The 114,937-nt window shown below is 62.7% G+C and carries 100 protein-coding genes (2 of these 100 running past the window's edge); 69 read left to right on the plus strand and 31 right to left on the minus strand.

Annotation, left to right across the window (positions count from 1 at the left end):
* The 5 genes from JJJ17_RS16000 to JJJ17_RS16020 all read left to right on the plus strand — a co-directional run.
* Positions 1 to 212: the end of a LacI family DNA-binding transcriptional regulator gene (locus JJJ17_RS16000; RefSeq protein WP_200688188.1), read on the plus strand. It extends 802 nt beyond the left edge of the window; only the last 212 of its 1,014 coding nucleotides appear in the window; the start codon falls outside the window, past its left edge; its stop codon occupies positions 210 to 212.
* A 99-nt stretch (positions 213 to 311) separates the two neighbouring features.
* Complete coding sequence (locus JJJ17_RS16005; protein ID WP_200688190.1) at positions 312 to 740, plus strand: MarR family winged helix-turn-helix transcriptional regulator; 429 nt, start codon at positions 312 to 314, stop codon at positions 738 to 740.
* A complete protein-coding gene (locus JJJ17_RS16010; RefSeq protein ID WP_200688192.1) occupies positions 737 to 2,380 on the plus strand; it encodes an MFS transporter in 1,644 nt (547 codons plus the stop codon). Before JJJ17_RS16005 ends, JJJ17_RS16010 begins: the two co-directional genes overlap by 4 nt.
* Positions 2,377 to 3,435, plus strand: coding sequence for an HlyD family secretion protein (locus tag JJJ17_RS16015; RefSeq protein ID WP_200688194.1), 1,059 nt, complete (start codon positions 2,377 to 2,379; stop codon positions 3,433 to 3,435). The genes JJJ17_RS16010 and JJJ17_RS16015 overlap by 4 nt, the downstream gene beginning before the upstream one ends.
* Before the next feature lie 118 nt (positions 3,436 to 3,553).
* Complete coding sequence (locus tag JJJ17_RS16020; RefSeq protein ID WP_200688196.1) at positions 3,554 to 4,810, plus strand: CAP domain-containing protein; 1,257 nt, start codon at positions 3,554 to 3,556, stop codon at positions 4,808 to 4,810.
* A 153-nt stretch (positions 4,811 to 4,963) separates the two neighbouring features.
* On the opposite strand, the gene JJJ17_RS16025 is transcribed toward JJJ17_RS16020, so the two are convergent.
* Positions 4,964 to 5,956, minus strand: coding sequence for a helix-turn-helix domain-containing protein (locus JJJ17_RS16025; RefSeq protein WP_200688198.1), 993 nt, complete (start codon positions 5,954 to 5,956; stop codon positions 4,964 to 4,966).
* 411 nt (positions 5,957 to 6,367) lie between these two features.
* On the opposite strand from JJJ17_RS16025, the gene JJJ17_RS20410 reads away from it, so the two are divergent.
* Positions 6,368 to 7,600 carry a Hint domain-containing protein gene (locus JJJ17_RS20410; RefSeq protein WP_234464151.1) on the plus strand — a complete coding sequence of 411 codons (1,233 nt, stop codon included), beginning with the start codon at positions 6,368 to 6,370 and terminating at the stop codon, positions 7,598 to 7,600.
* A 40-nt stretch (positions 7,601 to 7,640) separates the two neighbouring features.
* On the opposite strand, the gene JJJ17_RS16035 is transcribed toward JJJ17_RS20410, so the two are convergent.
* Complete coding sequence (locus JJJ17_RS16035) at positions 7,641 to 9,047, minus strand: cryptochrome/photolyase family protein (RefSeq protein WP_200688200.1); 1,407 nt, start codon at positions 9,045 to 9,047, stop codon at positions 7,641 to 7,643.
* Positions 9,048 to 9,245: 198 nt separating this feature from the next.
* Here JJJ17_RS16035 and JJJ17_RS16040 point away from each other — a divergent pair, with 198 nt between their 5' ends.
* From JJJ17_RS16040 to JJJ17_RS16070, 7 genes are all read left to right on the plus strand, one after another.
* Positions 9,246 to 11,111, plus strand: a complete 1,866-nt coding sequence (locus tag JJJ17_RS16040) for a sensor histidine kinase (protein WP_200688202.1) — start codon at positions 9,246 to 9,248, stop codon at positions 11,109 to 11,111.
* A 2-nt stretch (positions 11,112 to 11,113) separates the two neighbouring features.
* Complete coding sequence (locus tag JJJ17_RS16045; protein WP_200688203.1) at positions 11,114 to 12,457, plus strand: sigma-54-dependent transcriptional regulator; 1,344 nt, start codon at positions 11,114 to 11,116, stop codon at positions 12,455 to 12,457.
* A gap of 195 nt (positions 12,458 to 12,652) precedes the next feature.
* Positions 12,653 to 13,627, plus strand: coding sequence for a tripartite tricarboxylate transporter substrate binding protein BugD (locus JJJ17_RS16050; RefSeq protein WP_200688205.1), 975 nt, complete (start codon positions 12,653 to 12,655; stop codon positions 13,625 to 13,627).
* Positions 13,628 to 13,731: 104 nt separating this feature from the next.
* A complete protein-coding gene (locus tag JJJ17_RS16055) occupies positions 13,732 to 14,154 on the plus strand; it encodes a tripartite tricarboxylate transporter TctB family protein (RefSeq protein ID WP_234464152.1) in 423 nt (140 codons plus the stop codon).
* Positions 14,155 to 14,163: 9 nt separating this feature from the next.
* On the plus strand, positions 14,164 to 15,675 hold the full coding sequence (locus JJJ17_RS16060) for a tripartite tricarboxylate transporter permease (RefSeq protein ID WP_200688209.1): 1,512 nt from the start codon (positions 14,164 to 14,166) through the stop codon (positions 15,673 to 15,675).
* Between the two features lie 84 nt (positions 15,676 to 15,759).
* Positions 15,760 to 16,725, plus strand: a complete 966-nt coding sequence (locus JJJ17_RS16065) for a Bug family tripartite tricarboxylate transporter substrate binding protein (RefSeq protein WP_234464153.1) — start codon at positions 15,760 to 15,762, stop codon at positions 16,723 to 16,725.
* 427 nt (positions 16,726 to 17,152) lie between these two features.
* The gene (locus tag JJJ17_RS16070) at positions 17,153 to 18,241 is read left to right on the plus strand and encodes a DUF475 domain-containing protein (protein ID WP_200688211.1); all 1,089 of its coding nucleotides are present in this window, start codon (positions 17,153 to 17,155) and stop codon (positions 18,239 to 18,241) included.
* A 90-nt stretch (positions 18,242 to 18,331) separates the two neighbouring features.
* Here the strand turns inward: JJJ17_RS16070 and JJJ17_RS16075 are convergent, their stop codons facing one another.
* The 4 genes from JJJ17_RS16075 to JJJ17_RS16090 all read right to left on the minus strand — a co-directional run bounded on the left by JJJ17_RS16075 (position 18,332) and on the right by JJJ17_RS16090 (position 21,796).
* On the minus strand, positions 18,332 to 18,487 hold the full coding sequence (locus tag JJJ17_RS16075) for a hypothetical protein (RefSeq protein WP_200688213.1): 156 nt from the start codon (positions 18,485 to 18,487) through the stop codon (positions 18,332 to 18,334).
* Between the two features lie 117 nt (positions 18,488 to 18,604).
* Complete coding sequence (locus JJJ17_RS16080) at positions 18,605 to 19,141, minus strand: gluconokinase (protein ID WP_234464154.1); 537 nt, start codon at positions 19,139 to 19,141, stop codon at positions 18,605 to 18,607.
* A 74-nt stretch (positions 19,142 to 19,215) separates the two neighbouring features.
* Positions 19,216 to 20,802, minus strand: coding sequence for an IucA/IucC family protein (locus tag JJJ17_RS16085; RefSeq protein WP_200688214.1), 1,587 nt, complete (start codon positions 20,800 to 20,802; stop codon positions 19,216 to 19,218).
* Positions 20,803 to 20,902: 100 nt separating this feature from the next.
* A complete protein-coding gene (locus JJJ17_RS16090; protein WP_200688215.1) occupies positions 20,903 to 21,796 on the minus strand; it encodes a LysR family transcriptional regulator in 894 nt (297 codons plus the stop codon).
* A 183-nt stretch (positions 21,797 to 21,979) separates the two neighbouring features.
* Between JJJ17_RS16090 and JJJ17_RS16095 the strand changes: the two genes are divergently transcribed.
* Genes JJJ17_RS16095 through JJJ17_RS16125 form a run of 7 tightly spaced genes read left to right on the plus strand, consistent with a single transcriptional unit; the run spans position 21,980 to position 29,932 of the window.
* On the plus strand, positions 21,980 to 22,768 hold the full coding sequence (locus JJJ17_RS16095) for an ABC transporter ATP-binding protein (RefSeq protein WP_200688216.1): 789 nt from the start codon (positions 21,980 to 21,982) through the stop codon (positions 22,766 to 22,768).
* Positions 22,758 to 24,716 carry an AMP-dependent synthetase/ligase gene (locus JJJ17_RS16100; RefSeq protein WP_200688217.1) on the plus strand — a complete coding sequence of 653 codons (1,959 nt, stop codon included), beginning with the start codon at positions 22,758 to 22,760 and terminating at the stop codon, positions 24,714 to 24,716. Before JJJ17_RS16095 ends, JJJ17_RS16100 begins: the two co-directional genes overlap by 11 nt.
* Positions 24,716 to 25,594, plus strand: coding sequence for a branched-chain amino acid ABC transporter permease (locus tag JJJ17_RS16105; protein ID WP_200688218.1), 879 nt, complete (start codon positions 24,716 to 24,718; stop codon positions 25,592 to 25,594). Before JJJ17_RS16100 ends, JJJ17_RS16105 begins: the two co-directional genes overlap by 1 nt.
* Positions 25,595 to 25,597: 3 nt before the next feature.
* Positions 25,598 to 26,671, plus strand: coding sequence for a branched-chain amino acid ABC transporter permease (locus tag JJJ17_RS16110; protein ID WP_200688219.1), 1,074 nt, complete (start codon positions 25,598 to 25,600; stop codon positions 26,669 to 26,671).
* 36 nt (positions 26,672 to 26,707) lie between these two features.
* Complete coding sequence (locus tag JJJ17_RS16115) at positions 26,708 to 27,937, plus strand: ABC transporter substrate-binding protein (protein WP_200688220.1); 1,230 nt, start codon at positions 26,708 to 26,710, stop codon at positions 27,935 to 27,937.
* Positions 27,938 to 27,940: 3 nt separating this feature from the next.
* Complete coding sequence (locus JJJ17_RS16120; protein WP_200688221.1) at positions 27,941 to 28,729, plus strand: ABC transporter ATP-binding protein; 789 nt, start codon at positions 27,941 to 27,943, stop codon at positions 28,727 to 28,729.
* Positions 28,730 to 28,741: 12 nt separating this feature from the next.
* A complete protein-coding gene (locus tag JJJ17_RS16125) occupies positions 28,742 to 29,932 on the plus strand; it encodes a phenylacetate--CoA ligase family protein (RefSeq protein WP_200688223.1) in 1,191 nt (396 codons plus the stop codon).
* A 6-nt stretch (positions 29,933 to 29,938) separates the two neighbouring features.
* Here JJJ17_RS16125 and JJJ17_RS16130 read toward each other — a convergent pair whose 3' ends face one another.
* A complete protein-coding gene (locus JJJ17_RS16130; RefSeq protein ID WP_200688225.1) occupies positions 29,939 to 30,397 on the minus strand; it encodes an RrF2 family transcriptional regulator in 459 nt (152 codons plus the stop codon).
* A 114-nt stretch (positions 30,398 to 30,511) separates the two neighbouring features.
* Between JJJ17_RS16130 and JJJ17_RS16135 the strand changes: the two genes are divergently transcribed.
* Together JJJ17_RS16135 and JJJ17_RS16140 are read left to right on the plus strand one after the other, a co-directional pair.
* A complete protein-coding gene (locus JJJ17_RS16135) occupies positions 30,512 to 31,147 on the plus strand; it encodes a class I SAM-dependent methyltransferase (RefSeq protein WP_200688227.1) in 636 nt (211 codons plus the stop codon).
* A 90-nt stretch (positions 31,148 to 31,237) separates the two neighbouring features.
* The gene (locus JJJ17_RS16140; protein WP_200688229.1) at positions 31,238 to 32,221 is read left to right on the plus strand and encodes a hypothetical protein; all 984 of its coding nucleotides are present in this window, start codon (positions 31,238 to 31,240) and stop codon (positions 32,219 to 32,221) included.
* A 1-nt stretch (position 32,222) separates the two neighbouring features.
* On the opposite strand, the gene JJJ17_RS16145 is transcribed toward JJJ17_RS16140, so the two are convergent.
* Together JJJ17_RS16145 and JJJ17_RS16150 are read right to left on the minus strand one after the other, a co-directional pair.
* Positions 32,223 to 33,239 (minus strand): nucleotidyltransferase family protein, encoded by a 1,017-nt coding sequence (locus JJJ17_RS16145; protein WP_200688231.1) that lies wholly within the window; start codon positions 33,237 to 33,239, stop codon positions 32,223 to 32,225.
* A gap of 119 nt (positions 33,240 to 33,358) precedes the next feature.
* Positions 33,359 to 34,267, minus strand: a complete 909-nt coding sequence (locus tag JJJ17_RS16150; protein ID WP_200688233.1) for an SDR family oxidoreductase — start codon at positions 34,265 to 34,267, stop codon at positions 33,359 to 33,361.
* Positions 34,268 to 34,353: 86 nt separating this feature from the next.
* Between JJJ17_RS16150 and JJJ17_RS16155 the strand changes: the two genes are divergently transcribed.
* On the plus strand, positions 34,354 to 34,917 hold the full coding sequence (locus JJJ17_RS16155; protein ID WP_200688235.1) for a TetR/AcrR family transcriptional regulator: 564 nt from the start codon (positions 34,354 to 34,356) through the stop codon (positions 34,915 to 34,917).
* Here JJJ17_RS16155 and JJJ17_RS16160 read toward each other — a convergent pair.
* Complete coding sequence (locus JJJ17_RS16160) at positions 34,914 to 35,687, minus strand: FCD domain-containing protein (RefSeq protein WP_200688237.1); 774 nt, start codon at positions 35,685 to 35,687, stop codon at positions 34,914 to 34,916. The two genes, JJJ17_RS16155 and JJJ17_RS16160, sit on opposite strands and share 4 nt — an antisense overlap.
* 122 nt (positions 35,688 to 35,809) lie before the next feature.
* On the opposite strand from JJJ17_RS16160, the gene JJJ17_RS16165 reads away from it, so the two are divergent.
* From JJJ17_RS16165 to JJJ17_RS16200, 8 genes are all read left to right on the plus strand, one after another.
* On the plus strand, positions 35,810 to 37,252 hold the full coding sequence (locus JJJ17_RS16165; RefSeq protein WP_200688417.1) for an FAD-linked oxidase C-terminal domain-containing protein: 1,443 nt from the start codon (positions 35,810 to 35,812) through the stop codon (positions 37,250 to 37,252).
* On the plus strand, positions 37,249 to 38,370 hold the full coding sequence (locus tag JJJ17_RS16170; RefSeq protein WP_200688239.1) for an FAD-binding protein: 1,122 nt from the start codon (positions 37,249 to 37,251) through the stop codon (positions 38,368 to 38,370). The genes JJJ17_RS16165 and JJJ17_RS16170 overlap by 4 nt, the downstream gene beginning before the upstream one ends.
* 130 nt (positions 38,371 to 38,500) lie before the next feature.
* Positions 38,501 to 39,811, plus strand: coding sequence for a glycolate oxidase subunit GlcF (gene glcF, locus JJJ17_RS16175; protein ID WP_200688241.1), 1,311 nt, complete (start codon positions 38,501 to 38,503; stop codon positions 39,809 to 39,811).
* Between the two features lie 135 nt (positions 39,812 to 39,946).
* Positions 39,947 to 42,061: a TonB-dependent siderophore receptor gene (locus JJJ17_RS16180; protein WP_200688243.1), complete on the plus strand. Its 2,115-nt coding sequence runs from the start codon at positions 39,947 to 39,949 to the stop codon at positions 42,059 to 42,061.
* Between the two features lie 59 nt (positions 42,062 to 42,120).
* A complete protein-coding gene (locus tag JJJ17_RS16185; RefSeq protein ID WP_200688419.1) occupies positions 42,121 to 42,969 on the plus strand; it encodes an iron-siderophore ABC transporter substrate-binding protein in 849 nt (282 codons plus the stop codon).
* Positions 42,966 to 44,942: a Fe(3+)-hydroxamate ABC transporter permease FhuB gene (fhuB, locus tag JJJ17_RS16190; protein ID WP_200688245.1), complete on the plus strand. Its 1,977-nt coding sequence runs from the start codon at positions 42,966 to 42,968 to the stop codon at positions 44,940 to 44,942. Before JJJ17_RS16185 ends, fhuB begins: the two co-directional genes overlap by 4 nt.
* Positions 44,939 to 45,715: an ABC transporter ATP-binding protein gene (locus JJJ17_RS16195; RefSeq protein WP_200688248.1), complete on the plus strand. Its 777-nt coding sequence runs from the start codon at positions 44,939 to 44,941 to the stop codon at positions 45,713 to 45,715. The genes fhuB and JJJ17_RS16195 overlap by 4 nt, the downstream gene beginning before the upstream one ends.
* Before the next feature lie 12 nt (positions 45,716 to 45,727).
* Positions 45,728 to 47,428: an ABC transporter ATP-binding protein gene (locus tag JJJ17_RS16200; protein WP_200688250.1), complete on the plus strand. Its 1,701-nt coding sequence runs from the start codon at positions 45,728 to 45,730 to the stop codon at positions 47,426 to 47,428.
* Between the two features lie 233 nt (positions 47,429 to 47,661).
* Here the strand turns inward: JJJ17_RS16200 and chrA are convergent, their stop codons facing one another.
* Both chrA and JJJ17_RS16210 read right to left on the minus strand, forming a co-directional pair.
* A complete protein-coding gene (gene chrA, locus JJJ17_RS16205) occupies positions 47,662 to 48,837 on the minus strand; it encodes a chromate efflux transporter (RefSeq protein WP_200688252.1) in 1,176 nt (391 codons plus the stop codon).
* 62 nt (positions 48,838 to 48,899) lie between these two features.
* Positions 48,900 to 49,871: a siderophore-interacting protein gene (locus tag JJJ17_RS16210; protein WP_200688254.1), complete on the minus strand. Its 972-nt coding sequence runs from the start codon at positions 49,869 to 49,871 to the stop codon at positions 48,900 to 48,902.
* 286 nt (positions 49,872 to 50,157) lie between these two features.
* On the opposite strand from JJJ17_RS16210, the gene JJJ17_RS16215 reads away from it, so the two are divergent.
* Positions 50,158 to 50,370 (plus strand): hypothetical protein, encoded by a 213-nt coding sequence (locus JJJ17_RS16215; protein WP_200688256.1) that lies wholly within the window; start codon positions 50,158 to 50,160, stop codon positions 50,368 to 50,370.
* 64 nt (positions 50,371 to 50,434) lie between these two features.
* Here JJJ17_RS16215 and JJJ17_RS16220 read toward each other — a convergent pair whose 3' ends face one another.
* Positions 50,435 to 51,112, minus strand: coding sequence for a hypothetical protein (locus JJJ17_RS16220; RefSeq protein ID WP_200688258.1), 678 nt, complete (start codon positions 51,110 to 51,112; stop codon positions 50,435 to 50,437).
* Positions 51,113 to 51,548: 436 nt separating this feature from the next.
* Here JJJ17_RS16220 and JJJ17_RS16225 point away from each other — a divergent pair, with 436 nt between their 5' ends.
* Together JJJ17_RS16225 and JJJ17_RS16230 are read left to right on the plus strand one after the other, a co-directional pair.
* Positions 51,549 to 52,853: an AAA family ATPase gene (locus tag JJJ17_RS16225; RefSeq protein WP_200688259.1), complete on the plus strand. Its 1,305-nt coding sequence runs from the start codon at positions 51,549 to 51,551 to the stop codon at positions 52,851 to 52,853.
* A complete protein-coding gene (locus tag JJJ17_RS16230) occupies positions 52,850 to 53,956 on the plus strand; it encodes a ParB/RepB/Spo0J family partition protein (protein WP_200688260.1) in 1,107 nt (368 codons plus the stop codon). The genes JJJ17_RS16225 and JJJ17_RS16230 overlap by 4 nt, the downstream gene beginning before the upstream one ends.
* A 63-nt stretch (positions 53,957 to 54,019) precedes the next feature.
* On the opposite strand, the gene JJJ17_RS16235 is transcribed toward JJJ17_RS16230, so the two are convergent.
* A complete protein-coding gene (locus tag JJJ17_RS16235) occupies positions 54,020 to 55,054 on the minus strand; it encodes a tyrosine-type recombinase/integrase (protein WP_200688261.1) in 1,035 nt (344 codons plus the stop codon).
* Positions 55,055 to 55,477: 423 nt separating this feature from the next.
* On the opposite strand from JJJ17_RS16235, the gene JJJ17_RS16240 reads away from it, so the two are divergent.
* The 20 genes from JJJ17_RS16240 (at position 55,478) to tdh (ending at position 77,192) form a co-directional block, all read left to right on the plus strand.
* Positions 55,478 to 56,479, plus strand: coding sequence for an aliphatic sulfonate ABC transporter substrate-binding protein (locus JJJ17_RS16240; protein ID WP_200688262.1), 1,002 nt, complete (start codon positions 55,478 to 55,480; stop codon positions 56,477 to 56,479).
* A gap of 20 nt (positions 56,480 to 56,499) precedes the next feature.
* Positions 56,500 to 57,381, plus strand: coding sequence for an ABC transporter permease (locus tag JJJ17_RS16245; protein WP_200688263.1), 882 nt, complete (start codon positions 56,500 to 56,502; stop codon positions 57,379 to 57,381).
* A complete protein-coding gene (locus JJJ17_RS16250; protein ID WP_200688264.1) occupies positions 57,381 to 58,139 on the plus strand; it encodes an ABC transporter ATP-binding protein in 759 nt (252 codons plus the stop codon). The genes JJJ17_RS16245 and JJJ17_RS16250 overlap by 1 nt, the downstream gene beginning before the upstream one ends.
* Before the next feature lie 56 nt (positions 58,140 to 58,195).
* Positions 58,196 to 59,368, plus strand: a complete 1,173-nt coding sequence (gene ssuD / locus JJJ17_RS16255) for an FMNH2-dependent alkanesulfonate monooxygenase (protein ID WP_200688265.1) — start codon at positions 58,196 to 58,198, stop codon at positions 59,366 to 59,368.
* Positions 59,369 to 59,414: 46 nt separating this feature from the next.
* Positions 59,415 to 60,419: a taurine ABC transporter substrate-binding protein gene (tauA, locus tag JJJ17_RS16260; RefSeq protein WP_200688266.1), complete on the plus strand. Its 1,005-nt coding sequence runs from the start codon at positions 59,415 to 59,417 to the stop codon at positions 60,417 to 60,419.
* A 21-nt stretch (positions 60,420 to 60,440) separates the two neighbouring features.
* Positions 60,441 to 61,226, plus strand: a complete 786-nt coding sequence (locus JJJ17_RS16265; protein ID WP_200688267.1) for a taurine ABC transporter ATP-binding protein — start codon at positions 60,441 to 60,443, stop codon at positions 61,224 to 61,226.
* Positions 61,219 to 62,034 (plus strand): ABC transporter permease subunit, encoded by an 816-nt coding sequence (locus JJJ17_RS16270; RefSeq protein ID WP_200688268.1) that lies wholly within the window; start codon positions 61,219 to 61,221, stop codon positions 62,032 to 62,034. Before JJJ17_RS16265 ends, JJJ17_RS16270 begins: the two co-directional genes overlap by 8 nt.
* A 400-nt stretch (positions 62,035 to 62,434) precedes the next feature.
* On the plus strand, positions 62,435 to 62,995 hold the full coding sequence (locus JJJ17_RS16275) for an NAD(P)H-dependent oxidoreductase (protein ID WP_200688269.1): 561 nt from the start codon (positions 62,435 to 62,437) through the stop codon (positions 62,993 to 62,995).
* A 22-nt stretch (positions 62,996 to 63,017) separates the two neighbouring features.
* Positions 63,018 to 64,109 (plus strand): dimethylsulfone monooxygenase SfnG, encoded by a 1,092-nt coding sequence (gene sfnG, locus JJJ17_RS16280; protein ID WP_200688270.1) that lies wholly within the window; start codon positions 63,018 to 63,020, stop codon positions 64,107 to 64,109.
* Between the two features lie 34 nt (positions 64,110 to 64,143).
* Entirely contained in the window at positions 64,144 to 65,010 is an 867-nt protein-coding gene (locus tag JJJ17_RS16285; protein ID WP_200688271.1) for an ABC transporter ATP-binding protein, read from the plus strand.
* Entirely contained in the window at positions 65,010 to 65,906 is an 897-nt protein-coding gene (locus JJJ17_RS16290; RefSeq protein WP_200688272.1) for a branched-chain amino acid ABC transporter permease, read from the plus strand. The genes JJJ17_RS16285 and JJJ17_RS16290 overlap by 1 nt, the downstream gene beginning before the upstream one ends.
* 3 nt (positions 65,907 to 65,909) lie before the next feature.
* On the plus strand, positions 65,910 to 66,944 hold the full coding sequence (locus JJJ17_RS16295; protein WP_200688273.1) for a branched-chain amino acid ABC transporter permease: 1,035 nt from the start codon (positions 65,910 to 65,912) through the stop codon (positions 66,942 to 66,944).
* 23 nt (positions 66,945 to 66,967) lie between these two features.
* Positions 66,968 to 68,311 carry an ABC transporter substrate-binding protein gene (locus tag JJJ17_RS16300; protein ID WP_200688274.1) on the plus strand — a complete coding sequence of 448 codons (1,344 nt, stop codon included), beginning with the start codon at positions 66,968 to 66,970 and terminating at the stop codon, positions 68,309 to 68,311.
* 48 nt (positions 68,312 to 68,359) lie between these two features.
* The gene (locus JJJ17_RS16305) at positions 68,360 to 69,109 is read left to right on the plus strand and encodes an ABC transporter ATP-binding protein (RefSeq protein ID WP_200688275.1); all 750 of its coding nucleotides are present in this window, start codon (positions 68,360 to 68,362) and stop codon (positions 69,107 to 69,109) included.
* Between the two features lie 27 nt (positions 69,110 to 69,136).
* Positions 69,137 to 70,381, plus strand: coding sequence for an SfnB family sulfur acquisition oxidoreductase (locus JJJ17_RS16310; protein WP_200688279.1), 1,245 nt, complete (start codon positions 69,137 to 69,139; stop codon positions 70,379 to 70,381).
* 48 nt (positions 70,382 to 70,429) lie between these two features.
* Complete coding sequence (locus JJJ17_RS16315; RefSeq protein WP_200688281.1) at positions 70,430 to 71,848, plus strand: FAD/NAD(P)-binding protein; 1,419 nt, start codon at positions 70,430 to 70,432, stop codon at positions 71,846 to 71,848.
* A 192-nt stretch (positions 71,849 to 72,040) separates the two neighbouring features.
* Entirely contained in the window at positions 72,041 to 74,194 is a 2,154-nt protein-coding gene (locus JJJ17_RS16320) for an esterase-like activity of phytase family protein (protein WP_200688285.1), read from the plus strand.
* Between the two features lie 108 nt (positions 74,195 to 74,302).
* Positions 74,303 to 74,863 carry a helix-turn-helix domain-containing protein gene (locus JJJ17_RS16325; RefSeq protein WP_200688287.1) on the plus strand — a complete coding sequence of 187 codons (561 nt, stop codon included), beginning with the start codon at positions 74,303 to 74,305 and terminating at the stop codon, positions 74,861 to 74,863.
* Positions 74,864 to 74,959: 96 nt separating this feature from the next.
* A complete protein-coding gene (locus JJJ17_RS16330) occupies positions 74,960 to 76,144 on the plus strand; it encodes a glycine C-acetyltransferase (RefSeq protein WP_200688289.1) in 1,185 nt (394 codons plus the stop codon).
* 19 nt (positions 76,145 to 76,163) lie between these two features.
* Entirely contained in the window at positions 76,164 to 77,192 is a 1,029-nt protein-coding gene (gene tdh / locus JJJ17_RS16335; protein ID WP_200688421.1) for an L-threonine 3-dehydrogenase, read from the plus strand.
* A gap of 13 nt (positions 77,193 to 77,205) precedes the next feature.
* On the opposite strand, the gene JJJ17_RS16340 is transcribed toward tdh, so the two are convergent.
* Complete coding sequence (locus JJJ17_RS16340) at positions 77,206 to 79,452, minus strand: hypothetical protein (protein ID WP_200688292.1); 2,247 nt, start codon at positions 79,450 to 79,452, stop codon at positions 77,206 to 77,208.
* Positions 79,442 to 81,142 (minus strand): Hsp70 family protein, encoded by a 1,701-nt coding sequence (locus JJJ17_RS16345; protein WP_200688293.1) that lies wholly within the window; start codon positions 81,140 to 81,142, stop codon positions 79,442 to 79,444. The genes JJJ17_RS16340 and JJJ17_RS16345 overlap by 11 nt, the downstream gene beginning before the upstream one ends.
* Positions 81,143 to 81,301: 159 nt before the next feature.
* On the opposite strand from JJJ17_RS16345, the gene JJJ17_RS16350 reads away from it, so the two are divergent.
* Both JJJ17_RS16350 and amaB read left to right on the plus strand, forming a co-directional pair.
* A complete protein-coding gene (locus JJJ17_RS16350; protein ID WP_200688294.1) occupies positions 81,302 to 82,582 on the plus strand; it encodes an NAD(P)/FAD-dependent oxidoreductase in 1,281 nt (426 codons plus the stop codon).
* Positions 82,583 to 82,649: 67 nt separating this feature from the next.
* Entirely contained in the window at positions 82,650 to 84,167 is a 1,518-nt protein-coding gene (gene amaB / locus JJJ17_RS16355; RefSeq protein WP_200688295.1) for an L-piperidine-6-carboxylate dehydrogenase, read from the plus strand.
* 49 nt (positions 84,168 to 84,216) lie between these two features.
* On the opposite strand, the gene JJJ17_RS16360 is transcribed toward amaB, so the two are convergent.
* The 4 genes from JJJ17_RS16360 to JJJ17_RS16375 all read right to left on the minus strand — a co-directional run bounded on the left by JJJ17_RS16360 (position 84,217) and on the right by JJJ17_RS16375 (position 87,681).
* Positions 84,217 to 84,381 (minus strand): hypothetical protein, encoded by a 165-nt coding sequence (locus tag JJJ17_RS16360; protein WP_200688296.1) that lies wholly within the window; start codon positions 84,379 to 84,381, stop codon positions 84,217 to 84,219.
* Entirely contained in the window at positions 84,378 to 85,502 is a 1,125-nt protein-coding gene (locus JJJ17_RS16365; protein WP_200688298.1) for a YeeE/YedE family protein, read from the minus strand. The genes JJJ17_RS16360 and JJJ17_RS16365 overlap by 4 nt, the downstream gene beginning before the upstream one ends.
* Positions 85,502 to 86,431, minus strand: a complete 930-nt coding sequence (locus tag JJJ17_RS16370) for a sulfurtransferase (protein WP_200688300.1) — start codon at positions 86,429 to 86,431, stop codon at positions 85,502 to 85,504. Before JJJ17_RS16370 ends, JJJ17_RS16365 begins: the two co-directional genes overlap by 1 nt.
* Before the next feature lie 218 nt (positions 86,432 to 86,649).
* Positions 86,650 to 87,681, minus strand: a complete 1,032-nt coding sequence (locus JJJ17_RS16375; RefSeq protein ID WP_200688302.1) for a helix-turn-helix transcriptional regulator — start codon at positions 87,679 to 87,681, stop codon at positions 86,650 to 86,652.
* A gap of 81 nt (positions 87,682 to 87,762) precedes the next feature.
* Between JJJ17_RS16375 and cysD the strand changes: the two genes are divergently transcribed.
* On the plus strand, positions 87,763 to 88,686 hold the full coding sequence (gene cysD, locus JJJ17_RS16380; protein WP_267911154.1) for a sulfate adenylyltransferase subunit CysD: 924 nt from the start codon (positions 87,763 to 87,765) through the stop codon (positions 88,684 to 88,686).
* A 48-nt stretch (positions 88,687 to 88,734) separates the two neighbouring features.
* Positions 88,735 to 90,642 (plus strand): sulfate adenylyltransferase subunit CysN, encoded by a 1,908-nt coding sequence (gene cysN, locus JJJ17_RS16385; protein ID WP_200688306.1) that lies wholly within the window; start codon positions 88,735 to 88,737, stop codon positions 90,640 to 90,642.
* 32 nt (positions 90,643 to 90,674) lie between these two features.
* On the opposite strand, the gene JJJ17_RS16390 is transcribed toward cysN, so the two are convergent.
* From JJJ17_RS16390 to JJJ17_RS16400, 3 genes are read right to left on the minus strand one after another with little or no spacing between them, the layout of a single operon-like run.
* Entirely contained in the window at positions 90,675 to 91,964 is a 1,290-nt protein-coding gene (locus tag JJJ17_RS16390; RefSeq protein ID WP_200688308.1) for a TRAP transporter large permease, read from the minus strand.
* Positions 91,957 to 92,454 carry a TRAP transporter small permease gene (locus tag JJJ17_RS16395; RefSeq protein WP_325168828.1) on the minus strand — a complete coding sequence of 166 codons (498 nt, stop codon included), beginning with the start codon at positions 92,452 to 92,454 and terminating at the stop codon, positions 91,957 to 91,959. Before JJJ17_RS16395 ends, JJJ17_RS16390 begins: the two co-directional genes overlap by 8 nt.
* 2 nt (positions 92,455 to 92,456) lie before the next feature.
* Positions 92,457 to 93,425, minus strand: coding sequence for a TRAP transporter substrate-binding protein (locus JJJ17_RS16400; protein WP_200688310.1), 969 nt, complete (start codon positions 93,423 to 93,425; stop codon positions 92,457 to 92,459).
* 132 nt (positions 93,426 to 93,557) lie between these two features.
* Here JJJ17_RS16400 and JJJ17_RS16405 point away from each other — a divergent pair, with 132 nt between their 5' ends.
* On the plus strand, positions 93,558 to 94,499 hold the full coding sequence (locus tag JJJ17_RS16405; RefSeq protein WP_200688312.1) for a DMT family transporter: 942 nt from the start codon (positions 93,558 to 93,560) through the stop codon (positions 94,497 to 94,499).
* Between the two features lie 202 nt (positions 94,500 to 94,701).
* Here the strand turns inward: JJJ17_RS16405 and katG are convergent, their stop codons facing one another.
* Positions 94,702 to 96,876: a catalase/peroxidase HPI gene (gene katG / locus JJJ17_RS16410; RefSeq protein ID WP_200688314.1), complete on the minus strand. Its 2,175-nt coding sequence runs from the start codon at positions 96,874 to 96,876 to the stop codon at positions 94,702 to 94,704.
* 149 nt (positions 96,877 to 97,025) lie between these two features.
* Positions 97,026 to 98,069, minus strand: a complete 1,044-nt coding sequence (locus JJJ17_RS16415; RefSeq protein ID WP_200688316.1) for a LacI family DNA-binding transcriptional regulator — start codon at positions 98,067 to 98,069, stop codon at positions 97,026 to 97,028.
* A 328-nt stretch (positions 98,070 to 98,397) separates the two neighbouring features.
* On the opposite strand from JJJ17_RS16415, the gene JJJ17_RS16420 reads away from it, so the two are divergent.
* The 7 genes from JJJ17_RS16420 to JJJ17_RS16450 all read left to right on the plus strand — a co-directional run bounded on the left by JJJ17_RS16420 (position 98,398) and on the right by JJJ17_RS16450 (position 105,638).
* A complete protein-coding gene (locus JJJ17_RS16420; RefSeq protein WP_200688318.1) occupies positions 98,398 to 99,624 on the plus strand; it encodes an ABC transporter substrate-binding protein in 1,227 nt (408 codons plus the stop codon).
* A 57-nt stretch (positions 99,625 to 99,681) separates the two neighbouring features.
* A complete protein-coding gene (locus tag JJJ17_RS16425; RefSeq protein ID WP_200688319.1) occupies positions 99,682 to 100,584 on the plus strand; it encodes a carbohydrate ABC transporter permease in 903 nt (300 codons plus the stop codon).
* Positions 100,577 to 101,473 carry a carbohydrate ABC transporter permease gene (locus tag JJJ17_RS16430; protein ID WP_325168829.1) on the plus strand — a complete coding sequence of 299 codons (897 nt, stop codon included), beginning with the start codon at positions 100,577 to 100,579 and terminating at the stop codon, positions 101,471 to 101,473. The genes JJJ17_RS16425 and JJJ17_RS16430 overlap by 8 nt, the downstream gene beginning before the upstream one ends.
* A gap of 3 nt (positions 101,474 to 101,476) precedes the next feature.
* Positions 101,477 to 102,547, plus strand: coding sequence for an ABC transporter ATP-binding protein (locus JJJ17_RS16435; protein WP_200688320.1), 1,071 nt, complete (start codon positions 101,477 to 101,479; stop codon positions 102,545 to 102,547).
* A 10-nt stretch (positions 102,548 to 102,557) separates the two neighbouring features.
* Entirely contained in the window at positions 102,558 to 103,310 is a 753-nt protein-coding gene (locus JJJ17_RS16440) for a sugar phosphate isomerase/epimerase family protein (RefSeq protein ID WP_200688321.1), read from the plus strand.
* Position 103,311: 1 nt separating this feature from the next.
* Positions 103,312 to 104,442 carry a Gfo/Idh/MocA family protein gene (locus JJJ17_RS16445; RefSeq protein WP_200688322.1) on the plus strand — a complete coding sequence of 377 codons (1,131 nt, stop codon included), beginning with the start codon at positions 103,312 to 103,314 and terminating at the stop codon, positions 104,440 to 104,442.
* Between the two features lie 104 nt (positions 104,443 to 104,546).
* Positions 104,547 to 105,638 carry an alpha/beta hydrolase gene (locus tag JJJ17_RS16450; protein ID WP_200688323.1) on the plus strand — a complete coding sequence of 364 codons (1,092 nt, stop codon included), beginning with the start codon at positions 104,547 to 104,549 and terminating at the stop codon, positions 105,636 to 105,638.
* Positions 105,639 to 105,653: 15 nt separating this feature from the next.
* Here JJJ17_RS16450 and JJJ17_RS16455 read toward each other — a convergent pair whose 3' ends face one another.
* The 5 genes from JJJ17_RS16455 to JJJ17_RS16475 all read right to left on the minus strand — a co-directional run bounded on the left by JJJ17_RS16455 (position 105,654) and on the right by JJJ17_RS16475 (position 111,233).
* Positions 105,654 to 107,288 carry an FGGY-family carbohydrate kinase gene (locus JJJ17_RS16455; protein WP_200688325.1) on the minus strand — a complete coding sequence of 545 codons (1,635 nt, stop codon included), beginning with the start codon at positions 107,286 to 107,288 and terminating at the stop codon, positions 105,654 to 105,656.
* Between the two features lie 17 nt (positions 107,289 to 107,305).
* Positions 107,306 to 108,034 (minus strand): SDR family oxidoreductase, encoded by a 729-nt coding sequence (locus tag JJJ17_RS16460; protein WP_200688327.1) that lies wholly within the window; start codon positions 108,032 to 108,034, stop codon positions 107,306 to 107,308.
* A 16-nt stretch (positions 108,035 to 108,050) separates the two neighbouring features.
* The gene (locus JJJ17_RS16465; RefSeq protein WP_200688329.1) at positions 108,051 to 109,295 is read right to left on the minus strand and encodes a sugar ABC transporter permease; all 1,245 of its coding nucleotides are present in this window, start codon (positions 109,293 to 109,295) and stop codon (positions 108,051 to 108,053) included.
* Between the two features lies 1 nt (position 109,296).
* On the minus strand, positions 109,297 to 110,091 hold the full coding sequence (locus tag JJJ17_RS16470; RefSeq protein ID WP_200688331.1) for an ATP-binding cassette domain-containing protein: 795 nt from the start codon (positions 110,089 to 110,091) through the stop codon (positions 109,297 to 109,299).
* Positions 110,092 to 110,183: 92 nt separating this feature from the next.
* Positions 110,184 to 111,233 carry an ABC transporter substrate-binding protein gene (locus JJJ17_RS16475; protein WP_200688333.1) on the minus strand — a complete coding sequence of 350 codons (1,050 nt, stop codon included), beginning with the start codon at positions 111,231 to 111,233 and terminating at the stop codon, positions 110,184 to 110,186.
* Between the two features lie 239 nt (positions 111,234 to 111,472).
* Here JJJ17_RS16475 and JJJ17_RS16480 point away from each other — a divergent pair, with 239 nt between their 5' ends.
* Complete coding sequence (locus JJJ17_RS16480) at positions 111,473 to 112,516, plus strand: substrate-binding domain-containing protein (RefSeq protein WP_200688335.1); 1,044 nt, start codon at positions 111,473 to 111,475, stop codon at positions 112,514 to 112,516.
* Here the strand turns inward: JJJ17_RS16480 and JJJ17_RS16485 are convergent.
* The gene (locus JJJ17_RS16485; RefSeq protein ID WP_200688337.1) at positions 112,511 to 113,527 is read right to left on the minus strand and encodes a LacI family DNA-binding transcriptional regulator; all 1,017 of its coding nucleotides are present in this window, start codon (positions 113,525 to 113,527) and stop codon (positions 112,511 to 112,513) included. The two genes, JJJ17_RS16480 and JJJ17_RS16485, sit on opposite strands and share 6 nt — an antisense overlap.
* A gap of 134 nt (positions 113,528 to 113,661) precedes the next feature.
* On the opposite strand from JJJ17_RS16485, the gene iolG reads away from it, so the two are divergent.
* Together iolG and JJJ17_RS16495 are read left to right on the plus strand one after the other, a co-directional pair.
* The gene (iolG, locus tag JJJ17_RS16490) at positions 113,662 to 114,669 is read left to right on the plus strand and encodes an inositol 2-dehydrogenase (RefSeq protein WP_200688339.1); all 1,008 of its coding nucleotides are present in this window, start codon (positions 113,662 to 113,664) and stop codon (positions 114,667 to 114,669) included.
* A 1-nt stretch (position 114,670) separates the two neighbouring features.
* Positions 114,671 to 114,937: the beginning of a sugar phosphate isomerase/epimerase family protein gene (locus tag JJJ17_RS16495; protein ID WP_200688341.1), read on the plus strand. 591 nt of this gene lie beyond the right edge of the window; only the first 267 of its 858 coding nucleotides appear in the window; the start codon lies at positions 114,671 to 114,673; the stop codon falls past the right edge of the window.

Below are 114,937 nucleotides of genomic sequence, written 5' to 3' on the forward strand. Positions count from 1 at the left end.
CGCGCGATGTCTCCGTCGTGGGCTTTGACGATATCGAGATGGCCTCGCATCTTGCCCCCTCTCTGACGACGGTTCGACAGCCCAAGCGCGAGCTTGGCAAGCAGGCCGCCCGCGTCATCCTGCGCCGGATCGAAGGTCGCGAGGTCGAGCCGATGACGCTGCTACAGCCGCTTTTGATGCTGCGCGAGACGACGGCCCCCTACAGTCTCTGAAAAATCGAGCCCGGCGGGGTTGACGGGTCGCGGTCAGATCATTAGCTGGCTAACGAATAATCATTAGCCAGCTAATCAATTGGCGAAAGGCGGAGCGCGATGCCGCAGAAAAACGGTGTTCTGGATGTGTTGCTGCAACTGATGCGAGAGCTTCGGCGCAATTACGATGCGCGGGCAGAGGCGGTTGGGCTGACCATGTCGCGGGCGCGCGCCCTGACCACGCTGGCGCAGATGGAGGGTGAGACGCAAGCGGCGCTTGCGGCGCGGCTGGATATCGAGGCACCGACCCTGAAGCGGCAGATCGATGCGCTGGAATCCGGCGGATTTGTCGAGCGACGACCGATCGAAGGGGATGCGCGCAAGAATGCACTATACCTGACCCAGCAAGGCCATGACACCGACATCGTCGAGTTTACCCGCCGCGTCCGCGCCGATCTGATCGACGGGCTGAGCGAGGAAGAAATTGAGCAGACGAAGCGGGTTCTGGAACGCCTGCTGGCCAATGTCGCGAAGCTGTCCCAGCCATGAGTGACAGCGCGACACATGCCGCGCCTCCGGCAATGCCGGGCGCACCGCCCGCCAATCCGCCTCTGCCGGTGCCGCAGGCCATGGCCTATATGGGGGCCGCGGTCGTGCTGGCCCTGTCGCAGGGTCTGGGTCAGGGGTTTGTTTCCACCAATATCCCGCAGATCGCGGGTGATCTTGGCATTACCACGACGGATGCAAGCTGGCTGATGGCGGCTTACATGATCCCGCGCGCCTCGCTGCCGTTGATGCTGATCAAGATCCGCACACAATACGGTCTGCGCCGCTTTGCCGAGATCGGGATCATCGTCTATGTGGTCGTGGCCTTCGCCTCGGTCTGGATCAACGATTTCCGCTCTGCGGTCGTGGTGCAGTTCCTGTCAGGCGCGTCGGCGGCACCGCTATCGACGCTGGCCTTCATGTATATGCTGGAGCCGCTTGCGCCGCAGTGGAAGATGCGGCTTGGCTTGCCGATCGCGATGGCGGTGCTGATGGCGGGGCCGACGCTGGCGCGGGTGGTCTCGCCCGCCTTGATCGGTGATGGCGGGCTGACATGGGTGCATCTGACCGCGCTTGGCATGGCGATGGTGTCGCTGATGCTGGTCTTCCGCCTGCCCTTGCGCCCGGTGCCGCATATGAAGGTGATCCAGCCGATGGACTTCGTCAGCTTCCTGCTGATCGGAGCGGGCTTCGCCGGGCTGACCATCAGTTTTGTCATGGGGCCGATCCATTACTGGACCGATCTGCCTTGGATCGGCCTGCTGCTGGCAGCCTCGGTTGCCTCGCTGGCGCTTGCAGTGGCGATCGAGTTGAACCGTTCGGCACCGCTTCTGGATATTCGCTGGCTGGCCAGTCCCGCGATTGTCCATTTGGCGGCGACGTTGTTCCTGTTCAGGCTGATCCTGTCCGAACAAAGCACTGGCGCGCCGCGGATGTTTCAGCTTCTCGGGGTCGCTCCGTCGCAGATGACGGGCCTTTTCGCGGTCATTACATTTGCCAGCCTGCTTGGCGGCCTTGCCTGTGTGGCATGGATCAAGCCGCAAAGAGTGCCCGTTTTCCACCTGATCGCGCTGCTGCTGATCGCGGTTGGGGCTTACATGGACAGCCATTCCACCATCGACACCCGCCCGGCGCAGATGGTGGTCAGCCAGGTGCTGATCGGCTTTGCCGGAATGCTGTTCATGCCGCCGGCGATGATGGCGGGACTTATTTCGGCGCTGGCAAAGGGGCCGCAATATCTGCTGTCCTTCGTCATCGTCTTCATTGCAACGCAATCGCTGGGCGGAGTCTTTGGCTCGGGCCTGTTCTCGACGCTGATCAACCATCGTCAGGCAGCGCATTATCAGGTGCTGATCGAAGAATTGGGCACATCAGAGCCAATCGTCGCCCAGAACATTGCCATCCGCAGCGCCGGGCTTGCCGGGCAAATGCCCGATCTCGCCGCGCGAAAGCTGCAGGCTATGTCGCAGATCGCGCAGGACGCCAGCAATCAGGCCTATGTCATGGCCTATAACGATGCCTATCGGCTGACCTGCCTGATCGCGCTTCTGGCCGCAGCCGCATTGCTGCTGCATCTGCTGCGCGATCTTCTGGCCGCGCGAATGCGACCGGCCGAACCGAATAATCCGGAACCAACATCATGAAAAAAGAAAATATTCTCCCCACGGCGATTGCGCTTGTCATTGGTCTGGCTGGCGTCCTGCTGTTGCTTTACGCATGGCACCTGCCGCCCTTCCAGCCGTCCGAGCCCACCACCGAAAACGCCTATATCCGTGGCAAAGTCACGGCGCTTGCGCCGCAGGTGACCGGTTATGTCAGCGCTGTCGAGGTCGAAGACTTTCAGGAAGTGGCCGAGGGCGACGTGATCGCCCGTATCGACGACCGGATCGCGCGCCAAAAACTGGCACAGGCCGAGGCGCAACTGGCGGCGGCGCAGGCTGCGCTGGAGGTGGCCACGCAAAGCGTCGCATCCGCCGAAGCAGTCGTTCGGGCTGACGAGGCGGGGGTAAGTTCGGCACGCTCGGCGCTGACCACGGCCCGGACGAGTTGGGATCGGTCGCAGGCCCTGCGCTCCAGAGGAGTTGCATCGCAATCTTCCGCCGACCAATCCGAATTGACCTTGCAACAGGCCGAAGCGGGCGTGACGCAAGCGGAAGCCCAGCTTGATGTGCAGCGCGAGGCCGTCAAATCCGCGCGGGTCGCTTTGCAGTCTCGCGATGCCGATATCGCCAGCGCTCAGGCGTCGGTGGAACTGGCCCGGATTGATCTGGAAAACACCGTGATCCGCGCGCCTCAGGACGGCCATCTGGGCCAGATCAGCGTGCATGTCGGGCAATATGTGACGCCGGGCACCGCGATGACCTCTTTGGTCGGCAACGAGGTCTGGATCATAGCTAATTTTATGGAAACGAGCCTTAAGGGGCTGCGGCCGGGCGAAGTCGTCCACTTCACCGTCGATGCGATGCAACACCGCGCCTTTACGGGTCGGGTCGAGGCTTTCTCGCCTGCCACCGCGTCGGAATACAGCCTGCTCGCAGGCAGCAATGCGACGGGCAATTTCACCAAGATTGCGCAGCGTCTGCCGGTGCGGATTTCCATCAATCCGAATCAGGAAATGTCGAACTATCTGCGACCCGGCATGTCGGTCATTGTCCGCGTCGATACGGACAGTGTTCAACCCCCGGATGCCGTAAGGTAAGGTTTTCGCCCGGAAGTCGTCGGCGATAGTCCGCATTCACCAAAATCAATGCACGCAATCTGCGATATGGGGCGCTAACGATGGCGCACTCAATCTGGAAACTGCCAAGAGGTCGCAGATGTCTATCGCAACGTCAAACGAACGCTACTTTGTCAGCCTGGTGAACGAGGCCCGCGCGCAGCAGGGTTTACCAGCGCTGAAACTGGAGCAGTCTTTGAACACCGCTGCGGAACAACACAGCCGGTGGATGCTGGACGCCGATGTGTTCTCCCATACCGGCCAGAACGGCTCCAGCCCGACCGATCGGATCAAGGCTTCGGGGTTTGATCTGTCGGGAAGCTGGCAGACGGCGGAAAACATCGCCTATGTCAGCGCCGATACCGAAGACGGTTTGCGTGACGAGATCCAGCAGCTTCATCAGAACCTGATGAACAGCCCCGGCCACTACGCCAACATCATGAACGACAAAGCCACGCTGATCGGGCTTGGGCTGGAGCTGGGCACATTCTCCCGGGACGGGCGGGAATTTCAGGTGCTGATGGTCACGCAGAACTATGCCGATACCGACGGCAAGGTGAAGCTGGACACCGGCACGACCCCTCCCCCTCCGCCGCCCAGCGGTGACAGTTTCCCGACCGCGACCGCGCCGCATTCCGGCATGCGGCAGAGCCGCGAAAGCTGGCTGGACGGGATGGACGGGCAAACAGTTCGCGCGGCTGGAAGCGGAAACGTGGCTCAGGGAACATCCCGCGCTGACGATTTCCGCTTAAGCGTCGGCAGCGACCGGGCCGAGGGCGGCAACGGCAATGACTGGATGAGCGGTTTCGACGGCAACGACACGTTGAATGGCGGCAGCGGTCATGATCGTGTGCTGGGCAATCTGGGCAATGACTCGCTGCTTGGCGGCCAGGGGAACGACATCATCAATGGCGGCGTCGGCGACGATGCGTTGAAAGGTCAATGGGGCGACGATCTGTTGTTTGGCGCAGCCGGGCGCGATCTGCTGGAAGGCGGCGCGGGCAATGACTGGCTGGGCGGCGGTAACGGCGCGGATACGCTATCGGGCGGGATCGGCGCAGATACGCTGCACGGCGGGGCAGGTAATGACGTCCTGTCCGGCGGAGCGGATGCCGACACCTTCATTTACCGCAAGGGTGACGGCGCCGACGTCATCAACAGCTATCAGCCCGATATTGATCGTCTGCTGCTCGACAAGCGCCTGATCGGCAATGACACCGTCGAGAAATTCGTCGCGGATCATGTGCGCGAAACCGCAAATGGCGTGGTCGTCGATTTCGGTGGCGGCGACAAGATCACGTTCAACGGCACCCAGTTGAATGCCGAAGATATTGCGGACGATATCTTCCTGATCTGACGGCTAGAATTTACATAGCGAAAAGCCCGCCTGAGAAGGCGGGCTAACTCGTTAAGTCATTGCATTCGTGCAATGTTGTACTGGCTTTTTAACTTCTCAGCGCCGATCGGGTTCCAACTTTTTTCGCCCTTGCGAGAGATTGGTCGTCGCGGGTCAATCCGCAGCGGTCCATAACCTGAATCTGCGCGTTCCGGTGACCTCGCGGACGATCCCCTCGGACTGCATTCGCCGCAAAAGCCGTTCGGCGGTATCGCGGCTGATACCGGCATGCTCTTCGACCATGGCCGTCGTCAGAAGCGGGCGTGTCATCAACGCGGCGATCACACGGGCGCTATTGTCGCCCTTGATCGTGCGGGTCGCGCTTTTCGCCTGTTCGGCCCATGTGAACAGACGCGACAATTGTTGGCAGGCCTCGCTCGCGCCCTGCCTGATCGCATCCAGATATTTGGGCAAACGGCTTGCGGCTTCACCGCCACCCAGCCAAACCCTGCGACCATGGCGGCCCAGCGGCACGAAACTTAGCGCCTCGCAACGCCGCGCCATGTCACGCCCGACCCAGACAGCGCTTTCGATCAGGTCTTCCGGGTTCGACAATTCGGCCATGCGCCAGGCAACCTGCACCGCACCGGCACGCGCCAAGGGGTGTAACGCCGAGAACCGATCAAAAGCGGAAAGAAAATCACGCGCGGCATCGTCGAAGTCTCGGCCCATGGGTCTTGAGGCGAAGGGCGCCGCGCCCGTCGCCGTATGATCCGTCCGATGCAAGGCCAGAAACGCCCGCAGATCGGTTAAAGCGGTTTGACCCTCAAGCCTTCTGATCGCCCAACGGGCAAGCTTCATCGCATCCAGATCGGTCGCGGCGCGGGCATCCATCAGATCGCGCCCGATTTCTTCGCGCCGAAGCGGCGTCCCCTGCCCCCACAACATCGCCTCGGTCTCGATCACGGCAAGACGAAGCAACGCGCCCTGCCGCATGTCGGGGGTAAGGCCGATGATTAACTGATCCAGCCGCCCCACAGTCAGCGCGGCATCTGCCAGCGCGACTGCATTGTCCCGTTGGGCTTGTATCCATTGCGCCGGATCGATCAGAGATCGCGCGGGCGGTTCTTCCTCGCCAAGGTCAAAGCTGTCATCAAGGCCGAACATTTCCGCAGCATATAACCTGTCCGCGGATCGGGAAAGTCGCGATGCGCCCAATAGGCAGAAGTTCTACCAGAGGCATCGCGGCAAGCGGCAAACGCAAATGTATAATATGGTTATAATATATACATACTTTAGTTATTCACTACATACTCAATGAGTATATTTCTTATATTTATCTGACACTTCTGAAAAGAATCGTTTACTTCGCATTCTCGTAAAGAATAGTTAACGGCATGGCAGATTAGGTATCGAGCGCCGTGCAAGCGATATTTCGCACGCACCTTTCTTTTGCTGCCTCCCGACGATCGGAAGCTGTCAATAGCACCGTTGTAAAAGTTTACTTCCATCATCTTCAGATAGACCATTCTGATGGGGTAATTCATGGCCTATATTGCTCAAGTTCCTAATGATTTGTTGACCCTGGATGCCGATATCTGGGTTGTGAACACGAACGCGAACCACATCCTGAACGGGATGTTTTCGGACATACACGAAACCACCGGCGATATTTCCGCAACCAATCAGGGTGGAAACGGCGCCGTCGCAGAATACGGGGAAACCGTTACGGTTCCGACTGCCGCGGGAGATTACTCGGGCGAATATGTCGGTCCGCTGATATTTTCTACACAGAATGTAACCGTCGGCATTCCGACACTCGCGAATATCAATGTGAAAGTGAATGATATTCAAGGCCATGTTTTCAGGGCCGCGGATGGAACCCCCTATGTGGTCAGCGATCAGCCGATGGACCAAGATCGGTTGGGCGTTACGGCGACACTGACAGTTGCCGGCATTCCCTTCAGCGTCGATGTCCCGCTTTCGGAAGTTGCAAGCGGTCTGACCGCATCGATACGGGCGACTGCGCTGGCGATGAACCCGCTAAACCCGCTTCGGCCAGTGTTGCTGACTGCTGCGGGCCTGGTCGAGAACGTCACGAATGTCACTCAGGTCGTGCTGGACACGGCGGTCATCAACGTTGCCGAGGGAACCGGCGATCTTGCGGTCGTCTGTTTCGCCGCTGGCACCATCATTCTCACGTCCAAGGGTCCACGGCGGATCGAGGATCTGCGACCCGGCGATCAGGCACTGACGCGGGATAACGGATTTCAGCCGATCCGCTGGATTGGTCATCGCCTGATCGATCATGACGTCATGGTCGCGAACCCTCATCTTCGCCCGATCCGGATCAAGGCAGATGCACTTGGGGCGAATTGTCCCTCGGCAGATTTGATCGTCTCACCTCAGCATCGGATTCTTGTCCGCTCGGCCATTGCGGAACGCATGTTCGGCGCAGCCGAAGTTCTGGTGGCGGCGAAACAATTGCTGGAGCTGCCGGGCGTCGAGTCGGCAAGCGATATGGATGAAGTCGATTACTTCCACATCCTTTTCGACCGTCATGAAATCGTCCTGTCGAACGGGACCGAGGCAGAGTCGCTGTTCACAGGAGAGCAGGCCCTTAAATCCGTCGGCAAGCAGGCGCTTGAGGAGATATTCCTGATCCTCCCAGAACTCCGCGACGAAAGCTACGTGCCAGTCAGTGCCCGTAGCCTTCCGACGGGCAGGCAGGCCCGCAGGCTGGTCAGCCGTCATGCCCGCAACGGCAAACCCATCGTGACCTCACCCATGGTGCAGGAAGCGCTGGTCTGACACTGACCCATCGGCGCGGTGACCAGATCGCCGCGCCGTTTTACTCGGCCCGGAACTCTGACCACGCAGCCAATGCGCGCTCACGTCCGCCTTTCAGCGTATCGGCATCGACGGGGTCCGGGTAGTCTCGCGGAACTCTCCAACGCGAAGGCAGGGTCGCGAAATAGGCCTTGGCGTCATGGCTTTCCGCTGACAGCCAGCGGTGACGATAGGCCCCATCGGGATCGAAAAGCTGTGCCTGTCGTTCGGGGTTGAAAATGCGGAAGAACGGCGTCGCATCCGGACCGCTTCCCGCCGACCATTGCCAGTTCATCGCATTGGATGCCGGATCCCAGTCGGTCAGGCTGTCCGCGAAGAATGCCTCGCCCAGACGCCAATCCGTCAACAAATGCTTGGTCAGATAGCTGGCGCAGAGCATGCGGACGCGGTTGTGCATCCGCCCGGTGACGCGCATCTCTCGCAACCCGGCATCGACCAGCGGCACACCCGTTCTGGCCTGAGACCACGCATCGAAATCTTCGCCTCTTCCTTGCCAAGGAAAATCTTTCCATTCGTTGCGCCATGGTCGTGTCGCCATCGCCGGAAAATCGATCAGCAGATGCCATGCGAATTCGCGCCACGCGACCTCGGACAGGAATTTCTGCACCGCCTCGCGATCAGCCTTGGCTTCCTGCGCATGGGCGCTGGCGATGGCGATGGCCCAGATGGTTCGCGGGCTGATCTCTCCAACTGCCAGATGTTCCGACAGACCGGAGGTCGCATCGCGGTCGGGCCGGTCGCGCAAATCGGGATAGGTACCGCAGGTCGCAAGGAAGGTGTCCAGTCGCGCAAGCGCCGCCTTTTCGCCCGCCGGAAGCGCGTATTGCTCAAGGATTGGAGCGCCGCCATGCAAATCCGGCGCAAGGTTCAGACTTTCGGGGTCCAGTCCCTGCGGCAATCCGGTGGCGACCCGGATCCGGCTCACCTCTGGCAATGGGCGTTCGACGCCGATCCGGCGAAGGGCACGCAGGAAGGGCGTGAAAACGCGATATGCTCCGCCGCCCGCAGCCCTGATCTGACGCGGATGCAGCAGCAGGTGGCCCTGATGAAGGATCAACTGCGCCTGACCTTCAAGCCGCGCGATGACACCGTCCTGCACCTTCCGCATGACCGCACAGGGCCAGTCGCTTTGATAGATCTCGGTCGCGGACAGGTCTTTGCAGAGCCGGGGAAGATGCTCCTCGGGCTCTCCGTCGAGGATCAGCAATCTGCCATCGCTGCGGCGGGAAAACTCCTTGGCGAAGGCCTGCACGGCACGCTGAACCCGCCACCGGCTTGCCGCCCCCTGTTCGCGCAACTGCCGGTCGATGAAGAAGACCGCGACCAGGAGGTCGTGATCCGCCGCTGCGGTAAGGGCGCTGTTATCCGCGAAACGGAAATCGCGGGATAGCCAGAAGATCGCGGTCATGGGATGGCTTTCGTCATTACAACCGGCAAACGCCGGGCATCGGGGCCGGTTCCACCATCCTGTCTTGCGTCGGGGCCCGCTTCGGCAACCGGGCCGTTCAATGGCCGCGCGCATCTGCGAAGATCATTGCGCGCAACCCTGCAAGCTGCCACATTTCCGAGGAAGGATAACGCCCGATGGCGCCTTCTGTAGGGGAAGATGGAATTAACGGCCGCCTCTCGCTTACCCAAAAGTTACGGTCGATTGCTGATCCCGGCAATCGCCGCGCTGCTGTTTGCGCTGTTCGTCTGGATCAGCGGCAATCTGGCCTTTCAGCATTATCTTGCGCTTGGCTATGCCCGGGCCGAGGCGGTGCTGCGCCTGACCGACAACGCACTGGACGCCGATCTGGCGCGGTTCGAGGTGGTGCCGCAACTGATCGGCGATCTGGACCTGATCCGGGCGCTGGCCGAGGAACCCGACAATCAGGCGCTGCGCGAGCGCACCAACCGCTGGCTTGAGCGGCAGAATGAGGTCGTTCAGTCGGCGGACATTTATCTGGTCCTGTCGGATGGTGAGACCATCGCAGCCTCAAACTATCGCAAGGAGCTGAGTTTCGTCGGTCAGAATTTCAGCTATCGCCCCTACTGGATCGACGCGATGAACGGTTTGCCGGCGCGGTTTTACGGGGTGGGCACCACGTCGGGCGTGCGCGGCTATTTCTTCTCGGCTCCGGTCTGGGATCATCAGGGCCGCATCAGCGGCGTTCTGGCGGTCAAGGCCGATGTCGAGCGGATCGAGGAATCCTGGCGTAACAGCGAACATCGGGTGCTGGTGACCGACCCCGAGGGGATCGTTTTTCTGTCGACCGAGCCGAAATGGCTGTATCACAGCCTGAACCCGCTGACGCAGGAGCGGCTGGACCGAACGACCGAATCCCGCCGCTACGCCACCTCGATGCTGGGCGAGCTGCAGCCTGTCAGCCTCGAAGAACACGGCGTTCCCATCCTGACGCTGCCGGACGATCCCGAACACCGCGATGCCGGTAGCCGCGACTATATCATCGCGTCGCAGCAGATGGAGGAAGCGGGCTGGACCGTCCACGTCTTGCTGGACAGCGCCCGACTGAAAGCCGAGGCGCGGATGGCGCTGATTTTCGTGGTGCTGCTTCTGTCGCTGGCGATGATCGGCGCGCTGATGCTGCGCCAGCGCCGGGCACGGATCGCCGAGCGGCTGGCGATGCAACGCTTTCATACCAACGAGTTGGAGCGGCGGGTGACCGAACGCACGGCGGATCTTGCGCGGGTGAACAATCGCCTTGCCGAAGAGGTGTCAGAGCGGCGCGCCACCGAGATCGAGTTGCGGGCGGCGCAGGCCAGTCTGGTGCAGGTTGGCAAACTGGCGGCGCTTGGCCAGATGTCGGCAACGCTGTCGCACGAAATCAGCCAGCCGCTGGCAGCCGCGCGCAACTATGCCGACAGCGCGGCGATCCTGATCGAGCGCGGTGACTTTGGCCGCGCACGGGAAAACATCGCCCATATCCTGACGCTGGTGGATCGCATGGCGGCAATCGGCAAGCACCTGCGTCATGCCGCACGCAAACCTGATGAACGTCTGGGCGCGGTTGATCTGCTGACCCTGCTTGACGAGACCCTGACCATTGTCACGCCACGGCTGACCCGCAGCGGGACCAGCCTCGATCTTGATGTCCCCAAGGATTTGCCGCCTCTGCGGGCCGGGCCGACCCGGCTGCAACAGGTTCTGGTCAATCTAATCACCAATGCCGCCGATGCGGTCGAAGATCTGCCTGACCGCCGCATCACCCTGACTGCGCGGCAGGAGGGCGAGCAGGTCGCGATCCGCGTCCGCGATCACGGGCCGGGCGTGCCCGAGGCGATTGCGGACCGCATCTTCGATCCCTTCTTCTCGACCAAGGGGGTCGGCGCGGGGCTTGGCCTTGGGCTTTCCATCTCTTCCAACATCATCCGCGATTTTCAGGGGCAGATTTCCTGCCGCAACCTTGATCCGGGGGCAGAGTTTACCGTGCTTCTGCCGATTGCCGTTCCCGCCGAGACCAAGGCCTGACCATGTCGCGGGTTCTGCTGGTCGATGATGATGAACAGATGCGCTCTTCGACCGCGCAGGCCCTGGAGCTTGCCGGTTTCACTGTCGAGCCGGTCCAGACGGGCGAGGAAGCACTGGCGCTGGCGACCCCCGCCTTTCCCGGTGCCGTCGTCAGCGATATCCGTATGCCCGGCATGGACGGGATGACGCTGCTGAACCGATTGCACGAGGTCGATGCGGATATTCCGGTGGTCCTGGTGACCGGCCATGCCGAGGTGCCGCTGGCCGTTCAGGCGATGCGAAATGGCGCCTATGATTTCATTGAAAAGCCCTTCGTGGTGCAGGATCTCGCGAATGTGCTGCGTCGGGCAATCGAGCATCGGGGATTGGTGATCGAGAACCGCAGGCTGCGCGCGGTCGCAGGCAAGCATGACGATATCGAGGCGCGGCTGCCGGGACGGACACAGGTAATGGTCGATCTGCGCTACCGTTTGCGCGCCATCGGTCCCTCGGATGCGGACACGCTGATCATCGGCCCGACCGGAGCCGGGAAAGAGGTCGCGGCCCGCGCGCTGCACGACATGTCGCCACGCGCAGGCAAGCCCTTCATCGCCATCAACTGCGCCGCATTGCCGGAATCGCTGATCGAAAGCGAATTGTTCGGTCATGAGGCAGGTGCCTTTCCCGGCGCGCTGCGCCCACGCTATGGCAAGTTCGAACATGCGCGCGGAGGCACCGTACTGCTTGACGAAATCGGGTCGATGCCGCTGGAACTGCAGGCGAAGCTGCTGCATGTGCTGCACGAGCGTGTTATCTTCCGGCTTGGCTCCAACGATCCGGTGCAGCTTGACGTGCGCTTCATCGCGACCTCGAAGACCGATCTTGCCCTTGCCGTCGAAGCAGGCACGTTCCGCGAGGATCTTTATTGGCGGCTGAATGTGGCGATGCTGCATATCCCGGCGCTGGCGACGCGGCGCGAGGATATTCCGCTGCTGTTCCTGCATCTCGTCCGCGAATCCGCCGCCCGTCACGGCGTCTCCGAACGCGAGGTGCCGCCGAGCTATCTCAGCTCACTTTCGGGGCGCGACTGGCCCGGCAATATGCGCGAGCTGCGAAATCTCAGCGAACGATTCGTTCTGGGGCTGGAAGCGCGCGAACTGGACGATTCGACAGGCACCCGTCTGGCAGATCGCGTCGCGGATTTCGAACGCAGCCTGATCTCTGGCGCCATTGCCGCGCATGGCGGAAGGCTGAAGCCGGTTTACGAAATGCTGGGTATCTCGCGGAAGACGCTCTACGAGAAGATGCAAAAACACGGGATAGATCGCCGTCTGATTGTGGAAAATTCCGAAGATATGACAGGGTGATACCGTCGATGGGTGGATTTCCACCCATCACAGACGCGAGATGTTCCCGAATCCACCCGTTTTCGGCGTCAACGTGCCAAAACTGCATATTTTCCTGACAGTATTCTTTGCGGAATGCACTTGCTCGCGCAAAGTTGTCGCACGCCGCGAAGGGGGACGACGCGGCTCCAAAAAATCAGAAGACCGGGAGGAACCATGTCTTTGTCGAAATTCGTCGGCGCAGCCTGCGCCGCAATCATTCTTGCCGCGCCCGCATTCGCGCAGGACTATCCGGATCGTCAAATCTCCATGGTGGTGCCGTTCGCTGCCGGTGGACCGACCGATACCGTCGCGCGTCTGGTCGCAGAGCGGATGTCCGAAGATTTGGGCCAACAGATCATCGTCGAGAACGTCGGCGGCGCGGGCGGCACTCTGGGCGCCGGTCAGGTCGCCAAGGCCGACCCTGATGGATATACGCTGCTTCTGCACCATATCGGCATGGCAACCGCGGACACGCTGTATCGCAACCTCGCCTATGACACGCTTGAGGCGTTCGAATATGTCGGCCTTGTCACCGACGTTCCGATGGTCATCGTGTCCCGTCAGGACTTCGAGCCAGCCGACTTCCCCGCCTTCATCGAATATGTGAAGGCCAATGCAGACACCGTGACCATGGCGAATGCCGGGATCGGCGCGGCCTCGCATCTCTGCGGCATGCTGTTCATGTCGGCAATCGACACTTCGCTGGTGACTGTGCCGTATAAAGGCACCGGCCCCGCGATGACCGATCTTCTGGGCGGTCAGGTTGATATCATGTGCGACCAGACCACCAACACCACCCAGCAGATCAAAGGCGGCACGATCAAAGCCTACGCCGTGACCTCGGGCGAGCGTCTGGACATCTTCCCGGACGTTCCGACCGCACAGGAAGGCGGCCTGCCTGATTTCGAAGTCGGCATCTGGCACGGCATCTATTCGCCCAAGGGCACCCCGGCTGAAATCAACGAGCGTCTGTCGAAAGCGCTGCAATTCGCGCTGGCTGATGAGGGCGTTGCCAAAGCCATGGCCGATCTGGGCACCGCGCCGTCTTCGGCTGAAGAGGCGACCCCGGCTGCGCTGAAAGAGAAGCTCGAATCCGAAATCGCCCGCTGGAAACCCGTCATCGAGGCAGCAGGCGTTTACGCCGACTGATCCGAGGAACCTGCCCCGGCGCGAAGGTGCCGGGGCTTCTACACGATTGGGGGGGCCTCATGGCAACGCGCAATATCGATACAACCAATGTGGTCGCGGGGGTTTTGCTGCTCGCGATCGGAGCCTTCTTCGGCCTGCAGACAATGGGGCTGGAGATCGGCACCTCGCTTCGTATGGGGCCCGGCTACTTCCCCATGATGCTGACCATCCTGCTGCTGATCCTTGGTGTGGCGGTGCTGATAAGCGCCTTCAAGACCAAAGCGGGTGAGCCGATCGGCCCGATCGCCTGGCGGGGCATGCTGTTGATCCTGCCGGCGCCGGTCTTCTTCGGCCTGACGGTGAAGGGGCTGGGCTTCGTGCCGGCGCTGTTTTTCACCGCGCTGATCGCGGCCGGCGCTTCGATCAAGATGAAGCCGCTGACGGCGCTGATCCTTGCGGTGATCGTCACCATCGCATCGACGCTGATCTTCAGCTACGGCCTTGGCCTTCCGTTCCGGCGGTTCGGTCCCTGGCTGCCGCAGTTCTAAGGAGCCGACATGGAACTTTTATCCAATCTCGCACTCGGCTTCTCGGTCGCCACGTCGCTTGAGAACCTGATGTTCTGTCTGATCGGCGCCTTGCTTGGCACGCTGATCGGCGTTCTGCCGGGCATCGGTGCCACGGCGACCATCGCCATGCTGCTGCCGATCACCTTTCAGCTTGAGCCCGTCTCGTCGCTGATCATGCTCGCCGGGATCTACTACGGTGCGCAATATGGCGGCTCGACCACGGCGATCCTGCTGAACCTGCCGGGCGAAAGCTCGTCCGCAGTCACCGCGCTTGACGGCTACCAGATGGCCCGCAAGGGTCGCGCCGGTGTCGCCCTGGCCGTGGCGGCGCTTGGTTCGTTCTTCGCGGGTTCGGTCTCGACCCTGCTGGTTGCTATCTTCGCCCCGCCGTTGACCGCCATCGCCCTGAAATTCGGCTCTGCCGAATATTTCTCGCTGATGGTGTTAGGCCTCGTCATGTCTATCGTGCTTGCGCATGGATCGATCGTGAAGGCGATGGCGATGGTCGTTCTGGGGCTGCTTCTGGGCTGCGTCGGCACCGACATCTATACCGGCGCGCCACGCTTCACGATGGGCATCACCAACTATGCGGACGGCCTGAACTTTGTCGCTCTTGCCGTCGGGGTCTTCGGTATCGCCGAGATCCTGCGCAACCTTGAGGACGAAGGTGGCGAGCGCGAGGTGATGACGAAGAACGTCACCAACCTCATGCCGACGCGCAAGGATTTCCGCGACATGGTCGGCCCGGTCCTGCGCGGAACCGGTCTGGGCTCGCTTCTGGGCATCCTGCCGGGTGGCGGCGCGATCCTTGCATCCTTCGCCTCCTATACGGTCGAGAAGAAACTGTCGAAACACCCCGAAGAGTTCGGCAAGGGTGCTATCGCAGGCGTTGCCGGGCCGGAAAGCGCGAATAACGCAGGCGCGCAGACCTCGTTCATCCCGCTTCTGACGCTGGGCATTCCGGCGAACCCGGTGATGGCGCTGATGATCGGCGCGATGATAATTCAGGGCATCGTTCCCGGCCCGAACGTGGTCAGCGAGCAGCCTGACCTGTTCTGGGGCATCATCGCCTCGATGTGGATCGGCAACCTGATGCTGGTGGTCCTGAACCTTCCGCTGATCGGCCTTTGGGTCCGGCTGCTGACGGTTCCCTACTACATCCTGTTCCCGATCATCATGGCGATGTGTTCGATCGGGGTCTATTCGGTCAACTCGAACGTCTATGACCTCTATGCGGTCGCGTTCTTCGGGTTCCTTGGCTACGTGATGTACAAGCTGCGGTTCGAACCCGCACCGCTTCTGCTGGGCTTCGTTCTTGGTCCGCTGCTGGAAGAGAACCTGCGTCGCGCCATGATCCTGTCGCGCGGTGATCCGACGACGTTCGTCACCCGCCCGATCAGCCTCACCTTGCTGCTGATGTCTCTGGCGGTGCTGATCGTGGTCTTCCTGCCCGCAATCCGGAAAAGCCGCGACGAAGTTTTCGTCGAAAGCGAAGGCTGACCTTACGAGCAGTATGAAAAAGGAAGGGGCGATGACTTGCCCCTTTCAGGACGAACGCAAAAGTATTCTGGAGGAGAGAACATCATGTATTCGTTTACCCGCCGCGTCGCCCTGGGAATGGCGCTGGCTGTCGGCGTCGCCGGTGCTGCGCTGGCCGAATTTCCCGATCGTCAGGTAACACTGGTCATCCCGTTCGCGGCAGGCGGCTCGACCGACGTGGTTGGCAGGATCGTCGCCGACAAGATGGGTGAGAACCTGGGTCAGCAGATCATCGTGCAGAACGTGGGTGGCGCAGGCGGCAGCCTTGGCGCAGGACAGGTCGCACAGGCGGATCCCGATGGTTACACCATCCTGATGGGCACCGTTGCGACCCACGCGCTGAACCCGCTGATCCTGAAGCAGAAGCCCTATGATCCGGTCGAGGATTTCGCCCCGATCTCACTTCTGGTGCTGGTACCGAACGTGCTGGCGGTGAACCCGGAACTGCCGGTGAACACCGTGCAGGAACTGATCGATCTGGCCAAGTCCGATCCGTCGCTGGCCTATGCCTCGTCGGGCAATGGCACGCCGCTGCATCTGTCGGGCGCGCTGTTCAACTCGATGGCTGGGACCGAGATCACCCATATCCCCTACAAAGGATCGGGTCCGGCGCTGACCGACGTTCTGGGCAATCAGGTTCCGGTGATCTTCGACAACCTGCCCTCGGCTTCGGGCCATATCCAAAGCGGGCAGCTGCGCGCATTGGGCGTGACCACGGCTGAACGTGCGCCGTCGTTTCCTGACGTTCCGGCCATCGCCGAGACGCTGCCGGGCTATGAGACCTACACCTGGAACGCGCTCTTCGCGCCGGCAGGGACACCGCCGGAAGTGGTCGCACGCCTGAACGAGGCCGCCGTGGCCGCAATGCAGGACCCGGCTGTTATCGAGCGTATGGCCGAATTTTCAGCGCAGATCGTAGGCTCGACCCCCGAGGAACTGGCAGAACATGTCAGCGCCGAGATGGCCAAATGGGAGCCCGTCGTGACCGAGGCGAATGTCTCGCTCGACTGATCGTTCATCCCATTTTTTGTAACAAGTTTGGCCCCGCGAATAGCGGGGCCTTTATCATTTTCCCGCCCGCAGCTGCCTGCTTTGATCGGGCAGTCTTATTGACGGATTCGGGGTTTGCCGCCCCAAGCATATGCAGAGCGGGTGACGCGAAAGAAAATTGCGCGGCAAATCGCCGTCCTGCTGCGTCCCCCCGCTATTTGACGCTATATCAATGTGTTCCATCGGCAAAATCCTGCGTTTCCAATGGCTCTTGCGGCATTCATTGACAACACGACTTCTTGATCGACCTGCGACAAATTGTTACAATCCCCTACTAGGCCCGGGATCCGGGATGAACAGCGACGGTCGGGACCCTCTGGCGAATGTGGCGGCGCATTCGTGATGTCGGCGTCGGAATGTTGTCAGCCGCCGGATCAGTATCATAATCATGAGCAATCACGTAACCTCTTCGGGCGCTCCCGCGACCTCAACGCTGCGGTATTTCCGCTGGGCCTTTATCGTCACCTTCCTTGGTCTGGTTTTGGGCGCATGGCTTGGCTGGCAGATGACCGGAACCGTCGCCGGGACGCTGGGCATCTTCTTCATCTGTCTCGTGCTTGCCGTTCTGGAAATCTCGCTGTCCTTCGACAACGCCATCGTCAATGCGAACAAGCTGAAGGACATGCAGCCGGTCTGGCAGCGCCGCTTTCTGACCTGGGGCATCCTGATCGCGGTTTTCGGCATGCGGATCGTGTTCCCGCTGCTGATCGTGGTGGTCGCCGCCAAGATCGGTCCGTGGGACGCAGTCGTCATGGCCGCCGCGCAGCCCGAGCGCTATTCCGAGATCATGCATGACGCCCACCTGCCCATCGCAGCCTTTGGTGGCGCCTTCCTGATGATGGTCGGCCTGTCCTTCTTCTTCGACCACGAAAAAGACGTGCACTGGGTGAAATGGCTGGAAAGCCATCTGGCCCGTCACGCCAGCATCCGCGGAATCGAAGTTGCGGTGGTTCTGTCGATCATTCTGGCCTTCAGCCGCTTCCTTGAGCCGGCCGAGTCGCAAATCTTCTTCCGCGCGGCCATCTGGGGTCTGCTGACCTTCCTGCTGGTCGAAGTCCTTGGCGGCTTCCTCGACAGCACCCAAGAAACCATGAGCGCCGCCGCCCGTGGCGGTCTGGGCGCGTTCCTGTATCTGGAAGTTCTGGATGCCTCGTTCAGCTTCGATGGCGTGATCGGTGCCTTCGCCCTGACGCAGAACCTGTTCATCATCGCCATCGGTCTTGGCATCGGCGCGATGTATGTGCGTTCGATGACCATCATGCTGGTCGAAAAAGGCACTCTGACCCACTACAAATATCTGGAGCACGGTGCCTTCTACGCCATCATCGCACTGTCGGTCGTGATGTTTGCGCAGTCGATGGTTCACGTGCCAGAGGTCATCACCGGCCTTGGCGGTGCCTGCCTGATCGGTCTGTCGCTGTGGTCCTCGATCCGCGCCAACCGCAACGCCGTCGCGGCGGACAATCAGTCGCACTGACAAAACAAAACCCGCGCCGTTCCCAGATGGAGCGGCGCGGGTAAACATCTGCCGGGTGACTGACGGATCAGCCCTGCGGCACAGTCGCGATCAGTGCTTGATCGCGCGGAATTGTTTCTCGGGAATGCCAAGGATATTCAGGCTGCGCGTCGAGGGAGCGCGGTGGCCTTCAACCGAGGCTGCCACTTCGCGAATAGCCTGCAGCATCTCAAGAGCTTTGGCGAAGAAGTTGGCGGGGCGGTTCATTTGATCTACCTATCGGTTTTCTGTTTCGATGACAGATAGATGGGCGGTTTCCCCCGATGCCGCAATGCAGCATTTGATCAAACCCGCCATGCCGCCCACGCATGACACGGCAGTCGGTCAAAGCCCGTGTCTGGCCCTAAGCTGGTCCAGCCCCTGATTGACCGCGCCTTCGATGGACAATGTCATATCCAGCGTGATCGGCTCTTCATCAGGCGTCGGCACCTCAAGCGTATCAAGCTGCGATTGCAGCAATTCTGGCGGCATGAAATGGACCCGCGCCTTCATCCGCTCAAGGATAAGCTCTGCCGGGGCATGGAGGTAAACCAGATCAAGGCCACCGATCCGGTCACGCAACAGATCGCGATAGCTGCGTTTCAGCGCAGAGCAGGCAAATACAGTCCGCTGCGTCGCGATCGAATCGCGGACGGCAACGGAAAGCGCTTCGAGCCACGGCCAGCGCATTTCGTCGGTCAGAGGATGCCCCGACGCCATGGCGGCACGATTCTCGGGCGGATGATAGTCGTCGCCCTCGATAAAGGTCGCACCAATCGCCTCGGCCAGCCCGACGGCGATGCTGGTTTTGCCAACCCCGCTTGGCCCCATTACCATCACGCAAAGATGTGCGGCGGATATGTCTGACGTTGTATTGCTCATTTGCTCCCCCGCTTTTGCGCGAAGGTAAAGGCGCGGCACGGCACGATCAAGCCTCTCCCGCGCGTGGTTCGCAATCAGGCGGCGAATGCGTTGAGCGTGAGCTGCTGCAGTGGATTGGCGATGCTGGCGGCTGGCGCACCAGCGGTCACTGGCAACAGTCGTCGGATCGGGATGCGAGTGTCGGTGATCCAGCGTTGCGCAAGCTGCCCGCCCCGACCCAGCAGGCGTTCGCCAATCCCCGCAAGGTGCCGCGATAGCAGGGTCAGCGATCGGCCTTCCGACAGCAATCCGTCCAGTGCTAGCCTATGAATCATACCGAAGACCTGATCGGCAAGCAGGGTTTCGGTCAGCGAGGCATCGATCTGGGCCTGCGACCGGATCGCATCGGGAAGCGCAGGACTTCCCCCGGGCGAAAGGCCAATCTCGGCATCCCCGCGCAGGTCAATATGCGTGGGCAGCCCATGCGTCAGGTCCAGCACGGCGTTGTGACGGTCGGCCGCGATGCCGATCCCTGTCTCATCATAAAGCCGCAGAACCGGGCTGATGCTGCAATCCATAAACGCGCGGAACCAGCTTTCCGCATCGATGCCCGTCATCACCCGCACCAACAAAGACGGCTGGCCGGGCAAAGGCGGCGCGATCAGGCCGGACACCGACATAAAGACCCCGCTCTGTACGCGCCAAGGATTGTCGCGCAGGATCAGGCCCAACTCGCAATCGCTGCTATCGGGCGGACTAAGCGCCATCCAGTGCCGGTCGGCGATCAGCCTCATCGCACCAACTCGGCCCGCCAGAGCGGCGACATGCCGGGTCAGCGCATGTTGACGCTGCATATCCTCGCGCCCGAACCGATGCACACCGCTGGCCGTAGCGATGGGCAGCGAAGCGGTAATCTGAAAAGGGCTGTCATGCCGCCAAAGAGTTGCGTTCGTCCCGGTCACCCACCAACCCGGACCCGTTGGACCCAGATCGATGATGGCACCTGTTTCGACCAGCGATGCAATGCCCGGCTGTCGGCGCGCCCGATCCCAGGCCAGCGGATGAACCGGCAGAATATGGCGCCCGGCCCCCGCTTCAATGTCCATTCCCGGAAGGCGCGCTGGCAGATCATCCGCCGTCGCCTCGACCAGATCGGATGCGACAGACAGCGCATGCAGCCGTAACGCGCCTTGCCAATCCGCGCTCATCATCCGCTCTTCAGGCATCGACATGCCGGTCAGAAGCTGTGCCGCCGGGTGCGGGGCATGGGCAAGCAGAGCCTGCTCAGCCGCCAGAAAATCAGGCTCAGCAGGCGGCTGCGTCATCCGCACAGCCATCAAACCAAACAAGCGCTCGCGGCTGAACCGGATGCGGCGAGCCAACACCTTGCCCTCGGCCCTGCGCTGCCGCTCGATCAGATCAAGAAGCAGCGCCAGCGCTTCGCCGCTGCGGATCGCCGAGACCTGCCCGCCCCGATGAAGAAAGATGCCAGCGATCTCGGGCAATCCGGTCAAGCTGCCCGAGGCCGCGCGGATTTCAACTTCGCCATGACGCAGAGGGATGCGCCAACCCGTCGGGCATGACGGCAGGGGCAGTTCGCGGATCAGACAGGTCAGCAAGGCCCGCAAGGTTTCATGGTCGGCGACATCGCCGATATCGGTGGCTGATCTGCTGAACGACATGGCTGTGCCCCGGTAGCGATCACTGATCGCGGTGTCAGATGGGGCTGGCCACGGCTCGCATCGGGCGGATAGTAAATTTTACTAAAATAGTCAACAATCGTTACGGCGCGTCCATCACCTCTGTCAGGCATTCGATCAGGTGACGGCCCATCGGGCCGGGAAGGCGATGCGCGGGCCATGCCATGACCACCGTGCGGACCGGATGCATCTGCATGTCCTGACAGGTTAGGCGCACGACCTCACCACGCCGGATCTCATCCTCAAAGGTCCGAGTCGCCGAAAAGCACCAGCCAAGGCCGCCGACCACCATGCTTTTGATCGATTCGACATCGTTTACCGTCCACACATCGGTCGAAAAGGTCCGCCCTACTCGCTCCATGTCGATTTTGGGCGAGCCGACATAGTAGATTTGCCGCTCTCTCGCGAAGGCCCTGACCGGCAGCGGCTGCGGCAGTTTTGCCAGCCGGTGATCCGCCGAACAGACCGGCCCCAGAAGATCGGTGCCAAGGTCGCGCGCGGCAATATCGGAGGGGATCGCAGCGGCCAGAGTCAGCGCCATATCGATGCTGCTTTCGCGCAGATCATCCCACAGCGTTGCCAGTGACGAATTGAAAAACTGGATGCGCGCTTGCGGGTGTCTTTCGGAGAAAAGATGCAGAGCATCGTTCAGGCCAGATCTCGAAAAAAGAACGTCAACTAATAGTCTTAGGCGCGTTTCCTCGCCTTTTTCTAATGATGCCGCATGGGATGAAAAACCGCGCGCGCCCTCAACGACGCTGCGCGCCTCGGCCAGCAATGCCCGGCCCTGCTCGGTCAATTCAGAGCGGTTCTGACCACGCCCCAAAAGGGCAAATCCGCACTGTGTCTCAAGCTGCGTCAGAGAGTAGCTGAGCGAGGAAATCGGGCGGCGCAATTCCTTCGACGCAGCCGTCAGACTGCCGTGATCGACGATGGCGCAGAAGGTCGTCAGGTGGTCGATGAGGTTCGGATGCATTTCAAAAATCCTGAAACAACTTTGCCATTCTTTTCGGTTTACCGGAAACTGAAACCGATGCTAGCTTTATTTCAACGATCCGCGGCCGATGAGGAGATCGGCCTGCAAGACTGTCTGGGAGGACTAGCCTATGCACGGAGCTATTGCGCTTTTCGCGCGCATTCGTCGAATTGGAATTCGTTTATGACCGGGGCGCGGGATGACGTTCTGGTTTGCGACAATATCGTGCGCCGTTTCGGCGGGGTTGTCGCTTTGAAAAATGTTTCCGTTGCCGTGAAGCGCGGCGAGATTTTCGGGCTGGTCGGGCCTAACGGCTCGGGAAAGACCACCTTGGTCAATGCCGTCACCGGATTTTATCCGCCGCAGGAAGGCCGGATCACGCTGGATGGCAAGAAAATCAATGGCCTGAAACCCTATATGATCGCCTCGATGGGGGTGGCGCGGACGTTTCAGAACGTCGCGCTGTTCCACGGGATGAGCGTGTTGGACAATATCCTGATGGGTCGGCACATCTATATGAAGCCGAACCCGCTGGCCTCGTTCTTCTATCCGTGGTGGGCCCGGAAGGAAGAGATCGAAAATCGTAAGAAGGTAGAGGAAGTCATTGATCTTCTTCAGCTTGCGCCCGCCCGTGATGAGCATGTCGATGTCATTCCGTTGGGCCTGCAAAAGCGGGTCGAGCTGGCCCGCGCGCTGTGTGCCGAGCCAAAACTGCTGGTTCTGGACGAGCCGATGGCCGGGATGAATCAGGAAGAAAAGGAATACATGGTCCGCTTCATCCTCGATGCGCAGGAGGCGTTGGGCCTGACCGTCCTGATCATCGAGCATCACATGGATGTCGTCACCGCGCTTTGCGACCGGATTTTGGTGCTGAACAACGGGCAGGAGATCGCTCAGGGTCCGGCGCGCGAGACCATCGCCAATCCGCTGGTCGTCGAAGCTTATATAGGGAAGCCTCGCGATGCAGCCTGAACCCTCGATCATCGACGCGGTTGTGAATGCCGATGCGCTGCATCCGAACTGGAAGCGCGAAGATCACATCCTTGCCCGTCTGGCGAAAAACGCAGCCGAGCATCCGAACCAGATCGCCATGCGCGAACGCGACCGGGGTATCTGGCAGGAATATAGCTGGACCGATTACCTGAATGCGGTTCTGGAATTCGCCGCCGGGCTGGAAGCGCGCGGCGTGCAGCCCGGGGATGTGGTTCTGGTGATCGGCGACAACCGCCCGAACCTCTATTTCGGGATGCTGGGCGCGGCCTGCCTGCGCGCGATCCCCTCGCCCGCCTATCCCGATGCGCCGACCGAGGAAGTCGCGGCACAGATGGCGCGCGAAGATATCCGCTTCGCCATCGCCGAGGATCAGGAACAGGTCGATAAGCTGCTGGAGGTGCGCGAAGGCTATCCGTCGCTGGAACTGATTATCTATGACGATCCGCGCGGTCTGGCCGGAAGCGAGCCTGAGGGCGTCACCGGCTTCAACACCATCCGCGCCGAGGGTGCCGAGCGTCTCTTCGCTGAACCGGGGCTTGCCGATGATCTGCTTGCTCGTCCCTCGGTCCATGATGTTGCGGTGCTGATGCATTCCTCGGGCACCACCGGCGCGCCGAAGGGTATCCCGCTGAAGCATGGCCATGTCCTGTCGGGCGTCCGCAACGCCGCCGCCGCCGGATATTTCCATGAAGGCGAAGTCCACATGGCCTATCTGCCAATCGCATGGGTCGGCGATTTCATCTTCTCGATCGGCGCGGCGATGGAGTTGCGCTTTACCGTCAATATCCCCGAGGCGCAGGAAACCGCGATGCACGACCTGCGGGAAATCGCGCCGACACTGTATTTCGCCTCGCCCCGCGCTTGGTCGGCCATGCTGACCCGCGTGCAAGTGGGCATTGCCGAGACGACGGGGATCAAGCGGCGGCTTTATGAATATTTCATGCCGAAGGCGATGGCAGCAGAGCGCGCCAAGCTGGACGGCAAGCCGGGCAGAGGCGGTCTTAACCGCTGGCTGGGCGAAATTCTGATCTATGGCCCGTTGAGGGATCAACTGGGTCTTGGTCGGGTCAAGCGCGCGTATACCGCCGGCGAAGCCATTGGTGAGGATGTCTTCCTGTGGTTTCGCGCGCTTGGCCTGAACCTGCGGCAATTCTACGGCCAGACCGAAAACTGCGCGCTGGCCGTGGCGCAGAAGCCCGAGGATATCTCGCTCACCACGGTCGGGCGGCCTTTCCCCGGCGTCGAGATGAAGATCGACGAACACGGAGAGATCCTGCTGAAGGGCGACAATATCTTCGACGGCTATTTCCAGAACGAGAAGGCCACGGCGGAAACGCTAGTCGATGGCTGGCTGATGACCGGCGATGCCGGGCAGATCGAGCCGGACGGGCAACTGGTGGTGTTGGGCCGGGTTTCGGAAGTGATCGAGAAAGCCGACGGCACCCGTTTCATTCCGACCTATATCGAGAACCGGCTGAAATTCTCGCCCTATATCAAGGACGCGGCGGTCGTCGGTAAAGGGCGCGACATGCTGATCGCCATTGTCTGCGTGGACTTTCAGGCGGTCGGGCAATGGGCGCAGGAACATGGCGTGGCCTATACCTCTTACGCCGAACTGTCGCAGCAGCCGCGCATTTACGATCTGATCGAAGCCCAGATCGCCGAGGTAAACGCACATCTGCCGCATGGTCTGTCGGTGGCGCGTTTCGTGAACCTGCACAAGGAATTCGACCCCGACGATGGCGAGGTCACCCGCACCCGCAAGCTCAAGCGTAATGTGATCGACGACCGCTATGGTCCGATCATCGAGGCGCTGAATGCCGGACAGGACCAGATCGATTTCAAGGCGCAGATCGTCTATGAAAACGGGCAGACCGGATCGCTTGACCGGGCGCTGCGTCTGGCCGACGTGAAGGAGGCCGCGTGATGGCGTATTTCGTCGAACTTCTGATCAATGGCGCACTGACCGGGCTGATGTATTCGCTGGTCGCGCTTGGATTTGTGCTGATCTACAAATCGGCGGGCGTGCCGAACCTTGCGCAGGGCGCGGTGGTGATGGTCGCGGGCTATGCGGTCTGGCTGTTCCTGTCATGGGGGCTGCCGGTCTGGCTGTCGATCCCGGCGGCGATGGTGACGATGTTCCTGTTCGGTCTGGTGGTCGAACGGCTGCTGCTGCGGCGAATGGTCGGGCAGCCGGTGATCATGGTCGTCATGCTGACACTGGGGCTGGAGATCCTGCTGAGAGGGCTGGTCCCCGGTATTCTTGGATCTGCCCCGAAATCCATCGATGTGGGCATCGGCTTCGCGCCGGTCATCATCGGCGACGTGTTCATCAACCGCACCTCGCTGGTCGGCGGCATCGTCGCGCTGTTGCTGGTTGGCGCATCGCTTTTGTTCTTCCGCACAAGGCTGGGCACGAAACTACGGGCGGTGTCGGATGACCATATCTCAAGCTGGGCGGTCGGCATCTCGGTCGAGCGGGCCATTGGCATCTCCTGGGGTCTGGCAGGCATCGCGGCGGTGGTCGCCGGGGCTTTGTGGGGCAGCTCGCAAGGGGTAGACTGGACGCTCTCCATGCTTCTTTTCCCGGCCATTGCGGTGGTGATCCTTGGCGGGGTCGACTCGATCCCCGGCGTGGTCGTCGGCGGGCTTGTCGTCGGCATCCTCGGATCGGTCATTCCCGGCTATCTCGACTCGATCGTGGGGGGCAGCACGCGCGACGTGGTCACCTCGCTGATCATCCTGCTGACCATCATGGTCCGCCCCTTCGGCATCTTCGGCCGCGAAGACATTGAGAGGATCTGAGCCATGTTCTATCGCCTCTCCGGCACGTTTCACACGAATTATCAGGCCGACCGCAAGCTGTGGAAAATTCCCGCTGACCGCTGGCTGGTTTTGACCGTCTTCGCCCTCGCGGTGCTGGCACCCTTTCTGGTCTCGCCGCTTTATCTTGGCAGCTATGTGCTGCCATGGATCATCTGGTCGGCGGCGGCGCTGTCGCTGACGCTGCTGATGGGCATGGCGGGCCAGCTTCACTTTGGCTTTGCCGCGGTGATGGCCATCGGCGCCTATTCGTCGATCCATCTTGTCCGCGCAGGCGTCCCGTTCGAGATCGCCCTGCTGCTGTCAGGCATCATCGCCGCCGTCATCGGCGCGGTCTTTGGTGCGGCGGCTTTGCGGGTGAAGGGGCTGTATCTGGTGATGGCGACGCTTGCCATGCAGTATCTGGTCGATTGGGTGGTGGTGAACGTGCCGTGGATTTCCGGCGGCGCCCATGCCACGCTGCGCACGCCAGCCGTCAGCTTTTTGTTCATGGATATCAGCAGCCTCGCCTCGCGCTATTGGCTGGCGCTGGCCTGGGCCGCGCTGATTACGGTCTTCTACCTGAACGTCAAACGGACCTCTTTCGGGCGCTCGCTGGTGGCGATCCGCGACAAGGATTTCGCCGCAGCCGTCATCGGGGTCGATCCGTTCAAGACCAAGCTGATGGCCTTCTTCACCTCGTCCTTTCTGGGCGGCGTGTCGGGCGCAATCCTTGCCTTCTGCTATTACCGCGCGGTGACGCCCGAGCAGTTCGGCTTCAACGTCTCGATCCAACTGGTCGCGATGGTGCTGGTCGGTGGTCTTGGCTCGGTCATCGGGTCGTATCTGGGCGCGGGCTTCGTGCTGCTGGCGCCGATCTTTCTGACCAACCTGATCGCGGGGCTTGCCGCCTCTGGCTGGGTGCCGGTGAGCCAGAACTTCCTGTCGCACCTGCCTCTGGTCATCTACGGCGCCATGATCATCGGCTTCCTGCTGTTCGAGCCGCTTGGGCTGGCCAAGATCTACGACAACATCCGCAAATATTTTCTGGTCTGGCCGTTCCGCCACGCCAGAAGCTGAGACCCTGGGGAGGGGGCTAAAATGGGAGGAAAAACCATGACATGGATGCGCAGAACCGCGCTGTCGGCGGCGCTGGTCGCCGGGCTGGCGGTGCAGGCCCCGGCTGAAGAGGTCAAATTCGGCCTGCTTCAGGACTTCACGGCGGTCTATACCTTCGTGACCGGCCAGTACAATCAGGGCCAGCGCGACTACCTGACCCTCATCAACGAAGAGGGCGGGATCGACGGCAATACCTTCACCGCCATCGTCCGCGACACCGGCAACCAGCCGCAGCGCGGGATCGAGGCCTATAACCGGGCCAAGGAAGAAGGCGCGATCCTGTTCGACTTCCTGTCCACCCCGGTCTCGGCGGCGATCCTTGACCAGGCGGGGGCCGATGCCCGCGTGGTGATCACCCCGGCGCATGGTCGCGGCGACGCCTCTGACGGAACGGTGTTCCCCTATATCTTCCCGATGTTTGCGACCTATTGGGCGCAAGCGGCAAACCTTGTCGAGTTCATGAAAACCAATGGCGGCGGGATCGAGGGCAAGAAGATCGCCATCGTCCATATCGACAGCCCCTTTGGTCGTGAGCCGCTGCCGATCCTTGATGCGCTGGCCGAACAGGAAGGCTTTGAATACCAATCCTTCCCCTATGCCTCGCCCGGCAACGAGCAATCTTCGGCATGGTCCGAAGTGCGCCGCTATCGCCCCGATTTCGTCCTGATCTGGGGCGCGGGCGGTGGTCAGGCGGTATCGGTCCGCACCGCGATCCAGAACGGCATCGCGCCTGAGCAGATCCACTCGGTCATCTGGCTCGCCGAAACCGACGCCGCGAATGTCGGTCCGCAAATGAAGGGCGTGAAACGGTTCGAGGCGACCGCCTCGGGGACCGAACTGCCGATCATCCAGCGCATTCAGGAAAAGGTCATCGCCACCGGTAAGGGTTCGGGGGAAGAGGCCAATGTCGGCAACAGCTACTACAACCTTGGTGTCGCAACGATGGCGGTTGCGGTCGAGGCCGCGCGTCTGGGCCTTGAAGGCGGCGAGCCTTTGACCGGAGAGACCCTGAAAGCGGGCTTCGAGAAGATCGCCGGTTACGACGCCGAGGGCCTGATGCCGCCGATCACCATCACGGCCGAGGACCATCAGGGTGGTGGCGCTGGCCGCATCTCGGAATGGGATGGCGAGGCATGGGTTCCGGTGTCCGATTGGCACGCAGCCTATCCTGAACTGGTCCGCAAGGTGATCGAGGAATCGGCCGCCCATTACGGCGAGGGGAACTGAGCCATGCCCGCGCTGGTGCTCGAAAACGTCGAAGTGATCTACGACAAGGTCTTCCTTGCCATCAAAGGCGTCTCGCTTGAGGTTGGCGAGGGCGAGATGGTCGCGCTTCTTGGCTCGAACGGCGCGGGCAAATCGACGACGCTGAAATCCATCTCGGGGCTGCTTGGTCCTGAGCGTGGCTTGGTCACCCGGGGGGCCGTCAGCTATGATGGCCGCCCGATCAGCAATATGGGCGCACCCGAGCGTGTCGCCATGGGGCTGGTGCACGTGCTGGAAGGCCGCCGCATCTTTGGTCACCTGACCCCCGACGAAAATCTGGTCGCCGCCTTTCATGGCAAAAGCAGCAGTCGTTTCAACGAATTGCGCGATCAGGTCTATACCTACTTCCCGCGCCTGAAAGAGCGGATCAAGTCCAAGGCGGGCTATCTGTCGGGCGGCGAGCAACAGATGCTGGCCATTGGCCGGGCGCTGATGACCGAACCGAAACTGATCATGCTGGACGAGCCTTCGCTGGGCCTGTCACCGCTGCTGGTGCAAGAGATTTTCGGCATCATCAGCGAGATCAATGCCCGCGAAAAGATGTCCGTGCTGCTGGTCGAACAGAACGCGGCGGCAACGCTGGACATCGTGGACCGGGCCTATCTGATCGAACAGGGGCAGGTGGTGATGTCGGGCTCAGCCGATGTGCTGAAGTCCAACCCGGACGTGCAGGATTTCTATCTGGGCGGCGCGGATCACGTCGATTACCGCAATGTCAAACACTACCGCCGGCGCAAGCGCTGGCTGGCATAAGGAGATTTCGCCATGACAGCCGGGCTAAGCGACGCGGCCAAGGGGCAGGCCCCCGATGTTCGTGAAAAGGACCAACTGGCCCGCCTGAACGCGCAGATTGCGCGGATGCGCGAGACGCAGAACTACTGGACAGAGCGGCTGGCGGATGTGGTCCCGCTGGGCTCTTTGGCCGATCTGGCGGCGCTGCCGGTTCTGCGCAAGGGTGACCTTGTGGAGATGCAGGCAGCAACACCGCCCTTTGGCGGGCTGAACGGCAATCCGGTCGGTTCGTTGCGGCGGCTGTTCATCTCGCCCGGCCCGATCTTCGACCCAGAGGGGCGTGGACCCGATTGGTGGGGTTCGGCCCGTGCTCTGCAGGCGGTCGGGGTGCAAAAGGGTGATGTGATCCTGAACACCTTCTCTTACCACCTGACACCCGCCGCCTTTATCTTCGAGGCTGGTGCCGAGGCGATTGGCTGCCCCGTGATCCCGGCGGGGCCGGGGAACACGCAGGAGCAATTGCTGGCACTGCGCCATTATCGCCCGCGCGTTTATGTCGGCGTGCCGGATTTTCTGAAGATTATCATAGACAAGGCAGACGAGACCGGATCGGATCGTTCGTCGCTGGAAATCGGTCTGGTAACTGGCGCGGCGCTGCCGGAAAGCCTGCGGGTTGAGCTTGCCTCGAAAGGCGTGGCGGTCAAGCAATGCTATGGCACCGCCGATCTGGGCATCATCGCCTATGAGACCGAGGGACCGGGCATGGTGCTGAATGACGACGTGATCGTCGAGATCCTGCGCCCCGGTACCGGCGATCCTGTCCCGGCTGGCGAAATCGGCGAGATCGTGGTGACGCGGCTGGATCCCGATTATCCGCTGCTGCGCTTCGCCACCGGCGACATGACGGCGATGTTGCCGGACGGGCGTATCAAGGGCTGGCTGGGTCGCGCCGATCAGGCCACCAAGGTCAAGGGCATGTTCGTGCGCCCCGAACAGATCGCCGCGATCGAGCGTCTGGTCCCGGGTTGCCATCGCTTGCGGCTGGAGGTGAGCCGGGTCGGAGAGCAGGACCGGATGCATCTGCTCGTCGAGCATGATGACAGCAATGTCGTCGGCCCGCTGGCCGAGAAGCTGGCCGAGATCACGCGCCTGAAAGGCACGGTCGAGGTGGTCGCGCCGGGCAGCCTGCCGAAAGACGGTAAGGTCATCGACGATCAGCGGTAACCCAGATCAGGGCTTCCACTGATGCGGCACTTCCGTTTCGTGCTGCGCGTAGAGTTCCTTGAAATCCTCGGCGATTTCAGAAAGCCGGGTCTGCGCGAAACGGGCCAGAAGCGTCTCGGTCGCCTCGGCGATGGCGGCCGACATTGTGGCATTCACCGAACGCTCGACCAGACAACGCGGCGACGGGTCAGAGAGGCCGAAGGCAAAAAGTTCGGGCTCGCCCAGTGATTTGTAAACGTCAAGCAGCGTCATCTGATCCAGCGGACGTGCCAGCTTCCAGCCACCGCCATGGCCCCGTTCGGCACTGACATAACCCGCCTCGCGCAGCCCCGCCATGATGCGCCTGACCACCACCGCGTTCGAACCCAGCATCACCGCGATATCCTCGGATGTCAGCGGCTGATCGCGCCCTTCCATATGCAGAAGGACGTGCAAAAGCCGTGAAAGCCGTGTGTCGAAGCGCATGAGACCCTCGTCTGTCTTGAATTGTAACTCTTGCAGATACGTGACCTTGACTGCAACATCATATCACGCTACTTATATAGTTACGTGAAAACAGCCGCCAGAGGACCGCCGATCATGCAGGATCAAGCCGCCACCCCCGATGCTTTCTGGGAAGAATTTTACCAGACCAAGCGCACCACCAGCACCGGCCAGCCGAGCAAGACGCTGGCCCGGTTCGCCACCGATCTGCCGCCCGGAACGGCGCTGGATCTGGGGTCGTCCCACGGTGACGATGTGATCTGGTTGGCCTCTCTGGGGTGGCAGGCGCTTGGTGTGGATATTTCACCCGTCGCCGTCGGTCGCGCGGCACGGCGGGCGGAGGAACAGGATTTGTCCGACCGCGCCAGGTTCGAGGCGCGGGATCTGTCGGTCGATTTCCCCGCGGGTCAGTTCGATCTGGTGACCGCTTTTTACTTCCAGTCGCCGGTCCATCTGCCGCGCGCCGAGATCGTCGGCCGGGCAGCGCGCGCGGTCGCGCCGGGAGGTCATCTGCTGGTCGTCGCCCATGGCGCACCGCCGCCCTGGGCCAATCACAGCCAAAGCGAGCCGTTCCCCACCGTCGAAAGCGAGTTGGCGGCGGCAGGCTACAATCCGACCGATTGGACGGTGGTCGAGGCAAAGCTGGTGGACCGCCCGGCAAAAACGCCCTCGGGAGATCAGGTCACCTTGCAGGACACGATCATCATTCTGCGGCGCAACAGCGCGGGCTGAGCGTTCCCAAAACCGTCCCTTTCAAATCCGGCAGGTTGGAGAGATGATCTCGCTCTGACTTTTACTCTCGATTTTTAAGGATCACCGGATTTGCATAAGATTATACTGCTGGCTTTGACGGCTATGGGAATAGCATCGCCTGCGACCGCGCTAGACTGGGACGACATGCCCCGAGAAATGGTGTTGGTCGCTCCAAATCTGGTGGCTGTGGATCAGGGGATCGTCCTCGCCCGGATCGTGCATGCAACACTTCAGTCGGACGGAGACTTCACCCGCATTCGCCTGCATTTCCTGTCGCCCTCAAACAGCAACCCAGCATGCGATTTCACCGAGCCGGGATGCATTCCAAACGCTTATGGCGATATGGAGGTGCGGGTCGCGAACCGGACGACCGATGGCATCGACAATGCGACGGCAACTCTGTCGATTGGGGGGCCGAATACGATCGACAGACCGCACGAAGACTTCGCCTATTACAGCGAAATCGCCACCATGTTCATGTCCGGCGAAGTGGAGCTTTCGGAGACAAGAGGCCTTTGGCAGATGGCCTCCGCGCTCCATGGCCATTCCTACTGGCGTCCGATGACGTTGCAGCAAGCTTCTGATGCTGCGTATTTCATCAGTGAGCTGCGCCTTTCCGCCGCGCAGATTGGAAACTGCGTCACATATCAACTTGCTCCACTGCTGGCAGAGGAATCACCGGACGCCGAAGCGTTGGAATTGCTGGCTGCGGTGTCTGTGGTCGCGGATCATGCGCGCACCACCAGGCCTTTCGATCCTCAGGAGCAGTCTTCGGCGCCGCAAGAACCACCTTCAGCTGAAAGGTTGACGGAACTGGCCGTGGCTTTGATGGCGCATGACGGCACTATATTTGCGACCGCGTCAGAATATTTCGAATTCGTTGGCGATGCCTTTCCACAGATCGAGGGGTATAAGGATCTGGTCACAGCGGACTATGAGCGGATCGCCCGCGCCGCCCGCTATCAACTGCGGATCAATGGTTTGAGATCAAAACCGGCTGATCAGCAGCGCGAAGCAGTTTGCAAGAACCTGACGACGCTGGCCCTTGAGTAACCTACAAAGCCAAGATCAGGGCCGCGCTGTCGGGCATCCGTGCCAACGATGCGTCGATCCGTTCGCGCCAACGGGGGCCTTTGTCACGAGCATCGGCCAACGCCTCGGCCAAATCCTCGGGTCGGTCCTCGGCCAAAGCGGCGATCAGGAAGGCCGCCTGCGCGCGGTCCTTTTGCGATTTCAGGCGATCCTCTGCCCGACGACGCTCGGCCACGATCAGCTTGTGGATGGCATAGCGTTCAGGTCGCGGAATTTGCACCAGAACACCGCTGCGATAGGGGATGGCGGCGGGGATCGGGTCGGCGATCAGGTAGTTCAGATGACGCAAAGCCTGCGCCTGCACACCTAGTGCGGGCAGATCGCGCAATCCTTCATCGCCGAAAGCGGGCGTAAGAAACTCGACCAGCGCGTTTCCCGCCGTCTGCCGCCAACGCCACGCCTTGCCGGGTTCCAGACTCGGCGCCGGGGCGAAGTCGAAATCGGCCAATACCTGCTGAACCGGTGGCGCGGCGACATCTTCCAGCGCCAGCGACAGCCGCTCGAAACTGGCGATGTCGAGATCGTCGGTCTGTGCAGTCTGGTCGAAACCGTAGCGCAGGTTCAGCTCACCCTCGTAAAGCCGGAAAGCATGGGTGCCGACGATGGTGCCGCCCAGCCGGAAGACGCCTGCATTGGCCAAAGCCGCCATCAGGCTGCCGGTGGTGGGGTCAAGGCCCATATATCCCTCGGCCCTCAATAGCCGGACCAGCCGGGCACGGTCCTTGCGGCGTTGTTCGGCGGGCGCGCGGTCCTGTTGGGCGCGATGCATCCGGGCGGCCAGATCAGGGCTGTCTTCACCGATATAACGCTTGCGCACCTCGGACCCGATGCGGAAGCTGTCATACCAATAGGCGCGGCCATTGCGTTCGACCCGGGTCGGGGTGCCGCGCAGATCGCCTGCCGCCTCGTCGCGGAGCGAACGAAGCAGATCGTGATAGGCGGCATGGGCAAGCGCGCTGTGGTGCGGGATATCGGGCATGTTCAACAATCCTTATGATTGTTGAATACATGAATGTTCAACGAAAAGGAAGTTTGTTGAACATGGCGATCCGCATGCGCGATCACTCTCCCTTCAAGCACGAAAAAGAGCGGACCTTCCTACCGATACCCCCTCACATCGGCAGGTTTGCCCACATCCTGCACCTCGACCAGATAACGCCATGCGTCAGGCTGCGAGCCGTCCAGATCGGTGAAACCATAGACCTTTGCCAACGCTCCGCTGGACAGCGACTGCCCATTCCATCGTGCCCTGTCAGGATCCCCCGCCAGCGCAGCCACCGCGCGGCCAACGAAACGAGGCGTCTCGGAGATCGCGAAATGCGGTTGATCGCGGGTTGCGTCCTGCCAGTTCTCCTCGGTCACGCCAAAGGCATGCAACATCATCTCGGAGCGCAACCAGCCGGGCGTGAGAGAGACCGCGCTAGCCCCATGCTTCGCCAAATCCTTCGAATGCGCCCATGCCATCCGGTTCACCGCCACCTTGGCCAGATCGTAGAATGGCGAGATGCGGTAATTCGTGGCGTTGTACTCTGCCGTGCCATCGGTCATCTCGATCAGCAAGCCGCCAGGACGCTCGATCAGCAGGGGCAGCGCGTGATGCGCGGTGATCAGATGCGTATCGATCCCCAGCCTCAGCAACCGCAAACCGTTCTGAAGGTCGTGATCCCAGACCGGCTTGTCCCATTCGAACAGCAATTCACCGCCCCAGATATCGTTCACCAGAACATCCAGCCGCCCGTGATCGCCCCGTATCCGCGCGATCAGCGCCGCCACCTGTGTCGGATCAAGATGATCAACCGCCACCGCGATCCCCTGCCCGCCCGCTGCGGTGACCAGTTCGGCGGTCTCCTCGATCGTCTCGGGGCGGCCATATTCCGACATCTTCTGCCGCGTCGTGCGCCCGGTCACATAGACCACCGCCCCCGCTGCCCCAAGCTCGACTGCGATGCCCCGCCCCGCGCCTCGGGTCCCACCCGCGACCAGCGCCACCTTGCCCTGCAATGTCATCTTTCACCTGTGCCAGAAAAGAATCGTCCGCTTGACGGCGGCTCAATAATATGTAAACATTCGTTCGGTTATAAATGAATGTCAAGATGCCCAGACCCAAGACCCAGACCGATGAAAGCGTTCTCGACGCCGCGCTGATGCTTATGCAGACCAGCGGCCCGGACGGGCTGACCTTTGCCAGCCTCGCCAGCGCCACAGGACTTTCCGCCGCCACGCTGGTCCAGCGTTTCGGCAACAAAACCGTGCTGAAAAGCGCCGCATTGCACCAGGCGTGGGACCGGCTGGACGAGGCGACGGCCACCACAGCCGAACGCCTGCCGCAAACACCGGGCGCGGCAATCGACCTGCTGATTGCCCTGTCCGGCGACTATGGCGATATCGAAACCTATGCCGAGGGGCTGCTGCTTCTCCGCGAAGACCTGCGCGACCCGGCCCTGCGCCAGCGCGGCACCGCGTGGAAAACCGCGCTGACCGGCCATCTCGACGCCTGTTTTACCAACACGCCAGACACCCCGCCAAATATCGGCGAGTTGCTCGCGACCCATTGGCAGGGCGCGCTGTTATGGTGGAGCTTCGACCCGCAACACCCGGTCGAGGCATATCTGCGTGACAGCCTCACCGCTTATCTGGCGCTGCTCATCCGCACCTAACCCTGCCCGATCCCGCCGCTCTCCTGCCGCCGCAGCGACAAATCCGTCTGCCGCTCCATCTCGCGCAATTCCCGCTCGGACTGCCGGACGAAGGACAGATGCGCGTGAGAGGCCGACTCGGCGGCCACCGGATCGCGATCAAGAATCGCCTGCGCAATGGACAGATGCTGATCGCGCAAGGTCTCGCGGATCTCGCGGACCGCGAATATCCGACTGCGATTGCGAGCAATGTCGCTGCGCAGCCCGCTGGCCAAGGCCCGCATGATCTGTAGCAGAACCAGATTATGACTGGCCTCGTAGATCGCGATGTGCAGATCGGCATCCGCCGCCGCCTCATCCTCGGCAAGCCCGGCCTCATGCGCTTTCTCGATCCGGGTGCGGCAATCGCGGATCGCCTGCATGTCGATCTCGGTCCCCCGCTCGGCGGCCAGCGCCGCCGCCCGGCTTTCCACCACGTCGCGAAACTCCAGATAGTGATCGGTCAGCTCTGGCTTGTCGGCCAACAGCGCCAGCAGCGGATCGGTCAGCGCCTGTTGGCCCATTTGCGCCACCCGCGCGCCCTTGCCGCGTTCCCCCGTCAGCAACCCACGCTCTTCCAGAAGCTTCAACCCGTCGCGCACCGTCGGACGTGAGACGTTCAGCCGCAATGCCAGATCACGTTCGGACAGCAAGGCCTCGCCCGGACGAAGCGAGCCTTCAAGGATCAGCGCCTCGATATGCCGGGCCACCGATTCTGCCGTGCGTTCGGGTTTGATCGAGAATTCGGACATTGCATCTCACATCAGGGTTTTCGTTGTCATATCATCGCGGAACTCATCATAACGCGCAATTTGACATAGTGGTAAATTTATTTTACCACTTCGCCAGAGGGGAAGGAGGCAAAGCCATGACCATCGCCATGCCGGCACCCGATCAAAGCGTCATCCAGCGCGGCCCGCAGATCATCGCGGCACTGCGCGCGATCCTGCCCGGCGATGCGGTGATCGACGATCCGCAGGAAACCCGCGCCTATGAATGCGACGCGCTGACCGCCTATCGCTGCCCGCCTTTGGCCGTGGTCCTGCCGCGTACGACCGCAGAGGTCGCGGCGATCATGCAGACCTGTCACCGCATGGGCGTGCCGGTGGTGCCGCGTGGCGCCGGAACCTCGCTGGCCGGAGGCGCGCTGCCCACGGCTGATTGCGTTCTGCTGGGCACGATGCGGCTGCGTGACGTGCTGGAGATCGACACCGACAACCGCTTCATCCGCGTCCAGACCGGCGTGACCAACCTTTCGGTCAGCGCCGAGCTGGAACCGCATGGCTTTTTCTACGCCCCCGATCCGTCCTCGCAACTGGCCTGCACCATCGCGGGCAATATCGCGATGAATTCGGGCGGCGCACATTGCCTGAAATACGGCGTCACCACCAACAATCTGATGGCCGCAACCGTCGTCCTGACCACCGGAGAAATCGTTCAGCTTGGCGGGCCGGAACTTGGTCCGGACGGCCTTGACCTACTGGGCCTCTTCTGCGGCTCCGAGGGTCAGCTTGGCGTCGTGACCGAGGCGACCTTGCGTATCCTGCCCCGCCCCGAAGGCGCGCGCCCGGTGCTGATCGGCTTCGACAATGCCGAGGTGGCGGGCGAATGCGTGGCGCGCATCATCCGTTCAGGCGTGCTGCCGGTTGCGATCGAATATATGGACGAACCCTGCCTGCGCGCCGTCGAAAGCTTTGCCAAGGCGGGTTATCCCGCTTGCTCGGCCGTGCTGATCGTTGAGGTTGAAGGCTCGCGCGATGAAATCGCCGACCAGTTGGCCCGCATCCGCGCCATCGCCGAGGATCTGAACCCGGTCGAATTCCGCGAAAGCCGCAATGCCGATGAGGCCGCTAAAATATGGAAGGGCCGCAAATCGGCCTTTGGCGCGATGGGCAAGCTGGGCGATTACATCTGTCTGGACGGCACAGTGCCGGTCGGCCAGCTTCCCTTCACCTTGCGCCGCATCGGCGAGCTGTCGCAGCAGCACGGGCTGGAGGTCGCCAATGTCTTCCACGCGGGCGACGGCAATATGCATCCGCTGATCCTGTTCGACGCCAACACCCCGGGCGATCTTGCCCGCGCCGAGGCGTTCGGCGCCGACATCCTCCGCCTTTGTGTCGAGGTTGGCGGCTGCCTGACCGGCGAACATGGCGTCGGCATCGAAAAACGCGATCTGATGGGCGACCAATACGACCCCGCCGATCTGGCGATCCAGATGGAGATCAAGGATCTGTTCGATCCGCAATGGCTGCTGAACCCCGCCAAGGTCTTCCCGCTGGAAGCCAGCGCGCGCTTTCGTCAAAGGGCGGCGGAATGACCGCTTTGCTTGACGCTTATGCGCCCACCGACGAGGCGGAACTGTCCGGGATCGTCGCCGACCATTTCCGCCGTGCATCCCCACTCTGCATTGAAGGCGGTGGCACCCGCATCGAAAACACCGCCCAAGGCCAGCGCCTCAGCACCGCGCGCCTTTCCGGCGTCGTCACCTATTCGCCGGGCGAGATGACCCTGATCGCCCGCCCCGGCACCCCCTTGCCCGAGATCGAGGACATGCTGGCAGCCGAGGGTCAGGCGCTGGCCTTCGAGCCCCCTGATCTGCGCGGCATCCTTGGCCGCAACGGCATTCCGACATTGGGCGGCATGGTCGCGGCGAACGCCTCTGGCCCGCGCCGCCTGCTGGCGGGGGCGTGCCGCGATCACCTGCTGGGCCTGCGCTTCGTCGATGGGCAGGGCCGCATTCTGAAGAATGGCGGGCGGGTGATGAAGAACGTCACCGGGCTGGACCTGTCAAAGCTGCTCGCCGGGTCGCATGGCACGCTGGCGATCCTGACCGAGATGGTGCTGAAAACGCTGCCGCTGCTGCCCGCCCGCACCACCCTTATCTGCCGCGATCTTGATGAGGCACAGGCGGTGCGGCTTTTCTCGACCGCTCTCGCGACCCCGTTCGAGGTGACCGGCGCAGCCTACCGTGACGGCACCGCCTATCTGCGGATCGAGGGGTTGGAGAAGCAACTGACCTATCGCCGCGACCGTCTGCTGGCGCTGCTGACCGATCATGATCCCGAGGTTCTGGACGACGCGGCGACGGTCACTCTTTGGCGTGACCTGCGCGATGTCAGCCATTTCGCGGGCCTTGCCGCGCCGCTGTGGCGCATCCTGACCAAACCAACCGAGGCTCCCCGCATCACCGCAGCCCTGCACACCCTAGGCGGCCAGACCTCGCTGGACTGGGGCGGCGGGCTGATCTGGTACGCAGGACCGGGCGAGGCAACGCAGATCCGCAACATCGCCACCCACGCCACCCTGATCCGCCGCGCAGGCGTCACCGGCCCCGCCTTCCCGCCGCAACAAGGCGCGACGGCGCGGCTGCAACAGGGCCTGCGCCAGACCTTCGATCCGGCAGGCATCCTCAACCCCGGTCTGATGGAGAGCTAGATGAGCCAGCCAATCCAAACAGAGCAAAGGGCATTGCCTGATCGCGGGTGGTCACTGCCCGGCGTCGCGCAAGGGCGACTTGATTCCGGGCGGGCGATTCCTCTTCAACCTCGGGTCAGCAGGCGCTGACATGCAAACCAACTTCACCGCCCAACAACTGACCGACCCCGCCACCGCCCGCAGCAACGAGATCCTGCGCTCCTGCGTCCATTGCGGCTTCTGCACTGCCACCTGCCCGACCTACAAAGTCCTTGGCGACGAATTGGACAGCCCCCGTGGCCGCATCTATCTGATCAAGGACATGCTGGAGAACAGCAAAACCCCCGACGCCAAGACCGTTCAGCACATCGATCGCTGTCTGTCCTGCCTGTCCTGCATGACCACCTGCCCGTCGGGCGTCCACTATATGCATCTGGTCGATCACGCCCGCGAATATATCGAGGAAAACTATCGCCGCCCGGCACCGGAACGTGCGCTGCGCTGGCTGTTGGCGAAGATCCTGCCCTATCCGGGCCGCTTCCGGCTGGCGCTTCTGGGCGCGAAACTCGCCCGCCCTTTCCGTCGCCTGATGCCGGATCCACGCCTGCGCGCCATGCTGGACATGGCCCCGCAAAGGATCGCGCCGCGCAGCCCCAACGACGCCCCGCAAACCTTCCCGGCCCAAGGCCCGCGCGTCAAACGTGTCGCCCTGCTGACCGGCTGCGCCCAACGCGCGCTGAACACCGATATCAACGACGCCACCATCCGCCTGCTGACCCGCCACGGCTGCGAAGTGGTGATTCCGCGCGGCATCGGCTGCTGCGGCGCACTGACCCACCACATGGGTCGGACCAGCGAAAGCCACGCCTTCGCCGCCGCCAACATCGATGCGCTGACCACCGAGTTGGACCGCGACGGCCTCGACGCGGTGATCATCAACACCTCGGGCTGCGGCACCACGATCAAGGATTACGGCCATATGTTCGAGGGCACACCACTGGCCCAGGATGCCACCCGCATCGCCACCCTCGCCCGCGACATCACCGAGTTCATGACAGAGCTTGGCCTGCAAAACGCCACCCATGCCCCGCCGCTGCGCATCGGCTACCACGCCGCCTGCTCGCTTCAACACGGCCAGCAGATCCGCAGCGCACCCAAAGACTTGCTGACTGACGCAGGCTTCACCGTGATGGAGCCAAAGGACAGCCATCTCTGCTGCGGCTCCGCCGGGACATATAATCTGATGCAGCCCGCGATCTCGGCCGAACTCAAATCCCGCAAGCTCGCGACGCTGGAAACGCTGAACCCGCAGGTGATCAGCGCCGGCAATATCGGCTGCATGATGCAGATCGGCAGCGGCACCCGCATCCCCGTGGTCCACACCGCCGAACTGCTGGACTGGGCAACCGGAGGCCCCCGCCCCCCTGCCCTCGCGCAGACAAAAACCGCCATCCTTGACTGAGCAATCAAGCAAAACTGCCACAGTCTCCGGCCTGCCAAAATATTTCGTAGCATTTTACTCGGGATTCATTGACAGCGTTAACCTTTTCGCTGATTGCATGAGTAATTTCCCCGGTGTCGAGCAAAGGCCCATCACATGCGTATCCGCTCACTCATCTTGACCAGCGCCAGCACCCTCGCGCTGTCCCTGCCCGTCCTCGCGCAAGACGCGGTCCCGGTTCTCCCTAGCGCCAATGACGATTCCGTTTTCGTCCTCGGCACGATTACGCTGACCATCGACGATGTGTCGGGCTTCACCGCCGATGGTGCGCAGACGACCAAATCGGCAACGCCGATCTCAGAATCGCAACAATCGACAACCGTCGTCACCAATGATCAAATCACCAAGCAGGGCGCCCAGAACATGGGGCAAGCTCTTGGTTACACGGCCGGTGTTCTTGCCGAACCGTTCGGGATCGACCCTCGATTTGACACACCATATATCCGTGGCTTCAAGGCGGAACACGCGCAATACGTGAACGGTCTGCGCCAAGGCCGCTATTTCGGCGCGATCAAACAAGAAATCTACGGCATGCAGCAGATCGAAGTTCTGCGCGGCCCGTCCTCGTCGCTATATGGTGCCGGCTCACCCCTTGGCGTGATCAACATGGTTCAGAAACGCGCTCGGTCTACGGACATGAGCGAGGTCGGGTTGGGCTTTGACAGCAACGGCAGCAGCCGCCTGTTTTTCGATGTGAACCGTGCGCCGAATGAAGATTTGGCATGGCGCGTCACCGGCATTGGCCGCAACGACAGCACGCAGATCGAGGACCTGACGAACAAAGGCGGCTATCTGGCGGGCGCTGTCCGCTGGACCCCGGATGATGCGACCACCATCGATCTGCTTGCCAACTACACCAAAGACGCGCCGATGCCGCCGACCGGCGTGCCCTTCGCGCTGACCGGCACCGGGAATGACGATTACCTGCGCGAACTTTATACCGGCCAGAAGGACTGGGACGACAGCGACCGCACGTCCTATGCCATCGGCGCCGAGATCAGCCACGAATTCGACAACGGCTGGACTCTCAGCCAAGGCTTCCGTTACGAAAGCCTCGATTGGGAATACCGCACCACCTATGCAAGTGCAGTTAACGGCGACTCGACCTTCAGCCGGGGATCCAGCGAGCAGCTTGAAGACAGCAAGACCATTAGCCTCGACACCCGCCTGACCGGCGAAGTGGTCACGGGTCAGGCAACACACAGACTGCTGTTCGGCGCGGACGTTCGCAAATACGACGCCCACGAAAGCAGCCAGTTCTTCACCGCAGCCGATCTGAACTGGCGCAATCCAGACTACTATGTCGACGCACGTTCGCCCTATGCCGATCCGAATGCCGGACCTTCGCTGCTGCGCCAAGTCGGCATCTATGTTCAGGACGAAATCGAATACGGCAACTGGCGCGGTTCGCTTGGCCTGCGTTACGATTGGGTGAAGCAGTCGGGCGAGCGTTACGGAGCTGTTTCGGAATTCGAAGAAAACGAAGTGACTGGTCGTGCGGGTCTGTCTTATGTCTTTGACAATGGATTTGCGCCTTATATTTCCTATTCAACCTCGTTCGACCCGAATGCGGGCGTCGATATTGATAACAAGGTGCTGCGTCCGACCGAAGGCGAACAGTGGGAAGTCGGCGTCAAGTATCTGCCGCAATCCTTCGACGGTTTGATCACGGTCTCGGTCTATGATTTGCGTCAGTCCAACGTGAATCGCAGCGTCAGGCGCACCGACGGACCGGGCAGCGCGATCCGTCAAATCGATGAGGTGAAATCGCAAGGCTTGGAAGTTGAAGCGACTGCAGAGATTGCAGAAGGTTGGCAGATCCGGGGCGGTTATGCTTATAACCGCACCGAGCAAATCGATCCGACAGGTTCCGTTGATCCTAGCACAGGGCTTATTTTTGACGGCAAAGAACTGGCCGATGCGCCGCGTCACCTTGCAAGCCTTTGGATCGACCGCGACTTCGGCAATGGTTTGCGCGTCGGTGGCGGTATCCGTCATATCGGATCGCGCTATATCGACGGTGCCAACTCTCAGAAATTGGACAGCGTGACGCTTCTGGATCTGGGCGGCAGCTATACCTATGGCAGCGTCGAAACCTCTCTGAACATCACCAACCTGACTGACGAGGTCTACGTTGGTGCCTGCGGTTTCTCCTATTGCTCCTACGGCGAAGGCCGGACGGTGACCGCAAAAGTGACCTACAAGTGGTGACACCCGTGGCCGTATCCCTCCGGCCCACTCGTCGCACCATCCTGACCGCCGCCAGCGCAATGCTGGCGGCGGGTTTGCCTTTTCCGGCCCTTGCCCGGACGTCAAAGCCGCGCCTTGCCGCGATTGACTGGGCGATGCTGGAAACCGCCATTGCCATCGGCCATATGCCCGTCGCCGCCGCCGAACTGATCCGCTTCCGCGCCGATGTGGTGGAACCCGTTGTGCCCGAGGACGTCATCGACCTTGGCCTGCGCGGCGCGCCGAATTTCGAGCTGTTGCAGCTCATCCGGCCCGATCTGATCCTGTCCTCGCCCTTCTACACCAAATACGACGACCGGCTGGCCCAGATCGCCCCGCTGCTGAGCTTGCCCTTCTACATTCCGGGCGATCCGCCCTTGCCCAAAGCCCTGTCCGCGATCACCGCACTGGCCGAGGCCGTGGACGACCCGCAGGCAGGCACCCGCACCCTTACAGAGACCGAGGCCAGCTTCACCGACATCGCCGCCCGGCTTGCCCCCTTCGCAGATCTGCCCGTGGCGCTGGTCAATATCGGCGATGCCCGGCACATGCGGACCTTTGGCTTCGACAGCCTTTTTGGCAGCACGCTGGTCCGGTTGGGCCTTCAGAATGCCTGGTCCGAGGCCACTCGCTTCAGCTTCCACGCCCCCGTCCCGATTGAGCAACTGGCCGCAATGACCGATGCCCGTCTGGTCATCATCGGCGATATCCCTTCCGAAGCGCGGCGCAGTCTTGCCGCAAGCATCCTCTGGCACGCCCTGCCGCCGGTCGCGGCCAACCGCGTCTTCTTCTTGCCCGAGACCAACCCTTTCGGTGGCATCCCCGCCGCCCTGCGCTTTGCCGCAGCACTGGCGGGCGCCTTCGAACAAGGACCACGGCCCCTCGCATGACCCGCGCTGTCCGCATCTCCCTGCCGCTGGCGGCGGCGTTTGCGATCCTGCTGTGGCTGGTCGCGGCAACGACGCAATTACCGTTGGCCGACTGGCCCGCCCTGCCCTTCCGCCCCGACGCCATGAGCATCGAGCAAATCCTGATGGCCTTCGGCACGATGCCGCGCGGCGTCATGGCATTGCTGGCAGGCGCATTGCTGGGCCTGTCCGGCGCCATCCTGCAAGTCGTGCTGCGCAATCCCGTCGCCGACCCGACCACGCTTGGCATCTCATCCGGGGCGCAACTTGCACTGGTGCTGGCGACGGTTTTCGCGCCCGGTATCCTCGATTATGGCCGCTGGCCCATCGCGCTTGCGGGGGCGGGTGGAGCCGCTGCGCTTGTCCTTGCCGTCGGTGCCAAACGCGCCTTTGCCCCGGTCACCATGGTCATCGCCGGCCTGCTGATCGGCATGACCGCCAGCGCCATCGCCACCGCCATCACGCTGGCCCAGGGCGAATATCTGCTGTCGCTGGTGATCTGGAACGGCGGCTCGCTGGTGCAGCAAAGCTGGGGCGGTCCGCGCGCCCTGACCCTGACATTGATCGCCGGAGCAATCGCCGCCACCCTGCTGGCCCGCCCGCTCCGCGTCCTGTCGCTGGGCGCAGAGGGCGCATCCGGCCTTGGCCTCAACGTCACGCTGGTCCGCCTGACCGCCGTGGCGGTGGCGGTTTTCCTCGCCGCCGCCGTCTCGGCCGAGATCGGGCTGATTGCCTTTGTCGGCCTTGCCGGGCCCGCCCTTGCCCGAACCCTTGGCGTGCGCGGGATCAAGGAATTGCTGATCCTCGCCCCGCTGATCGGCGCGCTGATCCTGTCGATCTGCGACGGCATCGTGCTGACCATCGCAGGCCAAAGCGGCGAGATGTTCCCGACCGGCGCCATGACCGGCCTGCTGGGCGGCCCGCTACTGCTGTGGCTGCTGCCACGGCTACGCGGCTCGACCCCGCCCGGAACCGAGGCCGCCGAAGGCCCCGCCCGCCGTCGCAATCACCCGAAAACGCTGATCCTGTCGCTGCTGGCCGCGCTGATCATCGCGGCGCTGGTGCTGGTCTGGATCGGTCGCGTCCCCGGCGGCTGGGCGGTGCTTGACGCCGAAAGCTTCGCCGCGTTTCTGCCGATGCGCCTGCCCCGGCTGGTCGCCGCCGCCGCTGCGGGCGCGGCCCTTGCCCTTGCCGGGGCGATCCTGCAACGTCTGACCGCCAACCCGCTTGCCTCACCCGAAGTCTTGGGCGTCTCGGGCGGTGCATCCCTGGGCTATGCGGCGACCGTGTTTATTGTCGCGGCGCCGACCGCCGTTACGCTCACCACCGGCACGATGATCGGCGGGGTCGTGTCGCTGGCGTTAATCACCCTCTTCGTCAGCCGCCGCGACATGCCGCCCGAGCGGGTGTTGCTGGCCGGTATCGCCGTTTCGGCCCTGGCATCCTCGGTCCTCTCGGCGATCATGGCGATCGGAGACGCCCGCGCATGGGCGATCCTCGACTGGCTCAGCGGCTCATCCCGCACCGTCTCGCTGACCGGCGCATCGGCCCTTGCCGCCACCGCCGCCATCCTCTGGATCGCCGCGCTGTCAATGCATCGCTGGTTGGCCGTCCTGCCCTTGGGCCACGGCGTCGCGGGCGGGATCGGCCTGCCGATCCGCCTGTCGCGAACCCTGCTCATCGCGCTTGCAGGCATGGCGACCGGGGCTGCGACCGTTCTTGTCGGCCCGCTCAGCTTCGTTGGCCTGATGGCCCCGCATATGGCCCGCCGCCTTGGCCTTGCCCGGCCCCGCGATCAACTGACCGGAGCGGCGCTGATCGGTGCCGCTTTGATGCTGACCGCCGATTTCGGCGCGCGCATGGCGGGCTTTCCCTATGAACTGCCGCTTGGCCTCTTCGCGTCGCTGATTGGCGCGCCTTGGCTGATCTGGCTGATGATGAGACCCAACCGATGAGTGATACGCTGTTTCAGATCGATGGCCTCTGCGTCGATGTTCCCGGTCGCCGCCTGCTGGACGGGGTTAGCCTGAACCTTCCGGCGGGTCAGATGATCGCGCTCATCGGCCATAACGGCTCGGGCAAATCGACGCTGCTGAAGGTGCTGGCCCGCCAGATCGCCGCCACCCATGGCCGCGTCACGTTCGAAGGCCATGCCCTGACCGACTGGAAGGCCCGCGATTATGCCCGCAGGCTTGCCTTCCTGCCGCAGCACCCGCCCCCGGCGGAAGGCATGATCGTCAGCGAACTGGTGGCGCTTGGCCGCTATCCTTGGCACGGCGCGCTTGGCCGCTTTGGCGCCGAGGATCATCAGGCCGTGGCAAGCGCCATGACCGAATGCGCCATCGACCGCTTTGCCGACCAGCTTGTCGATACGATGTCGGGCGGCGAACGTCAGCGGGCATGGCTTGCGATGATGGTCGCGCAACAGGCCGGAACGCTGCTACTGGATGAACCCATTTCTGCGCTGGATATCGCCCATCAGGTCGAGGTGCTGGCACTTGTCCGGCGCATGTGCCATGAACAGGGCCGCAGCGCGGTGATCGTCCTGCACGAGGTCAACATGTCCGCCCGCTTCTGCGACCACGTCGTCGCGCTGAAGGGCGGCAAGCTGATCATGCAGGGCAGCCCGGACGAGCTGATGCGCTCTGACACGCTTCAGCGGATCTACGGCCTGCCGATGGATGTGCTGACCCGCCCGGACGGTCGCCCCGTTGCCATTCCGGCCTGAAGGAAAACCCCGATGCTGCGCCAGTTCTTTTCCTACTATCGCCCGTTCATGGGCCTCTTCTGGCTGGATTTCGGCTGCGCTGTGATCTCCGGCCTGCTGGAACTGGCCTTCCCGGTCGCGATCACGCTGTTTATCGACCACCTGCTGCCGCAGGGCAACTGGTCGCTGACCGTCGCCGCCGCCGCAGGGCTGCTGGTGCTTTACGCATTGAATGCCGGGCTTCTGACCATCGTCACCTATTGGGGCCACAAACTGGGCATCAATATCGAGACCGAGATGCGCGCCCGCGCCTTCGATCACCTCACCCGCCTGTCGTGGCGCTGGTATGACCGCGCCCGCACCGGCAAGCTGGTCGCCCGCGTCACCCGCGATCTTGAGGAAATCGGCGAGGTCGCCCATCATGGCCCCGAAGACGCCTTCATCGCGGTGATGACCTTCGTTGGCGCCTTCGCGCTGATGTTCTGGATGAACCCGCAGCTGGCGTTTATCGTGGCGCTGATCGTTCCCGCCATGCTGGCGCTGGTGGTGTTCTACGGCGGTCGCATGACCCAGACATGGCGCGCCATTTATTCCCGCGTCGGCGATTTCAACGTCCGGCTGGAGGAAGCGCTTGGCGGTGTCCGCGTCGTGCAGGCTTTCGGCAACGAACGCCACGAGACCGAACTTTTCGCCCATGACAATGCCCGCTACCGGCAGGCGAAACTGGACGCCTACAAGATCATGGCCGCCTCGGGCGCGCTGCAATATATGGGTATGCGGCTGGTGCAGGTGATCGTCATGGTCGTGGGCGCGGGTTTCGTCCTGTCGGGCGATCTGACCACCGGCGGCTTCGTCGGCTTCCTGCTGATGGTCGGCGTCTTCTATCGCCCGCTGGAAAAAATCGCCGCCGTCATCGAAACCTATCCGCGCGGCATCGCCGGTTTCCGCCGCTATCAGGAATTGCTGGCAACCGACCCCGAGATCGAGGACGCCCCCGGCGCGACCGAGGCCCCTGCTTTGCGCGGCGATATCACCTTCCACGACATAAGCTTCGCCTATGACCCGACCCGCCCGATCCTGAAGGGGATCGATCTGACCATCCGCGCGGGCGAGACCGTGGCCTTCGTCGGCCCCTCGGGCGCGGGCAAAACGACGCTTCTGGCGCTGCTGCCCCGCTTCTACGAGCCGACCTCGGGCCGGATCAGCATCGACGGCCTGGACCTGCCGCAGATGAAGCTGAACAGCCTGCGCCGCCAGATCGGTCTGGTCTCGCAGGACGTGTTCCTGTTCGGCGGCACCTTGCGCGAAAACATCGCCTATGGCCGCCTCGGCGCCACCGATGACGAAATCCGCGCCGCCGCCGCGCAAGCACAACTGACCTCGATGATCGAAACCCTGCCCGAGGGTCTGGACACCATCGTCGGCGAACGCGGCGTGATGCTGTCAGGCGGCCAGAAACAGCGCGTGGCCATCGCCCGCGCCTTCCTGAAAAACCCCCCGATCCTGATTCTGGACGAGGCGACAAGCGCGCTGGACAGCCAGACCGAGCGTGAGATTCAGACGGCGCTCGACGCTTTGGCCGTCGGTCGCACAACGCTGGTCATCGCCCACCGTTTGGGCACGATTCGGGGCGCCAACCGCATCGTCGTCATGCAGGAAGGCCAGATCGCCGAGATCGGCAGCCATACCGAACTGCTGGCCCAGGGCGGCATCTACGCAAGGCTGGCGGCATAGAACGAAGGGTGGGGCACAGCCGCGGTTGGGCATGCGCAACGGTCGTTCTTGCCACTTTATGGTGCCACCCCGTCGAACACCTCTGTCGCGCGCGGCATCACCAAAGTGCCCAGCCGGGGGGCGGCTGTGCACTGCCCGGCGTCGCCCAAGGGCGACTCGATTCCGGGCGGGCGCTTTAAGTTAACCGATTAAAGCGTTGCGTAGGGTGCGTGCTCCGCACGCACCACCCCCCATCAAACCAACGCCAACCCAATCCCGCCGCACTCTGCAAGCACCACCACCACCCATGGCGGCACCCTCAGCATCAGCAACGCAAAACACCCGACCGCCAGCGCCAGATCCGCCACCCCATGCACCGCGCTGACAAACACCGGATCGTAAAGCGCCGCCGCAAGGATTCCGACGACGGCGGCATTCGACCCCTGCATCATCCGTTGCGCCACGCTTTCCTGCCGAAAGCGGCTCCAGAACGGCAGCGCCGCGATAAGGATCAGAAACCCCGGCAGAAAGATCGCGGCCAAGGCCATCAACCCGGCCCAGAACGACGCCCCGACCACGGTCCCCAGATAGGCGGCAAAGGTGAAAAGCGGCCCCGGCAGCGCCTGTGCCGCGCCATATCCGGCAAGGAACTGATCGGCGCTCACCCGTCCCGTCTGCACCATCTCTGCATCCAGCAGCGGTAGCACCACATGCCCACCGCCAAAGACCAACGACCCGGCGCGATAAAAGCTGTCAGCCAAAGCCAAACCGGGCACAGCCTCCGCAAGCAGCGGCAACAACACCAGCAGCGCCAGAAAACCGACCGCCGCGATCCAACCGATCCGCGCCGACACGGGCAGGCTTACCGGCCCCCCTGCCCTGCCCGCTCCGGTCTCCCGCAGCATCAGCCCGGCGACAGCGCCGATCAGGATAGCCACCATCATCGCCACCGCGCCGGGCGCAAGCATCAGCACCGCGATCGCCACAACCGCAATCGCGACACGCGGCGCATCCGGCGTCAAACTGCGCGCCATCCCCCACAAAGCCTGTGCCACGATGGCGACCGCGACCAGCTTCAGCCCATGCAGCAGCCCCTCGCCGAACGGCCCGCCGACCCCCGGCGCGGCCATCGCGAAAGCCAGCATGATCAGGGCCGAGGGCAGCGTGAACCCGACAAAAGCCGCTGCCGCCCCGGCCCATCCGGCCCGCGTCAGCCCAACCGCAAAGCCCGCCTGACTGGAGGTCGGGCCCGGCAGGAACTGACACAAGGCGACCAGATCGGCATAAGCGGCATCGGTCAGCCAGCGCCGCCGCACGACCAGCTCTTCGCGAAAATATCCCAGATGCGCGACCGGCCCGCCGAACGAGGTCAGACCCAGTTTCAGGAACACCCGAAACACCTCGGCCGCGCTGCCATTGCTGTCGCTCATCGAAACGGGATTCCTGCATCGGGACCGGACGGGCGCAACCTAGCCGTCCGTCGCCCGCGCCGCTATCCCCAGTAAGCCGCCGCCATGAAATTCCGCTTGTCGATCCCGCGCGCCTGCAGATGGCTGCGCGCCTTCCGCGCCTGACCGGCCTCGGCTGCGAACCAGACGAAGCTGCCTTCGCCTGTCCCGCAATCCTGCAGCGCAGCCAGCAGATCATCGACCTTCTTCACCCGGGGGTCCGCCGCCAGCGGTCCCAGATCGGGATAGCTTGCGCTGACGAAAGCCTCGACCTCGCAGGTCGCCAGTTCCAGCATCCGCACGATCGCGGGCAAGGCTGTCTCATCCCCGAAAAGATGCAGTCGCGCCGCGTCAGGGCACCAGCCGCCACCCGGTCCGATGATCGCGACCTCGGCGCCCTCGGGGCCGGACAAGGCCCAGTCGCAGGTCGGGCTGCCCTCGTGCCGGAAGATGTCGAAATCCAGCCAGTCATCCTGTTGCTCGATCACCGTATAGACCGGCCTGTGCAGTGCATCCGGTCCCTCGGGCCAGATGGTTCGCCCCGTGGCCCCGATCCTCGGCCAGATCGCCTGACGGCCCGCAGGCGGCACCAGCAGCCGGAAATGCAGGCTTCCCTGCCCGAACCGCGCAGCCTCCGGCCCCTGCAGACGCACCCGCAGATAGCCCGGCGTCCGCGGCGAAACAGACACCACCCGCATCAGCGACAGCCCCGGCGCCAGCGCGCCTTCATCCACCCGTTCCCACAGGATCTCCAGCCCGGCCTCTGCGAACAACTCGGTCGCGCTGTCCTGCAGATTGCCCATCAGCCGCGCTTCCGGCGCCGCCAGATCGACGCGCACCGAACCGTCCTCGGGCGTCAGCCGCAACTCGCATCCCCAGACGAACAGGCTCAGCGCCTCGGGGCTTTCGACCAGCGGCACATCCCACGCCGTCGCCCGCGCCTTCAGCGCCGCAACTGCTGCGCCCGAGGCACGCGGGATAACGCCCAGATTGCGATAGGTGCGAAGCTGCGACATGATGGAAGTCCTGATCGAAATGACTCGTCCGGCAGCATATACAAAAGCATTTTTGTCAACAATACCCCCGGCAACCACCTCTCGAAGCTGTCATGACCACGCGGCTTTTCGCAGATGCAGCGGGAACCTGCCCACGGATCGCAGGGCTAATGGCTTGTTTTCGCCGCACGAAATGCGGCCCTCTGGCCGTTTCATTCCGGATGCGCAAGATCAGGATCACCACCCGGCGATGCGCAGGCCGTATCGTCAAGGAGGAGGTGAACAGAGCTGCAATGGAGTTCAGACCATGATGTCTATTCGTCAAAAGCCCGTCCGGGCCGCCTTTCTTGCCGTCGCACTTGCCAGCGCCACCGTGCTGAGCGCGTGTAAGGAAGAGGGTGACGCAGGCGCAGATCCCGCCGCAACCACCACCGACCCGGCAGCCGAAAGCGCGCCCGCCCCGGATGCGGCAGCACCGGCCACCGATCCTGCACCGGCAGGCGAAGCTCCGTCGCAGTAAGCGTCAGCGAGCCAATATCGCGACACCGGAACCGCCGGCGCAAGCCGGCGGTTTCGCTTGCCGGTCATGACGGCGCCTCGATCCTGACCGCGCTGACGACCGGATCGCAACGCCTGACCGCCACCTGCAACCGCGCCATCAGATGGGTGCGGATATAGGTCGCGTGAAACCGGCTTGGCGCCAACAGCGTCAGACAGCCCGCCTCGACGCCGCCATCCACCAACCCCGAAAACCACGCATCGTAAAGCGCACCGTCCTCACCCGACAGCATCGCCCGCGCCCTGCCCCACAGCCCCTCGGCGGGCAAAGGATCGGGCCTTCGGAACGGAACCACGGTCCGGTCCGCCACCTCTTCGACCCCGCCCACACGGGCCACGTAATCCTCGCCGATATTCGGCCAGGCCGGGCGGGTGTCCAGCATGATCCGCTCCAGATCGATCCCCAGAACCGAGACCCTGCCCCGCGCGCCTTGCTTCTTCACCGTGATCCAGCCCAGCCCCTTCAGCCGGGCCATATCCCGCTTGACCGTCCGCTCATCCACGCACCACAGCCGCGCTATCTCGCGCTGGCCCATGACAAGCTCGTTCCTCTGCCAGTTATATCTGGTGGTGATCAGCGCCATCAGCCGCAGCACAAGCCGCTGCGCGTTCTGGTCGCCAGCCAGCGCATGTGCCATCATCGCTGACAGGATATCATATTTCTTCGCCGCCGCCTCTCGGCCGACGGGTTTGATCACCTGCATCGCTGCTCCTGCCTGCCGGTTAACCCGGCCATTGCTCGTCTGGTGAATGGACGATCTTGTGTCGTCTCAAACGCTTTTCACCATCTTCACAGCATTTGCGTCCCGTTTCCCGATTCTGTCAAGAGTTTTGCACCCTTGCGCCTTTTCCCGTCCCATTCCGGCAGGAATAATCGGTATTAATGGTATAGGGTGACATACTGGATGTCCCCTATTTGTCCACGGATGTCCCCCAATCCCTAGCAGAACACCCGGGCCTGTCCCCCTATCCATAGCCCCCTGCCCCGCAACGGACAGCGCACGCCGGACAGCCGATTCGCGCAACAGGCGCTGGAATGGGCTAAGATACGACTTCAGTAAACTTGGCTTTTGCCAAAGACGCAAATCCAGCGTAAAAGCAGAAACAATAATAATCAACGTCCTTCGATACAGGCACCATATGTACACGCACGAAGACCTTGCCCGGCTGCAATCGCAATCCCTGAAGATGCAGGGCTGGATCCGGCGGCAGACCTTCAGCCCCGCCAACGAGAAAACCCTCCGCCGCTTTTCTAGCTGGGAAGTGGCCGAGCTGATCTTCCAGATCAATCAGTCCACCTTCCGCGGTAAGCTGGCCGCCGATCCGAACCTTCCCCTCGGGGAAGTCGAAGAGGATGGCCGTCAGCGCTGGTTCAGCCTTGATGAGATCAACGAGCTGCGCCGCCGCGTCCGCATCAACAAGAAGTCGCTGATGCCCCCCCGCCCCGCCGGCAAGCGCGCCTTTCGCGCGGCGGTCGCGAACTTCAAGGGCGGCGCGGGCAAGTCCACCGTGGCCTTGCATCTCGCCCATGCCGCCGCGCTTGACGGCTACCGCGTCCTTGTCGTCGATTTCGACCCGCAGGCCACCCTGAGCCACTCGATGGGCCTGACCGATGTCGGCGAGGATCACACCGTCTGGGGCATCATGGCCCGCGATCTGGAACGCGAGACCGATCGGATGAACACCCCGACCGCAGGCGCGGAAAGCGGCACCGCCCTGCCCCAACGCAAGCTGCCCGCCTCGATCCGCGACATGGGCCTTGGCTCGCTGCGGCCTGCGGACTTCATCAAGCCGACCGCGTGGTCCACGATCGATATCGTGCCAAGCTGCGCCAATGCCGCCTTCGTCGAGTTCGCCAGCGCCCAGTATCGGCACCTCAATCCCGAATGGACCTTCTTCGGTGCCGTCTCGCGCTTCCTCGACAGCCTTGCCGACGATGCCTACGACCTGATCCTCTTCGACTGCCCCCCGGCCATCGGGTATCAGTCGATGAACGCGGTCTTTGCCGCCGACATGCTCTATATCCCTTCGGGTCCCGGCTACTGGGAATATGACTCGACCACCAGCTTCATCGGCCAGTTGGCCGAGGCGCTGGAAGACCTGTCCCATGGCTTCGAAAACTTCCCCACGGGGAAGATTTCGCTGCCCAAGGCCTTCGCCGACATTCGCTTCCTGATGACCCGTTACGAGCCCTCGAATGAATTGCATCAGGCGATGCTGAACGCCTTCCGGCAGGTTTTCGGCGACCGGATGGCCGAACACCCGATTGAGCTGACCCGCGCGGTCGAACAATCGGGCCGCTTCCTGTCGTCGATCTATGAGATCGATTACCGCGAGATGACCCGTGGCACATGGCGCCGCGCGCGGGCGACATTCGATCAGGCTTACGAGGAATTTCGCGCCCATGTTCTGCAGGCATGGGACAAGCTGGAGGATAAGGCATGAGCCGCAAGCGCCGCATGTTCGACATCGAAATCCCCGAGGATGAGCCGGAAACCTTCCCCGCGGGGAAGGATGAGCCGCGCGAGCAGCGTCGTGGCCCGATGGCGACCGCGATTGCCGAGACCGCAGAATCCAGCCGCGACCGCGCCGAGATCGAGGCGCAGATCCGTGCCGAAAACGATGCGCTGGCGCAGGAACATGTGCGCCTGAAACGCGCGGGCCTGATTACCGACATGATCCCGCTGGACGCCATCGACACCTACAAACTGACCCGCGACCGCGCGCCGGCCGCCGATTTCGAAATGACCGAACTGGTCGCATCGATCCGCGATATCGGTCTGTCGAACCCGATCAGGGTCGAGCAGGGGCGCGATGGCCGCTACGAATTGATCCAGGGCTGGCGGCGATTGTCGGCCTATCGGCAGTTGCTGGCAGAGACCGGCGATGCCGAGGCATGGGGCACGATCCCGGCAGGTATCGTTGCGCGCGGCGACCGGCTTGAGCAGCTTTACCGCCGGATGGTGGATGAAAATCTGGTCCGCAAGGACATCTCTTTCGCCGAGATGGCGCAACTTGCCGTGCATTACGCGATCGACCCGCACACCGCCGAACATGACCCGGAAAAGGCGGTGGCGATCCTGTTCAAATCGGCGGGCTACCAGAAGCGCAGCTATATCCGCAACTTCATCCCGGTCGTGCAGCGGCTGGGCGAGGTGCTGAAATATGCGCAGGACATTCCGCGCGCCTTGGGCCTGTCTCTGGCCCAGCGGCTGGAGGAAGTGCCGGGGATCGTTGCGGCGATCAAGACCGATCTTCATGACTGGGACGATCGGTCGGTCAAGGACGAACTCGACATTCTGCGGCGCTATGCGGGGCAGGGGGTCGATGCGCTGGAAGAGGGCGGTGAGCCGGTCAGGAAAGTCGCGGCGCCGGTGCCGCAGCAGGGCAAGGCCAAGACCACCTTCCAACTGGTGCGCCCGCAAGGCAGTGCGAAATGCACCGCCGCGAATGGCCGGTTGGAGATCAGATTGCCGCGTGACTTCTCGACCATCGACCGGCGAAAGCTGGAATCGGCGGTGGCGATGTTGCTGGATCAGATCGAATAGATCTTCCCCGCGGGGAAGGTTTTCCGGGGTGGAAAGGGCGGCTTTCGGGCCGCCCTTTCTCGTTCAACCCAGAAGATCGGTCGCCGGGTTCTCGGTGATCTCGACATCCGCATAGTAGCGCTGCGCCTGATTGGCACTGCGATGCAGGGAAAGCTGCATGGCGGCGGGCAGGGGCGCGCCGTCCAATGCCGCCTGGGTCAGGAAGCCCGACCGCAAACCATGGGCGCTGGCGAATTCGGGCGGGTATCCGGCAAGGGTCAGGCGATGGCGGACGACCGAGCGGATACTTTCGGGGCCAAGGCGGCGGGCCAGCACCCGGTCGGCCTGACTGACCGGGCGGAACAGTGGCCCGCGCAGGATACCGGCGAGGCTGATCCAATCCATGACCGCCCGAGCGGCGCGGCCCTTCAGCGGCAGGCGCGGGGCGTCGTCGGGGCCGGTGGTCTTGGTGGTCAGCAGCCTGATCCTCAGCAGCCCGGCGCTGTCGAATTCGCGGGCATCGATGTCGTCGCGGTTCAGGGCCGAAATCTCGGACCGCCTGCGCCCGCCCGAGGCCCATCCCAGCATCAGGATCGCCCGGTCGCGCAGACCGCGATGGCTGTGGTCGCAGGTCTTCAGCATCGCTTCGAGCACGGGCTTGGTGATCGGGTTCTCGGACTTCCGCTGCGTCGGTCTGGCGGCGGCACGGCGGGCGCGCCCACGCGCCTGCGAGACCAGCGGCGCGTCGAAGGGCGAGGGCAGGTTCTTCATCCGGTGGAAGGCCCGCCAGCTCGCCACGCGCCGGTCCAGCGTCGCGGGGGCCGGGCAGGCCAGCGTGCGGCGCAGTCCGGCGGCGATCAGGGCCAGCGCAACCTCTTGCGCCTTGCCGGGGCGGTCGGTCAGGTCCACGGCATGGTCGGTCAGGAAGCGCAGCGCCACGGCCTCACCCTCGGGCCAGGCGAGGGGTTCGCCGTAGCTGGCCTGCTTCCAGGCCGAGATGTAGGCGAGGTCGCGTTCCCATGCGCGGAGCGTGTTGGCAGGGGTGCCGCGGCGGTAGAGGTCGGCGAGGGCTTCCTCTTCGGCGGGGGTCAGGGAGAGGGGGGTGATTGGCAGGTCCATGGGCGGATTATGAGGGTGTGGAAGGGGGCAGTCAAGTTTGTTGATAAGGGAACATTATCGAATGTTAATGGGCAAAATCGCTGTTGTTTGAGTAATCCGCATTTTGTTGATAAATTGCGGATAAGAATGTAGGTCGCAGGCGGGTGGAAGTGGGTGCGATTCGTCCGGTTTCGCTCAGAGAATGGCGGATTTCGCAAGTCCGGCGGCGCGGGACATCACCGATAGCGGCGCAAAAGCCGCGATTCGCTGGTGGTTCAGCCTGTCCGAAAAAGATCCCGGTCGTGAAATGCGGTCGGGAGAGAGGATTGTCGTCGCGCGGCGGCGAACAAGACCCGAACCGTTCTATTTACGAAAAATCCTAATACACGATATTTCTAGTCGTGAAATAGGAACGGGCCGCTGGGCCGCAATCTGGAGATGATGATGGCCAAGGATCGGACAGTGGACGGGCTGCATCTGTCACGGCGGGGCGTCGTCGCCGGGGTTGCGGGTTTCGCTGCGGCGGCGCTGGCTGCACCGCATTTGCTGCGGGCAGAGGCGCTGAAGGAACTGCGCATCGACTTTGCGACCTATAACCCGGTGTCGCTGTTGCTGCGCGAGCAGGGCTGGCTTGAGGAAGAGTTCAAGGCGGACGGCACCGCGATCACATGGGTGCAGTCGGCGGGGTCGAACAAGGCGCTGGAATTTCTGAGCGCCAGTGCCATCGACTTTGGCTCGACTGCCGGGGCTGCCGCGCTGGTCTCGAAGATCAACGGCAATCCGATCAAATCGATCTACAGCTATTCGCGGCCTGAATGGACGGCGCTGGTGACGCGGCTCGATGCCGGGATCGCCTCGCCCGCCGATTTGGCGGGCAAGACGGTGGCGCTGACCCGGGGCACCGATCCGCATATCTTCCTGATCCGTGCATTGGCGGCGGTTGGGCTGACCGAGGCCGATATTACCCCGGTGCTGCTGCAACATGCCGATGGCCGCACCGCCCTGATCCGGGGCGATGTTGACGCATGGGCGGGGCTGGACCCGATGATGGCGGCAGCCGAGTTGGAAGATGGGGCGACGCTGTTTCATCGCGATCTGGAAGCCAACACGTTCGGCATTCTGAATGTCCGCGAGGAGTTTCTGGAACGCCAGCCCGAGACCGTTGCCCGCGTGCTGTCGGTCTATGAGCGTGCCCGCAAACATGCGCTGGATCACCCCGACGACCTGAAAGCGGTCGCGGTGAAGGTGACCGGGCTGGCGCCCGAGGTCATCGATTTGCAGATCGATGATCGTACCGACCTGACCCTGCCGCAAATCGGCCAGCCGCAGCGTGACGCGATCAGCGCGGCGGGGCTGGCGCTGCAACAAGCGGGGGTGCTGGACGCCTCGGTCGATGTTGCCCGCGCAGTGAATGACTTGCTGGAAGACCGCGCGCCAGAGGCGTGAGCCGCGAAAGGAGCCGCAGCATGACGGATATTCTCTCGGATACAGAAGCGCGAAAGCATCGGGATGCGCGTTCCGCGTTGTTCGAAAGGGCAGGGGGGCTGCGCAATGTGCCGCTGGCGGTCGGGTTGATCCTGCCGCTGTCGCTGGCATTGGTGTGGGAATTGGCGGTGGCGGCGGGGCTGAGCTCTGGCAGGCTGCTGCCGCCGCCTTCGGTCATCATCCAGACGCTTGGCGCGTTGTGGGGGCAGGGCGATCTGTCGGGTCATGCGCTGACGACGCTGTGGCGGGTGTTGGTGGGCTTCGGGCTTGGGGTCGCCGCCGGGACGATTGCCGGTGCGATCACCGGCTATTCCCGTGGAATCGCCCGTGTCCTGGACCCGACGGTCCAGGCGCTGCGGGCGATCCCCTCGATCGCCTGGGTGCCGCTGTTCATCCTGTGGTTCGGGATTTTCGAGCTGTCGAAGATCACCCTGATCGCGACCGGCGTGTTCTTTCCGGTCTATCTGGGGACGATGGATGCCATCCGCTCGGTCGATCGGAAAGTCGTCGAGGTGGGGCTGGTTCATCGCCTGTCCAGCCCGGCGATGATTGGCCGGATCATGCTGCCCGCGATTCTGCCGGCCTATGTGACCGCGCTGCGTTCGGGCCTTGGTCTGGGCTGGATGTTCGTCGTCGCCGCCGAGTTCATGGGCGCGTCGCGGGGGTTGGGCTATCTGCTGATCGATGGTCAGCAACTGGGCAAACCGGCGCAGATCGTCGCCGCCATCATCACCTTCGCGGTGCTGGGCAAGCTGACCGACAGCATTCTGGTGGCGGTGACGCGACCGCTGTTGCGGTGGGAAGACAGGTTCGGGCAGCGGGCTGACAGCCGTGCCGCCGCGAACAGGCAGGAGGTGGCGTGATGCTGTCCATCGAAAATCTGTCAAAGGTCTATCAGAACGGCACCCACGCTGTCGGCGGTCTGGATCTGTCGGTTGAGCCGGGCGCGATCGTGGCCATTGTCGGCGCCTCGGGCTGCGGCAAGTCCAGCCTGTTGCGGATCATCGCCGGGCTGGAACTGGCCAGCAGTGGCGTGGTCAAGATCGACGGCATCCCGCTTGATGGTCCGCATGACCGGATCGGGGTGGTGTTTCAGGAACCGCGCCTGCTGCCATGGCTGACGGTAAAGCAGAATGTCGGCTTCGGGCTGGCGCATTTGCCCCGTGAAGAACGGCTTTACCGGGCAGAGCTGGCCTTGCTGCTGGTGGGGCTGTCGAACAAGGCCAATGCATGGCCGCGCGAACTGTCGGGCGGGCAGGCGCAGCGGGTGGCGATTGCGCGGGCGCTGGTCAGCAGGCCCGATGTGCTGTTGCTGGATGAGCCGTTTTCGGCGCTGGACGCCTTTACCCGCGCAGATCTGCAACGGCATCTGCTGGAGATCTGGCGCGGCTCGGAAAGTCAGCCGACCATGATCGTCGTCACGCATGATCTGGATGAAGCGGTGGCGCTGGCCGACCGGATCATCGTCATGCGCCCCGATCCGGGTCGGATCATCGCGGAATTGCCGGTCAATCTGGCACGGCCAAGGCATCGCGCGCAGCCGGGCTTTGACGCTGTGCGGCATCGTCTGGTGGCGCTGTTGGACCGGCGCAGCGCCGATGCCGCGCTGCGGAGCGCCTGACATGGCGGAACCGTCGGGCCGCGTCATCTCAATCTCTACGTTCGAAAGGTAGCACCATGCCGGAACCTCAAAAGCCGCTGGATTTCCTGTGGTTCATTCCATCCTCGGGCGACGGCTCTTATCTTGGTAGCGATGATCTGAGCCGCCCGAACGACCCCGAATATTTCGCCGAGATCGCCCGCGCCGTGGACAGGCTGGGCTATTCCGGGGTGCTGATCCCGACGGGGGCTGCCTGCGAGGAATCCTTTGTGCTGGCCGCCCATCTGGCCGCGCAGACCGAGCGGCTGAAGTTTCTGGTGGCGATCCGCCCCGGCACCGCCTCGCCCTCGTATTACGCGCGGCTGGCATCGACCCTTGACCGGCTGTCGCGCGGGCGTCTGCTGATCAATATCGTCGTCGGCGGCAGTGAGCAGGAGCTGGCGGGCGACGGTATCTTCCTGAAGCATGACGAACGTTACGACCACGCGGTCGAGTTCTTTCAGGTGTTCAACGACCTGATCCATAACGGCCATGCCGACCTGGACGGGCGCTATATCAAGGCGCGGAATGCGCGGCTGGTGCTGCCACCGGCGCAGCAGCCTGCGCCGCCGCTGTATTTCGGCGGATCGTCGGATGCGGCCATCGAATTCGCGGGCGAGCATGTCGAGAAATATCTGACATGGGGCGAGCCTCCGGCGCAGGTGGGCGAAAAGATCGCCCGGGTGCGGGCCTCTGCGGCGAAGCGGGGGCGGAAGGTCAGCTTTGGTATCCGGTTGCATTTCATCGTGCGCGAAACGGATGAAGAGGCATGGGCCGAGGCGGATCGGCTGATCTCGCGGCTGTCGGATGACACGATTGCGGCGGCGCAAGAGGTGTTCCGCAAGCAGTCGGATTCGGTTGGGCAGCAGCGGATGGTGGCGTTGCATAACGGGCGGCGTGACCGGCTGGAAGTGTCGCCGAACCTGTGGGCGGGGGTTGGTCTGGTCCGCTCGGGGGCGGGGACGGCGCTGGTCGGGTCGCCTGCGACGGTGGCGGCGCGGCTGCGCGAATATCAGGCGCTTGGGATCGATACGGTGATCGCCTCGGGCTATCCGCATCTGGAAGAGGCGTATCGGGTGGCCGAGTTGCTGTTGCCCGAATTCGGGATCGGCCAGCCGGTCGCGCCCTTGCGCAATTCCTTTGGCGAAAAGCAGGTCTTCGGCGGCGGCGGGCATGGCGGGAATGTCCGCACCGCTGCGGCCGGTTCGTGAAACAGGATCAATCGGGCGCGTCGTCGCCAAGTTCAAGGACATCATCATGAGTTTCTCCCGTCTTCTTTCCCGCATCGCTGTGGCCGGGCTGCTAAGCTCGGTCGCGCTGCCCGCCGCTGCCGAGACGCTGCGCATCGGCTGGCAACAGATCGTCGAGCCGTCGCGGGTGGCGCAGGCCGACAAGAGTTATGAAGAGGCGACCGGCGCCGATATTCAGTGGAACCTGTTTGGCGGCGGCGCGGATGTGATCGCGGCGATTGCCTCGGGGTCGATCGATATCGGCTATGTCGGGTCGTCGCCGCTGACGGCTGCGGCCTCGCAAGGGTTGCCGATCGAGACGATCTACGTGGTCGGCAATATCGCCGATGCCGAGGCGCTGGCGGTGAAGGGGATCAGCAGTCCCGAAGAACTGAAGGGAAAGAAGATCGCGACGCCCTTCGTGTCCACGGCGCATTATTCGCTGCTGACGGCGCTGGATCATTGGGGGATCGCGCAAAACGATGTGCAACTGCTGAACCTTCGCCCGCAGGAAATCGCGGCGGCGTGGGAGCGGGGGGATATCGATGGTGCCTATATCTGGGATCCGGTGCTGAACCAGATCAAGGCGGGCGGCGGCGAGGTGCTGGCCGATAGCGCGGATGTGGCCGAATGGGGCGGGGCGACCTTTGACGCATGGATCGTGCGCAAGGAATTCGCCGAACAGCATCCCGAAATCGTCACCGCCTTCGTCAAGGTGACGGGCGAGATCACTGATGATTATCTGGCCGATCCCGCAGCCTGGGGTGCGGAATCCGAGAATGCGGCCAAGATCGCGGAGCTGACCGGCGCGCCTGCTGCCGACGTTCCGGCGCTGCTGGGCGGCTATGTCTTTGCCGGCCTGCAGGATCAGACCAGCGCAGATTTCCTTGGCGGCGCGACCGCCGAAGCGATCAAGGCCACGGCGCAGTTTCTGCAAGAGCAGGGATCGGCCACCGCGCTGGACGATTACAGCGGCGCGGTGAATGCGAGCTTCGCCGAGGCGGCGCAGAAAACCGAAACCGCGCAGAAATAGCGCATTGCCGGAGGGCCGCAGATGAGTTCGCTGAACCTTGCAGGGGTCTCGTTGCATTACGGGCCGGAACAGACCGGGCTGCCGGTGCTGCAGAACGTCTCGCTGAACCTTGCGCGGGGCGAATTCATCTCGGTCATCGGGCGGTCTGGATCGGGAAAGACCTCGCTTCTGAACCTTGCGGGCGGTTTCGTGGCGCCGTCCGCAGGGCGGGTCACGGTTGACGGCAAGCCTGTCACCGGGCCGGGGCCGGATCGGGCGGTGGTGTTTCAGGACGACGCGCTTTACCCGTGGCGCAGCGTTCGCGACAATGTGGCGCTGCCGCTGAAACTGCGTGGGATCGATGCGGCGACGCGGGCCGAAAAGGCGCGGGAATGGCTGGCCGCCGTGGGTCTGCAGGATCATCAGGACAAACATGTCTGGCAATTGTCGGGCGGTCAGCGGCAGCGGGTCGGGTTGGCCCGCGCGCTGGCGTCAGAGCCGGAATTTCTGCTGATGGACGAACCGCTTGGCGCGCTTGATGCGATGACCCGCGACCAGATGCATGAACTGTTGTTGAGCCTGTGGGAGGAAAGCCATGCAGGCGCATTGCTGATCACTCACAGCGTCGAGGAGGCAGTGTTTCTGTCCACCTCGGTCATCGTTCTGGCGCCGACGCCGGGCCGGATCGTTCACCGTGAAGAGTTCGAATTCGGTCGCCGCTACCTAGAGGGCGAAGATCCGCGCGCGCTGAAATCCGAGCCGGAATTCATCGATGCGCGCGAACGCCTGCTGGCGGCGATTTATGAGAAGGAGTTGGTTGATGGTTGATCTTCCGCTAACAGAAACACCCGCCCCGCGCCGTCGCCCGGCATTGTCATGGGCCCCCTATGTCGGCCTTGTCACCATTGGCGGGCTGCTGCTGTTGTGGACGCTCGCCTCGGCCTTCGGCTGGGCCTCGCCGGTCTTTCTGCCGTCGCCGGGCCGGGTATGGGACGCTTTCCTGCGGGTCGCGACCGAAGGTTATGCCAATGCCACGCTTGCCGAACATATCGCGGCAAGCCTGTGGCGGGTCTTTGCGGCACTGATCGCGGCGATGGTGGTGGGCGTCCCGGCTGGACTGCTGATCGCCACATCGCGCGTCGGGCGCGGCATCCTTGATCCGCTGATCGAGTTCATCCGGCCGCTGCCGCCGCTGGCCTATCTGCCGCTGATCATCATCTGGTTCGGCATCGGCGAGCCATCAAAAGTGCTGGTCATCGCCATTGCCATGTTGGCCCCTATCGTCATCTCGACCGTTTCGGGGGTGCGGGCTGCGTCGGACAGCCAGATTCAGGCGGCCCGGACATTCGGCGCGTCGCGATGGCAGGTGATCCGAGAGGTGATGGTGCCTGCCGCCTTGCCCTCGATCCTGACGGGTATCCGGATTGCGCTTGGCGCGGGCTGGACCACGCTGGTCGCGGCGGAACTGGTCGCGGCGACGCGCGGGCTTGGATATATGATCCAGTCGGCGGCGCAGTTTCTGGTCACCGATATGGTGATTGCCGGGATTCTGGTCATTTCCGCGCTGGCAACGATATCCGAGCTTGGTTTGCGATATATTGAGCGTCGTTATCTGCCATGGATCGGCAAATCCTGATCTGATTATTCATTCTGAAAACAACGCCCTGCATGCTGGACAGCATGCAGGGTTTTTCCATTCCAGCGATTCTGCAGCATTTCGGCAGGTTTCTGCCATATTCATATTGTTTAACAGGCCTGTGCGCTGTTATTTGACCATGTTTTTCGTCGTGAAGAGAAGAAATGCGTTTGGCGTAGCATTCTATTTCTTCCAGCGGATGCCGAGTCGCGACAGCCTTGTTCTCTGAAAATGAAATCAGGCTCTCTATATCGCCGCTTTGACGATCATTCTCTTTCTTTCCGGCTTATTGCCGCGATGCAGCGAAGAATATCTTCGCTGTTTCGGCAGCAACTACGAAATGGAAATCCGTCCCGGCTGCTTTTAAGACGATCACAGAAGTCGTGATTTAGAGGAAGACATGACACAGATTTCCATTGTCGGCCTGTCGGGCAACATCACTTCCCCATCGAAAACCCGCGCGCTGGTCGAGACCACGTTGTCACTGGCGGCTGACCGTCTGGACGCCTCGACCGAGCTGTTCGAGCTGGCCGATTTCGGCGACGATCTTGGCCGCGCCCGCAGGCTGGACGATCTGTCGCCCGAGGCGCGCGAGAAGGTTGCGCGGCTGTTGGCCGCCGATGCGATCGTGGTGGCGACGCCGACCTACAAGGCCAGCTATCCGGGCCTGTTCAAACATCTGATCGATCTTTTGGACCCGACCTCGCTGCGCCGCAAGCCGATCCTGGTGGCGGCGACGGGTGGCGGCGAAAAGCACGCCCTTGCCGTCGAACATCAGCTTCGCCCGCTGTTTGCGTTTTTCGAGGCGCGGGTTCTGTCCACCGCCGTCCATGTCTCGGACAAGGAATTCGAGAATGGCGCGTTGAAGGGCGAAGCCGCGCTGGAACGTCTGGAACGTGCCGTGTCCGAGTTGGACGAGATTTTCCCGGATGCGCGGCCGCTTCGCCTCGCTGCCGAGTGACCCTATCAGCAGGATCAAAACCATGACCGAACCCGTCAAATTCGCCTATTGGGTGCCGAACGTCTCGGGCGGCCTTGTCATCTCGAATATCGAGCAACGGACAAGCTGGACCCCGGAATACAACCGCAAGCTGGCCCAGATCGCCGAGCAGGCGGGGTTTGACTATGCGCTGAGCCAGATCCGTTTCACGGCGGGGTATGGGGCCGACAATCAGCATGAATCGGTCAGCTTCAGTCAGGATTTGCTGGCCCATACCGAAAAGCTGAACGTGATCGCGGCGCTTTTGCCCGGTCCGTGGAATCCGGCGCTGGCGGCCAAGCAGATCGCCACGATCAGCCACCTGTCGGGCGGTCGGATCGCGGTGAACGTGGTCTCGGGCTGGTTCCGGGGCGAGTTCGCGGCGATTGGCGAACATTGGCTGGACCATGATGAACGCTATCGCCGGTCCGAGGAATTCATCCGCGCGCTGCGGGGGATCTGGACCGAGGACAGCTTTACCTTCCGTGGCGATTTCTATCGGTTCAGCGATTACAGCCTGAAGCCGAAGCCGCTGGACCCGCTGCCCGAGATTTTCCAGGGCGGATCGTCGCGCGCCGCCCGTGACATGGCCGCCCGCGTGTCGGATTGGTATTTCACCAACGGCAACACCCCCGAGGGGCTGACCGCGCAGGTCGAGGATATTCGCGCCAAGGCCGCCGCCAATGGCCATAAGGTCAAGGTCGGCATCAACGCCTTCGCCATTGCCCGCGATACCGAGGCCGAGGCGAAAGCGGTGCTGGACGAGATCATCGGCAAGGCCAATCCCGACGCGGTGCAGGGCTTTGCGCATGAGGTGAAGAACGCCGGCAAGGCCAGCCCGGAAGGTGAGGGCAACTGGGCCAAATCCAGCTTCGAGGATCTGGTGCAGTATAATGACGGCTTCCGGTCGAACCTGATCGGCACGCCGCAGCAGATCGCCGAACGGATCATCGGGCTGAAGGATGCCGGGGCCGATCTGATCCTGCTGGGCTTCCTGCACTTCCAGGAAGAGGTCGAATATTTCGGCAAGCACGTCCTGCCGCTGGTCCGCCAGCTAGAGGCCGAACGTGCGCGCGAGGCTGTGGCCGCCGAATAGGCGGTCACCACCACCCACCGTCCCCGAGGTTCCCATGACTTCCGCCGCTTTTCTGCGGACGATTCCGGCTGCCGTCCTGTTGCCGGAATTCAGCGCCGCGTTCGATACGACCCTGCCGCGAGCTGCGGTGCCTGATCTGGCGCTTGGGCTGGAGGGAATCGAGCTGCATTTCGGCGGTATCCGCGCGCTGAAGGATGTGTCGCTGGACCTGCGGGCGGGTGAGATTCGGGCGGTAATCGGGCCGAACGGGGCGGGGAAATCGTCGCTGGTCAATGTGATCAGCGGGCTTTACCGGCCCGACCGGGGACGGATCGTGTTGAACGGGCGTGCCTTTGCGCATGTGCCCTCGCAGCGTCTGCCGCAGCTTGGCGTGGCGCGGACGTTTCAGAATCTCGCATTGTTTCCCGGGCTGACTGTTGCTCAGAACATCGCCTCGGGTTGGGTTTTCCGTCGCCGTTTCGGCCTGCTTGCGCATCTGGCGGGCCTTCCCGCTGCGCGACGGGAAACCCGCAGCGTCGATGACCGGGTCGATCAGGTGGCCGCGTTCCTGGGGCTATCTTCCCATCTCGATCGCCCGGTCGCGACGCTGCCTTACGGTTTGCAGAAACAGGTCGAGCTGGCCCGCGCGCTGGTGGCCGAGCCGCGTCTTTTGCTGCTGGACGAGCCGATGGCGGGCCTGACCGCGACCGAGAAAGCCGAAATGACCGGCCATATCCGCGCCGTCCGCGAAAGCCTTGGGCTGGCCGTCATCCTGATCGAGCATGATATCGGCGTGGTCATGGACCTGTCCGACCGGGTGGCGGTGCTGGATCACGGCAGCAAGATCGCCGACGGCACCCCTGCCGAAGTGCGCCGCGATCCCGATGTGATCCGCGCCTATCTGGGGGCAGAGGCCGCGTAATGGATTGGTATGCCTTCCTTTTCGCGGTCGAGGTTGCCGTGGGCGGCCTTTTGTCCGGCGTCATGTATGCGCTGGTCGCGATTGGCTTCGTGCTGATCTACAAGACTTCGGGCGTTCTCAATTTCGCGCAAGGGTCGATGGTGCTGTTTGCGGCACTGACCTTTGTAAGCCTTGTCGAACATGGCGTGCCCTTTGCCGGTGCGCTTCTGTTGACACTGGCCGCGATGACCGCGCTTGGCTTTGCGATTGAGCGCACGGTGCTGCGGCCCTTGGCCAACCGCTCGCCCATGACGCTGTTCATGGCGACGCTGGGCCTTGCCTATGTGATCGAGGGCGCGGCGCAACTGATCTGGGGGACGCAGGTTCACCGGCTGGATCTGGGCATCTCGAATGCGCCGTTCGAGGTGGGGGGTATCTTCATTTCCACCTTCGATCTGGTTGCGGCGGGGATCGCGGCGGCAATGGTCGCGATCCTGACTGCGTTCTTTCGGTTCACCCGGACCGGGTTGTCCTTCCGCGCCGTGGCCGACGATACCTTCGCGGCGATGGCGGTGGGCCTGCGCCTGAACCGGATTCAGGCGGCGGTCTGGACGGCGGCGGGGGCGGTGGCGCTGGTCGCCGGGCTGCTTTGGGGCGCGCGGCTGGGCGTGCAGTTCAGTCTGTCACTGATCGTGCTGAAGGCGTTGCCGGTTCTGGTGCTGGGCGGGTTCGATTCGATCCTTGGCGCGATTGTCGCCGGGCTGATCATCGGCGCGTCCGAGAAGCTGGCCGAGGTCTATCTGGGCCCGTTCGTCGGCGGCGGCATCGAGGGCTGGTTCGCCTATGCGGTGGCGCTGGTGGTGCTTCTGGTCAGGCCGTCGGGCCTGTTCGGCAAGAAGCTGGTCGAGAGGTTCTAGGCCATGTCCGTCACCGCTGCCACCATTCGCCCGGTAATCCCCGCGCAGACCATCGCCATCCTGATCCTGCTTGCGCTGGCCTTCATCGCTGTCCCGCATCTGGCCTCGCCCTATGTGATCGAGGCGATCCTGCTGCCCTTCCTTGCTTTGTCGCTGGCGGGTCTTGGGCTGAACCTGCTGACGGGTTACGCGGGGCAGGTGTCGCTTGGCTCGGCGGCGTTCATGGCGGTGGGCGCTTTTGCCGCCTATAATTTCAACCTGCGGCTTGGCCTGCCGTTGCCGGTGACGCTGGTGCTGGCGGCCACGACCGCTGCCGCCGTGGGGCTGGTCTTTGGCCTGCCATCGCTGCGGCTTCGCGGTTTCTATCTGGCCGTCTCGACCCTTGCCGCGCAGTTCTTCGTGCAATGGGCGCTGACCAAGTTCGGCTGGTTTTCGAACAACAGCCCTTCGGGCGTGATCGCGGCCCCGTCGCTGGCCTTTGCGGGGCTGAGCTTTGACACGCGGGAAGGGCGCTATCTGCTGTCGCTCAGCATCGTGACGCTGGTGACGTTCCTTGTTCACCGGCTTGTCAACGGTCCCGAGGGCGTCAACCTGATCGCCGTCCGCGACAATGAAACCTCCGCTCGCGTCATCGGCATCCCGGTGCTGCGGACGAAGCTGTGGGCCTTTGCGCTGTCCTCGGCCATTATCGGTCTGGCCGGGGTGCTGTGGGCCTTTACCTATCTGCGCACGGTCGAGCCTGCGGGCTTCAACCTCGACCGATCCTTCCAGATCCTTTTCATCGCCATCATCGGCGGTCTGGCCACCATCCGCGGCGCGTTTCTTGGCGCGGCGCTGATCGTGGTGTTTCCGCTGCTGCTGGCCCGGCTGTCGGGGTTCTTCTTCGACGGCAGCATCGATGCGGGCGTGGTCAAGCTGGTCGAACGGATCGTGCTTGGCACCGTCATCATCGCCTTCCTCATCGCCGAACCGAACGGGCTGTCCGCCATGCTTGACCGTGCCACGCGGCGGCTTCGCAGCCTGTTCGGTCGGTCCTGACTTAACCAGAACCGGAGTTATCCATGTCTTTCCTGAAACGTATCGCGCCCGCCCTGCTGGCGGCCAGCATCCTGACCGGAGGCGCGACCGCCAGCCTTGCCGACGAACAGCACTTCCCGCTGCAATCCTATCGCGTCGGTCCCTATGCGGCGGGCGGCACCGGCTTTTTCGGCGGCTTCATCGATTATCTGAACCTGATCAACACGCGCGACGGCGGCGTGAACGGCGTCAAGCTGACATGGTCCGAGGGCGAGACCGAATATGAGGTCGAAAAGGGTGTCGAGGTCTATCAGCGCCTGAAATCAAACCCCGGCATCGCCGCGTGGAACCCGCTATCGGTGGGCATCGCCTATGCGATGATCGATGGTGTGACCGAGGATCAGACGCCGCTGCTGACCATCAACCACGGCCGCACCGACACCACCGATGGCCGGGTTTTCCCCTATGTCTTCCCGCTGCTGCTGAACCCCTATTCGGAAACCTCGGGGATCATCAATTACATCGCCTCGAAAGAGGGCGGGCACGAGGCGCTGGCGGGCAAGAAGATCGTCGTGCTGTATCACGGCTCGCCCTATGGCAAGGAAACCATCCCGATCTATGAGTTGCTGGCCGAGAAATACGGCTTTGAATTGCAGCAGATCGAGGTGCCGCATCCCGGCAACGAACAGCAGGCGCAATGGCTGACCATCCGGCGCGAGCGGCCCGATTACGTGGTGCTGCGTGGCTGGGGTGTGATGAACCCGGTGGCGCTGACGACGGCGCAGCGGAACGGTTTCCCGGCGGATCGGATCATCGGCAATGTCTGGTCGAATTCCGAAGAGGACGTGACGCCGGCGGGCGACGCGGCCATCGGCTATACCGCGATCACCACGCAGGCATCGGGCACCGATTACCCGGTCGTGCAGGAGATCGAGGACAAGATTTACGGCGCCAACCTTGGCAACCTGTCCGATCCGGCGCGGATCGGCTCGGTCTATCATAACCTTGGCATCGTCAACGGCATCCTGAACGTCGAGGCGATCCGCATCGCCCAGGCCCGTTTCGGCAATCGCACCCTGACCGGGGATGAGGTTCGTTGGGGCTTTGAGCATCTGCAATTGTCGCCCGAGCGGGTGAAAGAGGTGGGCGCGGAGAACCTGTTCCACTCGATCAACGTCACCTGGGACAATCACGAGGGTGAAGGCTACGTGACCTTCCAGCAATGGGATGGCCAGAAATGGAATGTCATCTCTGACTGGATCGCGCCGGACTGGGCCTTGCTGCGCCCGATCATCGAGGCGTCCTCGGAAGCCTATGCCGCCGAGAAGGGGCTGACCCTGCGGACCGAGGCGGATGTGGACACCGTCGCAAGCCCGGCCAGCAACTAAGGCAGGGCAGGGGGCGGCAACGCCCCCGCCATTCCCGCGGAGTATCCGATGTCCGACGTGCTTCTGGAATTCGACAATGTCTCGGTCCGTTATGCGGGCGCGATTGCGGCGCTGCACGGCGTCAGCCTGAAGGTCCACAAGGGCGAGATCGTGGCGCTGCTGGGCGCGAATGGCGCGGGCAAGACGACGCTGCTGAAAGCCGCCTCGAACCTGCTTCCGGCAGAGCGCGGGCAGATCACCGGCGGGCACATCCTGTTTCGCGGGCGCGACGTGACCGGCAGCAGCCCGCATGACCATATCCGCAAGGGTCTGGTCCCGGTGCTGGAAGGGCGGCGGCTGTTCCGGTCGCTGACCATCGAGGAAAACCTGATTACCGGCGCGGTCGGTCGCGGCCTGCGTCGCGCCGCCATCGCTGACGGGCTGGAGCAGGTTTATACGCTCTTCCCCCGGCTCAGAGACCGCCGCCTGTCGGTGGCCGGTCTGACCTCGGGCGGAGAGCAGCAGATGGCCGCCATCGGACGCGGGCTGATGGCGCGGCCCGATCTGTTCGTGCTGGACGAGCCGTCGATGGGGCTTGCGCCGCTGGTGGTGGCGGAAATCTTCGACGCGCTGACCCGGCTGAATACCGAAACCGGGCTGACGATCCTTGTGGCCGAGCAAAATTCCTCGGTCGCGCTGCGTCATGCCCACCACGCGACGGTCATCGAAAATGGCCGCAGCACACTCAGCGGGCGGGCCAGCGATCTGGCCGCGCGCGACGACATCAAGGCCAGCTATCTGGGCGGCCACGCCGCCTGAAACCCAACCTTTCAAGGAGCCGATCCCATGACCATCCACACCGTCCCCGATCCCAAGGGCGCGCCGGTTCCCCCGGTCGCCCGCCCCGCCGAGCCTGCCCACATCATCACCTCGGAAGCCGAGGCCATCGAAATCGCCCAGCGTCTTGCCGCCGATTTCGCCAAGGGCGCGTCCGAGCGTGACCTGAACCGCATCTGGCCGCAGGCCGAACTTGACGCCTTCTCGCAAAGCGGGCTGTGGGCGATTGGCGTGCCTAAGGAATATGGCGGGCTTGATGCATCCTGGGTGACGATCAACCGGGTGATCGCGATCATCTCCGAGGCCGATCCCTCGCTTGGCCAGATCCCGCAGAACCATCTGGGCGTGGTGGCGGCGATCCGCACCGTCTCGGACCCGGATCAAAAGGATCTGCTGTTCGCAGAGGTGCTGAAGGGCACGCGCTTCGGCAACGCCTTCTCGGAATTCGGCTCGAAACGGGCGGCGGATTTTGAGACCACCTTCACCGATCAGGGCGATCATGTCGTGGTGAACGGGCGGAAATTCTACGCCTCGGGTGCGCTGCTGGCGCATCTGGTGCCGATTGTTGCGCTGGACGATGAGGGCCGCGCCTTCTACGCCATTGCCGATCGCGGGGCCGAAGGGCTGTCGGTGATCGACGACTGGTCCAGCTTTGGCCAGCGCACCACCCTGTCGGGCACGGTGACGCTGGACAATGTGCGGGTGCCGAAAACCCATGTGGTGCCGGGCTATAAAGGCTATGCCGAGCCTTCGGCGGATGGTGCGATCTTCCAGATCATTCAGGCGGCGGTCGATCTTGGCATTGCCCGCGCGGCGATCCGCGACACCATCGATTTCGTCAAGAACCGTTCACGGGCATGGGTGGATAGCGGCGTCGATCACGCCAGCGAAGATCCCTATACCATTCAGGCGATTGGCGACCTGACGATCCGCGCCAATGCTGCCGAGGCTTTGCTGGACCGTGCCGGTCTGGCCGTCGATGCAGCCGTTGCCGCGCCCGATGAAACCAGCGTGGCCAAGGCCCAGATCGCGACTGCCGAGGCGAAGGTGCTGACCACCGAAATCGCCATTCAGGCGACGAACAAGCTGTTTGAACTGGCAGGCACCCGCGCGACTTTGGCCGAGCATAATCTGGACCGGCATTGGCGGAATGCGCGCACGCATACTTTGCATGATCCGGTGCGGTGGAAATATGCCATCGTCGGCAACTATTATCTGAACGGAATCAATCCGCCGCTGCATGCGTGGAGCTGACAAAGCAGGGCGGCGAGCCATCGCCGCCCGCATCTCTGAGGGCATCAGATGACCGAGCATTTTCCGGCAGACAGAGAGTGGGCCTCGGTCGCCATCATCGGCGGCGGCCTTTCCGGTGCGGCGGTTGCCTATCATCTGGCGCATCAGGTGCCGTCCGAGGCGGTCAGAATCACCGTCATCGAGCCGCGTGGAGAGTTGGGGCAGGGCGTTGCCTATGGCACCATCGACCCCGCCCACCGCCTGAACGTGCCGCATGCAACGATGACGCTGACCACGGCAGAGCCTGACCATTTCGCGCGCTGGCTTAGGGAAACGACGACTGCCGCCCCCGACTGGCTGACGCCGGATGGACGGATTTTCCCGCCGCGCGCGGTCTTTGGTCGTTATGTCGCGGACCAGATCCAGCCGCTGATCGAAACGGGCCGCATCCGGCATTTGGGGCTGCGCGCCGTCGATGTCTTTCCCGATCAGGGCGGCTACGGGATCATTCTGGAAAATGGCGACCGACTTTTCGCCGATGTGGTTGTGCTGGCGGTCAGCCATCCACCGCCCGGCCTGCCGACCGAACTTGGCGCTTTGGCGGGTCATCCGGTCCTGATCGCGGACCCTTTCGCGCGCGGCGCATTGAACGAAATTCAGCCGGATGAACGGGTGCTGATCGTCGGTTCGGGCCTGACCGGGGCGGATATGGTCGCCTCGCTGTCGCAGCGGCTTGATCCGGGGCATGTGCATCTGTTGTCGCGGCATGGCTGGCGCTCGCAGCCGCATGGCCCGGACCAGAACGAGACAACCGCCGATTTCGCCACCGCGCCCGCCCGAACGACGCTGGCACTGTTGCGGCGGATTCGCGCGGCTTTGGCCCGCGATGCCGCAGAGGGTTTGACCTGGCATGCCAGTTTCGACCGTCTCAGGGGACAGGCCAATGCGATCTGGGCGGCGCTGCCGGTGCATGAGCGGCGACGGCTGCTGCGACATCTGCGCGGATTGTGGGACATCCATCGCTTCCGCATCGCGCCGCAAACCCACGAGGCGTTGTTGAGCGCCGAGGCCTCGGGGCGGCTGACCGCCCATACCGGACGGATCACGGCGTTGCGGTTGCGCGGCGCCTCGGTCCAGCTTGATATCCGGCGGCGCGGATCGGACAGCATCGCCACGATTGACGTTGACCGCGTCATCCTTGCGACCGGCCCGGCACATGGCCGGATCACCGAGACCCACCAATTGCTGCGCCGGATGGCCGAGCGGCGGATGCTGCGGGCGGACGATCTGAAACTGGGGCTGAAAGTGTCTTCGGTCGGAGAGGTGATCGACGGCGCGGGCGCGGTCTTGCCGAACCTGCTGGTCGCCGGTCCCCTGGCGCGTGCCTCGGTCGGCGAGTTGATGGGGGTGCCCGAGATCACCGCCTGGGCCGAACATATCGCCCGGGCGGCGGCGGGGTTGAGCATGCGGAGCCGTGTCGGCGATTGAGGCTGCGGCGATTTGCGCGACCTGTCCTGCATAGGGTCGTTCCGTTATTCCCATACAAAACATTCCGCGAAGTCAGCCGGTTGCCGGGGCAGGGCGGTCGTCCGATGATTGACACAAAACGGACAGGCAACCGTTACGCGACTGTCTCATCCCCGGCCTAGGGTCCGCGCACTCGGTTTTCCAGGAGTTGCCATGACCGCCCGCCTTCTTTCCGCCGCCTCGGCCCTTGCCCTTATGGCGAGCCCCGCGCTGTCCGACAGTTTCAATCGTATCGCCAGCTTTCCGGTCATCGCGAACATGGCCGATGGCGAGGATACCAGCCGCCCATCTTCGGCCGAGATCATCTCGGTTTCGGAAGATGGCAATACGTTGATCTATACCGACAGCCCGTTGGGCGTGGTCGGGCTGATCGACATCACCGATGCCGCCGCGCCGAAGCCGTTGGGCAATATCGCCATGCAGGGCGAGCCGACCACGGCGCATATCGTCGGCGGCAAGGCGTTCGTCGGCGTGAACACCTCGGAAAGCTATACCGAGCCGTCGGGCCGTCTGTCGGTCGTCGATATCGCCAGCGCGACAGAGACTGGCTCTTGCGATCTGGGCGGTCAGCCGGACTCGGTGGCGATTGCGCCCGATGGCAGCTTCCTTGCCGTCGCCATTGAGAATGAGCGTGACGAGGATGCCGGCGACGGTGGTTTGCCGCAGATGCCTGCGGGCTTCGTGGTGAAGCTGCCGATCGCGGATGGCGATGTCGATTGCGGCCAGCTTCAGAAGATCGACCTGACCGGATTGGCGGCGGTTGGCGGCGATGACCCTGAGCCGGAATTCGTCGATATCAATGAAAACGGCGAAATCGTCGTGACCTTGCAGGAAAACAACCACATCGTCGTTATCGGTGCTGACGGTGCGGTGGCCTCGCATTTCGATGCGGGCTCGGTCGTGCTTGAGAATGTGGATACCAAGACCTATGGTCGCCTGTCCTTTACCGAAACCACTGGCTCGATCCCCCGAGAGCCGGATGGGGTGAAATGGATCGATGCCGATCATTTCGCCACGGCGAACGAGGGCGATTGGAAGGGTGGCAGCCGTGGCTTCACCATCTTCAACAAGGACGACACGGTCGTCTTCGAATCCGGTGCCTCACTGGAGCGCGCGATTGCCGAGATCGGTCATTACCCCGAGAAACGCTCGCGCGCGAAGGGCGTCGAGATCGAGAGCGTCGAGTTCGCGCGCTTCGGGGACACGCCCTATCTGTTCGTCGTCTCGGAGCGGTCCTCGGTCGTTGCGGTCTATGACCTGACCGATCCCGCCGCGCCGGAACTGTTGCAGATCCTGCCTTCGGGGATCAGCCCGGAAGGTGCGGTTGCCATTCCGTCGCGCAATCTGCTGGTCACCGCGAACGAGGCCGATCTGGGTGAAGACGGCGCGGCGCGCGCGCATGTGATGATCTTCGAGCGTCAGGATGTAGAGCCCACCTATCCGATGCTGACTTCGGCAGGGACGGCGGATCTGATCGGATGGGGGGCGCTTGGTGCGCTGGCCTCGGCCGATGGCAAGATCTTCGCCGCTTCGGACAGTGTCTATTCTGCGATGCCGTCGATTTATGAGATCGACGTGACCGCAACCCCCGCCCGGATCGTCGGGCAGACGGTTGTCACCCGTAACGGCGATGCGGCGCAGAAGCTGGATATCGAGGGCATCACCGCTGACGGCGAAGGCGGGTTCTGGCTGGCGAATGAGGGTGACGCGGCCAAGCTGGTGCCGCATGCGATCCTGCATGTGGATGCGGACGGCGAGATCACCGATGAGATCGGCCTGCCGGTCGAATTGCTGGCGCATCAGACCCGCTTTGGCGCCGAGGGGATCGCAAAAGTTGGCGATACCCTGTGGGTGGCGATGCAGCGGGAATGGGGCGACGATCCCGAGGGGCAGGTGAAGCTGCTGGCCTATGATCTGGAGGCCGAGGAATGGGGCGCGGTGCGCTATCCGCTCGAGGCGAAGGGCGAGGGCTGGATGGGTCTGTCGGAAATCGCGGTGAACGGCGATCATGCCTATCTGATCGAGCGCGACAATCTGATCGGCGATCAGGCGCAGGTGAAGAAGATTTTCCGCGTCGCCTTGGCCGATCTGACCCCCGCAGCGCTGGACGGCGATCTGCCGGTGGTCGCCAAGGAAGAAGTCCGCGATCTGATCCCGGAGCTGAAGGCGCTGACCAATGGCTATGTCGTGGACAAGGTCGAGGGTCTGACCTTCGATGCCGAAGGCAATGCATGGGTCGTGACCGATAATGACGGTGTCGATGACAGCTCTGGCGAGACGCTGTTCTGGAGCCTCGGCAAGCTCTGAATGACGAAGCCGCCGCCGGATGATCCATTTGTCCGGCGGCGGCGGAACTGCTTGTAAGGGGTGTGTTTGCCTCTGGCGTCGGCATCGGGCAGGCGGTATGTTTCCGTTATGACAGAACATGCCGACGTTATCCTATCGCTGCTTCCCGCCCGTTTGAAACAGGCGCGTCAGGCGCAGGGCCTTTCGCTGGATGCGGTGGCGAAACTGTCGGGGGTGTCGCGCAGCATGGTCAGCCAGATCGAGCGCGGGGAATCCTCGCCGACCATTGCGACCTTGTGGAATCTGACGCGCGCCCTGCAGGTGGATTTCGCCGGGCTGCTGGACGACAATCCGATCTCGCAGATCGAGGTTCTGCGTCAAAGCGACGTGCCGACGATTGAAAATCATGGCACCGCCTGCCGCATCCGTATTCTGTCCCGCCCCGAAGATGTCGGACGCGACGAGATTTACGAATTGCAGTTCCGGCCCGGCGGAGTGTTGGACAGCCAGCCACATGCGCGCGGAACCAAAGAGCAATTGACCGTGATCGAGGGCCGTCTGACCGTCTCCAGCGGCGAGTCGCAGGAAGTGCTTAGCGTCGGCGACACCGCGCGCTATCCTGCCGATGTGGCCCACAGGATCGCGGCGAGCGATGCGGCGCGCGCCTTTCTGGTGGTCAAAGGGTCGTGACAGGATAACGGATTTCATTCCGTCATAATGAAATCCGTTATTGCGGAACTTAATCCGCCATGTTAGGCGCGGCCTGTCGTCTGGAGGAGCAGCACCATGTCCGACCGTTTCATCGACCACCTGAACGCCACCTTGCAACAGATCGAGGCCGACGGCCTGACCAAGCGGGAACGACCGATTGCATCCCCGCAGGGCACGCGGATTTCGGTCAGCGGGCGCGAGGTGATCAACCTTTGTGCCAACAATTATCTGGGCCTTGCCGATCACCCGGACCTGATCCGGGCGGCGCGTGAGGTGATGGATGATCGTGGTTTCGGCATGGCCTCGGTCCGGTTCATCTGCGGCACGCAGGACATTCACCGCGAATTGGAACAGCGGCTCGCGGCGTTCCTGCGCAAGGACGACGCGATCCTGTTCGCCGCCTGTTTCGATGCCAATGGCGGGCTGTTCGAGCCGTTGCTTGGCCCGGAAGATGCCATTGTGTCGGATAGTCTTAACCATGCCTCGATCATCGACGGCATCCGGTTGTGCAAGGCGCGGCGCTATCGTTATGCCAATAACGACATGCCAGATCTGGAACGCTGTCTGAAACAGGCGCGCGATGACGGCGCGCGGCATGTGATGATTGCGACCGATGGCGTTTTCTCGATGGACGGCTATCTGGCGAACCTGCCCGAGATCACCCGGATCGCAGCCGAACATGATGCGGTGGTGATGGTCGATGATTGTCACGCGACGGGCTTCATGGGACCGCGCGGGGCAGGGACGCCTGATCATTTTGGCGTCGATGTGGATATTCTGACCGGGACGCTGGGCAAGGCGCTTGGCGGGGCGATTGGCGGCTATATCGCCGGACCGCAGGCGGTGATCGACCTGCTGCGTCAGAGGGCGCGGCCCTATCTGTTCTCGAATTCACTGCCACCCTCGATCGTGGCGGCGGGGCTTGAGGCGATCCGGCTGGTCGAAGACGGCGGCGATCTGCGCGAGAGGCTGTTCCAGAACGCGCGGCATTGGCGCAAGGGCCTGACCGATCTGGGCTTCCGCCTGCTGGATGGCGAGCATCCGATCATTCCCGTCATGCTGGGCGAGGCGCGGTTGGCGCAGGACATGGCCACGCGGCTGTTCGATGAGGGGGTCTATGTATCGGGCTTCTTCTTCCCGGTCGTGCCGCATGGGCAGGCGCGCATCCGCACGCAAATGAACGCGGCGCTGACCACGGAAGATCTGGACCGGGCGCTGGCCGCCTTTGGCAAGGTCGGGCGCGAATTGGGGGTGATCTGAGATGGCTATTCCGAACACCATGAAGGCGCTGGAAAAGTCGCGACCCGAGGAAGGTTTGTGGCAGGTTCAGGCGCCCATCCCCGAGATCGGCCCCGACGATGTGCTGATCCGCATCAACAAGACCGGCATTTGCGGCACCGATATTCATATCTGGAACTGGGACGAATGGGCCTCGGCCACCGTCCCCGTGCCGATGATCACCGGCCACGAATTCGCGGGCGAGATCGTCGAGCTTGGCCGGAACGTGACCGGGCTGAAGATCGGTCAGCGCTGCTCGGGCGAGGGGCATGTGATCGGCACCGAAAGCCGTCAGTCCCGGTCAGGCAAGTTTCATCTGGACCCCGGCACGCGCGGTATCGGCGTGAACGTGCAGGGCGCGTTTGCCGAATATCTGAAGCTGCCCGCCTTTAACGTGGTGCCTTTGCCTGACGACATCCCCGATGAGATCGGCGCGATCCTTGATCCTTTGGGCAATGCCGTCCACACCGCGCTGAGCTTTGATCTTTTGGGCGAGGATGTGTTGATCACCGGCGCCGGTCCCATCGGCATCATGGCGGCGGCGGTCGCCCGGCATGCGGGGGCGCGGCATGTGGTGATCACCGACATCAACCCCGACCGTCTGACCCTGGCGAAAGAGGTGGTGCCCACCGTCCGCACCGTCAACGTGCAGGAACAGGATCTGCGCGAGGTGATGACCGGGTTCGGCATGAAGGAAGGGTTCGACGTGGGCCTTGAGATGTCGGGCAGTCAGGCGGCTTTAGACCAGATGGTCGAGACGATGGTGATGGGCGGCAAGATCGCTTTGCTAGGCATTCCGCCGGGCAAGTCGCCGGTCAACTGGTCGCGGATCGTCTTCAAGGCGATCACCATCAAGGGCGTTTATGGCCGCGAGATGTTCGAGACATGGTACAAGATGATTGCCATGCTGCAGAACGGTCTGGATGTCAGCCGCGTCATCACCCATCAGTTCGACGTGGCCGATTTCGCCGAAGGATTCTCGGCGATGAAATCGGGGCGGTCGGGCAAGGTGGTGCTGAACTGGCGATAGGCTGCGGGCGCGTCTAGCTGTCTTCGGTCGGAAGATCCGGCACCGTCTCGACGAAGGGGCCGGGGAAGCCCAGATCCTGCAATTGCCCGATCAGGTGCTGCCAGATCCTGTCGCGTATGTCAGGGCTGGCTTCGTAGGCAATTTGAAGATGCGGCTGGCGGATCAGCGCTGCGGTCAGCGCGTCTTTATCGCGCCGATGTGCGGCCATACCCGGACGGTCGAGGATCAGCGCATAGTCATTCAGCACCTGATCTCTGAGACCGCGCACAAGTGCAGTATCGGGCAGCGGCTCGTGCGGACCGGTGGTCTTCATCCGCATCAGAAGGTCCTGCAACACGGGCATCATATCGGGTGGGTCGAATGTCAGCGGATTGCCATCATAACGGGTGGTGCAATCGTTCGCGTTATGCAGGTTCGCACAGATGAGGGTTTCGCCATAGCTGATATCGCCACGCTCCATATCGCAGGGCATAATCTCCGTCGTTGCCCCGTCCAGCGTGCCGCAAACCGCCCCGGCGATCCCGTCGGCTGGCCAGATCAGACGCAACCGGATCGGGTGCAGCAAATCCTCGACGGGAAGTGAAACCGGTATCCGCTCCCCACGATCATCGACCAGAGAATAGCTGCCGCTGTCGGTCAGCACAGCCGCGTCGTATGTGCGGAACGAAACCGTGTAGAGCCGACCATATCGGTTTTCACCCGCGAACCACGACAGCTTCAGATCCCTGTCTGTGTCGAAATCCCGGCGCCAATAGGCGGTAAGTCTGTTCTGTTCGTCCAAAATCAGCACGATCCCAGGATGAGACAGCGCCGAGGTCATGCGCGACCTGATCGGCAACTTTTTCTCAATGGTTATTTCACGGAGGAATTGTTGGTCGGACCGCGCGCCAAGTTCACAGACGCTTTCCGCGGAACCGGCAGGCCCGTCGCATTCCAGAAGCGCTATTGGTCTGTCCGAGAACACCTTCACCTGCATCGAGGCGTTCCAGTCGATCATCGAATCTGCCTGAAACGGATCGTCAGGCTCGATCTCGCCGAGCATGACGGGCTTGGTCGGTGCGAAATGCGGGTAGGGAAGCGCTGCGATCTCTGTCGTCCCTTGCGAAACAGCATCGGTCGCGATGCTGAAGTAGGTATTCATGCGGCTTCGTTCTTCGCTGATAGAACTGCCCGTGATTGTCGGTCGCCAATCCCCGGAAAACGCGGCGGGCAGCATGATCAAAGCGGGAATTATCGCGATGACGAACCGCAAGGCGACGCCTTTTTCGATCCATTTTAAGGGTTTGCCCCACCATCGCCGCGCCGAGATCACGAAGCGCGTTCCGCGGTCGGAGAAGCGGGTCACCGCAGAAACCAGCCAACTCAGCAGGCCCGATACCAAAGCGAACAGAAAAACCATCCCGAAACCGCCTATCAGCGAGGCGAACAGATAGAAGCTGATCTGGTCGGCAGACGGGCTGTCCGCCACGAACGTCGCGATGAAGGTGATTATCACGACCGCTGCGGGGAACAGTACCTGCCAGGTCTTGAACGGAGGCTTCTTCTGAGGCAGGACGGGCGCCGCATTGATGCTGCGCCGGTCGCCAAGTGCCAGCAGGATCTTGGCCTGCAATTCGTCCTGATAAGGGTGACGGCGCAGAAAGCCGATACTGTCGGCGGTCCAGCCGAATTCGCCGTCCATCTGCGCAAGCCAGTTCAGCACCGCATTCGACGCGCCGACATAAACATATCGCTCGACGTGATCCAGAACGCTACGCTCGAACTGCCGCCGCACGATGGGATCGTCAAGCAAAGGCGATGCCAGCAGATCGTTCCAAAGCGTAGCTTCGTAGTTTTGAAGCTTCAGCAGGCGGCCTGCGCTGCGAAGCAGTTCTTCAGCCGCCTCTTCGGCTGCGCGGCGGGCCGCCATTTCTTCCTCGACGGCCGGATCGACAGGTGCGGGCTCGGGCAGATCCGGGGCGGCCTCGTGCGGTGCCTTGCCCTCGTCATCAGCCATCCCTTCAGCAGGCGGCGGGTCGTCGTCCCAAGGCTGGGTCTCGGCGTTCTCGGACCCAAAGATCGACCGACGCTGCCGTGCGTCGCCGGTGATGGACAGCGCATATTCGTAGGCCCGGCGCAGATCGCTGAACCCTGACGGATCGCCGCTCCAATCCTTTTCCTTCAGCCTAGCGGCATAGGCGCGACGGACCTCGCGGGCGGTTTCGGGAATTTCCTTAAGGCCCAACTCGGTCCAGGGCCAACTGACATCACTACCTGACATAGCTGTCTTCAATCGCCGTTACGACCTTGGACAGTCGCTCATTCTCTGAACTGATGAAGCCCGGATCTTGGCCGTCCATCGCCATCTCGAATTCGGCCAGCAGGGTTTGAATCTCGATCCGGTCTTCGCCCAGCAGGATCTCGTAAAGCCGCTTCAACCGCTCGACCAGAACGATGTTTTCGGCCTGTTCATGTGGGCTGATCTTCAGCTTTTCCATCTCTTTCAGACGGCGTGTCTTCTCGGACGAGGACAGCGCTTCGGCCAGATTTTCGATCACATCCGAATAGGTCTTCTTGTTCGACAACACCGTGACATCGACCGCCAAAAGTCCGCTTGTGTCATAGGTAAAGCGGCATTCTATGGCTTCCTTGCCCTTCGGCCCGCGTGGCACCGGCACCTGCAATTCACCCAGCTTGACGTTGTCCGAGGCCATCGCCGCCTCGCCCTGATAGATCACCACGGCGATCTGGACCTGATTGTCCTGACTGGTTTCGAACCAGGCGCTGCGGCTGGCGGGCAGGATCGTGTTTCGTTCGATGATCGGCGCGAAACGGTCATGGACCACATGGTTGCCCAGAACCGTCGATGCCACGATTCCCAGTGAGAAGGGCGCAACATCGGTCATCACCATGTCGCGCAGCCCCTCGTGCCGCTGGATCAGCCCGGCCTGCACTGCAGCGCCAAGCGCGACCGCCTGATCGGGATCGACGCCGCGATCCGGCAGCTTGCGAAAGACCCGCGCGGCAAGCGAGCGGATGACCGGCATCCGGGTCGCGCCACCGACCAGCAGAACCCGGTCGATCCGGTCCGCAGAGACGCCTGAATCGTAAAGGCTGCTTTCGATCGGACGGCGCATCTTGGCCACCAGATCCTCGGTCATCTTTTCGAATTGCTGGGTGGTCAGGGTGACTTCCAACTCGCGCCCGGCGATGCGGATCTTGCCGGTGGCCGTATCGGACGAGGACAGCCGCAGCTTGAAATCATCGGCCACTGACAGCAACGCTTCCTGCGCAACGGCGTCAAGTTTGGCCCATGCCATATCGTTCTGTTCGGCGATCTGGCGGGCGATGCGGGCGGTGAAATCCTCGCCGCCAAGGATGGCATCGCCCGAGGATGCGCGCACCTCCATCACCCCGTCGAACATTTCGAGGATCGACACGTCGAAAGTGCCGCCGCCCAGATCAAGCACGATGAAGGTGCTTTCGCCCTCGCGGTCCTGCACCCCTGCGGCCAGCGCCGCGGCGGTCGGTTCGTTGATCAGGCTGCGCACCTTCAGCCCGGCGATTTCGGCGGCGTCCTTGGTCGCCTGCCGCTGGATGCCGTTGAAATAGGCCGGGACCGAGATCACCGCCTCGGTCACCTCGGCGCCAAGATGACGTTCGGCATCGGATTTCAGCGATTTCAGGACCAGCGCGGACAGATCGACCGGGCTATATTCGCTGCGCCCCAGTTTCAGCTTCTTGCCGGTGCCCATAAGCCGCTTGAACCGCGCGGCGGTCAGATCCGGGTGGCGAAGCAGCCGCGCCTTGGCCGCGCGCCCGACTATGACGGTCCGGCGATCATCGGCCAGACCGACCACCGAGGGGGTCAGAAATTCGCCCAGCGAATTGGGAATAAGTCGCGGTCCGCTTTCGTCGAATACGGCGACCAGAGAATTGGTCGTTCCAAGGTCAATTCCAACACAGGTCATAAAATCTTTCCGTCATCGATTACAGCCAGCTATGCCGAATGAGCGTTTGTTTATCAAGAAGAACGCGGCCAGATTTCCCCCGCCCTCAACTGCGTCGCGGATGCGCTTGCCCTTCTCGCGCGGCCATGCTGATCTTCGGTGCAGAGGGAAGGGCCGGACATGCTGAACAATCCGCGCACGCACGGGCTTTGGGAGAAAAGCGCCCCCGCCGCGCCGGTGACGGAGGCGCTGACAGGCGATGTCAGCGCGGACGTTCTGGTGATCGGCGGCGGCTATACCGGGCTTTCGACGGCGCTTCATCTGGCGCAAGGCGGCGCCGATGTGGTGTTGCTGGAGGCGGTCGAGATCGGGTTCGGCGGTGCCGGGCGCAATGTCGGGCTGGTCAATGCCGGGATGTGGGTGATGCCCGAACATCTGTTGCAGACCCTTGGCCCTGAATACGGCAATCGCCTGCTGGATCTGCTGGGCAATGGCCCTGCCGAGGTCTGGTCGCTGATTGCCCGGCATGGGATCGAATGTCAGCCGAATCCGGTCGGCACGCTGCATGTCGCCGCTGATCGCGCAGGTTTCGCCGAACTGACCGAGCGGACGCGGCAATGGCAGGCTCGCGGCGCGCCCGTCGCCTTGCTGGAGGGCGGCGAGGCTGCGGGCACGCTGGGCACCGATTATTACCGCGCCGCTTTGCTGGATCGGCGGGCGGGCACGATCCAGCCGCTTGCCTATGCGCGCGGACTTGCGCGTGCGGCGATCGATGCGGGGGTGCGGGTCTATACCGGCTCGCCCGTGACCGGGATGCGGCGCGAAAATGGCTGGTATCTGCAAACGCCCAAGGGCAGCGCGACCGCGCCGAGGGTGGTCTTTGCGACCGATGCCTATACCCGGCATCTGATGCAGGCGATCAGCGGGCAGCAGGTGTTTCTGCCCTATTTCAACTTCGCCACCACGCCCTTGCCGGATGATGTCGCCTGCACCGTTTTGCCCGGCAGGCAGGGGGCGTGGGATACGCGCGAGGTGTTGACCTCGTTTCGGCTGGATGCGGCGAACCGGCTGGTTGTCGGCTCGGTCGGGGCGCTGCGCAATACCGGAACGGCGGTCCACCGGGCCTGGGCGCGACGCAGCCTGCGGCGGATTTTCCCGCAGATCGGGCCGGTCGCGTTCGAGGCGGAATGGTTCGGCACCATCGGCATGACCGACAACCATCTGCCGCGCTTTCACCGGCTGGATGAGGGGGTCTTTGCCTTCTGCGGCTATAACGGTCGCGGCATTGCGCCCGGCACCGTCTTTGGCCGGATCATGGCCGAATATCTGCTGGGCCAGTTGACCGAGGCGGACCTGCCCCTGCCGGTCAGCCCGCCTTCGCCCATCCGCACGGCGGCGCTGCGATCCGCCTTCTACGAGGCGGGGGCGCAGCTTTTCCATCTGGTCGATGCCCGGCTTTGACCCCGGCTTGACCCCGCCTGCCCGCAGCGGCACCTTGCGGTCGTTAATCTTGATGAAGGGTGAGGACATGACCGAGGGCATCGCGGGCGACACGCGCAACATTCTGGACCGGCTGGGCGTCGATCAGGCGCTATATACCGGCGGCACGCTGAAAAGCCGCTCTCCCGTGACCGGAGAAGAGATCGCCGCCCTGCCCGAAGATGACGCCGCCTCGGTCTCGGCCGCGATTGGCCGCGCCTCGGACGCCTTCCGCATCTGGCGCAACGTTCCCGCCCCGCGTCGTGGTGAGCTGGTCCGGCTGCTGGGCGAGGAACTGCGCGCATCCAAGGATGATCTGGGTCGGCTGGTCTCGGTCGAGGCTGGCAAAAGCTCCTCGGAAGGGGCGGGCGAAGTGCAGGAGATGATCGACATCTGCGACTTTGCCGTCGGTCTGTCGCGGCAGCTTTACGGTCTGACCATCGCCACCGAACGTCCCGGCCACAGGATGATGGAGACGTGGCATCCTTTAGGCGTGGTCGGCATCATCAGCGCGTTCAACTTTCCCGTGGCGGTGTGGTCGTGGAATGCGGCTTTGGCGCTGGTCTGCGGCAATCCGGTGATCTGGAAGCCTTCGGAAAAGACGCCGCTGACGGCCTTGGCCTCGCAGGAGATCCTGAACCGGGCGCTGGCGCGTTTCGGCAATGCGCCGGAAGGGCTGTCGCAGGTGATCATCGGCGCGCGAGAAACCGGCGATGCGCTGGTCGGGGATCAGCGGGTGGCGCTGGTGTCGGCAACGGGTTCCACCCGGATGGGCCGAGAGGTCGGGCCGAAGGTTGCGGCGCGGTTCGGGCGGTCGATCCTTGAACTGGGTGGCAACAATGCCGGGATCGTCTGCCCCTCGGCCGATCTGGACATGGCGCTCCGCGCGATTGCCTTTGGCGCGATGGGCACGGCGGGTCAGCGCTGCACCAGCATGCGGCGGCTTTTCGTGCATGACAGCATCTATGATCAACTGGTGCCGGGGTTGGTCCGGGCCTATGGCTCGGTCTCGGTCGGCAATCCGCTGACCACGCAGGCGCTGGTCGGGCCGCTGATCGACGGCGTGGCCTATGAAGGGATGCAAACCGCGCTTCAGGCCGCGACGGCTGCGGGGGGCAAGGTCCATGGCGGCGAGCGGGTCAGCGAAGCCGGGCCGGAGGCTGCCTATTACGTGCGCCCGGCGCTGGTCGAGATGCCCCGACAGACCGGGCCGGCGCTTGAGGAAACCTTTGCGCCGATCCTTTACGTCATGCGCTATTCCGACCTGTCGGAGGCGATAGATGCGCAGAACGCCGTCGGCGCGGGTCTGTCGTCGTCCATCTTCACCACCGATCTGCGAGAGAGCGAGTTGTTCCTGTCCGCCTCGGGCTCGGATTGCGGGATCGCGAACGTCAATATCGGCACTTCGGGGGCCGAGATTGGCGGGGCGTTCGGCGGTGAAAAGGAAACCGGCGGCGGGCGTGAAAGCGGCTCGGACGCATGGAAGGCCTATATGCGGCGGGCGACGAATACCGTGAACTATTCCCGCGAATTGCCGCTGGCGCAGGGCGTCGTCTTCGACATCTGATGCCGGGGACGGGCGGTCGCCGGACGGATGCTCCGCCCGGCGGTCGCGCTCATTTCGGCAGGGCTCCGCAGAACCCGCCGCTGGCCTCGGCCCCGGAGCCAAGGGCCAGAAGGGGTGGAGCCTTGTAGGGATTGGGCGGCGTGGTGGCCTGATCGAAAAGGACCAGCCCGCCCAGAAACAGCACCGCAATCCCGGCGGTCAGATGGCGGGTCATCGGCGCACCTCGAAGCCAAGCATGGGGCGCAGGCGGACGCCAAGGAACGCTCCGGCGAAGGCTGCGACGAACCAGACCCAGCCATGCAGGCTTCCGGTCGAGATCCCCGAAAAGAACGCCCCCACATTGCAGCCAAAGGCCAGCCGCGCCGAATAGCCAAGCAACAGACCGGCGATGATCGTGGCGATCCATGCGCGTGCCGGCAGCTTCGGCAAGGGTTGCGACAGGCCGCCGCTGCGCCACGCCACCACCAGAAACGCCCCCGCGATCAGGCCGATATTGGTCAGCGAGGTCACATCGGTCAGGATGCTTTCGCCCAGCCGCGCGGCATTGCCCGGTGCTGCCCAGAAGGCCGATCCGGAAAGGTCAGCGCCCAAAGCCACCGCGCCTTTCGCGGCCCATAGGCCAAGACCATAGACGACGCCCCAGGGTTGCCCGGCTACGATCAGATTGCCGATGGCCAGCGCCGCGATTGCGACGGCGGCGAACAGCAACCGGCGCGGCAGCTTGCGACTGCCCGGCGCGGCCAGTGCCAGCAGCAGCACCGCGACCGCCGCCAGCAAGGCCAGCGTGACGCCGAGACCCGTCCCGCCGCTCAGTTTCAGGATCGGCAGCGCGCCAAGGTTCGTCCACCAGACCAGATGATAGGCGCCCAGAAAGCTGCCGATGGCAAAGAACGGCAGCGCCAGAAGCCCGACCGGATTGCCGCTGCCTGCATTTACCAGCGTGCCCGAACCGCAGCCCAGAACCACCTGCATCGCGGCACCAAAGACAAAGGCTCCGCCGATCATGGCCCAGCCGATTGGTGCCTCGGCCCCGATGATCTCACCCGGATGGCTGGCGAGCAGCGGAAATGCCACGACCGAGACCAGCGCGATGGCAAGCAGTTGCGCCAGTATCCCCGCCGGTTCGCGGCGCAGGATCATCGCTCGCCACGGGCCGGCAAAGCCAAACCGCAGCCCCTCAAGCGCGATCCCGAAGCCAAGGCCGATGGCCAGAAGCAGGCCGAAGCGTGCCCCCGCGAACAGCGCGACGGCAAAGACCGCCGCCAGCCCGACAAGGACGATCAGCCCCCGCTGCGTCAGCCGCCCGGATGCGGGAAACGTTGTTGCCTCGGCCATCAGTTGCTGCCCCGGATCTGGTTCAGCAGATTTCGGACCAGACCGGGGGTGTTTTCCATCTCGCCACCCGATTGCGACCAGCCGACCATCGATTCAGGGTAAAGTTTGGCATCCTCGACCCCGGCCAGTTCGGACAGCGCGAACCAGTCGGTCGCCGCCCAATGGCCGGTATTGCAGAAGGCGACGACCTCTTCCTGCCGGTCGATGCCCAGTTTCTCGGCCAGCGCGGCGGCGGACGAGCCGTCCATCACCTGCGTCGGATTATCGAACCAGACCGCATGCGAGATATTCTCGGCCCCCGGCAGAGTCCCCGGCTTTGTCGCTGCGGCATGCGATTGCTGCCCCTCAAAGAATGCCTCGGGACGGGAATCGATCAGCCTCGCGCTGCGTTCGCCGCTGACGACAGCGGCCACGTCATCAGCAGTCGCCAGCCAGCGGTCCGAGAAGGTGATATCGATATCCGAAGGCGCGGGCGCATTCGCCTTGGTCTCCAGCGGCAGGCCATCGGCCGCCCACGCGCTCATCCCGCCATTCAGGATCGCCAGATCGCTGAGACCGGACGATTTCAGCGTCCAATAGACCCGCGCGGCCGAGCCGAAGTCGCTGTCATCCTCGCCCTGATGGATCACCACCACCGGGCGATCCAGCGTGATGCCAAGTTCCTGCAAGGTCGTTTCAAGCTGATCTTCCGGGACCAGCGCGCCGGGATTGGTCTCTGGCCCGCGGAACAGCGCATAGGGGGCCGAAATCGCCCCCTCGACATGGCCCTGTCCATAGGCGTCGCCGCGAATGTCCAGAACCAGCGGCGCTTCGGGTTGATCCAGCAATGTCTGCAACTGATCGGGCGTGACCAGCGGCCCGATCTGGTTTGCGGTGGCAGCACCTGACAGCCCAACCGCCGCGACGATCGAATAGAACAGCGTTTTCATGGCGAACCTCTTGCGACTTTGCATCTGATGTCGGTCATCAGGCCGCGTTAGGCAAGCTCTTGGCCGGCGCGTCCGGCAGGTGATGTGGAAACGGCGGTTTGCGTGGCGACCGGGATGTGTAGGAGACGTTCTGAAAAACCCCCGGTTGCAGAACGCTGTCCCCAAAATCGGCCAAACCATGGAAGCCCGCTCTTTTCAACACTGTTCTTCCGTCGCCGTCAGCCCAGCCAGACCGCGCTGTCCATCATCCGTCGGATAACGCCGGTCTGGCCCGACACGCCCATCCGCGCATAAAGCTGCTTCGAATAGCTGCGGGCGGTTTCGATGGTCCAGCCAAGCTCTGCCGCTGCCTGTTGCAGGCTGAAGCCGTCGCACAGCAGCATGGCCAGCCGCGCCTCGCCACGGCTGAGGCCGAAACTGTCGGCCACCGAAGCCACCGGCAACGAGCGTGCCTGCAACGACATCCGCACCCGCCCGATCACATGCCGTTCATCCCCGATGTCTTCCGGGGCCAGCAGCATCTGCAACAGCGGCTCGCGCGACAGGATCACCCGTTGCGCCGCGCCGTCACCCTCGAGCGCAGAGAACGCGCGGTGCAGTGTGGTGCCCCCGGTCGGCACCGGCAGGTCCAGCCAGCCATCCGCCCGCCTGCGCACACCGAAATCGGCGGCCAGCGTCTCGGCCAGACCATCCGCCATGTCGGTGACCTGACCCGACGGCGCAAAGAGTATCCATCCCGTGCCCAGCCGCTTGCCGATCTGCCGGTCCAGCCGCGCCCGCCGCCGTTCAGCCGCCAATTTTTGCCACGCCGACAAAGCTGGCCCAAGATAGGGCGCAAGGTTCGACAGCCGCAGCCCGTCCATCGCCCGGAAGTCCTCGCCCCCGCGCATCAGCGCCAGCACCGCGATCTCGTCGCGGCCCAAGGTCACGCGCAGGATGCGCAACGGATCCGCCGTGCCCTTCGCCCCCGGCAAATCGGTCGCCGCATAAACCCGCTCGCTGCGGATCAGCGCGATAATGTCGGGCGACGGCATCGCCGCCAGCCGCAATCCGGCATCCACCATCTCGGCCCGGCTTTGCCAGTCGAAAGCCAGCCGTCCCGATCGCAGCACCTGCAACCGGACACTTGCAGCCCGCGTGGCGCGCGCCAGCAGGTCCAGAACCGCGGGCCAAAGATCGCTGCCATGCCCATCCTCTTCCCCCGCCGAGGCGCGGATCAGCATGCGCAGAATATCGCTATCGGTTGACATTCAGGCCAAACTTCCCAGATTACCCCCAAATGGGGGGCTTATCCTTTTCTGAACGCGACTAGATCGCGGGTCAATAACGCTTTGACCGGAACCGAAGACAGCATCATGAAAAACCTGACCCACCTGCAGCGGCTTGAGGCCGAAAGCATCCACATTCTGCGCGAAGTCGCGATGGAAGCCGAAAATCCCGTGATGCTTTACTCGGTGGGCAAGGACAGCGCGGTGATGCTGCATCTGGCGAAGAAGGCGTTCTTCCCGTCGCGCCCGCCCTTCCCGCTGCTGCATGTCGATACGACGTGGAAATTTCAGGACATGTACAAGCTGCGCGACAAGGCGGCCAAGGATGCCGGGATGGACCTGATCGTCTATCAGAACCCCGAAGCGAAAGAGCGTGGCATCAACCCGTTCGATCACGGCTCGTTGCATACCGATATGTGGAAGACCGAGGGGCTGAAACAGGCGCTGGACAAGCACGGCTTTGACGTGGCCTTCGGCGGCGCCCGTCGCGACGAGGAAAAATCCCGCGCCAAGGAGCGTGTCTTTTCCTTCCGCTCGGCCAATCACCGTTGGGACCCGAAAAGCCAGCGTCCGGAATTGTGGCGGCTCTACAATGCGCGCAAGGCCAAGGGGGAAAGCATCCGCGTCTTCCCGATCTCGAACTGGACCGAGCTGGACATCTGGCAATATATCCACCTTGAGGGCATCGAGATCGTGCCGCTGTATTTCTCGGCCCCGCGCCCGACAGTGGAACGTGACGGGCTGATTCTGATGGTCGATGACGATCGCTTTCCGCTGCGCGAGGGGGAAACCCCGGTGACCCGCTCGATCCGGTTCCGCACGCTGGGCTGCTATCCGCTGACCGGCGCGGTCGAAAGCGAGGCCGCGACCCTGCCCGAGATCATTCAGGAAATGCTGCTGACCACCACATCGGAACGTCAGGGGCGGGCGATCGACCACGATCAGGCCGCGTCGATGGAGAAGAAGAAGCAGGAAGGCTATTTCTAAGCCCTTTCGCCGCCTTCTTTCCGCAGCCCCATTTCATTCAGGTATGCCATGACCACCCAAGACCCCATCTACAAGACCGACGCCCTCATCGCCGAGAATATCGACGCCTATCTTGAGGCCCATCAGCACAAATCCATGCTGCGCTTCATCACCTGCGGTTCGGTTGATGATGGCAAATCGACCCTGATCGGGCGGCTGCTTTACGACAGCAAGATGATCTTCGAGGATCAGCTTGCGGCGCTGGAAGCCGACAGCAAGCGCGTTGGCACGCAGGGGCAAGAGATCGACTTTGCCCTTCTGGTGGACGGTCTGGCCGCCGAGCGGGAGCAGGGCATCACCATCGACGTGGCCTACCGCTTCTTCGCGACCGAGAAGCGCAAGTTCATCGTCGCCGACACACCCGGCCACGAGCAATATACCCGCAATATGGTCACCGGCGCCTCGACCGCCGATCTGGCGGTGATCCTGATCGATGCGCGCAAGGGCGTGCTGACGCAGACCCGCCGCCACAGCTATCTGGTGCAACTGCTGGGCATCCGCCATATCGTGCTGGCGGTGAACAAGATGGATCTGGTCGACTACGATCAGGCCACCTTCGATCGGATCGTCACCGAATATCGCGACTACGCCGCGAAAATCGGCATCGACAGTTTCACCGCGATCCCGATTTCGGGCTTCAAGGGCGACAACATCACCGCCTCCAGCCAGAACACCCCTTGGTATGACGGCCCCGCGCTGCTGCCGTTCCTTGAAACCGTCGAGGTCGAGGATAGCAGCCAACAATCAGCGCCGTTCCGTATGCCGGTGCAGTGGGTGAACCGCCCCAATCTGGATTTCCGTGGCTTCGCCGGTCTGGTCGCCAGCGGTCAGGTTCGTCCGGGCGATCAGGTCCGGGTGCTGCCCTCGGGCAAGACCTCGACCATTGCGCGGATCGTCAGCCTTGAAGGCGACCGTGATCTGGCCGTGGCCGGTGAATCGGTGACGCTGACCCTTGCCGATGAGATCGACTGTTCGCGCGGTCAGGTGATCGTCGCCGCGCAATCGCCGCTGGAAGTCGCCGACCAGTTTGAAACCACGCTGGTCTGGATGAGCGAGCATGAATTGCTGCCGGGCCGGACCTACTGGCTGAAGATGGGAACGCAGACCATCTCGGCCACGGTGCAGGCCCCGAAATACGAGGTGAACGTCAACACGCAGGAGCATCTAGCGGCCAAGACGCTGGATCTGAATGCGATTGGCATCGCCAATATCACCACCGACCGCGAGATCGCCTTCGCCCCCTATGCCGAGAACCGCGACCTTGGCGGCTTCATCCTGATCGACAAGATCAGCAACCAGACGGTTGCCGCCGGGATGATCCATTTCGCGCTGCGTCGGGCGCAGAACATCCATTGGCAGGCGACCGATATCAGCCGCGACCACCACGCCTCGATGAAAAACCAGAAGCCCGCAGTGCTGTGGCTGACCGGCTTGTCGGGTTCGGGCAAGTCCACCATCGCCAATATCGTCGAGCGGAAGCTGGCGCGGATGAACCGCCATACCTTCCTGCTGGACGGCGACAATGTGCGTCACGGGCTGAATAAGGATCTGGGCTTCACCGAGGCCGACCGCGTCGAAAATATCCGCCGCGTGGGCGAGGTGGCAAAGCTGATGACCGATGCCGGTCTGATCGTGATCACCGCCTTCATCTCGCCCTTCCGGGCCGAGCGTGACATGGTCCGCAGCATGATGCAGCCCGGCGAATTCATCGAGGTCTTTGTCGATACGCCGCTGGAAGTGGCCGAGGGTCGCGATGTGAAGGGTCTCTACGCCAAGGCGCGCTCGGGCCAGTTGAAGAACTTCACCGGCATCGATTCACCCTACGAGGTGCCAAACTCGGCCGAGTTGCGCATCGACACGACGCAACTTACCCCGGACGAAGCCGCCGATCTGATCATCGCCCGGCTGATCCCCTGATCTTGACGCGGCAGGCCCAAGGGCCTGCCGTTTCACTTTGCGAAGCCGCTGATCTGCGGCAGCCATGTGGACAGCCATGGCACGAAGGTCAGCACAAGCAGCGCCACCATCGCCGCCAGAAAGAACGGCGGCAGTTCCTTGATCAGCGCCGACGGCCTCTGCTTTGTCGCCGAAGAGACCACGAAGATGAGCGCCCCGACCGGCGGCGTCATCAGCCCGAAGGTCAGGTTCACGATCACCACGATCGCGAAATGATCCGGCGCGATACCCAGCTTGTAGGCGATCGGCGCAAGGATCGGGACAAGGATCATCACCCCCGGCAGCGGGTCCATGAACATCCCGAAGACCAGCAGCAGCAGGTTCACCATCAGCAGGAACGCAATCGGTGACAGGTCCATCGCGATGACCGCATTGGCCAGCGATTGCGGCACCCCCTCGATGATCAGGATCCACGCGAATGCCCGCGCCGCGGCAAGGATCATCAAGACCGCCACCGACATGATCGCCGAGCGCAGGAACGCCCCCCACAGATCCTGCAGCGTGAAGCCGCGATAGATGAAGGCGCTGACGATGATCGCATAGAAGACCGCGACCACCGACGCCTCGGTCGGGGTGAAATAACCGCCCCGGATGCCGCCGACGATCAGCACGATCAACAGCAGCGCGGGCAATGCGGTCAGCGTGTTCTTCAGCATCTGCGAAGCGGGCGGAGCCGGCTCAAGGCTGCGATAGCCCCGTTTGCGGCTGATATGCCAGTTGACCCCGGCCAACAGCACCGCGATCAGAAGCCCCGGCAGGATTCCCGCCATGAACAGCGACCCGACCGAGACGTTCCGGTCCTGCAACGCATAGATGATCATCGTGATCGAGGGCGGAATGATCGGATCGATCACCGCGACGGAAATGGTCAGCGCCCCGGCATAGGCTTTGGAATAGCCGCTCCGCTCCATCATCCGCGCCATCATCGCGCCCGGCCCCGCAGCCGAGGCCAGCGCCGAGCCGGAAATCCCCGCAAACATCGTCCCGGTCAGGATATTGGCATAGCCAAGCCCGCCGCGCAGATGCCCCACGAATTGCGAGGCAAAGCGCAAAAGCATCCGCGAAATCGCCCCGGTGGACATGATCTCGGCGGCAAGAATGAAGAAGGGCACGGCCAGCAGCGGAAAGCTGTCAAGGCCGGTGAACATCTCTTTCACCACCACGACCATCGGATAACGCCCCGACAGGCTGACCGCGGCAAAGGCAGCCATCGCCATCGCGAAAGCAATGGGCACCCCCAGAACCATCAGGATCAGGAAAGCGACGATCAGGATCTCAACCAATGGCGGCCTCGTCGGATTGCTGCTGGCCTGCGCGCCAGTATTTCGGCGCGATCAGCGCCAGATGAACGATCATCAGCGCAAAGCCCACAGGCATCGCCGCATAAACCCATTTCATCGGCACCCGCAAAGCCGCCGACTTCTGAAACGCCGTCCGGTTCATATAGTCGAGGCCGACCCAGACCATGAAACCGAAAAAGGCGAACATGATGATCAGGATCAGCGCCCGCATCGCGCGCTGCCCCGATGTGGGCAGCGCGTCCTGTGCGTTGGTGATGGCGGCATGGGCGCCCTCGCGCAGCGCAAGGCCGCTGCCAAGGAATGTCAGCCAGATCATCGAATAGCGCGACACCTCATCCGCCCAGCTCAGCGAATTGCCGGTGACATAGCGTCCGGCCACGTTCCAGCCGACGGTGACGCACATCACCATCAGCCCGATGACAAGGATCGCCCCGTTCGCGGTGACGAAGCCGCGCTCGATCTGGCGCAACATGCCTATTCGACGGCCTGAATGCGGTCCATCAGCTCTTTGCCGAACTGCGCCTCATAGGATTTGTAAGGCTCGGCCAGCGCATCGCGGAAAACCGCTTTCTGCTCGTCGGTCAGCTCGTTCACCTCCATCCCGGCGTCGCGCAAGGTGGCCACGCCCGATGCTTCGACCTCATCGACATAACCGCGCATCGCCGCGACCGAGGCTTTGGCCGCCTCATCGAAGGCCGCCTTCTGGCTGTCATCCAGATTACCCCAGAACTGCGGCGAGATCAGGATGATCGCGGGCGAATAGACATGCCCGTCCAGCGTCAGATATTTCTGCACCTCGTTCAGCTTGGCCGAAACGATCACCGAAAGCGGGTTTTCCTGCCCGTCGATGGCGCCCTGTTCCAGCGCGCCGATCACCTCGGGCCATGCCATCGGCGTGGGGGCTGCACCAAGCGCGTTGAACGCCTCAAGATGGACCGGGTTTTCCATCGTGCGGATCTTCAGCCCCTCGGTATCGGCGGGGGTCTCGATTGGGCCGCGATTGTTGGTGATGTGGCGGAAGCCCTGTTCGCCCCATGCCAGCGCGTGCATGCCGACATCGTCGAATTTCGCCAGCATTTCCTGCCCGATCTCGCCATCCAGAACGGCGCGGGCATGATCCAGATTACGCATCAGGAACGGCACATCGAAGACCCCGGCCTCGGGCACGAAATTCGACAGGGTGCCGCTGGAAACGATGGTCATTTCGACCGTGCCAAGCTGCACCCCCTCGATCACCTCACGCTCGCCGCCAAGCCCGGACGAGGGGAAATGGCGGAAGGTGAACTGATCGCCTAAGCTTTCCTTCAGCGATTCCTCGAACGCCTTCGCGCCCGCGCCGTAATGGCTGTCCTCGGCCAGCGCATAGCCGATCTTGATCTCTTGCGCCGCTGCGGGCACGGCAAAGGCGGCACTTATCAGCGCCGCAGCACAGACATGCTTCATTGTTGGTCCTCTCCCCAATGGTTGGGGGGATTAAGCGACAGAAACTATGCCTTTTGCAATCCCTTGCAGATCATGCAAAAGCTTACCGGCCGGGCAGAGTCGTGGCGCGGCAGATCAAGGATCGTCCCTGCAATGCCGCCCACCAATCCAAGCCCGATGCGGGGCATCCTGCTGAAATGTATCAGCGTCACGCTGTTCACGCTGATGGCCGCAATCCTGAAATCCACGACCGAGGGGCCGCAGCCGGTGCCGCCCGGCCAGCAGGTCTTCTTCCGCTCGCTTTTCGCGATCCCGGTGATCCTGATCTGGTTGATCTGGCGGCGCGAGATTGGCGTCGGCCTGAAGACCTTCCGTCCCATGGGCCACTTTTATCGCGGCATCGTCGGCACGATGGCCATGGCGCTAGGCTTCTGGGCGCTGGCACTGCTGCCCTTCCCCGAAGTGACCGCAATCGGCTATGCCGCGCCCCTTCTGGTGGTGATCTTCGCCGCGATGTTTCTGGGCGAGAATGTCGGCCTCTTCCGGCTGGGGACCGTCGCCATGGGGCTTGGCGGCGTGCTGATCGTTCTGTCGCCGCAGCTTCGACCGGGGGCCGAAGCGGATGCGATCCGCATGCTGGGCGGGATCATCGCGTTCGGCGGCGCGGTCTTCGCGGCGCTGGCGCAGATTTTCGTCCGCAAGCTGGTCAAGGATGAGCGGACCTCGGCCATCGTTTTCTGGTTCTCGGTGACCTCGACCATCCTTGGCCTGGCGACGCTGCCCTTTGGCTGGGTGATGCCGGATCTGACAACTGCCGTGCTGCTGATCACGGCAGGTTTGCTTGGCGGGGTGGCGCAGATCCTGATGACGACGGCCTATCGCTATGCCGATGCCTCGCTGGTCGCGCCTTTTGATTACGTCTCGATGATCCTCGCCATCCTGATCGGCTGGTTCGTCTTTGCCGAACCGCCGTCGATAGTGGTGATCGCGGGCGGCTCACTAGTGATCTTCGCCGGCATCCTGATCATCTGGAGAGAGCGGAAACTGGGGATCGAGCGGGCACGCCAGCGAAAGGCGATGACCCCGCAAGGTTAAGAAACGGGGGTGTTTCCACCCCCGCTTTTCCGTACAGCGTTCGCAAGCTGTGTACAGGCTGTGCACGATCTGTGTACGCGCGGTGCACGCCTTGTGCAGCAGAAACCCCAGCATTTGCTGGCCCCAAGCCAGCCCCGTGATTTCTCCGTTGCACAAATACCGAAAAGCAATGCTCGCCGGTGTTGCGCAACGGATGTTAACGTCACTTCACGTCGAAACGATCCGCGTCCATCACCTTCGCCCAAGCGGCAGTGAAGGCTTTCAGGAACGGCTCGGTCCCGTCATCCTGTGCATAGATTTCGGCATAGGCCCGCAGGATCGAGTTCGACCCGATGACCAGATCGACCCGGCTTGCGGTCCATCTCACCGCGCCGGTCCGCCGGTCGCGGATTTCATAGAGGCCATTCCCGACCGGATGCCATGTATAGACCATGTCGGTGAGATTGCTGAAGAAATCCGTCGTCAACTGCCCTTCGCGGTCGGTGAAGACGCCGTGTTTCGTGCCGCCGTGATTGGTCCCAAGCGCGCGCATCCCGCCCAGCAGCACCACCATCTCATGCGCGGTCAGCCCCAGAAGCTGGGTGCGATCCAGCAGCAATTCCTCGGCCGGGACGGCATAATCCTGCTTCAGCCAGTTGCGGTAACCGTCATGGACAGGCTCCAGCGCATCGAAGCTTTCTGCATCGGTCTGCGCATCCGTGGCATCGCCCCGCCCCGGCGTGAACGGAACGGCGATGTCATGCCCCGCAGCCTTCGCCGCCAGTTCAACACCAACATTCCCCGCCAAAACAATGGTATCCGCGACGCTTGCCCCAGCCTCAGCTGCCAAAGGCTCCAGCACTGCCAGCACCCGCGCCAACCGCTCGGGCTCGTTGCCGTCCCAGTCTTTCTGCGGCGCCAGCCGGATCCGCGCGCCATTGGCACCGCCCCGCATATCCGAGCCGCGATAGGTCCGGGCACTGTCCCACGCTGTCGAGACCAGATCAGAGACAGACAACCCCGAGGCCGCGATCTTCGATTTCAGCCCGCCGATGTCGTAATGGGTCGGGCCTGCGGGAACCGGGTCTTGCCAGATCAGATCCTCGGCGGGAACGTCCGGGCCGATATAGCGGGCTTTCGGTCCCATATCCCGGTGGGTCAGCTTGAACCAGCCGCGCGCGAAGGTTTCCGAGAAATAGGCCGGATCTGCCATGAAGCGCTGGCAAATGGCGTTATAGGCCGGGTCCATCTTCATCGCCATATCGGCGTCGGTCATGATCGGCACGGTGCGGATCGAGGCGTCCTCGACGTCGGCAGGCATGTCCTCCGGGCGCAGGCCAATTGGCTCCCATTGGAATGCGCCGGCGGGGCTTTTCTTCAGCTCCCAGTCATAGCCGAATAGCATTTCGAACCAGCCCATATCCCACTGGGTCGGGTTCTTTGTCCACGCACCCTCGATGCCCGAAACCACCTGATCGCGACCGATGCCGCGCCCGTTGGTGTTCAGCCAGCCGATGCCCTGAAACTCGACATCCGCGCCTTCCGGCGCTGCGCTGAGATTATCCGCGCTGCCATTCCCGTGCGATTTGCCGATGGTATGGCCGCCCGCCGTCAGCGCCGCGGTTTCTTCGTCATTCATCGCCATGCGCGCGAATGTCTCGCGGATTTGGGCGGCGGTCTTCAGCGGATCGGGCTGTCCGTTCACGCCTTCCGGGTTGACGTAGATCAGACCCATCTGCACGGCGGCCAGCGGATTTTCCATCGTCGCCGGATCGGCGACATCGCCGTAACGGCTGTCGGACGGCGCCAGCCATTCCTTTTCCGCGCCCCAGTAGATGTCTTTCTCGGGGTGCCAGATATCCTCGCGGCCAAAGCCGAAGCCAAAGGTCTTCAGCCCTGCGACCTCATAGGCAATGGTCCCGGCAAGGATCATCAGATCGGCCCACGACACCTTGTTGCCGTATTTCTTCTTGATCGGCCACAGCAGGCGGCGGCCCTTGTCGGTATTGGCGTTGTCGGGCCATGAATTCAGCGGCGCGAAGCGCTGATTGCCGGTGCCAGCCCCGCCACGGCCATCAGCCAGACGGTAGGAACCTGCCGCATGCCACGCCACCCGTGCGAACATGCCGACATAGCTGCCCCAGTCGGCGGGCCACCAATCCTGGCTGTCGTTCATCAGCGCGCGCAGATCGTTCTTCAGCGCCTCGACATCCAGTTTCTTCAGCTCTTCGCGATAATCGTAATCCGGGCCGAAAGGTTTCGTCTTGGTGTCCTGCTGATGCAGGATGTCCAGATTAAGCGCGTTCGGCCACCAGCTTGTCACCGAATTCTGCGTCGAGGTCATGCCGCCATGCATGACCGGGCATTTGCCGCCCGCTGGAATGTCGTTTCCGTCCATTTTTGCCTCCGTATCCCGCTGCGTAGGTATGGTTTCATCATGAGCCGGGATCGGCGAGTCGTCACCCTCGCGGCTCTCTTGTCAGGAAGGTTAACCAGCCAAATCCATCAAGGAAAATTCGATTTGGTTCTGATTGCGATAAGGTGATCTTATGAGCCATGCAGCAATACGCCATTTTCGGTCGTGATCAGCGTTGGCCTTGCCAGTTGCTGACACTCTTTCACATCGGCTCCGGCGATCCGTTTGAGCAGCAGCGTTGCCAGCACGCGCCCCGATTCCACGTTCGAGACATGCGATGCATGCAGCCGCGTCGCGACATATTTCCCGATCCGCGTTCCCGACCGCAGCGCGAAGCCGATCCGCCCGACATCATCGCCGATCCGGTCGCGAACGCCCGCCCGCGCGCCAAGGAAGGTCACTTCGTTCAGGCAGACAAAGCCATCCGCGCCCCGGTCCAGCATTGGTCCCGCCGCCGCGCGGGCGACATCGGCGGCCAGAAGCGCGTGATGCTGCAAGGCCGGATCAGGCTCGATCCCGTGTTCGCGCAGAGCCCGCAGATAGCCACGCAGGCGCTGGCGGACATAGGTGTAGCGCATGTCGCCATCGATCAGGGCGATCCGGCGGCAACCGTCGCGCAACAGCGCATCGGTGCCCTGCCAGGCGGCATATTCATTGTCGATGTCGAACCACGGATGCTCCGAGAAAAGCTCGGTCCGGCCATAGGTGACGAACGGAAAGCCCACTTCTAGCAGATATTTCACCCGCTCATCCTGAGGCCGGGTCAGATCCATGATGACGCCGTCGGCCTGCCTGCCGCGAACCACGTCGCGCAGGCGGTCGAAGGGTTGTTCGCCCAGCAGAGCCGGCACCGCGCGCAGGGCGAAATCGGTGCCCGCAAGCGTCTTGTGAAAGCCGTTCAGCAGCCGCACCGCACCGGAATCGCCGATCTCTTCCTCTTCGGTGAAATCCAGCAGCGCCATCAGAACCAGCGACTTGCCGGTCCGCAGCTTTGCGCCCTCAAGGTTGCGGACATAGCCCAGACGCTCGGCGGTTTCGCGGACCTGACGGATTGTTTCGGGGCTGATCCGGTCGCCGTCCTTCAATGCCCGCGCGACGGTCGTCACCGAAACGCCAAGCTCTGCCGCGATGGTTTTCAGTGTGACCGGGGCGCCTTCTGCGGATGAACGTTTCATGCGCGATCCACCGCAGGCGATTCGGCGGTGAGCAGGCTTTCATCCCGTATCCGCCCCTTCCAAGGGTCATTCAGCATCGATCCCGCTCCTTTTTTCATCGCTCGGGCGCATTCCCGCCAAAATCATGCAATCGTTTTCATAACCCTTAGAGGTATAACGATAAACTTCATCCATTCTCATTTCGAGCAAGGCAAAAAACACTTTGTTAATAGGTATATAGCGCAGCCATAGCCGCCAGTTTAACGCAAAAAAAGATTGTCACAAGCTGCGTTTGCGTTAACGATACACCATCATCTGATTCGACAGGACAGATTCAAGGGGGGGAGACATGAAGAGACGGGTCATTCTGGCTGCAACGACCGCCATGATCGGCTGCGCGGCCTATGCGGAGGATCTTGAGGTCACGCATTGGTGGACCTCGGGCAGCGAGGCGGCGGCTGTGGCGGAATTTGCCAAGGCCTTCGATGCCACCGGCAACAAATGGGTCGATGGTGCGATTGCAGGTTCGGGCGGCGTGGCGCGTCCGGTCATGGTCAGCCGGATCACCGGCGGCGATCCGATGGCCGCGACGCAGTTCAATCACGGCCAACAGGCGCAGGAACTGGTCGAGGCCGGTCTGATGCGGTCGCTGGAAAGCGTTGCCTCGGCGGATGGCTGGCGCGATATCGTCCATCCCGCCTCGATCCTCGAAAGCTGCGAGATCGACGGAGAGATTTACTGCGTGCCGGTGAATATCCACTCTCAACTGTGGCTGTGGCTGTCGAACGATGCGTTCGAGACGGCGGGGGTCGCGGTGCCTAACAACTGGGATGAATTCGTTGCCGCTGGTCCGGCCTTGCGCGAGGCTGGCATTCAGCCGCTGGTGATCGGGCGGCAGCCGTGGCAGGCCTCGTTGGCATTCCAGACGATTGTTGCCTCGGTCGCGGGGCCTGAGGCCTATGGCAAGGTCTTCGGTGACAAGGATGCGGATGTCGTCAACGGTCCCGAGATGGAAAAGGCCTTTGCCGCACTGGCGACCGCGCGTGAGATGACTGCCGGATCGAATGTGCAGGAATGGAATCAGGCGACCACGCAAGTCATCAATGGTCAGGCCGGTGGGCAGATCATGGGTGACTGGGCGCAGGGCGAATTCGCCATCGCCGAGCAGGTCGCGGGCGAGGATTACACCTGCCTGCCGGGTCTTGGTCTGGCCGACATCGTCTCGACCGGCGGCGACGCCTTCTATTTCCCGGCGATCGACGATCCCGAAGTGACCGCCGCGCAGGAAGAGCTTGCCCGGGTGATGATCTCGCCCGAGGCGCAGGTGGCGTTCAACCTGAAGAAAGGCTCGATGCCGGTACGCGGCGATGTCAATCTGGACGCGGCGAATGAATGCATGCGCAAGGGGTTGGACATTCTGGCCAATGGCACCGTGGTTGCGGGGATCGATCAGATGCTGTCGCCCGACGCGGGCAACCAGCTTGCCGATCTGATGGTGCAGTTCTTCAACGAACCGGGCATGAGCGTCGATGACGTCAAGGCCAGCTTCATCGATATTCTCGAATACGATAGCTGATCCGGTATCGCAGGCGGCCCGCGCCGCCTGCGCCTGTCACCCAATCGGTAAAATCTCATGGCACAATCAAACGTCTCGGGGCGACCGTTCCGGCTGTTTCGGAATCTGAACGCCAAGATCGCCGCAATTCCGATGATCCTGACGGCGCTGGTGATCTTTGTCGGCTTCTCGCTGTGGACGGTGGTTTATTCCTTCACCAAATCCGGCCTGCTGCCGCGTCAGGATTTCGTCGGGCTGATGCAGTATGAACGACTGTGGAGCAATACGAAGTGGCTGATTTCGATCCAGAACCTGCTGATCTTCGGGATCTGCATGCTGGTATTTTCGTTCGTGATCGGCTTCGTTCTGGCCTGCCTGATGGATCAGAAAATCCGCTTCGAAGGCGTCTTTCGGACCATCCTGCTATATCCATTCGCGCTGAGCTTCGTGGTCACCGGCGTCGTCTGGCAATGGCTGCTGAACCCCGATCTGGGCATCCAATCGGTGATGCGCGGCTTTGGCTGGGAAAGTTTTGCCTTCGATCCGCTGAACAACAGCCGCATCGTCATGTTCGGCGTGGTCATCGCGGCTTTGTGGCAGGGGACCGGCTTTGTCATGGTGCTGCTGCTGGCAGGCCTGCGCGGGATCGATGACGAAATCTGGAAGGCGACCCGGATCGACGGCATCCCGACATGGAAGACCTATCTGTTCGTGGTCGTGCCGATGCTGCGGCCGGTGATGGTCACAACGCTGGTCATCGTCACCGCAGGCATCGTCAAGGTTTATGACCTCGTTGTGGCCCAGACCAATGGCGGCCCCGGCGTCTCGTCCGAGGTGCCCGCGAAATATGTCTATGACCAGATGTTTCTGAACCAGAACCTCGGGCAGGGCTTCGCGGCCTCGACGATGATGCTGATCACCGTGGCGATCATCATCATCCCCTGGGCCTATCTGGAATTCGGAGGGCGTAAACGTGGTTGACCTGACCCTGGACGGCCCGCGCGGGCCGAAACCCCGCCGCGCGATCTCTGGCCGCAACATCATGATCTACGGCACGCTGATCGTGGTGGCGCTCTATTACCTGATCCCGCTTTACGTGATGGTGGTGACCTCGCTGAAGGGCCTGCCCGAGATCCGGATGGGCAATATCTTCGCCCCGCCGGTCGAGATCACCTTCGAGCCCTGGGTGAAAGCCTGGTCCGAAGCCTGTACCGGGCTGAACTGTGACGGGTTGCAGCGTGGCTTCTGGAACTCGGTCAGGATCACCGTGCCCTCGGTGATCGTCTCGATCCTGATCGCCTCGATCAACGGCTACGCGCTGGCCAACTGGCGCTTCAAGGGGGCGGAGCTGTTCTTCGCCATCCTGATGATCGGCGCGTTCATCCCCTATCAGGTGATGCTCTATCCGATGGTGATCTTGCTGCGGGAACTGGGCCTTTACGGATCGCTGACCGGGCTGGTGCTGGTCCATACCGTCTTCGGCATGCCGATCCTGACGCTGCTGTTTCGCAACTATTTCGCCACCCTGCCGGATGAGCTGTTCAAGGCGGCCCGCGTCGATGGCACCGGCTTCTGGGGCATCTATTTCCGTATCATGCTGCCTTTGTCGCTGCCGATCTTCGTGGTGGCGGTGATCCTGCAAGTCACGGGAATCTGGAACGATTTCCTGTTCGGCGTGGTCTATACCCGCCCGCAATACTATCCGATGACCGTGCAGTTGAACAACATCGTCAACACCACCACCGGGGTCAAGGAATACAACGTCAACATGGCCGCGACGATCCTGACCGGGCTGGTGCCGCTGGTGATCTATTTCGTCTCGGGAAGGCTTTTCGTGCGCGGCATCGCCGCAGGCGCGGTGAAAGGATAATCCATGACAGAAGCAACCTCACAGCCGTCACTGGCGATCCACAATCTGCAACTGTCATTCGGCGCCGTGCAGGTGCTGGAAGACGTGAACATGCAGATCATGCCGGGCGAGTTCGTCGTCCTGCTGGGCGGGTCAGGCTCGGGCAAATCCACGATCCTGAACTGTATCGCCGGGCTGCTGGATATCTCGGACGGGCAGATCTTCATCAATGGCCGCAACGTGACGTGGGAGGAACCCAAGGATCGCGGCATTGGCATGGTGTTTCAATCCTACGCACTTTACCCGCAGATGAGCGTGCGCGGCAATCTGGCCTTCGGGCTGAAGAATGCCCGCCTGCCGCGACAGGAGATCGCCAGCCGCATTGCCCGCGCCGCCGAGATCCTGCAGATCGGCGATTATCTGGACCGCAAGCCCGCCGCCTTGTCGGGCGGGCAACGGCAGCGCGTGGCGATTGGTCGGGCGCTGGTCCGCGATGTGGATGTGTTCCTGTTCGATGAACCGCTGTCGAACCTCGACGCCAAGCTGCGCGCCGAATTGCGGGTCGAGATCAAGCGCCTGCACGAGACGCTGGGCAATACCATGGTCTATGTCACCCATGACCAGATCGAGGCGATGACCCTTGCCGACCGGATCGCGCTGCTGCGCAACGGGGTGATCCAGCAATTCGCCTCGCCCGACGAGATCTACCGCAAGCCGGTCAATCTTTACGTCGCGGGCTTCATCGGCTCGCCGTCGATGAACTTCCTGAAGGGAGAGATCGCCGGCGATAGCTTCCGCTTCAATGGCCGCGGGGTCTCGCTTGCCGGATATGACGGCGATCTGAGCGACGGCCCGGCTATCCTTGGCATCCGGCCCGAGCATGTGACGCTAAGCGATCAGCCCGATCTGGAGGCGCAGGTCGAGCTGCAAGAGCATATGGGCGCGGAAAGCGTGACCTATCTGCGGCTCGATGGTCAGCGCTTCGCGATCCGCGCCCCCGATGAGCGTCGCCATGTCATCGGCACCACGCTGGGCCTTCGTTTCGACATGACCCGTGCGTCGCTTTTCGACCCCCGAACCGAACTTCGGCTTTGAAGGAAATACCATGCCCGTTCTCTCTTATCAGCTTTATTCCTCCCGCAACTTCAACGATGTGCAACAGACCTGCGCGATGCTTGCCGCGCTTGGTTACGAGGCGGTCGAGGCCTATGGCGGCCTGCTGAACGATCCCGAGGCGCTGGTGCAGGCGGTCACCTCCAGCGGGCTGGCGCTGCCCAGCACCCATGTCAATCTGACCGATCTGGAAGCCGATCCCGACAGGTTCATTCATCTGGCGGGCAGGCTGGGGATCGGGACGCTTTACGTGCCCCATATCGCCGCCGATCAGCGCCCGACCGGCGGTGATGGCTGGCGCGCATTCGGTGCGCGGCTGGACCGTGCCGGTGCGCCCTTGCGCAAGGCGGGGTTGGGCTTTGGCTGGCACAATCATGACTTCGAATTCGTCGCTGAAGACGATGGCACCATTCCGATGCAGGCGATCCTTGAAGGCGGCCCCGATCTGGAATGGGAGGCCGATATCGCATGGATCGTTCGCGGCGGCGGCGATCCCTTTGACTGGCTGGCCCGTTACGCGGACCGCATCACCGCCGCGCATGTGAAGGACATCGCGCCCAGTGGTGAAAAGCTGGACGAGGACGGCTGGTCCGATCCCGGCACCGGCACGATGGACTGGGCCGCGCTTTACGAGGCGCTGCGCGGCACCCGCGCCAAGGTGCTGGTGATGGAACATGACAATCCCTCGGACGACGAACGCTTTGCCAAGGCAGGCGTGGCGCTGCATGCGACACAGGAAGGCTAAGATGAGCGATCTGAATATTGGCATCATCGGCGCGGGCAATATCTCGAAAACCTATTTCGAGCTGTCACTGCTGTTCCGCGGCCTTCGCATCACCGCCGTTGCCGATCTGAACGCGGCTGCTGCTGCGGCGGCGGCCCAGACCTATGGCGTCACCGCGCTGACCTCGGATGCGATGCTGGCCGACCCCAAGATCGACCTGATCGTCAACCTGACCATCCCCGCCGCGCATTTTGCGGTGGCGAAGGCGGCGTTGCTGGCGGGCAAGCATGTCTATTCCGAAAAGCCCTTCGTGCTGACGCTGGAAGAAGGGCAGGAGCTGGCCCGGATCGCGGCGGATCAGGGTCTGCGCGTCGGATCGGCCCCCGACACCTTCATGGGCGGCGTGCATCAGCAGGCCCGTGCGCTGATCGACGAGGGCGAGATCGGCACCGTCCACAGCGCCACCGCCCATGTCATGTCGGCAGGGATGGAGCATTGGCACCCGAACCCCGATTTCTTCTTCCTGCCGGGCGGCGGCCCGATCCTTGATCTTGGCCCCTATTACATCGCCGCCTTCGTCAACCTGCTGGGCCCGGTGGCGCGGGTGACCGCCCTGACCGGCAAGGCCAGCGAGGAACGCCTGATCACCTCCGAGCCGCGCGCCGGGGAACGTATCCCGGTGAAGACCCCGACGACGATCCATGCGCTGATGCAGTTTGCTTCGGGCGCGATGGTCACGCTGGGCGCGTCCTGGGATGTCCACGGCCACCGCCACGGCAATATCGAGATCTATGGCGGCGAGGGCAGCCTGATCATCCCCGATCCGAACTTCTTCGGCGGCAGGCTGGAGATGGCAAAACGCGGCGGCACGCTGGACCCGGTCGCCGCATGGGATCACCCTTTCGGCATCCCGAACCAGCAGCATGGCGACCAGCATCTTGCCAATTACCGCAGCGTCGGCCTTGCCGACATGGCCCGCGCCATCCGCGAGGGCGGCGACTTCGCCTGCGACCAGACCCGTGCGCTGCATGTGATCGAGGTGATGACCGCAATCCTGCGCGCCGGTGAAACAGGGGAATGGATCACCTTGAAAACAACCTGCACACGGCCAGAACCCGTTGGGCCAGAGATCGCGCAGGCCCTGTTGGCCTGACACGAACATCCTTTACGCAGGGTCATGACTGGATTTGTCCGGCGATTTGCGGCCAATCTGCCGCAAGTCTCCGGCCATCATGCAGAAATCATGCGAGAAAACCCGTGTTCGCGCGACAAATCCTGATCCCGACGCTGCTTTGCCTTGCGCTTGCGGCCTGCTCTGCCCGGCCCCCGATCGAGACGCTTGCCCCGGTCGCGGTCCAGCCGCCCGCAGATGCCAAACTGGTGCAGATCTATGCCGCGACGACGCGGCAACGTCTGGCCGATCGGCCCTATGCTTTCGGTGCCGGACGCGCCGAGGGGCTCAGTTATGCCGCGTTTCAGATTTCCGTGCCTCCGGGCCATCAACCGGGCAAGATCGAATGGCCGGATGGTCCCCCGGACCCGCAGACGGATTTCGTCACCCTGCGGCAGCAGATCATGTCGCCCGCGGCCTTTGCCGACGCTTTGCGGGGCAAGGATGCCGGGGTCTTCGTTCACGGCTATAACCACAGCTTTCAGGAAGCGCTGTTTCGCACCGCGCAGATGGGCGCCGACAGCCACCTGACCGCCAGCCCGATTCTGTTCTCATGGCCGTCCGAAGGCAGCACCGCCGCCTATCTGGCCGACCGCGACGGCGTGGATTATTCGCGCGATGCGCTGACCGATCTGCTGACGGAACTGGCGCGACAGCGCAGCGCGAATGGGCGTGTCGCCATTCTGGCGCATAGCATGGGCGCGCGGCTGACGATGGAGGCTTTGCGGCAATTGCGGTTGCAGGGCCGCGACGATGTTCTTGCGCGGTTGGACGTGGTGCTGGCCGCGCCCGATATCGATATCGACACCTTCCGCGAACAGGCCCGCGTCATCGGCCCGATGCAAGAGCCGATCACCGTGCTTGTCGCCTCGGATGACAAGGCGCTGGCGATCTCGGCGCGGGTGTCGTCGGGGCGGCAGCGGGTCGGGTCGATCGATATCCGCAACCCGCAGATCCGCCGCGCGATGGAACATTCGGGCATGCGGGTCATCGACATTTCCAGCATCCAGCCCGATCAATTCGCACATGACCGCTACATCGACCTGATCAGCCTTTATCCGCAGCTTGAGGCCACGCAAGGCGCAACCCCCGGCACCGGCATCCGGCGCGCGGGGGCGTTCATCTTTGACTCGGTCGGGATGACCTTTGACAGCATCGGCAATGTGCTGGCCGATTGAGGGCGGTATGGCTATCTAGCCGCGACCTTCGCGTGCCACCTGTTGCAAGGCGGTGAAGGTGCGATAGCGCGCCTCGTGCAGTTTGGACCTCTCGCCCCGGTCGGGCCGATATTCATGCGACACGCTGGACATTGCGGCCATCGCCTGCGGCATATCGGCAAACCGACCCGCAGCAACGGCGCCAAGAATGGCAGAGCCAAGCAGAACGGGTTCCTCGGCAACGCTGGCCACGACCGGCTTGCCGGTGCCGTCCGCCAGCAATTGCCGCACGATATCCTGCTGCCCTGCACCGCCCGAGATCATGATCCGGTCAATCGGCGCGCCGGCCTTGTCCTGCGTCTCGATGATCTGGCGCAGCCCATAGGCGATGCCGCAAAGACCCGCGATATATAGCGCGACAAGGCCGTTCACGTCACGATCCATGCCCAAACCGGCGATAATCGCGCGGGCATGGGGATCGGCAAAGGGCGCGCGGTTGCCCAGAAATTCCGGCACCACATGCAGACCGCGTGCCAGTTCAACTGCGTCCGAGTGGCTGGCGATCTTTTCGGCGGCGCGTTCCGCCAGCCAGACGGGCAGGGGTTTGCCTTCGGATGCAGCGATGGCCTCGGCCTCGGATGCGGCGGGGTGGAACAGCAGCAATTGCTCGATTGCGGCCCCGGCGGCGGATTGGCCGCCTTCGTTCAGCCACATGCCGGGAACCATCGCCTGAAAATACGGCCCCCAGACACCCGGCACGAAGACCGGATCGGAAGTGGTGGTCATCGTGCAGGACGAGGTGCCGAAAACATAGCCCAGATTGCTTTGCGGCGTCCCTTCGGCCCCGACCGTGCCGATCCCGCCTGCATGCGCGTCAATCAGCCCCGCCGCGACCGGGATGCCGGGGGACAGTCCCAACTCGGCCGCTGCCGTTTCGGTCAGGCCGTTGCCCAAAGGCGTACCGGGGGCGACGATTTTCTGGCCGATGCGGCGGAAATCCTCATCGGCAAGCTCGTTCAGGCCGATGGTGCGGAAATAATCCGGGTCCCACCGATCCTCATGCGCCAGATAGGTCCATTTGCAGGTCACCGTGCAGCTTGAGCGGGTCAGATCGCCGGTGGCCTTCCAGCCAAGGAAATCCGCCAGATCCATGAACTGCCATGTCCGGGCATAGGTATCCGGCAGCTTTTCCTTCAGCCACAGGATTTTCGGCGTCTCCATCTCGGGCGAGATGACACCGCCCACATATTGCAGCACCGGATGGTTGGTCGCGTTGATGCGTGTCGCCTGATCGACAGCGCGGTGATCCATCCAGACGATGATATTGCGCTGCGGATCGCCCGAGTGGCTGACGCTTAACGGTACGCCACCCTCGCCCAGCACCACCAGCGAGCAGGTGGCATCAAAGCCGATGCCCTGCACCGCGGTCGCATCGACGCCTGCGCTGGCAATCGTCTCGCGGACGGATGCACAGATCGCGGTCCAGATATCGTCGCTTGATTGCTCCGCGATCTCGCCATGCTCGCGCCACATGAGGATATCGCGCTTGGCAGAGGCCAGCATCATCCCCGCAGCATCGAAAAGCCCCGCCCGCGCCGAGCCGGTCCCGACATCGATCCCAAGGAAAAACGGGCCGGTCCTGTCTGTGGTCGCGTTCGGTTCTTCACTCATGTTCTCGCCCGTCAAATTTACAGATCAACGCTGTTCGGCAGGATCACCAGATCGCGGATCACCACATTCCGGGGCCGGGTCAGCATGAACAGCACCGCAGCCGACACTTCCTCGGGCTGCATCAGCGAACCGTTTGCCAGCGCTTCCTCCATCTTCGCCTTGGGCCAGTCATCCAGCAGCGCCGTCACCACCGGGCCGGGCAGAACTGCGCCCATGCGGATGCCGTGTTGCGAAACCTGCCGCCGTGTCGCGTGCAGGAAAGCCTGAACCGCGAATTTCGAGGCCGTATAGATCGGCTCCCACACCACCGGCACCACCCCCGCAACGGAAGAGGTGAAGATGATATCGCCGGTCTTGCGCTCGATCATGCCGGGCAGAACGGCGCGGACGCTGCGAAAGGCCGCGTTGATGTTGAGGTTCAGCATCCGGTCCCATGCATCCGGGTCGCCCTCGGCTGCCGGGCCGCCGATATAGGCACCGGCATTGGCGTGGAAAATATCCACCGGCCCTGCAATATCCTCGATCCTTGCGGCGATCCCATCGACCTGCGGACCGTCCAGCAGATCCGCGACCAGCGGCTTGGCGTTCGGGCCAAGTTCGGCGCAAAGCTGGTTCAGCCGATCCTCGGCCCGGTCGATCAGCACCACGGTCGCGCCCTCGTCCAGCAGCGCGCGGGCGCAGGCCAGACCGATCCCCGACGCGGCTCCGGTAATCGCCGCGACCTTGCCCTTCAGTTGATGTGCCATGAGTTTTCCTTTTGACTTACGCGCGGCCGTGGCTTGCACGTGATTGACGTGCCAACGAGTCGACGATGACGGCGATTGCCAGAACCGCGCCGGTAATCATGTAGCGCAGCGACGAGCTGAGGTTCAGCAGCGTCAGCCCGTTCGAGATCGCCTGAATGACCAGAATCCCCAGCAGTGCCGACCATGCCGATCCACGCCCCCCGAAAAGCGAGGTTCCCCCAATCACGGCGGCGGCGATTGCGTTCAGGTTCACGTCTCCGGTTCCCGCCTGTTGGCTGGACGATGCCAGACGCGACGCGGCCAACACGCCGCCCAGTGCGGCGAGGGTCGAGCAGACCATGAAGGCCGAGACGCGGATCCGGTTGACATTGATCCCCGAACGGCGCGCCGCTTCGCGATTGCCGCCGACAGCGAACATCGCGCGGCCCCATTTGGTGCGGGTCAGGGCATAGTTCATGATGACGACTAGGGCGACGAACAGCCCGAACATATAGGGGATCCCGCGCCCTTGGCTGAGATACCAGACCACGGCCAACAGCGCGACGGTCAGGATGATGGCCTTCGCCAACAGCACCGAAAGACCGGGATTGGACAGGTTCGCTGCCGCGCGGCGGCGCATGCGGTCAAGGCCGAACCAGACCATCGCCGCACCCGGCAGGATCGCCAGCAGATAGCTGAGCCATGCGGGCATCATCATGATCTGCCCGAATTTCACCAAGGGCGACGCATAGGGCAGGTTGATCGAGCCGGTCGAGCCCAGCAGGTAAAGCTGCATCCCCAGAAGCGCCAGCAGACCGGCAAGGGTGGACACAAAACTTGGCATCCCGAAGCGGGTCAGCAGCAACGCATAAACCATGCCCATCAGGGCGCCCATCGACAGCGCTGCCAGAATGGCGACCGGCAGCGGAAAGCCCAGCTTGACCCAGATCACCCCGATCAGCGCCGAGGCGACCCCGCTCATCGAGCCGACGGACAGGTCAATCTCGCCCAGCATCAGCACACAGACGATGCCCAGCGAGATACAACCGACGGCGGCGGCATCGAAAAGCAGGTTCACAAGGTTGTTCGGCGCCAGAAAGATCGGGTTCAGCGACCAGAAGACGGTTGCAATCAACACCAGCCCGACGGCGACCGGCAACATGCCCAGATCGCCGGAACGAACGCGGTCGATAAAGGCCCGGATCGCGCCGCCGATCCCTTCGTCATGGCGAACGCGGCTGTCCGAGCGGTCCAGCGCGGCTTTGTTTCCGGTATCGCTCATCTTATTGTTCCACTTCTTCCAGCTTGCGGGCGCGACGGCGCGACACCGCATTCTCGGTCGCGCCGGTGATGGCGGCGACCAGTTCGGCATTCGATGTCTCGGCGGTGAAAACGCCGTTATTCTGTCCAAGCCGCAGCACCACGATGCGGTCTGCCACTGCGCGGACATCCTCCATGTTATGCGAGATCAGGATGACGCCATGACCGCGATCGCGCACCCGCTCGATCAGGTTCAGAACCTCGGCGGTCTGCGCCACGCCAAGCGCGGCGGTCGGCTCGTCCAGCATGATCACCTTGGGGTCCAGCAGCAACGAGCGGGCGATGGCGACGGTCTGACGTTGACCGCCCGACAGCGAGGCGACGGGTTCGCGGACCGATGGAATGCGCGCGGCCAGTTCCTGCAACAACGTCCATGCCCGAACTTCCATCTGCACCTCGTCCAGTGCCCAGGGGCCAAGCTCGTGACCAAGGAACAGGTTCGCCACCACATCCAGATTTTCGCAGAGCGCCAGATCCTGAAACACCGTCGCGATGCCCAGTTCCAGCGCCTTGCCGGGACTGTCCAGGGTGACCGGCTGGCCCATGAATTCGATTGCGCCGTCGGTCGGCTGATGCACGCCCGCCAGAACCTTGACCAGGGTGGATTTGCCGGCACCGTTATCGCCGACAAGCGCCACGACCTCACCGGCATGCACATCCAGTTCGATGTCCTTGAGCGCCTGAACGGCACCGAATTGTTTCGACACACCACGCAGCTTCAAAATCGGCTGCGCCGCGCCTTCGCGGGGATCAGTCATTGCAGCTTCCTTCCGGGATTTTTTTGGGGGGGACGCGCGCCCCGGGGCATCAGGGCGCGCGTTATACGCCGCAACGTGTTCGTTGAAACTCGTTACTGAATGATTCCCAACTCACGGCAACCTTCGGCGTATTCGCCAGTGCAGACCTCATCCGAGGTTTGGACACCCTTGTCGAAAATTTCGGCCTTGATGTTTTCGCGCGTCACGACAGCCGGGACGAACAGTTCGGACGGCGTGTCGTAAAGCGTGGTCTTCGCTTCCGGGGTTTCGCCTTTCAGGAAGGTCACGGCCACTTCTGCCGCGGCGCGGGCCACGATCTCGGACGGCTTGGAGATGGTGTTGTACTGATCGCCCGAGATAATCAATTGCAGCGCCGCGATGGTGGCGTCGTTGCCGGTAACCGGCGGCAGCGGATCGGCACCTGCGGCTTTCAGCGCCGCAATTGCACCGCCTGCCGTTCCGTCATTGGCGGCAACGATGCCCTTGATGTCGGCTCCGAAGCGGTTGATCTGACCGGCGGCCCATTCCTGCGCCTTGGGCGGTGCCCAGTCCGGCGTGTCATATTCGGCCAGCGTCTTGTATTCCGACCCGTCCAGAGCGCTGTCGATCCCGTCGCGGATCAGACCAGCCGCCGCGTCGGTCGGCGAGCCGTTGATCTGCAACACGCCCGCGCCTGCCTCGACACCTTCCGCCTTCAGGTGATCGACCAGCGATTGCGCAATCGCATTGCCGATGCCTTCATTGTCGAACGAAACATAGTAATCCGCAGGCACATCCGGGATCGGGCGGTCATAGGCGATGACTTTCACGTCCTGCGATTGGGCGATCTGGACCAGACCGGCCGCCGCCGCCGAATCCACCGGGTCCAGAACGATGATCTTGGCGCCCTGCGCGATGACCGAGTTGAATTGCTGCTGCTGCAACGCGACATCGGCATTGGCGTTCTGATAAATCACCGTGCAGTCGGCGCATAATTCATCCATTGCGGCCTGAAAGCCCGGATAATCATGTTCCTCGTAGCGGGTCGAAGCCTGATCCGGCATCAGGAAGGCGACCGTTGCAGCCTCCTGCGCGCTGACCGCTCCGCTCATCAAAATGGCCGCAACCACAGAGGTAGCCGCAAGCTGGTATCTGATCTTCATTGTCGTGTTTCCTCCACTTCCCACAAATGGCCTCGCAGCCGATCGTTCCGAGCATCCACCCTTGCTTGTGGACATATTGCCAAGACGCAAAGGCGTCCCTCCTCTGGCAATCCTTAAAACTGCTACATCGATTGAATATAGCCGCTCAATCGATGCAGCAAGATTGCTGACTGTCTCCATTGCTGTCAAGATACATCTTGGCGCGGCTGATTTTTCCAGCTTTCAAGAAACGGGGCTTCATGGCTGAAAACGATGGAACTTCCGCGAAACGGCTGACGATCTACGATCTGGCACAAATTGCGGGGACCAGTCCAAGCGCGGTGTCCTCGGTGCTGAACGGCACCTGGAAGAAGCGCAGAATCAGCGATCGCCTTGCCGAACGAATCACCCGTATCGCCGAGGAGCAGGGCTATGCCGTGAACCTTCAGGCCAGCGTCCTGCGCCGCGAAAGGTCGCGGATCGTCGGGATGATCGTGCCGAAATACGACAACCGCTATTTCGGCGCGATTGCCGAGCAATTCGAAGCCATGGCCCGTGCCCGCGATCTGTTTCCCGTCGTCACCTGCACACGTCGCGAAGCCGATTTGGAATTTGCTGCGGCCCGCGCGCTGGTTTCATATCAGGTCGAAAGCCTGATCGTCACCGGCGCCACCGAGCCGGATCGGATCGGGGATTTTTGCCGTGCGGCAGGGGTGCGGGTCATCAATCTGGATCTGCCCGGCTCGAACATGCCGTCGGTCGTGTCGGATAATTTCACCGGCGCGCGCGATCTGACGCGACTGATCCTGACCCGCATCCGGCGCGATTTCGGCAAGCAATTCCCGCTGTTTTTCATTGGTGGCCGTGCCTATGACCACAATACCCGCGAACGCCTGCGCGGCTTCATGACCGCCCATCAAGAGGCCGGGTTAAGCGTGCCGGAAGATCGGATCATCATGCACGGCTACGCGCCCGAAAAGAACGAGGCGGTGATGGACGAACTGGATTTGCCCGATCACAGTGCGATCTTTGTGAACTCGACCATCGCGCTGGAGGGCGTGGTCCGGGCGCTTCACCGCAGGCGGCATGACGGGCCGACCGGTTTGCGCTTTGGCTGTTTCGACTGGGATCCCTTTGCGGCGCTGATGCAGGAAAATGTCGGCATGGCGCAGCAGGACGTATCGGCGATGCTGCTGAAAGTCTTCGATCTGGTGGATCACCCGCCAGAGGGCGCCCCGCAGATCATGATCCCCTGCATCCTTCGTCCCATCGAGAACGGGGAAGAGGTTCCGTTGCGGTCATGAACTGGTGCGGGTCACGAACCTGCCCGGCACAAAAACGCTGTCGCTGCGCTTACTGTCAAGAATTTCTAGCAATTTCAGGCACATTTCGGTAATCGGCTGCCGATAGGTCGTCAGGTTATAGGCGGGTGATGCGGCCAGCGGAATATCGTCGAAACCGGTCACCGCCACATCGCGCGGCACGTCGAGACCGAACCGATAGCGCAGGGCGTCCATCGCGCCGATGGCCAGAATGTCATTCTCGCAGACCAACGCATCAGGCCAAACCTCGCGCGGCGTCTCGCCGAAAATCTGCATCACCGCTTCAATCGCCGCGTTGAAATCATAGCCGCTGGTATAGGTCACCGGAACTTCGGCGCCCGTCGCCTCTGCCCAATAGCGGGCGAAGCTTTCCTTCCGCTGCAACTTGGCCGATTGCGTGTTCGGCCCGGCAATATAATGCGGTCGCCGGATGCTCTTGGTCAGCAGGTGATCGCTGATTTCCCGCATCGCCAGCACATCGTCGCAGGAAATCGTCAGCGTGTTGGGGTTGGGGCTGTAGCGCGCGAAAATCACCAGCTTCTTCACCCGCCGCGCCCCAAGTGCCGTTTCCAACACCTTGTCGTCAAAGCGGGTGCCCATCATCACCGCCGCATCCACCCGCCGCTGACTTGCCGCCAGCAACGCCGCCGAGGCATCATCGCTGTCCGACATGTGGACCAGCAGCGTTCCCCAGCCATGCGACCACAAAGTCCGGGTCAGTCGTTCCAGCAGCACCAGCTTGTGCGGATTGTTGAAATCATTGGTAATAAGCGCAACAAGATTTGATCGATCCGAGGCCAGCGATGCCGCCAGCAGATCCGGCGCATAGCCCAGCTTTTCCGCCGCAGCCATCACCTTGTCCCGGCTTTTGCGTGAAATCGACGCGTCCTTTTTGAACGCCCGCGCCACCGTCCAGCGTGACACCCCGGCCAGCGCTGCCACGTCATCTGCGGTAATGGACGCCTCGATATCCTGATCCGGGATCTCTGTCATAGTTAATTCATATCGCGCAATGCCCTCGGTTGAAAGGAATTTGCTCGCGGGTGCAAATTATTCTTGCTCGCGCGAGCAGAACTGTGCAGTCTGACGCTAACAATAATTCTGCGATTCGAGGGGGAGGGTGCGGGATGTTCAAAATTGCCTTGATCGGGGCGGGCCGAATTGGTCTGATTCATGCGAAGTCCATCGCCGCAAACAAGGATTCCCAGCTTGTCGCAATTGCCGACGTTTTTGCCGAAGCCGCGCAGAAACTGGCCGCCGAAACCGGGGCAGAGGCGCGTTCGGTCGATGATATTCTGGCCGATCCCGGCATCGATGCCGTCCTGATCGCCTCGTCCACCGACACCCATTCCGACCTGATCGAGCGGGCAACCGCCGCAGGCAAAGCCGTTCTTTGCGAAAAGCCCGTCGATCTGTCGCTGGAGCGCGCCTTGACCGCGCTGCAAAAGGCCGATGCTACCGGCAAGCCGGTGATGATCGGCTTCAACCGTCGTTTCGATCCGAACTTCGCCTCGCTGAAAGCCGCCTTCGACAAGGGCGAGATCGGCAAGGGCGAACTTCTGGCGATCACCTCTTTCGATCCGGCGCCGCCGCCTGCCAGCTATGTGAAGGTCTCGGGCGGGTTGTTCCGCGACATGATGATCCATGATTTCGATATCGCCTGCTGGATCTATGGCAGCGCACCTGCGCGGGTGACGGCCACGGGTTCCTCGATCGTCGATCCCGCCATCGGCGCGGAAGGCGATGTCGATACCGCCGTGGTCACGCTGGCATGGGACGATGGCCGGATCGCTGTCATCAAGAACTCGCGCCGGGCCGGTTACGGCTATGACCAGCGGATCGAACTGCTGGGCTCTGAAGGGTTGCTTTCGGCGCAGAACGTGCTGGAAAACACCGTCCAGAAGATCACCAATGCAGGCGCGCTGTCCGCCAAGCCGGTCTATTTCTTCCTTGAACGCTACATGCGCGCCTATGAGATCGAATGGACCGCCTTTATCGAGGCGTTGAAATCCGGCGCGACCATGCCTGCGACCTTGCGCGAAGGCGTCGCGGCCCTGGCCTGTGCCGAAGCTGCGACGCAATCGGTGAAAACCGGGCAGACCGTCGCGGTCACGCCCGCGATGCTGGGGGCCTGAGATGCGCCAGACCGGCTGCTGCACCTGGATTTTCGGCGGCGAGGATCTTGCGGTGACCGCCGCACGAGTTCGCCGCGTTGGTCTGGATGGCGTCGAACTGCATGGCGATGTCGAGGGGCTTGATCCGGCACTGGCCGGGCGCATCCTTGCGGATCAGGGTCTGGCGGTCTTCTCGATCACCCCGTTTGGTGCCGATATTGCCCATCCCGATGCCGCCATCCGTCAGGCGGGGCTGGATTATTATCGCCGCCTGATCGATTGGGTTTTG

This window comes from Paracoccus caeni (genome assembly GCF_016629665.1).
Classification (GTDB): Bacteria; Pseudomonadota; Alphaproteobacteria; order Rhodobacterales; family Rhodobacteraceae; genus Paracoccus; species Paracoccus caeni.

Excerpts from the sequence above, each read along its gene's own strand:
- JJJ17_RS16005 (WP_200688190.1), top strand. The coding sequence starts at position 312 with ATGCCGCAGAAAAACGGTGTTCTGGATGTGTTGCTGCAACTGATGCGA.
- JJJ17_RS16010 (WP_200688192.1), top strand. The coding sequence starts at position 737 with ATGAGTGACAGCGCGACACATGCCGCGCCTCCGGCAATGCCGGGCGCA.
- JJJ17_RS16015 (WP_200688194.1), top strand. The coding sequence starts at position 2,377 with ATGAAAAAAGAAAATATTCTCCCCACGGCGATTGCGCTTGTCATTGGT.
- JJJ17_RS16020 (WP_200688196.1), top strand. The coding sequence starts at position 3,554 with ATGTCTATCGCAACGTCAAACGAACGCTACTTTGTCAGCCTGGTGAAC.
- JJJ17_RS16025 (WP_200688198.1), bottom strand. The coding sequence starts at position 5,956 with ATGTTCGGCCTTGATGACAGCTTTGACCTTGGCGAGGAAGAACCGCCC.
- JJJ17_RS16035 (WP_200688200.1), bottom strand. The coding sequence starts at position 9,047 with ATGACCGCGATCTTCTGGCTATCCCGCGATTTCCGTTTCGCGGATAAC.
- JJJ17_RS16040 (WP_200688202.1), top strand. The coding sequence starts at position 9,246 with ATGGAATTAACGGCCGCCTCTCGCTTACCCAAAAGTTACGGTCGATTG.
- JJJ17_RS16045 (WP_200688203.1), top strand. The coding sequence starts at position 11,114 with ATGTCGCGGGTTCTGCTGGTCGATGATGATGAACAGATGCGCTCTTCG.
- JJJ17_RS16050 (WP_200688205.1), top strand. The coding sequence starts at position 12,653 with ATGTCTTTGTCGAAATTCGTCGGCGCAGCCTGCGCCGCAATCATTCTT.
- JJJ17_RS16060 (WP_200688209.1), top strand. The coding sequence starts at position 14,164 with ATGGAACTTTTATCCAATCTCGCACTCGGCTTCTCGGTCGCCACGTCG.
- JJJ17_RS16065 (WP_234464153.1), top strand. The coding sequence starts at position 15,760 with ATGTATTCGTTTACCCGCCGCGTCGCCCTGGGAATGGCGCTGGCTGTC.
- JJJ17_RS16070 (WP_200688211.1), top strand. The coding sequence starts at position 17,153 with ATGAGCAATCACGTAACCTCTTCGGGCGCTCCCGCGACCTCAACGCTG.
- JJJ17_RS16075 (WP_200688213.1), bottom strand. The coding sequence starts at position 18,487 with ATGAACCGCCCCGCCAACTTCTTCGCCAAAGCTCTTGAGATGCTGCAG.
- JJJ17_RS16080 (WP_234464154.1), bottom strand. The coding sequence starts at position 19,141 with ATGAGCAATACAACGTCAGACATATCCGCCGCACATCTTTGCGTGATG.
- JJJ17_RS16085 (WP_200688214.1), bottom strand. The coding sequence starts at position 20,802 with ATGTCGTTCAGCAGATCAGCCACCGATATCGGCGATGTCGCCGACCAT.
- JJJ17_RS16090 (WP_200688215.1), bottom strand. The coding sequence starts at position 21,796 with ATGCATCCGAACCTCATCGACCACCTGACGACCTTCTGCGCCATCGTC.
- JJJ17_RS16095 (WP_200688216.1), top strand. The coding sequence starts at position 21,980 with ATGACCGGGGCGCGGGATGACGTTCTGGTTTGCGACAATATCGTGCGC.
- JJJ17_RS16100 (WP_200688217.1), top strand. The coding sequence starts at position 22,758 with ATGCAGCCTGAACCCTCGATCATCGACGCGGTTGTGAATGCCGATGCG.
- JJJ17_RS16105 (WP_200688218.1), top strand. The coding sequence starts at position 24,716 with ATGGCGTATTTCGTCGAACTTCTGATCAATGGCGCACTGACCGGGCTG.
- JJJ17_RS16110 (WP_200688219.1), top strand. The coding sequence starts at position 25,598 with ATGTTCTATCGCCTCTCCGGCACGTTTCACACGAATTATCAGGCCGAC.
- JJJ17_RS16115 (WP_200688220.1), top strand. The coding sequence starts at position 26,708 with ATGACATGGATGCGCAGAACCGCGCTGTCGGCGGCGCTGGTCGCCGGG.
- JJJ17_RS16120 (WP_200688221.1), top strand. The coding sequence starts at position 27,941 with ATGCCCGCGCTGGTGCTCGAAAACGTCGAAGTGATCTACGACAAGGTC.
- JJJ17_RS16125 (WP_200688223.1), top strand. The coding sequence starts at position 28,742 with ATGACAGCCGGGCTAAGCGACGCGGCCAAGGGGCAGGCCCCCGATGTT.
- JJJ17_RS16130 (WP_200688225.1), bottom strand. The coding sequence starts at position 30,397 with ATGCGCTTCGACACACGGCTTTCACGGCTTTTGCACGTCCTTCTGCAT.
- JJJ17_RS16135 (WP_200688227.1), top strand. The coding sequence starts at position 30,512 with ATGCAGGATCAAGCCGCCACCCCCGATGCTTTCTGGGAAGAATTTTAC.
- JJJ17_RS16145 (WP_200688231.1), bottom strand. The coding sequence starts at position 33,239 with ATGCCCGATATCCCGCACCACAGCGCGCTTGCCCATGCCGCCTATCAC.
- JJJ17_RS16150 (WP_200688233.1), bottom strand. The coding sequence starts at position 34,267 with ATGACATTGCAGGGCAAGGTGGCGCTGGTCGCGGGTGGGACCCGAGGC.
- JJJ17_RS16155 (WP_200688235.1), top strand. The coding sequence starts at position 34,354 with ATGCCCAGACCCAAGACCCAGACCGATGAAAGCGTTCTCGACGCCGCG.
- JJJ17_RS16160 (WP_200688237.1), bottom strand. The coding sequence starts at position 35,687 with ATGTCCGAATTCTCGATCAAACCCGAACGCACGGCAGAATCGGTGGCC.
- JJJ17_RS16170 (WP_200688239.1), top strand. The coding sequence starts at position 37,249 with ATGACCGCTTTGCTTGACGCTTATGCGCCCACCGACGAGGCGGAACTG.
- glcF (WP_200688241.1), top strand. The coding sequence starts at position 38,501 with ATGCAAACCAACTTCACCGCCCAACAACTGACCGACCCCGCCACCGCC.
- JJJ17_RS16180 (WP_200688243.1), top strand. The coding sequence starts at position 39,947 with ATGCGTATCCGCTCACTCATCTTGACCAGCGCCAGCACCCTCGCGCTG.
- JJJ17_RS16185 (WP_200688419.1), top strand. The coding sequence starts at position 42,121 with ATGCTGGCGGCGGGTTTGCCTTTTCCGGCCCTTGCCCGGACGTCAAAG.
- fhuB (WP_200688245.1), top strand. The coding sequence starts at position 42,966 with ATGACCCGCGCTGTCCGCATCTCCCTGCCGCTGGCGGCGGCGTTTGCG.
- JJJ17_RS16195 (WP_200688248.1), top strand. The coding sequence starts at position 44,939 with ATGAGTGATACGCTGTTTCAGATCGATGGCCTCTGCGTCGATGTTCCC.
- JJJ17_RS16200 (WP_200688250.1), top strand. The coding sequence starts at position 45,728 with ATGCTGCGCCAGTTCTTTTCCTACTATCGCCCGTTCATGGGCCTCTTC.
- chrA (WP_200688252.1), bottom strand. The coding sequence starts at position 48,837 with ATGAGCGACAGCAATGGCAGCGCGGCCGAGGTGTTTCGGGTGTTCCTG.
- JJJ17_RS16210 (WP_200688254.1), bottom strand. The coding sequence starts at position 49,871 with ATGTCGCAGCTTCGCACCTATCGCAATCTGGGCGTTATCCCGCGTGCC.
- JJJ17_RS16215 (WP_200688256.1), top strand. The coding sequence starts at position 50,158 with ATGATGTCTATTCGTCAAAAGCCCGTCCGGGCCGCCTTTCTTGCCGTC.
- JJJ17_RS16220 (WP_200688258.1), bottom strand. The coding sequence starts at position 51,112 with ATGCAGGTGATCAAACCCGTCGGCCGAGAGGCGGCGGCGAAGAAATAT.
- JJJ17_RS16225 (WP_200688259.1), top strand. The coding sequence starts at position 51,549 with ATGTACACGCACGAAGACCTTGCCCGGCTGCAATCGCAATCCCTGAAG.
- JJJ17_RS16230 (WP_200688260.1), top strand. The coding sequence starts at position 52,850 with ATGAGCCGCAAGCGCCGCATGTTCGACATCGAAATCCCCGAGGATGAG.
- JJJ17_RS16235 (WP_200688261.1), bottom strand. The coding sequence starts at position 55,054 with ATGGACCTGCCAATCACCCCCCTCTCCCTGACCCCCGCCGAAGAGGAA.
- JJJ17_RS16240 (WP_200688262.1), top strand. The coding sequence starts at position 55,478 with ATGGCCAAGGATCGGACAGTGGACGGGCTGCATCTGTCACGGCGGGGC.
- JJJ17_RS16245 (WP_200688263.1), top strand. The coding sequence starts at position 56,500 with ATGACGGATATTCTCTCGGATACAGAAGCGCGAAAGCATCGGGATGCG.
- JJJ17_RS16250 (WP_200688264.1), top strand. The coding sequence starts at position 57,381 with ATGCTGTCCATCGAAAATCTGTCAAAGGTCTATCAGAACGGCACCCAC.
- ssuD (WP_200688265.1), top strand. The coding sequence starts at position 58,196 with ATGCCGGAACCTCAAAAGCCGCTGGATTTCCTGTGGTTCATTCCATCC.
- tauA (WP_200688266.1), top strand. The coding sequence starts at position 59,415 with ATGAGTTTCTCCCGTCTTCTTTCCCGCATCGCTGTGGCCGGGCTGCTA.
- JJJ17_RS16265 (WP_200688267.1), top strand. The coding sequence starts at position 60,441 with ATGAGTTCGCTGAACCTTGCAGGGGTCTCGTTGCATTACGGGCCGGAA.
- JJJ17_RS16270 (WP_200688268.1), top strand. The coding sequence starts at position 61,219 with ATGGTTGATCTTCCGCTAACAGAAACACCCGCCCCGCGCCGTCGCCCG.
- JJJ17_RS16275 (WP_200688269.1), top strand. The coding sequence starts at position 62,435 with ATGACACAGATTTCCATTGTCGGCCTGTCGGGCAACATCACTTCCCCA.
- sfnG (WP_200688270.1), top strand. The coding sequence starts at position 63,018 with ATGACCGAACCCGTCAAATTCGCCTATTGGGTGCCGAACGTCTCGGGC.
- JJJ17_RS16285 (WP_200688271.1), top strand. The coding sequence starts at position 64,144 with ATGACTTCCGCCGCTTTTCTGCGGACGATTCCGGCTGCCGTCCTGTTG.
- JJJ17_RS16290 (WP_200688272.1), top strand. The coding sequence starts at position 65,010 with ATGGATTGGTATGCCTTCCTTTTCGCGGTCGAGGTTGCCGTGGGCGGC.
- JJJ17_RS16295 (WP_200688273.1), top strand. The coding sequence starts at position 65,910 with ATGTCCGTCACCGCTGCCACCATTCGCCCGGTAATCCCCGCGCAGACC.
- JJJ17_RS16300 (WP_200688274.1), top strand. The coding sequence starts at position 66,968 with ATGTCTTTCCTGAAACGTATCGCGCCCGCCCTGCTGGCGGCCAGCATC.
- JJJ17_RS16305 (WP_200688275.1), top strand. The coding sequence starts at position 68,360 with ATGTCCGACGTGCTTCTGGAATTCGACAATGTCTCGGTCCGTTATGCG.
- JJJ17_RS16310 (WP_200688279.1), top strand. The coding sequence starts at position 69,137 with ATGACCATCCACACCGTCCCCGATCCCAAGGGCGCGCCGGTTCCCCCG.
- JJJ17_RS16315 (WP_200688281.1), top strand. The coding sequence starts at position 70,430 with ATGACCGAGCATTTTCCGGCAGACAGAGAGTGGGCCTCGGTCGCCATC.
- JJJ17_RS16320 (WP_200688285.1), top strand. The coding sequence starts at position 72,041 with ATGACCGCCCGCCTTCTTTCCGCCGCCTCGGCCCTTGCCCTTATGGCG.
- JJJ17_RS16325 (WP_200688287.1), top strand. The coding sequence starts at position 74,303 with ATGACAGAACATGCCGACGTTATCCTATCGCTGCTTCCCGCCCGTTTG.
- JJJ17_RS16330 (WP_200688289.1), top strand. The coding sequence starts at position 74,960 with ATGTCCGACCGTTTCATCGACCACCTGAACGCCACCTTGCAACAGATC.
- tdh (WP_200688421.1), top strand. The coding sequence starts at position 76,164 with ATGAAGGCGCTGGAAAAGTCGCGACCCGAGGAAGGTTTGTGGCAGGTT.
- JJJ17_RS16340 (WP_200688292.1), bottom strand. The coding sequence starts at position 79,452 with ATGTCAGGTAGTGATGTCAGTTGGCCCTGGACCGAGTTGGGCCTTAAG.
- JJJ17_RS16345 (WP_200688293.1), bottom strand. The coding sequence starts at position 81,142 with ATGACCTGTGTTGGAATTGACCTTGGAACGACCAATTCTCTGGTCGCC.
- JJJ17_RS16350 (WP_200688294.1), top strand. The coding sequence starts at position 81,302 with ATGCTGAACAATCCGCGCACGCACGGGCTTTGGGAGAAAAGCGCCCCC.
- amaB (WP_200688295.1), top strand. The coding sequence starts at position 82,650 with ATGACCGAGGGCATCGCGGGCGACACGCGCAACATTCTGGACCGGCTG.
- JJJ17_RS16360 (WP_200688296.1), bottom strand. The coding sequence starts at position 84,381 with ATGACCCGCCATCTGACCGCCGGGATTGCGGTGCTGTTTCTGGGCGGG.
- JJJ17_RS16365 (WP_200688298.1), bottom strand. The coding sequence starts at position 85,502 with ATGGCCGAGGCAACAACGTTTCCCGCATCCGGGCGGCTGACGCAGCGG.
- JJJ17_RS16370 (WP_200688300.1), bottom strand. The coding sequence starts at position 86,431 with ATGAAAACGCTGTTCTATTCGATCGTCGCGGCGGTTGGGCTGTCAGGT.
- JJJ17_RS16375 (WP_200688302.1), bottom strand. The coding sequence starts at position 87,681 with ATGTCAACCGATAGCGATATTCTGCGCATGCTGATCCGCGCCTCGGCG.
- cysN (WP_200688306.1), top strand. The coding sequence starts at position 88,735 with ATGACCACCCAAGACCCCATCTACAAGACCGACGCCCTCATCGCCGAG.
- JJJ17_RS16395 (WP_325168828.1), bottom strand. The coding sequence starts at position 92,454 with ATGTTGCGCCAGATCGAGCGCGGCTTCGTCACCGCGAACGGGGCGATC.
- JJJ17_RS16400 (WP_200688310.1), bottom strand. The coding sequence starts at position 93,425 with ATGAAGCATGTCTGTGCTGCGGCGCTGATAAGTGCCGCCTTTGCCGTG.
- JJJ17_RS16405 (WP_200688312.1), top strand. The coding sequence starts at position 93,558 with ATGCCGCCCACCAATCCAAGCCCGATGCGGGGCATCCTGCTGAAATGT.
- katG (WP_200688314.1), bottom strand. The coding sequence starts at position 96,876 with ATGGACGGAAACGACATTCCAGCGGGCGGCAAATGCCCGGTCATGCAT.
- JJJ17_RS16415 (WP_200688316.1), bottom strand. The coding sequence starts at position 98,069 with ATGAAACGTTCATCCGCAGAAGGCGCCCCGGTCACACTGAAAACCATC.
- JJJ17_RS16420 (WP_200688318.1), top strand. The coding sequence starts at position 98,398 with ATGAAGAGACGGGTCATTCTGGCTGCAACGACCGCCATGATCGGCTGC.
- JJJ17_RS16425 (WP_200688319.1), top strand. The coding sequence starts at position 99,682 with ATGGCACAATCAAACGTCTCGGGGCGACCGTTCCGGCTGTTTCGGAAT.
- JJJ17_RS16435 (WP_200688320.1), top strand. The coding sequence starts at position 101,477 with ATGACAGAAGCAACCTCACAGCCGTCACTGGCGATCCACAATCTGCAA.
- JJJ17_RS16440 (WP_200688321.1), top strand. The coding sequence starts at position 102,558 with ATGCCCGTTCTCTCTTATCAGCTTTATTCCTCCCGCAACTTCAACGAT.
- JJJ17_RS16445 (WP_200688322.1), top strand. The coding sequence starts at position 103,312 with ATGAGCGATCTGAATATTGGCATCATCGGCGCGGGCAATATCTCGAAA.
- JJJ17_RS16455 (WP_200688325.1), bottom strand. The coding sequence starts at position 107,288 with ATGAGTGAAGAACCGAACGCGACCACAGACAGGACCGGCCCGTTTTTC.
- JJJ17_RS16460 (WP_200688327.1), bottom strand. The coding sequence starts at position 108,034 with ATGGCACATCAACTGAAGGGCAAGGTCGCGGCGATTACCGGAGCCGCG.
- JJJ17_RS16465 (WP_200688329.1), bottom strand. The coding sequence starts at position 109,295 with ATGAGCGATACCGGAAACAAAGCCGCGCTGGACCGCTCGGACAGCCGC.
- JJJ17_RS16470 (WP_200688331.1), bottom strand. The coding sequence starts at position 110,091 with ATGACTGATCCCCGCGAAGGCGCGGCGCAGCCGATTTTGAAGCTGCGT.
- JJJ17_RS16475 (WP_200688333.1), bottom strand. The coding sequence starts at position 111,233 with ATGAAGATCAGATACCAGCTTGCGGCTACCTCTGTGGTTGCGGCCATT.
- JJJ17_RS16480 (WP_200688335.1), top strand. The coding sequence starts at position 111,473 with ATGGCTGAAAACGATGGAACTTCCGCGAAACGGCTGACGATCTACGAT.
- JJJ17_RS16485 (WP_200688337.1), bottom strand. The coding sequence starts at position 113,527 with ATGACAGAGATCCCGGATCAGGATATCGAGGCGTCCATTACCGCAGAT.
- iolG (WP_200688339.1), top strand. The coding sequence starts at position 113,662 with ATGTTCAAAATTGCCTTGATCGGGGCGGGCCGAATTGGTCTGATTCAT.